Below are 81,241 nucleotides of genomic sequence, written 5' to 3'. Positions count from 1 at the left end.
CACCCGTCTGGACCCGATCAAAGCCAAAAACAACGCCATCAAAAAGCTCAACAACCTCGGCTTCAACGTCACCATAACCCCCGCTACCGCAGCCTGACAGCCATCACCTTCGTATTAGGAAGCGGGGGCCGCGGGAACGCCGAGCGGGGTGCCGTTGCCCCAGCCGGCGTCCACTGCTGCCTGTGCGAGCGCACGGGCCATCGCATCGCCGTCGGGAGCGGGAGCGCCGTTCATGGGCGCAGAGGTGACGTATGGCATTTCGAGCGTTTCGTCGCCCCGGACAGCCGTGAGGACAACGTTCGCGGAGGCGCCCCCGGCCTCGCCCCGGAAGTAGCCGGTCCACTGCAGGCAGGCGAAGTCACCGATTCCGGTGACGGGTGAGCAGCCGGGCGCCGACTTCGCTGTGGAGATGTCCTGCGATGAGGCGGGCGAGGTGAGTGCCACCGACAGGGCCGTGATGCCTCCGTCCATGGACTTGCTCGAATACGTGCAGAGGTAGGCCTTGCTTCCGGGTGGCCTGTCACTGCTGTTCTGGCCTGCAGGCATGATCCCGGGTACGACTTTCGCGGCAATTTCAGGAGTGATGAGGTCGCAGGCAGGGCTGGTCCCACCGGTGGAGGGGCGGGGTGCCGGCGCCGGAGTGTTTTGGTTCCCGGGCTGCGAACACCCGCCAAGCAAAGCGGACGCAGCAAGGAACATGACGGGTAGGGCCGCGGGGGTTCTCACGGGGTGAAGCCTGGAGGAGTTACCCCGGCCAGGAAGTCCTCGGCGAAGCGCTTCACGCCGTCCCACTCGGTGTAGACGTAGTCCCGGGACGTGTCCAGGTCCTGGGAGCCCCTGTCCTTGGCGATCTTCTTCATCATCTGGCGTTTCAGGAAGTTGTAGTGGGTGTACATCAGCGCACCGGAGAACATCGCTACATGGCGGGGGTGCCAGCCGGTCTCCTCCTCGAACTTTTCCACGTAGCCCTCCGCACTGGCTTCATCCCCTTGGGCGGCAAGGCTGACCGAGACCAGGGCGGACGGCAAACGATCAAGTTCGCTGCGGTTCTTGCGGACAAAGTCCGCAACATAACCCTCGTGCTTGCCAACATGCACCGACGCCGCCACGATGACGGCGTCCTGCCCGTCCGGAATGCTGTCCGGAGCATGCTTGAGGTCCGCGGTTTCAGCGTGGTGCCCGTGCGCCCGGATCACATCGGCGATGTACTCCGCTATGTGGGCCGTCTGCCCTTCAACGCTGCCGTAGGCAATGTATATGGAAGCCATGCTCCACTGTGCCTGCAGGGTGCGGTGGAGCAGTAGGGCACAACGTCCCCGGTGCGCGCATACTTAGGCCGGGGCCTTGGGAATAAGGATCCAGAGCACGATGTAGGCCAGTTCGCCGACCCCCACCAGGCCAAAAATGACGAAGCCCAACCGGACCAGGAATTTTGGAAGCCCAAAACGGGCTGCCAGGGCCGCGCACACCCCACCGATGATTTTGCCGCTGCGCGGCCTCACGAGTGCTGCTGACATTTCTTCCGCCTACCCTTCTGATGGCTGGTGCAGGGACGGCCGGGAAATCCGCTGATGGAATTCCCGGCCGTCCCTTTGAGGAGTCTATGCAGGCTGCGCGGAGTGGTCCAGACTCACGGGCTCCTGGAACCCGGTGGATTCCGACGCGCCCCTACAGGTGGACGTGCAGGCGGCGGGCCGCCTCCGAAATGGAGCCACTGAGGGACGGGTAGACGGTGAAGGTGCTGGCGACGTCGTCCACGTGCAGTTTTTGCTTCACCGCGATGGAGATGGGGAAGATCAGCTCCGAGGCGTTCGGTCCTACGACCACCCCGCCGATCACCGTGCCGGAGCCCTTGCGGGCAAAGATCTTCACGAAGCCGTCGCGGTGGTTCCGCATCTTGGCGCGGGCGTTGCTGCGCAGCGAGAGCTTGATGATGTCGCCCTGGTACTTGCCCGAGTCGATCTCAGCTTCCGAGACGCCCACGTTCGCGATTTCCGGGGACGTGAAGATGTTTGAGGCCACCTGGTGCAGCTTGAGCGGGGTGACGGTGTCACCCATGAAGTGCGCCACCGCGATGCGGCCCTGCATGGCCGCCACGGAGGCCAGCGGCAGCACGCCGGTGCAGTCACCGGCGGCATAGATGTTGGGGGCCGAGGTGCGGGACACGCCGTCCACCTTGATGTGGCCGCTTTCGCTGACCGCCACGCCGGCCTCTTCAAGGCCGATCCCTGCGGTGTTGGGGATGGAGCCCAGGCACAGCAGGCAGTGGCTGCCGGTGACCTTGGACCCGTCGCTGAGGGTGACCACCACGCCGTCGTCCGTCCGCTCCACGGTCTCGGCACGGGAGCGCGAGAGGACCCGGACGCCGCGGCGTTCGAAGACTTCCTCCAGTACTACTGCCGCGTCCACATCGGATCCGGGAAGCACCCTGTCACGGCTGGAAATAAGCGTGACCTTGGATCCCAGTCCGTTGTAAGCGGAGGCGAATTCGGCCCCGGTAACACCGGAACCCACCACAATCAGTTCCTCGGGCAGCTCATCGAGGTCATAGATCTGCGTCCAGTTGAGGATCCGTTCGCCGTCCGGCCGTGCCGTGGGAAGCTCGCGCGGATGGGCGCCCACGGCGAGCAGGATGGTGTCCGCCTCGACGGTCTCGGTGCCATCCGCGGTGAGGACTTCAATGGTCCGGTCATCCAGCAGCCGGCCGGACCCGGTGATGATCCGCACGCCCAGGTTCTCCAGGCCGTCATGGATGTCCTTGGACTGGCTGCGGGCCAGGTTCAGCAAACGGTCGTTGATGTGCTTGAGGTCGGCGCGCATCACGGGCACGAAGTCGCCGCCGTCGACGTCGAACTTCACTCCCAGCTCGCCCGCCTCCCCCACGCGGGTCATCAGGTCCGCGGTGGCGATCAGGGTCTTGGACGGAACGACGTCCGTCAGCACGGCCGATCCGCCCAGTCCTGCACGCTCGATGATGGTGACCTGCGCCCCCAGCGAGGCGGCCACCATGGCGGCTTCGTACCCGCCCGGACCACCTCCCAGGATTGCGATCCGGGGGGAACTGAAATCTGGATGCGTAGTCACAAACAATCATTCTCCTGCAACTCCCCCGCACGGCCAAAGAAAACGGTCTCTCAGGAAAACCGGCCCAGGGTGGGCGGCGCGACGGACGGCAGGATAGCTTGTACCAGTGAGTACAACTGACTTCCTGAACACCGATCCCTTTGCCGCCGCGCGTGCCGCTGCCGACTACATCGCCGAGGAAACGGGCGTGGACAGCCACGACGTCGCCCTGGTCCTCGGCTCCGGCTGGGGCGAGGCAGCCGACCTGATTGGCGAAACCACCGCCACCCTGTCCGCCGACGAGGTCCCCGGTTTCCACGCCCCGGCGGTGGAAGGACACGTGGGCACCATCCGCTCGGTCCTGACCTCGGGCGGCAAGCGGGCACTGGTGCTGGGTGCAAGGACGCACTATTACGAAGGCAAGGGCGTGCGCGCGGTGGTGCACGGCATCCGCACAGCGGCTGCCGCCGGCTGCAAGACCCTGGTGCTGACCAACGGCTGCGGCGGGCTGCAGGAAAACTGGACCCCGGGCACCCCGGTGCTGATCAGCGACCACATCAACCTCACCGCCGCCTCGCCGCTGGAGGGTGCCACGTTCGTGGACCTGACGGATCTCTACTCTGCCCGGATCCGTGGACTGGCCCGTGACGTCGACGCCACCCTGGAAGAAGGCGTCTACGCCCAGTTCCCCGGCCCCCACTACGAGACGCCCGCCGAGGTGCAGTACGCCAAGCGCATCGGCGCCGACCTCGTGGGCATGTCGACGGCGCTGGAGGCCATCGCGGGGCGGCACGCCGGCATGGAGGTGTTCGGCATTTCGCTGGTCACCAACCTTGCCGCCGGCATCAGCCCCCAGCCGTTGAGCCACCAGGAGGTCATCGAGTCCGGTCAGGCTGCCGGCCCGCGGATTTCGAAGCTGCTGGCAGAGATCATCGCCCGGCTCTGACCGGCGGCGCGGTCACCCGCGGCGCCCCTGCCACGGGCATTTCGTGGCCGGGGTTGGAAGAAGTGGCGGGCCAATAACGATAGCGTTAGGCCCATGACGTCCTCCGATGCCGAAATCCGCCTGCTCAATGATGCCCGCACGTGGGCTGCCCAAGACCCGGATCCGGTGACGTCGGCCTCCCTCCTCGAGCTCATCCGGCAGGTGGAGAACGGTGTCCCGGCAGCCCGCCAGGAACTCGAGGACAGCTTCCGCGGGACGCTGCAGTTCGGCACGGCGGGACTGCGGGCGGCCCTGGGTCCTGGTCCGAACCGGATGAACCGGGTGGTGGTGCGCCGGGCCGCCGCCGGCCTGGCGGACTTCCTGCTCTCGGCGGTCGGCGAGTCCTCCCCGGGAACCCGGCCGCGCGCCGTCGTCGGCTACGACGCCCGGCACAACTCGGACATCTTTGCCGAGGAAACCGCAGCGATTTTCACGGCAGCGGGGATCGAGACGTTCCTGATGCCTGCGGCGCTGCCCACTCCCCTGCTGGCCTTCGCCGTCAGGGCGCTGGAATGCGACGGCGGGGTCATGGTGACTGCCAGCCACAACCCGCCGCAGGACAACGGGTACAAGGTGTACCTGGGCCGCCATGCCGTGCCGGAGAACGGCAACGGTGCACAGATCGTCACCCCGTACGATGCCGCCATCGCCGCCCGGATCAACGCGGTGGGGCCACTGGATTCGATCACCCTTGCCCCTTCCGGCTGGACTGTCCTGGACGGAACCCTTGCAGCCGACTACGAACGCTCCACGGCCGCGCTGGCCATGCCCGGAGAGTTCCCGGCCCGCGACCTGGGCATCGTCCTGACTCCCCTGCACGGTGTGGGCGGCGGGACCGCGCTGGCGGTGTTGAACGCCGCAGGTTTCAAGGACATCACCTTGGTGGCGGAGCAGGCCGAGCCGGACCCGGATTTTCCCACCGTCAGCTTTCCCAACCCGGAAGAACCCGGCGCCCTGGACCTGGCGCTGGAGTCGGCTGAACGGCTGGGGGCAGACATTGTGATTGCCAACGATCCCGACGCCGACAGGGCGGCCGTTGCGGCGAAAGACCCTGATACCGGCGCTTGGCGGATGCTCCGCGGGGACGAGGTTGGCGCGCTCCTGGGAGCCCACGTGGCCGCCAGGATCGCCGCGGGCAGGGCAACGGACGACGGCGGCACGGAGGAAGGTGCCCAGGGAGTGTTCGCGAATTCGATCGTGTCCTCCCGGCTGCTGGCCCGCATCGCCACAGCGGCCGGTTATGCCCACCAGGAGACGCTGACCGGGTTCAAGTGGATTTCCCGGGTTCCCGGGCTTGTGTACGGCTACGAGGAAGCCTTGGGCTACTGTGTGGCGCCGGATCTGGTGCGGGACAAGGACGGGATCTCGGCTGCCCTGCTGATCGCGGAGCTCGCGGCGGCCGCCAAGGCTGACGGCAAGACCGTCTTCGACACCCTGGACGAGCTCTACCTGCAGCACGGCCTGCACGCCAGCGACCAGCTCAGCATCAGGGTTGCGGACCTGGGGCTCCTGGACGCGATGATGAACCGGCTCAGGGTCTCCCCGCCGGAAACGTTCGGATCATCCGCTGTTGAGGTGTACACGGACCTGGCCGAGGGCAGCGACGAGCTGCCGCCCACGGACGGGCTGTTGTACGTCACCAGGGACCTGACGCGCGTGATCATCCGTCCGAGCGGCACCGAGCCCAAGCTCAAGTGCTACCTCGAAGTAATCCAGCATGTGGGTTCCGCCGCGGAACTGCCGGCCGCCCGCCAGGCAGTACGGGCGGCGCTGGATGACGTGCTCCGCGACGTCAGTGAAGCGCTGGGGCTCTAGCCGCTACAGCTCAACCTCGACCATGCCGTCGCTGATGCGGGTGCGGAAGGTGGCGATGGCCAGGCCGGGCGTGCTGAAGCATTCACCGGTTTCGAGGTCGTAGACCTCTTTGTGCAGCGGCGAGGCGATGGTGGGGCGCTCCCCGCGTGAGCCCAGGATCCCGCGCGCCATGACGTGTGCTCCCGTGGCAGGGTCCTCGTGCGCAACCGCGAAAACCTCGGTGGCGCCCGTGCGGAAGAGGGCAATCTGGCGTCCCGCAACCAGGGCTGCCTCGCCCCAGGCAATCTCCAGGTCCTCCACCGGGCACACGCTGTGCCAGCCGCCCGTGATCCCGGATACCGCCTCGTCAAGGCCGGCTTCGAGTGCCCCAAGTTCCAGTGTTGCCGTCATGTCCGGCTCCTCTCCCTGTGCGGGTAATCCTTCTCAGTGGGCCGCCTTTGCAGCCGTGAACCACGCTAGGCTCCGGGTGTTTCAGAGGCGTGCAGTGAATGTGTCCGGCGCGTAAAAGACACCTCACACGGCCGGAAATGCGTTCGTGATGCAGAAGTTAAGTTGACGAAACAATTGGGAAACTGAAGCGAAACTGCGTCTCCCTAGTCTGGATGGACAGCTCGACAGAGAAGGCTGCAGTTCCACTGCGGCCCATGCGAAAGGCCATCAGTGACCGAACAGACTTCAAGCACAGAGACTCCGCGCCGCATCGTCGTCGCCGGCGGCGGCCCCGCGGCTCACCGTTTTGCGGACGCAATGCATGCCCGTGGCCTCGATGGCTGGCATGTCACGGTCCTCACTGAGGAAGCCCACCTGCCCTACGACCGTGTTGCCCTCTCCAAGGCCCTCACGGACAAGGACGTGGACCTTACGCTGGGAACCGCAGCCATGTGGGACCACCCATCCCTGGAGCTCAAGACCGGCGAGCGGGTCATCAGGATCAACGCCGGGGCCAAGACCGTGGAGACGGCTGCCGGCAACACCTTCGAATACGACGAGCTGGTGGTGGCCACCGGCTCGAACGCCGCACGCCTGCCCATCCCGGGCGCCGAACACACGCACGTCTACCGCACCCTCGAAGACGTATGGGCCATCAACGAGGCCATCGCCGGGCTGAAGGAGAAGCTGGGCCGCAAGGTCAACGCAGTCACTATCGGCGGCGGCCTCCTTGGCCTCGAATCCGCCGCCGGCACGGAGCAGCTGGGCGCCAACCCGATCGTCATTGACGGATCGCAGTGGCTGATGGCCACGCAGCTGGACGAAGGCGCCGGCCAGGCCATGGGACGGCTCATCAAGGCGAAGGGCTTCGAAGTCCACGGCGGCGTGTTCCCTTCAGAAGTCCTGTCCGACGACGACGGCCAGGTCACCGGCGTCCTCATGGCGGACGGCCGCATCATCGAAGCAGACATGGTCATTGTGGCCATCGGCGTCCGGCCCCGTGACGAACTCTTCCGCGCCGCCGAGGGCGAGGAACAGGTATTCAGCCTGGGTCCCCGCGGCGGCGTGGTCATCAACGACTACTGCGAAACCGAAGTGCCCGGCATCTGGGCCATCGGCGAGGTGGCCAACTTCGGCGGCATGTGCCTGGGCCTGGTTGCCCCCGCCAACACCATGGCGGAGATTGTGGCCGACCGGCTGCACGGCGGCGACGCAACGTTCCCCGGCTTCGACACCGCCACCAAGCTCAAGCTCTCCGGCGTTGACGTGGCCAGCTTCGGCGATGCGTTCGCCAAGACCGAACACGCCCTCGAAATCGTGTACGCCGACCCCGCCCGCGGCGTGTACCAGAAGATCGTCACTACAGACGATGCCAAGACCCTCCTGGGCGGTATCTTCGTGGGCGACGCCTCACCGTACATGAGCCTCCGCCCGCTCCTCGGCCGCGAGCTTCCCGCCGAACCCGGCGCGTTCCTCACCGCGGCAGGCGGCGGCGAAGCCCCCGAAACGGAACTTCCGGACGACGCCACCCTCTGCTCCTGCAATAACGTCACCGCCGGCAGCATCCGCGACGCTATCAACGGCTGCGGCGCCTGCGAGGGCAACGCCCCCGTCCAGGAACTGGGCGAGCTGAAGGGCTGCACCCGCGCCGGCACCCAGTGCGGTTCCTGCGTGCCGATGCTCAAGAAACTGCTGGAAACCGAACTCACCAAGTCCGGCGTCGAGGTCTCCAAGGCCCTCTGCGAGCACATCGAACTGTCCCGCCAGGAACTGTTCGACGCCATCCGCGTCCTGGAACTCACCTCCTTCGAAGAGATCATGGCCAAGTACGGCACCGGCGCAGGCTGCGACATCTGCAAGCCCACCATCGCCAACATCCTGGCCAGCCAGAACAGCGCCTACGTGCTGGACGCCGGCCGCGGCACCCTGCAGGACACCAATGACCGCGCCCTGGCCAACATGCAGAAGGACGGCACCTACTCGGTGGTCCCCCGCATCGCCGGCGGTGAGATCACCCCCAAGAAGCTGGGCGTGATCGCCGCCGTCGCCGAAAAGTACAACCTGTACACCAAGATCACCGGCGGCCAGCGGATCGACATGTTCGGTGCCCGCCTGGAGCAGCTGCCGGAAATCTGGAAGGAACTGGTGGACGCCGGTTTCGAATCCGGCCAGGCCTACGGCAAGAGCCTGCGTACGGTGAAGTCCTGCGTCGGTTCCACCTGGTGCCGCTTCGGCGTCCAGGACTCGGTGGCCATGGCCATCCAGCTGGAACTGCGCTACCGCGGCCTGCGGAGCCCGCACAAGCTCAAGATGGGCGTCTCCGGCTGCGCCCGCGAATGCGCCGAGGCCCGCGGCAAGGACGTGGGCGTCATTGCCACCGCGGACGGCTGGAACCTGTACGTCGGCGGCAACGGCGGCGCAACGCCCGCCCACGCGCAGCTGCTCGCCAAGGACCTCGACGACGAAACGCTGATCAAATACATCGACCGCTACTTCATGTACTACATCCGCACCGCCGACCGGCTGCAGCGCACCGCGCGGTGGCAGGAAGAGCTCGACGGCGGCATCAAGCACGTTGAGGACGTCGTGGTCAAGGACACCCTGGGCATCGCCGCTGACCTCGAGGCCGCCATGGCCAAGCACGTGGATACCTACATCGACGAATGGGCTGACACCCTGAAGGACCCCGAGCGGCTGCGCCGCTTCCGCTCCTTCGTCAATGCACCCGACCAGAAGGACGACTCCATCACCTTCGTCCCGGACGAGCGCGGCCAGATGCGCCCCGCCACCGCCGAGGAGAAGGCGGCAGCCGCCCAGCAGCCAGTCCTGATTGGCGCTTCCATCCCCCTGAGGTCCCGCGACGAGAACGAGGTATAGGCATGCAGCTCAGCATTGATCTCACCGGCCGTGAAGTACTGGTGACGGGCTCGGACCACGCTGCCCGCCAGGCGGTCCGCCGCTACGAAGCCGCCGGCGCCGTCGTCTACCGCCTCAGCACTCCGCAGGGCTCGGCGCACGACGGCCCGCTGCCCGAACGCCCCTTCCTGGTGGCGGCCGTGGAGGACGGACAGCCCGGCTGGGAATCCCTCCTTGGCCGCTGCCGCGACACGGGGATTCCGGTCGCTGTGGAGCCGGCTGCCGGCACCCCGGGCCACGTCACCCTGGTGGGCGGCGGCCCCGGCACCACCGAGCTCCTCACCGTCGCCGCCGTCAAGGCCCTCCGTGACGCCGACGTGGTGTTCTACGACCGGCTGGCCCCGTACCAGGAGCTCCCCTCCCTCACCTCGGCCGAACTGGTGGACGTGGGCAAGAAGCCCGGCCACCACAAGGTAAGCCAGGGCGACATTGAGAAGCTCATGGTGGAGAGCGCCCTGGCCGGCAACAATGTTGTCCGCCTCAAGGGCGGGGACCCGTATGTCTTCGGCCGTGGCGGAGAGGAAGTTGCCGCCTGCGTGGCCGCCGGCGTCAAGGTCCGCGTGATCTCCGGCGTCACCAGCGCCATTTCCGTCCCGGCTGCCGCGGGCATCCCCGTCACCCACCGCGAAGTCAGCCACATGTTCACCGTGGTGTCCGGCCACGCCCCGCTGACCGAGAAGGAGCACCAGCACCTTGCCGGCCTCGGCGGGACCATCGTGGTGCTGATGGGCATCGGAACGCTCCACCAGCTCGCTGCCGGACTCCGCCGGGCCGGGATGCGGGCTGACATGCCCATGGCCGTGGTGGAGCGCGGCTACCGCCCCGGCCAGCGCACCACCATCGCGGACCTGGGCACCATCGCCTCCGCCGCCGCCGGCTGCAGCAACCCCGCCGTGCTGGTCATCGGCGAGGTGGTTCGCGTGGCTGAAGCCAACCGCGGGCATGCCGAGGCCGCAGCCGACCTGGACAGGCTGGCGGCCTCGCTGCTGGGTTCGTGAAAGGATTGACCCCCATGACTGCACTTGCACCGGCCGAACCACCGCAGGTCAAACGAACGCCTGAAGAAGCACCCGACGCCGCAGAGGCTCCACTGGAGGGTTTCCGCATCGGTGTCACCTCGCACCGGCGGTCCCAGGACCTGATCGAGGCGCTGGAACGCCGCGGGGCGGAAGTGCTGCACGCCCCCGCCCTGAAAATCGCACCCGTGCAGGAGGACATGCGGCTCATCGAGGACACCCGTGCCATCATCGCGGCGCGGCCGGACCTCTGCATCGCCACCACCGCCTACGGGATGCGGCGCTGGTGCGAGGCCGCGGATTCCTTCGGTATTGGCGAGCAACTGCTCGAGACCCTGGGCGCCTGCCGGATGTTCGTCCGCGGACCCAAAGCCCGCGGTGCGGTGCGCGCCGCCGGCCTCGCCGACGTCGGAATAAGCAGCGACGAAACCACCGCAACGCTGGTGGACATGCTGCTGGCCGAGGGCGTGCGCGGGAAAACCGTTGCCGTGCAGCTGCACGGCTACACCGATGTGCGGCAGCTGGAACGCCTGCGCATGTCCGGCGCCACCGTCCTGACAGTCACGCCGTACCGCTGGGTGAAGCCCGACGGCGAGGACCGGCTCCCCCGGCTCATCGAGGCTGCCTGCAGCGGGAACCTGGACGTCCTCACCTTCACCAGCGCACCCGCGGTGGATGCCATGTGGAGCACCGCCCACGAAATGGGCGTCTACAAGCAGCTGATCGAGAGCCTGAAGACCAACGTCACCACGGCAGTGGTGGGTCCGGTCACGGCGCAGCCCCTGCTGGATGCCGGCGTGACACCGCTGATCCCGGAACGGTTCCGGATGGGTGCGCTGATCCGGCTGGTGTGCGAGCACCTCGCGCTCAACCACGTGCGCCGGCTGGATACCCGGTCCGGCAACATCGAGCTGCGCGGCCGCAGCCTGCGCATCAACGGGCAGCCGGTGGAGCTCGCCCCCGCACCGCTGCTGCTCCTGCGCGCCCTGCTCGGTGCCGGCGGCGCGGTCCTGTCCCGGGAATCGCTGTCCGACCTGCTGGAACTCCGCGGTTCCGTCCACGCCCTGGACATGACCGTCAGCCGTCTCCGCTCTTCGCTGCCTGACGGCCGCCTGGTGGAAACTGTGGTGAAGCGCGGCTACCGTATCCGCGTCTAGGAGTCCGGAACGGACAGCACCGACGGGCAGCAGCACAAGGCAATTGTGTCGGCCAGCTGGCGGATGAGAGGCAGGTCACGGGTTCTGTTACCGGCCGGTAAACACTGGCGAACACCGGGCCTTTAAACAGCAACTGCCGGGAAACACGCCGGAAAAGGCACGGGCCTACGCTGGGTTCCATCACGAAGTTCCGGCCGCTTCCGGCCGCCAGCGAAAGGGCCAGCACATGTCCGCTCCGGCACCCTCCACATCCACCTCCGCCGCCACCCGCATTGTCATCGCGGGGGCAGGTCCTGCTGCCCAGGCGCTTGTCAGCCAGCTGGACCGGGCCCGTTTCACCGGCACCATCACCGTGCTGAGCAACCGGGACGACACCCCGGAGGAACTGCTGGAGCTGGCGCTGCTGCCGCAGGTCTCGGTCCGGTTCGGCCAGCCGGCAAGCCACATCGACGCCGTCAACCGCACCGTGGCCACCGCGGACGGCATGGAATTCGCCTACGACCAGCTGGTCATCGCCACCGGATCGGCACCCGTGGCCAGCCCGGTGGAAGGAGCGGGCGCCTGCCTGAGCTACTCCACCATTGACGATGCCGCCCGCATCGGGGAGGCCGTCAGCGAGGTAGCCAGGGAGCTCGGCCGCCGCCCGCTGGGCATCCTGGTGGGCAACGGCACGGCGGCCGGCCAGGCTGAGGCCGTGCTCCGCGCCCAGGGCGTCCGCCCGGTCCGCACCACAGCCCGCCCGGCCGCCGTCGTTCCCGGCACGTCCGCGTCCGGCCTGGCTGCGTCCGCGGTGATCTTCGAGGACGGCAGCAGCATGAACGGTGACCTGGTGGTTCTGGCGGAGGAGCGGGTCTCACGGGACGGACTGGCCGCCAGCGCCGGCCTGCGGACCGCGCCCAGCGGAGGGATTGTCATCAGCCAGGACTTCCGGACGTCGGTTCCCGGCATCTGGGCCCTCGGTGACGCCGCAGCGTTCGACGGCGTCCGGCTGGGCCTGCTGGTTGCGGCGGCTTCCGCTGCGGGCGCCTGCGCCACCCAGCTGCTGACCGCGGCCTCGGCTGACTCGGGCGCCGTCCCGCTGCAGGCAGCGGCCTGACGGCACGAAGGGACGCCTCCCGCCCCCGGGGCAGGCGGCGATCCTTGCTGTGGCAAGATGGTTCCGAAACGAGTCATGGGCGTTACAACGCCCGGCCCACAGGCCCCTGGAGAGGACCATCATGAGCAACGAAGCCACCCCTTCCGTTCAGACCACAGCCACCGGCGCCGCAGGTTCCGGCAGAATAGCGTCCTACATCGACCACACGCTGCTGAAGCCTGAGGCTGGGGAAGCCGACGTCCTCAAGGTATGCGCGGAAGCGGCCGAATACGGTTTCAAGTCAGTCTGCGTCAACCCCATCTGGGTCAAGACCGTCAAGACCGCGCTCAGGGGCACCGGGGTCCTCACCTGCTCGGTGGTGGGGTTCCCGCTGGGTGCCACACCCACCGACGTCAAGACCTTCGAAGCCCGCGGCGCGGTGCTGGACGGGGCCGATGAAGTGGACATGGTCATCAACATCGCCGCTGCAAGGGCCGGGGACAAGGGCGCGCTCGTTGAGGACATCTCCTCCGTGGCCGAGGCAGTGCACGCCAGCGGCGCGATTCTGAAGGTCATTATCGAAACGGCGCTGCTCACCGACAGCCAGAAGGTCACGGCCTGCCAGGCGGCTGTGGAAGCCGGCGCGGACTTCGTGAAGACCTCCACCGGCTTCAACGGGGGCGGTGCAACAGCGGAGGACATCGTCCTGATGCGCGCAACGGTGGGACCCGGCCTGGGCGTCAAGGCCTCCGGCGGGGTACGCTCCCTTGCGGATGCGCAGGCTATGATTGCAGCTGGTGCAACACGTATTGGTGCCAGCTCCGGGATTGCCATTGTGAACGGTGAACAGGGTTCGTCGTCGTACTGAAGGCACCGGAAGCCGCCACAGATTGAGCCCCGCGGGGCCGAGGAGGAATTATGTCCAGCAAGATCACGGCGTCCAGCCAGGGCTCATCGTCCCACGAAGGGACCATCCAGACCCCGCAGAACGAGAACAAGCTCGGCACGAGCATCCTCCTCTTTGTCGCCATGATCGCGCTGTTCCTGGGAGCCGTGTACTCCCTCTCCTTCCTCACGCTGGATAACCCCTGGCCCATGGCAGTCTGCCTTGCGCTGTTTGCCCTGGCCTTCTGGATTCCGCAGAGCATCCTGGGACGCTCAGACTCCGCCGGCGAACACTAGGCACACGAAACCACAAAGAACCCTTGGACCGGACGGTCCAAGGGTTCTTTGTTGCTTAAGGTTCAGAACCAGATGCGCGCCCACGCCACCGCGGCGTCGGCCGCGCGGCCCCAGTGGGCGTGGGCCAGGGACCAAGCGGCCACGGACAGGCCCACCATGGCGTAGGCGCTCACAGGAATCAGGACAAGCCACTCGCGTTTTGACCCGGCCCGTCCCAGCAGCGGGAGGGACAGCGCCCCGTTGGGCCGCCACACCTGGCGCAGCAGCGGCACCCGGCGCAGGGGTTTGGGCGGCCTGACCACGAGCGGCCACAGCAAAGGAACACCGCCGGTGGTCACCAGGTCCCCCACGATATGGACCACAACGCCGGTCAGCATGGAGACCGGAAGCCAGGTCCACTGGTCCGGCGCGAACCAGGTGACCAGCCCCGCCATGGTCAGCGCGAAGATCCAGTTGCTGATGAACCCCGCCTTCGGGAACAGCTTCAAGGCCTTGGCCGCAATGTTGATCATGAACATGCACAGCAGCCCTGCGCCCACGGAAAGCAGGCCCCAGTCCGTCTGCAGCTGGACCTGCCCCGCCAGCGTGGCCAGCAGGACAAAGAAAGCCGCACCCAGGACGGAGTGCGTTCCCTGGCGGTGCCCGCCGCTGGCATTTTCAATCCCGACGGCAATCACGTTGGACAGCGGCGGCAGGGAATTCGCAACTGTGCTGTGCCGGTGATCCCAGTCGCACACCAGGGCTGTTCCCGCCGTCGCCATTCCACCGATCAGGATCCCGGTGGCGTCCAGCGGATACCAGCCCAGCGTGTACGGGCCCGTCGAGGCAATAGCCACCCACGCCGCGGCTCCCGACGCGGCGTGGTGTCCTCCCATCATGCGGCTATCCGCTGACTGCCGGAGCGGTGAGCGGCGCGTCGGAGAAGATGTTGCGGATGACTCCGTTGGCCCAGTCCAGGATCTCCGCATCCTGCAGGTCACGTCCGCCGATCCTTGCCGTCTTCGGCTTGGGGACCAGCACGGCATCAAGAGCAGGCTTGGACTGGGACCCCGGATACATCCGGTTCAGCCGCATGACCTTGGATTCCGGAAGGGTGGCCGGCGAGAATTTGATGAAGTTGCCCTGCAGGGCAACATCGGAGAGGCCGGCTTCACGGGCGCCCACGCGGAAGCGGGCCACGGACACAAGGTTCTGGGCCGGCAGCGGCGGCTCTCCGTACCGGTCCACCAGTTCTGCCAGGACCTCGTCGATGGCCTCGTTGGTGAGGGCAGCCGCGAGCTTGCGGTACGCCTCCAGGCGCAGCCGCTCCCCCGGCACGTAGTCGTGCGGAAGGTGGGCGTTCACCGGCAGTTCGATCTTCATCTCTGCTGCCTTTTCCTCGGCCTCGCCGCGGAAGTCCGCCACGGCCTCGCCCACCAGGCGGATGTACAGATCGAATCCGACGCCCTGGATGTGGCCGGACTGTTCACCACCGAGCAGGTTGCCGGCACCACGGATCTCCAGGTCCTTCATGGCCAGCTGCATGCCCGCGCCGAGCTCGTTGTGCGTGGCCACGGCCTTGAGCCGCTCCAGGGCCACCTCGCCCAGCGGCTTCTCCGACGGGTAGAGGAAGTAGGCGTAGGCGCGTTCCCGGCCGCGGCCCACGCGTCCGCGCAGCTGGTGCAGCTGGGACAGGCCGTATTTGTCCGCGCCGTCCACGATCAGGGTGTTGGCGTTGGAGATGTCCAGCCCGGTCTCGATGATGGTGGTGCACACCAGGACATCAAAGCGCTTCTCCCAGAAGTCCACGATGATCTGTTCCAGGCGGCTTTCGGACATCTTGCCGTGCGCCACCTCGACCCGGGCCTCGGGCACCAGCTCACGGATCTTTGCGGCCGTCCGTTCGATGGTGGACACCCGGTTGTGGACGAAGAACACCTGGCCTTCGCGCATCAGCTCGCGGCGGATGGCGGCGGAGGTCTGCTTGTCCGTGTACGGGCCCACGTACGTCAGGACCGGGTGCCGTTCCTCCGGCGGAGTGGCCAGGGTGGAGGTTTCGCGGATGCCGGTGAGGGACATCTCCAGCGTGCGCGGGATGGGGGTCGCGCTCATGGCGAGCACGTCCACGTTGGTGCGCATCTTCTTGAGCGCTTCCTTGTGCTCCACCCCGAAGCGCTGTTCCTCGTCCACGATCACCAGGCCAAGGTCCTTGAACTCGAAGTCCTTGGACAGGAGCCGGTGGGTGCCGATCACCACGTCCACGGTGCCGTTCTTGACGCCCTCCGCCGTCTCCTTGGCCTCCTTGGACGCCTGGAAACGGGACAGCGGCTTCACGCGCAGGGGGAAGCCGGAGAACCGTTCGGTAAACGTTTCGTAGTGCTGCTGGGCCAGCAGCGTGGTGGGCACCAGCACGGCCACCTGCTTGCCGTCCTGGACCGCCTTGAACGCGGCCCGCACGGCGATCTCCGTCTTGCCGTAGCCCACGTCACCGGAGACCAGCCGGTCCATGGGGATCTCGCGCTCCATGTCCGCCTTGACCTCGTTGATGGTGGTCAGCTGGTCCGGCGTCTCCACGTAGGGGAAGGCTTCCTCCAGTTCCCGCTGCCAGGGGGTGTCCGGGCCGAACGCGTGCCCGCGGGACGCCATCCGGGCAGAGTACAGCCGGATGAGCTCCCCGGCGATCTCCTTGACGGCCTTGCGCGCCTTGGACTTGGTGCTGGCCCAGTCCGCGCCGCCCATCTTGCTCAGGACAGGGGTATCGCCGCCCACGTAGCGGGTCACCTGGTCCAGCTGGTCCGTGGGAACGAACAGCCTGTCCCCCGGCGCGCCGCGCTTGGACGGGGCATACTCCAGCACCAGGTACTCCCGCACCCCGGCTGTATCTTTCGAGCCGCCGACGGTGATCTTGCGCTGGATCAGTTCCACGAACTTGCCGATGCCGTGCTGTTCGTGGACCACGTGATCGCCCGCCACGAGCTGCAGCGGGTCCACGGCGTTGCGGCGTTTGGAGGGCATGCGGCGCATGTCCTTGGTTGACCCGGCGGAGGTACGGCCCAGCAGGTCGGCTTCGGTGAGCAGGCCCAGTTTGAGCCCGTCCAGGACAAAACCGCGTCCGACGGCGGCAGTGGTCACCTCGATGATGCCCGCCTGGGGCTCGTGGTCCAGGCTGTCCACCCTGGCGCAGGGGATGTCGTTCTCGTGGAACAGCTCGGCCAGGCGCTGGGCAGGTCCGGGGCCTTCAGTGGCGACGACGATCCGCCACTGGTCCCGGACGTGGGAACCGATGAACTCCATCATCTCGGCCACATCGCCCTGGTAGCCCCGCGGTTCCCGGGCATGCAGGTTCAGGACGTCGATATCCGGGAGCAGTTCCTCGTCCTGCGCCAGCGACGTGATGGACCACCAGGAGACCCCGTGGTCCAGGGAGGAGCTGCGCGTTTCCGTGAGGGAGCGGAAGCTGGCGGAATGGAGCGCGGCGCTTGCCTGCGAGCTGAGGTCCAGCGGCGCCGTCCCGCCGTCCGAAGCCGTGGACCAGGCGGCCTCGAGGAACTCCTCATTGGTGGCGGCGAGGTCGTGGGCACGGGTGCGGACTTTCTCGGGTTCGATGACCACCGAGATCGAGCCTGCGGGCAGCTGTTCCACGAACGGGACCATGGCGTCCACCAGCACGGGAGCCAGGGATTCCATGCCCTCCACGGCGATTCCGCCGGCGATCTTCTCAAGCATGTCTGCCGCTGCCGGGAGCTGCGCCTTGAGGGTGGCTGCCCGGGACATCACGGACGGGGTGATGAGGATTTCGCGGCAGGGCGGGGCGTGCAGCTCGGTGGGGTGGTGCAGCCCGGGCGAGGACAGCGAGCGCTGGTCTGCCACGGCGAACCAGCGCATCTGGTCCACTTCGTCGCCAAAGAACTCCACACGGATGGGGTGGTCCTCAGTGGGCGGAAAGACGTCGATGATCCCACCGCGGACAGCAAACTCACCGCGGTGCGTCACCATGTCCACCCGGGCGTAGGCGGCGTCGGAGAGGCTCCGCACCACCTCGGTGAAGGGCCGTTCCTGGCCTACCTTCAAGGTGACCGGGACGAGCTCGCCAAGGCCCGCAACCACCGGCTGGACCACGGCGCGGACGGGAGCCACCACAATCCGGAGCGGGCCCGCCGTCGACGTTTCCGGGTGTGCCAGGCGGCGCAGCACGGAGAGCCGCCGGCCGACGGTGTCCGAACGGGGCGAGAGCCGCTCGTGGGGCAGGGTCTCCCAGCTGGGAAACTCGGCCACGCAGTCCGCCGGAAGGTAGGCCCGCAGCGCCGCCGTCAGGTCCTCGGCCTCCCGGCCCGTCGCGGTGACGGCCAGCACGACGCCGGACCCGCCGTCGTCGTTCCCTGCGGCGGCTATGCCGTCCGCCATTTCGGCCAGCAGCACCGCCCGCAGCCCGGCGGGTGCACTGATCTGGTAGTCCTGGCCACGGACCGCGAACCCGCGGGCAGCCTCGGCACGGACGCGCGCGAAGGTCTGGTCCGCGGCGAGTGCGCGGCGGAGTCCGTCCAGGGACGGACCGTGAGTGGACGGGCCGGGAAGGCTCATGGCAGAAGCTCCTGTGGTGTTGCGGGAAAGCAGGCAGCGCGAAAACCCGAAATTCGCTGCGAATCCCGGGTAAACCCAGCCTACCGCGCAGCTCCGACAATGCGCGCTGGCACAGGACCAGCGCGCTGGCGCGGGGCTAGGCTGGGCAGGGACGGACGAGTCCGGCAGCTGATGCCGGCGGCAGTCTACGAAAGCAGCCGTCCAGACCGCGGGCCGCTCCGAATGGCCTGTGGACGATAAGGAGCCACCATGACTGAAACCAGCAGCACCCCGCGTTCTTCCAGGACTGTCCTGGTCACCGGAGCCACCGGCTACATCGGGGGCCGGCTTGTGCCCAAGCTCCTTGAGGCCGGCCACACGGTCAAGGTCCTGGTGCGCTCGCCGGACAAGATTGCCGGAGTGCCGTGGCGGGACCAGGTGGAGGTGGTGGAAAGCAGCCTTGACGACGGCGGAGCGCTGCGGAAGGCGCTGGACGGCGTCGACGTCTTTTACTACCTGGTGCATTCCATGGCGGCCGGGTCAGGGTTTGAGGCCAAGGAGCAGGCCATGGCCCGGACGGCAGCGGAAGCCGCTGCGGCCGCGGGCGTTGGCAGGATTGTCTACCTCGGCGGGCTGCACCCCACGGGGGTCGAACTGTCCACCCACATGCGTTCCCGGGAAGCGGTGGGGAAAGTCTTCCTGGACAGTCCGGTGGACGCCATCGTGTTCCAGGCCGGCGTGGTGATCGGGTCAGGCTCGGCGTCCTTCGAAATGATCCGCCACCTTTCCGAGACGCTGCCGCTGATGCCGGCCCCCAGCTGGGTCCGCAACCGGATCGAAGCCATCGCGGTGCGGGATGTCCTGTACTACCTTGTCTCGGCGGCATCGCTCGAGGGGCCGATCAACCGCACGTTCGACATCGGCTGCCGGCAGGTCCTCACCTACGCCGGAATGATGAAGGAATACGCGGCCGAAGCCGGACTCCCCTACCGGGTGGTGCTGGCACTGCCCGTCCCGGCGCCCAAGCTCGCCGGCATGTGGGTTGCCCTGACCACCCCCATCCCGTTATCCATGGCTGTTCCCCTGGTCCAGTCCCTCCAGCATGATGCCGTGTCCGACGAGCACGACATCGACGAGTTCATCCCGCAGCCCGAGGGCGGGCTGACCAACTACCGCACCGCCGTCGCGCTGGCCCTTGGCAAGGAACGCGACGGCCAGGTCCAAACAACGTGGGCCAATGCGGGGGCGGCGGCCGATCCCCTGCCCAGCGACCCCGACTGGGCCGGACACAAGGTCTACATCGACGAGCGGACCTTCCACGGCGACGTGGACCCCGCGCACGTGTGGACAGTGATCGAGGGTATCGGCGGGCGGAACGGCTGGTACTCCCTCCCCCTGGCGTGGCAGGTCCGCGGCTGGCTGGACAAGCTGACCGGCGGCGCCGGGCTGCTTCGCGGACGCCGCCATCCCCATACCCTGGCCACCGGAGAGGTTGTTGACTGGTGGCGTGTGGAACGCATCGACCGAGGAAAGCTGCTGCGGCTGCGGGCGGAGATGCGGGCGCCGGGACGTGCCTGGCTGGAGCTCTCCGTGGAGCCCGACGGGACCGGAAGCCGCTACCGCCAGCGGGCCATCTTCTTCCCCAAGGGGCTTAGCGGGAGGCTGTACTGGCTGGCCGTGCTGCCCTTCCACAGCCTGATCTTTCCGGCCATGGCGCGGAACATCACCACCGCCGCCCAAAAGATCGCGGATGCGGAGCACGCAGAGCAAACCCCGTAGGATGTGTGGAGTTAAAACCGTTCCGCACGTCCCAGGAGGACACATGGCCCTGAGCGCAACCACCACCCTTCCGCACTCCGTCGACAACGTGGCAGCTGTCCTGGTGAACGAGGATTTCCAGCGCCACGTCAGCCAGCTCGTGGGCGGCTCGCTGGAGTCGTTCAACGTGGACGGGGACGTTGCCGGAGCCTTCAGCGCCACCTCCGTGCGGACCCTGCCCACCACACGCCTGCCCGAGATTGCCCGGAAGTTCGTGGGTGAGCACCTCAAGGTCACCCAGGTGGAGAACTGGGACGCCCCGGCTGCGGACGGCTCCCGCCAGAGCAACATCTCGCTGAAGATTGCCGGCGCACCCGTTGACGTCACCGCCGTGCAGCGGCTGGTGGCTGCCGACGGCGGCACCCGCGTTGAGCTTGAAGGGGCAGTAAAGTCCTCGGTGCCGTTCCTTGGCGGGAAGATCGCCGATGCCGCGGAGCCGATGGTGGCCAAGGCCCTGAACCTCCAGGCCAAGCAGGCGCAGGCCTGGCTGGAAAGCCACTAAGCCGTGGAACTGCCCGTTTTCGCCTCGCTGGTGCTGGTCGTTGCGGGAGTCTGGTCCCTGGTGGTCTGGCCGCAGTTCCTGCGCCGGGTCATGAAGGATCCGCGGGCCCGTGACTCCGCCGGGAAAGCCACCAGGTTCCTTACCGTCCATGTGGTGCTTGTCAGCATCTCCATGGTGTTGGGCGCCGCCACTGCCGCCATCGGCATCATGGCGATGGCCGGCTGACGGGCCTGCCCCAGGAACAGCAGTGTACTGATGAAGGCCCTCTTCCCGTCGGGAGGAGGGCCTTCTGTTGTTCCAGGGAACCCGGAGGAGCGCGCCGGGTCAGGCGGCCTGGTTGAGCGCGTCCTCCGCCGCAACCCAGGAAATCATGGCGCACTTGACCCGTGCCGCATAGCGGGCCACGCCTTCAAACGCCGCCGCATCCCCCAGCAGGTCAGGATCCGCGGAGACCTTCCCGCGTGAGCGCAGGACTTCCCGGAAGCTGTCGATCGCGTTGTGCAGCTCGGCCACTGTCATGCCCTCGGCCAGTTCACTGAGCACGGACGCGGACGCCATGGAGATGGAGCATCCCGCCCCGTCCCACGAAACCTGGGCCACTTTTCCGTCCTCGACGGCGACCCGCAGGGTAACTTCATCCCCGCACACGGGGTTGAGCTGGTGCGACTGGCCGGTGTGCGCGCCCTCGGGCGCCGCTGTCCCCGCAAGGCCGCTGCCGTGCCGGGCCTTGGAATGGTCCAGGATGATCTGCTGGTACAGCTGGTCAAGGCTCATGGTGTTACCTTCGGTCTTCCCTGCTAGGCGCGGAAATAGGCCCGCACGCCGGCGACGGCATCCAGGAACTGGTCGACGTCGTGCGTTGTGTTGTACAGGTAGGCGCTTGCCCTGGTGGTGGCGGTCAGCCCCAGCCTGCGGTGCAGCGGCTGGGCGCAGTGGTGGCCCACGCGCACGGCGATTCCCCTCGAGTCCAGGAACTGCCCCACGTCATGGGCATGGACACCCTCGACATCGAACGCGGCAAGCCCGATCCGTTCCTTGCCGGCGGACGGACCCAGGACGCGGATTCCCGGGATGGACTCCAGCCCGGAAACCATGCGCTGGCCGAGCCCGGTTTCCCACTGGTGGATCCGGTCCAGGCCCGTTTCGGTCAGGTAGTTCGCCGCTGCCGCGAGCGCCACGGCCTGGGAAATCCTCTGGGTACCGGCCTCGAAACGCTGCGGTGCAGGAAGGTATTCAGCGCGTTCCATGGTGACGGTGGTGATCATGGAGCCGCCGGTGAGGAAAGGCGGCAGGATGTCCAGCAGCTCCTGTTTCCCGTACAGCACCCCGATTCCCGTGGGGGCAAGCATCTTATGGCCGGAAAAGACGGCAAAGTCGACGTCGAGTCCCTTGACGTCCAGGGGCAGGTGCGGGGCTGACTGGCAGGCGTCCAGCACCACCAGCGCGCCGGCTTTCCGGGCCAGTCCCACAAGCTCTGCAACGGGGTTGATGGTCCCCAGGACGTTCGAGGCGTGGGTGAACGCCAGCACCCGGGTCCGGTTGCCGATGATGTCCCCGGCCAGGTCCATGCGGAGGGATCCGGCGTCGTCGATGGGGATGTAGCGAAGGGTGGCCCCGGTGCGGAACGCCAGCTCCTGCCAGGGGATCAGGTTGGCGTGGTGCTCCATTTCCGTCACCACAATTTCATCGCCCGGGTTCAGGGCAAGCTGTTTAAGGCCCGCGTCACCGCGGCCCTGGGCAGCCCACAGTCCTGCATTGGACAATGCATAGCTGATCAGGTTCAGGCCCTCGGTGGCGTTCGATGTCCAGATGGTCTCCGCGTAGTCAGCGCCGATGAAGTCGGCAATCGTCTGCCGGGCATCCTCGAACACCTCGGTGGCCTCCACGGCGAGATGGTGCGCGCCACGGTGTACCGCGGCATTGCGCTGCTCGTAGAATTCCTGCTCAGCTTCAATGACGCTTAGGGGGTTCTGGGAGGTGGCCCCGGAATCGAGATAGACCAGGGGCTGGCCATTGACCAGCTGGTTCAGGACCGGGAAGTCGTTGCGGATGCGGAGTACCTCGGCGTCATCCATGACCGGCAGGGCGCGCTCCAGCGTGGGCGGCGTTGATACTACGGCCAAGACGTACTCCTTGAGATGCCAACCAATGACACTCAATTGTCCCACAGCACGGCTGTGGCGGCCGCCCGGAAGGGGCAGCCGCCACGTCCGCTCCGGGCTTCAGCCCCGCGGATTGGAGGGCCGGCGACGGCTGGGGGGAGAGTCTCGGTCTCAGAAGACTCTGACGTCGCCGGCCCCGTCTGGCCCGGTCACCGTGACCGGAAGCTTGCGAGACCTTGAACTTCTCAGGCGGGGTTTTGCGGCCTGCGTACCGGCCGCTTCCTTCACCTCTTTAAGTAAAGCCTGCGGGGACCGGACGTACACGAGTAGGCAGTACTCGAATTCCGGGACCGGGTACTACCGGGACCCGGGGGTGGATACCCGGCAGGGCATGCGTCGAACCGCGACAGGGCGCCATGAGCAACCCCCAAAGGGCACAGGGACCCACGGCCGCGCCCACTAGAGCAGCCTGGAGGGGGTATTCTCTGTGCCGGCTACTTGGGAAGCGCCGAGTCCAGCTCGTCCCGGCTGCGCACGCCGAGTTTCACGTAGGTGCGGTACAGGTGGCCCTCCACAGTCCTGACGGAAACCATCAGGCGCTGGGCGATCTCGCGGTCCGTGAGGCCCTGCACGGCGAGCTCAACGATGTCCTGTTCACGCCGGGTGAGATGGACAGCGGGGGCCGCCGCAATGAACCGGCCCTCCCGGAACCGCTCGCCCAGTTCGTGGTCACACTTTTCACGCTGGGCCACTGCCTGCCTGGACCGCCGCCGCTCCCCAGCCTGCTCCAGCACCGTGCTGGAACGGGCATAGGCCTCACGGGCAAGGTTGACGAAGCCGGATTCCTCCAGCGTGGCGGCCGTTTCCATCAGGGCATCCCCGTCAGCGGCTTCCCAGTCAGTGGCCAGCTTCAGCAGTGCCGCAGCCCAGCGGCCCTCCACGGCGCGGGCCGCGTTTTGCACCATGGGGATCACCGAGGCGTCTCCCAGGTCCCAGCACAGCGACAGGAGCTCCAGCAAAGTGCCGGCCCTTGACGAGGCCTCCGTGGTGGTCACCAGGGTGTGCAGCGCGGCGAGGCCCTTGCCGTCGCGGGCCAGGTACTCTGACGCGGCGGCACCGTAGGCGTCTGCCAGGAACTCATGGGCGGGACCTCCTGCCACCGCATCCTTGCAGTCCTGTTCCAGCCGCTTTGCCTGGGCGGTGTCACCCAGCCGTGCGGCGACGTAGAAACCGAGGGCCGAACCGAATCGGAACAGCTGGAGTGGATCGCTCAGCCTGAGCGCTTCAACCGCGGGCAGCAGCAGCTGGTAGGCCCGTTCCATCCGGCCTTGCCGCAGCATGGAATAGCCGCGCAGCACCTGCAGGCTGCCGTTGAACGTCCCGGTCCCGGCAGCATGTCCTGAAGCGTAGCTCTCGAGTTCACGCTCCGCGGATTCCCACTCGCCCATGGCAAGGTAGTCGATGACCAGCCGCCCCAGGACGAACTCGGAATAGAAGAACAGGTCGCCTTCCAGCGTTGGCAGCTCGGACGCGGCAAGGAGCGCGGAGTCGAGACCTTCCGAGGCCCGACCCGCCGCGGCAAGGGCATGCGCCAGCAGCGCCTCGCCGATGGCCGTCAAAGGCTCGCCGGCGTTTCCCGGCGAGCTGCGGTTCCGGATGTCCACAACACGGCTGCACAGCGCCTGCACATTGACGTCCGCGCCGGACTGCAAAAGCTGCAACAGCTCCTCCTGCCCCGCCCGTGTTGCCTCCGGCAATTCCTGGTGGCGCTCCCGCACGTCCTCTGCCAGGTCAGCCAGGGGGCGGCCCGTTGCCTGGTGGGCGGACGTCCACAGCAGCAGGACCGACGTGCCGTGGGGGTCCCCGGCCAGCTGCAGCCAGCTGTCGTCAAGCAGCGCTGCAGCTTCTGCGTAGGCGCCCTCGTTGTACAGGGCGCGCGCCTGAACGGCGTGCGCAAGGTGGACCAGGCCAGGATCCTGCACCTTGGCAGCGATGGAGCGGGCGCTGTGATTCCGGAAGCGGGCCAATGCCTCACGCGCGGCATCCAGCATGTCGGCGTCGGATACCCGCAGGCCGCATTCAAGGGACCATTCCACAAACCGCAGCCGGCCTTCCCCGCGGAGGCTGGCGGGGTCCTGCTGCTCCCGGATTTTCTCCAGCAGCTGCAGGCTCCGGGACACGGAGATGGTGTTCCTGATGGCCTTTGCAAACAGCCCGTTCCAGATGGTGAGTTCAGAGGGGACACCGGAGTTTTCCACAACCATCTGCTGGTCCAGCAGGGAGCGGACAACTACCGCCCCGCAAATGTCCTCGATCACTTTCCGGCCCACAGGTCCGGCGAGCGCGATGAATTTCAGGGCTTCCTGTTCCTCCGCCCGCCGCCGGAGGTGATCCTTGGTGACCACGGCCGTGAGGCGGGCCCCGTCCGTTGGCAAGGAGCCCAGCAGGACCCAGATTCCGTTCCGTTTGGCCAGTATCCCGGACTCCGCGGCATCATGAAGCAGGGCATCCAGGACGCGCGGGTTCCCTCCCGAGGCGCTCCAGACGGCGTCCACGGTGGCGTCAGGGACGGTGCCGTCCAGGACGTGGGCAAGGACATCCTCGATCTGCTCCCGGTTCAGTGGCCGCAGGTCCACGCGTTCGGCCAGGCCGTCATACCAGAGCTGGTCCAGTGGCTGCGGCAGGCCTGGCCGCGGCCTTGCCGCCGCCACCACCGTTGCCCAGCCGGCTGAAATCAGCTCCGCCACCACCCCGGCGGAATCCTCGTCCAGGTAATGCGCATCATCAACGATGAGCAGGACGGGCGCCCCGTTGCCGGCCTTCACTTCCTCGAAATAGCTCCACATGGACCGCAGGACGGCGACAGGAGAGACCGAATCCTCGGCAGACAGGTCACCGGTATAGGGGGTCAGGACACCGAACGGGACCGCGGCGAGGGCGGAACTGCCATGCATCTGCAGCACGTTCATTTCCCCCGTAAGGCGCTCGGAAATGGCCTCGGTGAGGGACGACTTTCCAATGCCGGGGCCCGCCATGATAAAAACCGCCTGGCTGGTGCGGTTCCGGACAATGTTGCAGATCCGGTCCAGCGGCTCTTTCCGCCCTGTGAGGAAACGCTGCGCGGTGTTGGGCTTGTGCCCGTTAGACGAGTCCAGTCAGATCACCCCTGGAAGTTACGCCGAGTTTGGTGAAGACCTGGTAGAGGTGGCCTTCCACGGTACGGACTGAGACGCCCATCTCCAGGGCGATGTCACGGTTGGAGGCGCCGCGCCCTGCCAGCCGGGCGATCTGGCGTTCCCTGCTGGTCAGCAGCGGGCTTCCGCTGCTGGGCACGATGGGAAGGTTGGCCACGGTGGCGGCCAGGATATCGAGCCGGGCCTGGGCTGTCCGTGCCGTGAGCGAATCGCCGTCCTGGCGTGCGAAATCCACCGCAAGGGCCATGCAGCGTGCTTCCACGGCATCCAGCTCCAGGGTGGCGGCAAGCTCGCCGCCCGCGAGGAGGGTCTTGGCGTCCTTGGTCCTGGTCCCGACGGCGATCAGCCGTGAGATTTCTGCCAGCGGCCCCTGGCGGTGGCCCGCAATCTCCTCCAACAGGCGGAAGTCCGCGTCACTGCCGTTCACGGTGGCCGCGAGAAGGTTGATCCCCGCCAGCGTGAAGCGCCCTGCGTCCATGTCCCTGCGGGCAGACTGCTTGAGCCCGGCAACGGCGTCGGGATCGCCGAGCCAGCGGCCGGCCACGAGGGCGCAGAATTCCGCCATGCTCTCGGCAATGAAGCTGGACTTTCCGGACGTCCTCTGCAGCTTGCCCAGGTATTTGCGTGCCTGCGCAGCGTTGCCGGTCTGGGCATGGGCCAGCGCAATGGCTGCGTACGCGCAGCGCAGGGCCGCCTGGACGGGTTGGAGCTCCAACTGTGCTGCCGCGGAGATCAGGGGGTCCAGGGCAGCGGCGCCACGGCCCGAGTAGACATAGGCGATGCCGGCCGCCAGCTCCGTTGCGGCGCTCCGGAAGGGAAGGCTGTGCGGCTCGTCCGTGGCCTGTGGACCCAGGAGGTCGATGCACCGACGCCACTGCCCCGCGATCAGCAGCACCAGGTAGGCCTCCTTGGTGTACCGCTCGCGCAGGCCAACGATATGAGAGGCATCACTGATCTGGCCCCCCAGCTGCCGCATGACGCTGAGCGCATCCATTTCCCGCCCCGTCATGGCCAGCGCGGTCATCAGCAGGATGGCAGCATTCATGCGGTGCCCGGTATCCGGGTTCAGCGCCGGATCGGAAGCTTTTTCAAGGGCGGGGATGATGGCGGCGTAGTCGCCCACGAAGGCACCGTACTCGAACTCGGTCAGCTCCACCCGGTTCGCCGCCGCAGCAGCAGGCCCGGGCCACCCCGTGCGGTTCGGTGCCTGCTCGAGCCGCTGCCGGGCTTCCGCCAGCAGGTCCGGCACCCTGGCAGCTGCGTCCGGAAGCCACATCATCACGTGTGACTTGGCCGCTATGACGTGGGCGTACTCCTCGACATCGAGCCCGTCCAGCTCCGGCTGCGAGATGTCTTCAAGTGCGGCCATGGCCTGGACGGGCATGTCCAGCTGGAGGTAGGCGGCGGCTTTCTGGCGCTGGCCGGCCACCCATTCCCCATCGGTCCGGCGAAGCATCTCCGCGTAGGTCAGGGCGAACCGTGGATCAAACAGCTGGACCGCGGCGTCGGCAGCCGCGAGTGCCAGGGCGGGACTCAGGTCCGCCTCGCACTCGTGGGTCCAGGCGGCGAAAGCCATCAGTTCCTCAACCGTCATCCCGGCAGGATCGGGTTCCGTGCCGCCCAGGAGCACGCTCCGCAGCTCCCTGCGCCGGGCAATGCTCAACCAGGTGCGAACCACATCCCCAATGTACTTTTCGCGCAGCGACACCCAGCGGTGGTCCGAGGCGTCAATCTCCAGCAATCCGCCGTCTTCCATGTCCGCCACCACGTCGGCCCTGTAGATGGCGGTAAGCCTTGAGAGTTCAACCCGGCGCGCGCAGGACAGCATCTCGATGACTTCCCGCGTTTCGGGCGTCTCCCTGGACCAGCGGGACCGGACGATGTCGTCGAGGCTGGCCGCGCCATCGAGCACCACTTTGTCCCGCAGCGTCCAGACGGAGTCGGACAGGACGAGGTTCCCGGACAGTTGCTGTTCGGTGACGAGCGCCTTCAGCAGCAGCGGGTTGCCGCCCACCATGTGGTGGTAGGTGCTGACCAGGGAAGCCGAGACCCGGTGGCCCAGGAGGGACAACAGGACCTGGCGGGTCTGCAGCTCGTTGAGGTTGCTGAGCCGGACTTCGGCGAGGCGCCGGTCCGTCAACAGCCAGTGGAAATCCGCCGGCAGGTCGCTGATCTTGGGCGCCACGGCAATGATCTTCGCCGTGCCGGTCAGGAGTACGTTCAGCAGTACCCCCGCGCTCATCTCGTCAATGCTTCCGGAAGTGTCCAGGGTGATCACGCAGGGCCGGCCGGCCGCATCGCTGCGGATCAGGGAGGTGATGCCGCGGAGTATTGCCGTGGGAGAGCCCATGTAGGCCTGCGGCAGCCGGGCCAGGAGGAAGGAAAGGCAGCCGTAAGGCGTGGTGGAACCGGCCGGACCGCTGCGGAGCTGCAGTGACCACACGTCCGGGCCCAGGTCCATGACCGCCGCCCGCGCAAGCGAGGACTTCCCCACGCCGCGGCCACCGGTGATGACCACGCCGAGGGAATCGGCGCTGGTGAGGGCGGTGCGGACAGCTTCGAGGTTTGCGCCGCGGGCAGGGGCAGACCACAGCTGGCCCTCCCGCTTGCCGGAGGCATCCCTGGTCAGCCCAACGTCGTGAGGTGTTGACCCACGTCCCCAGCTGAGTGGCTCGATTGACATGAACTTTTCCCCTACATCCCCGCGATAGCGGGATGTAGCCCCATTGCTCCCCCGCATAGGAAGAAGACTACCCCGGGGCACAGACAACGAGACAGGGCAAAGGGCCTTTAAGTTTTCATGTTGCTAGCGTTCGGACTTTGCGGGGTGGAACTTCTGCTGCGCCGCGGTCAGGCCATCGCGCACGAGGATCTCCACTGCGTCCGCTGCTTCGTCCAGCAGGAAGGGGAGTTCCTTGAGCTCGGCAGTGCCGAAGTCGCGCAGGACATAGTCGGCCGTTTCCATGCGCCCGGGCGGCCGTCCCACGCCTACCCGGACGCGGAGGTAGTCCTTGGTGGCCAGGGCCTTGGAGATGTCCCGCAATCCGTTGTGGCCGCCCTCTCCCCCGCCGATCTTGAGCTTTACCGTATTGAACGGGATGTCGATTTCGTCATGGACTGCCACCACATGGTCAGGGGCGATGCCGTAGAAGTTCGCCAGCGCGGCGGCGGGGCCGCCGGAAACATTCATGTAGGTCATCGGTTTTGCCAGCACTACGCGGGGTCCGCCAATACCCAGGCGTCCTTCGAGCACCTGGGCTCGTGACTTGTGGCTATTGAAACCGGCACCCATCCGGGCCGCGAGTTCGTCGAGCACCATCTGGCCGACATTGTGCCTGTTGCCTTGGTACTGCGCTCCCGGGTTTCCGAGGCCAATGATGAGCCAGGTATCAGTCATGAATCAATCCTAGGGTGGGGGTTTGCCGCGTCCGGTGCCGGTGAAGGGCAGCGGACATGCGAGTGGCCGGACCCCCACAGGAGTCCGGCCACTGGCGGGGAATGCTGCTGATTACTCGGCTGCTGCTTCCTCGGAGGCTGCAGGAGCCTCTTCGGAGGCGGCTTCGGTGCCCTCGCCGGCTTCTTCCTCGGCGATCTCGACAGCTTCCGAGATGTTCACCACGAGTGCCTCGGCGTCGGTGAGCAGAACGGAGCCCTTCGGCAGCACCAGGTCGGAAGCGTGGATGTGCTCGCCGGCTGCGCGGCCTTCGATGCTGACCTCAACGGCCTCAGGCAGGTGGGTGGCCTCAGCTTCGAGGGACACGACGGTGAGCTCCAGGTTGTGCACGGTGCCGGGCGCGGTTTCACCGGAAACGTGGACGGGAACGTCAACCGTGACCTTTTCGCCCTGGCGGACGGTCAGGAGGTCGATGTGCTCGATGATCTGCTTGATGGGATCGCGCTGGACGTCCTTCACCAGGGCCAGGTGGCCTTCACCGTTGATGTCCAGGGACAGCAGGGCGTTGGCGGTGCGGACTGCCAGGGTGGTTACCTTTGCCGGCAGGGTGATGTGGATGGGCTCTGCGCCGTGGCCGTAGATGACGGCGGGGATCAGGTTGGCCATCCGGGCGCGGCGGGCGTAGCCCTTGCCGAATTCGGTGCGTACTTCTGCTGCGAGCTTCTGCTCAGACATGGAAATCTCCTTGAAAACTAAACGGTGTTCAGCAAGGGCGGAGGTCTGTCGCGACCTTCAACGCCAGGCGGCCGGAGCCATGCCCATCTTGAAGGGAGATTCAGACCCAGTCGATAACGGAGACCTGCACTCCGGTGACCGCGTAAACGGTGACCGGCGCTCTCCCTCGCCAAGGTATCGCTGACAAGCCTACCAGCGCCGGTCGCGTTTACGGAAAACGGGACCGGCGCTGGTGGGCGTGCCTTAGGCGTTGCCGTCGAAGAGGCTGGTGACCGAACCGTCGTCGAAAACTTCACGAACGGCGCGGGCGATCAAGGGCGCGATGGAGAGCACCGTCAGCTGTGGGAACCGCTGGGATCCGGTGAGCGGAAGGGTATTGGTGACCACTACCTCGCGGGCGCCGGACTCCGAGAGGCGCTTGGCGGCGGGATCGGAGAAGACCGCGTGGGTGGCCGCGATGATGACGTCCTTTGCCCCGGCGTTCTTCAGCACCTGGACGGCACCGGAAATGGTTCCGCCGGTGTCGATCATGTCGTCGATCAGGACGCAGGTACGGCCCTCGATCTGGCCCACCACCGTCTTGGAAACAGCCTGGTTGGGCACGGTGAGGTCACGCATCTTGTGTACGAACGCGAGCGGCGCGCCGCCCAGCCGCTCTGCCCACTGCTCCGCCACCCGGACGCGTCCGGTGTCCGGGGAGACGACGGTGACGTTCTCGGCGTCCACCCGGGTGCGGATGTAGTCGGCGAGGAGCGGGATAGCCATGAGGTGGTCCACCGGGCCGTCGAAGAAACCCTGGATCTGCGAGGTGTGCAGGTCCACGCTCATGATGCGGTCCGCGCCCGCAGTCTTGTACAGGTCCGCAACCAGCCGGGCCGAAATGGGTTCGCGGCCGCGTCCCTTCTTGTCCTGGCGGGCGTAGGGATAGAACGGCGAGACCACCGTGATGCGCTTGGCGGAGGCGCGCTTCAGCGAGTCGATCATGATCAGCTGTTCCATCAGCCAGTTGTTCAGGGGTGCCGGGTGGGCCTGGATGACAAAGGCATCGGTGCCGCGGACGCTCTCGCCGGCCCGGACGTAGATCTCGCCGTTGGCGAAGTCATACGCGTCCACCGGCAGCAGCTCGGTTCCCAGTTCCTTGGCGATTTCCCGGGCCAGCTCGGGGTGGGCCCGCCCGGTGGCGAGCACCAGCTTCTTTTCGCCGCGCGCCGTAATTTCGCTCATGGTTGGTTGCCCTCTTCTGTAGATGCCGGGGTACTTGAGGAATCTTTGGTGGCTGCCTGGGCCAGTTCAGCGGAGCGGGTTCCGGGGCGGTTCGCCGCCACCCACCCCTCGGTGTTGCGCTGCGCTGCGACGGTCAGCACGAGCGCTCCCGCGGGCACGTCCTTGCGGATCACCGCGCCGGCGCCGCTGTAGGCGCCGTCCCCCACGGTGACCGGGGCAACAAAGACTGTGTTGGAGCCCGTGCGGACGCCCGAGCCGATGATCGTGCGGTGCTTCTTCTCGCCGTCGTAATTTGCCGTGATGTTTCCGCAGCCGATGTTGGTGTCCTCGCCGATTTCGGCGTCACCGGCGTATCCGAGGTGCGACAGCTTGGAGCCGCGGCCGATAGTCACGTTCTTGGTTTCGTAGAAGGCGCCGATCTTGCCGGTCTCACCGAGCACCGTTCCGGGGCGAAGGTAGGTGAAGGGCCCGACGGCGGCCCGGGCGCCGATGACGGCCCCGGAGCCATGGGTGCGGGTCACCGTGGCGCCCTCGCCGATGGTGACGTCCGTCAGGGTGGTATCAGGTCCGACGACGGCGTCCCTCGCCACGGTGGTGGCACCGTGAAGCTGCGTATTGGGGAGGATGCGGACATCCTCGTCCAGCGTCACCGATGAGTCGATCCAGGTGGTGGCGGGATCCACGACCGTGACGCCGGCACGCATCCAGGCCTCGACGGTGCGGCGGTTCAGCTCGGCGCCAAGGGCAGAGAGCTGGACGCGGTCGTTGGCGCCTTCCACCTGCCAGCGGTCGGCAGTGACGACGGCGGCCACCCGGCCGCCCGACTCGCGGGCCAGGCTCAGGACGTCTGTCAGGTACTTCTCGCCCTGTGAATTATCCGTGGTCACGTGGGCCAGGGCGTCGCGGAGGACTGCTGCGTCGAAGGCGTAAATGCCGGAATTGACCTCGCGGATGAGCCGCTCCGCCTCTGAGGAGTCCTTGTGCTCACGGATGCCGGTGACCGTTCCATCCTCCCCGCGGAGGATCCTGCCATAGCCCGTGGCGTCGTCCAGGACGGCCGTCAGCACGGTCACGGCGTTGGCCTCGCGCTCGTGGGTGGCAACGAGTTCAGCAAGCAGCTCACCGGAGAGCAGCGGCACGTCGCCGTAGGTCACCACCACGGTGCCCGTCAGGTGCTGGTCAGCGTCGAGGGCCTGGAGGGCGACTTCCACGGCACGGCCGGTTCCCGGAATGTCGTCCTGGTCCACGATCACGGCAGCCGGATCAACATCCTCGAGGTGGCGGGCCACGAGGTCGCGTTCATGGCGGACCACGATGGCAAGCCGGCGGGGGTTGATGCTGCGGGCCGCCAGCAGTGCATGGCCCACCATGGACCTGCCGCCGATCTCATGCAGGATCTTGGGGGTACGCGACTTCATCCGGGTACCGGCGCCTGCCGCCAGGACGATTACTGCGGCCGGGCCGGTGTTCTCGGGGATCACGTACGGGCTCTCCTTGCTTGGGTTACGCTGGCGCTGACGGTGTCCGGCCGCAATGCGGGCGGCACCGAATGTCATCCTACTGAACGCTCCACGCGCAGCAGTTCCGCCCATAGGATTCGAACCTATACTCCACGGCTCCAAAGGCCGGGGTGCTGCCATTACACCAGAGCGGACCGTGCCGTGGCGCGCGGCCGGGCACAAGTAGTTATTTTGCCACGGGTTCGGGGCGCTGCGCGACACGGGGCGGTCCCGCCGGCCCGGCCCTCCGGTTTCGCGTCCCGCGGTCCGCCCGCCGTCGCGCTGCAGGCTTGCCCGTGACAGGTGGTGCATGATGGAAATGTGAGCAACAACCCTCCGCGGACACGCATGACCGGCCTGCAGCGGCGGAGCCAGCTGATCGACGTCGGACGCGGACTTTTCGCCGCCAGGGGCCTTGACGGGACCACCATCGAGGAAATCGCGGCGTGCGCCGGGGTGTCCAAGCCGGTGATCTATGAGCACTTCGGTTCCAAGGAAGGCCTGTACACCCAGGTGGTGGACCACGAGTTCCGGCTCCTCCTCGACGCCATTAATGCCGCGCTGACCGAAGAGGCAAAACCCAGGGTCCTGGTGGAACGGGCAGCCCTCACACTGCTGACCTACATCGAGGACCGCACGGAAGGGTTCAGGATCCTGATGCGGGACGCACCGCCGTCGCAGCCTGAGGGGGCCTTCTCCACGCTGCTCTCCCACGTCACCGCCCGCGTAGAGCACATCCTCTCCGACGAATTCTCGCGCCGCGGCCTCAGCGGCGAGGACGGCGCCATGTACGCCCAAATGCTTGTGGGAATGGTGGCCATGACCGGCCAATGGTGGCAGGACAGCCGCCAACCGGACAAGCACACCGTCGCCGCGCACCTGGTCAACCTCGCCTGGAACGGCCTGACCGGCCTCAAAAGGGACCCGGAACTCATGTCCGAGGGTTAGTTTCCTGTCACCTTCGCAAGCTCCCGTGGTTTGTTCGCGGCGCAGGAGACCTTCGCCGTCGCTTAGCGCGTAGGCCCCTTCCCAACGCTCGCAAGCTCGCGTCGGGGCCCTCGGGACGACGCTTACGACGCATAGGTGATGCACCGGTCGCTGAGCGACCTCATGGGCCCGATGGCCCGCGATGCGCTCCTACGCGAAGGCCCCCCACACCGCTAGTGCGGACGTTTCGTCCAGCGAAGGGTCCCCATTCGAGGGTGTGAGTTGCATCCGCGTTGCCTCCCGCCCCACCTGCCGAAGGTTCCGTTCGGGAGTCGCCCCGCACCCACCCCCCTCATCCACCTGCCGAAGGTTCCGCGCGGGTTGCTTACTGTTCCCGGCGGCCAGGTGACGTCCCTTTGCCGAAGGCGGTCCTTCGGAAAGGAGCGCATCGCGGCGCATCGGGATGGGAAGCTCGCTCAGCGAGCAAGCGGCCCCTTTGCGACGTGTCTAAGCGACGTCGAAGGGCCGCCTCCGGCACCCAAGCCGGGGCACCTTGCCGTCGCCCAGAACGGGGTTACTCGCCGAGGACTTCCAAAGCCTCAAGCCATTCGAGTTCGAGGGCTTCGCGTTCCCCTGCGAGGTCCTTGAGTTTCTTGTTCTGTTCGGCCAGGGCGTCGAAGTCCGACTGCTCGGTGCTCTTGACCATCTGGTCGTGGACTTTCTTTTCCTGCTGTTCGAGCTTGCCCAGCTGCCGCTCAATGCGGTTCTTCGCTTTGCGGGCGTCGCGCTTTTCGGCCTCGGAGGCGCCGGATGGGGCTGCGGCTGCCGGCGCGGAACCGGCGCTGGTGACGGGGTTGCCGCCGCCGGTCACAGTGGACCCTGCCAGGGCGGACTCACGCAGCTCGAGGTACTGGTCCACGCCGCCGGGCAGTCCGCGGAGCTTTCCGTCGCCGAGGAGCGCCATCTGGTGGTCGGTGACGCGCTCCAGGAGGTAGCGGTCGTGGCTGACCACTACCAGCGTTCCCGGCCAGCCGTCCAGCACGTCCTCGACGGCAGCGAGGGTGTCCGTGTCCAGGTCGTTGGTGGGTTCGTCCAGCATCAGGACGTTGGGCTCCCCCACCAGCAGCCGCAGGAGCTGCAGGCGGCGCCGCTCTCCGCCGGAGAGGTCCTTGACGGGGGTCCACTGCTTCTCATTGGTGAAGCCAAGCTGTTCCACCAGCTGGCCGGCGCTGAACTCCTTGCCGCCAACATTGAAGGAACGCTTTTCGCGCTCGATGACCTCGATGACGCGCAGGTCCGCGACGTCGTCGAGCTCCTTGACCTCCTGGCTGAGGACTGCGGTGACCACGGTCTTGCCCCGCTTGACCTTCCCGGCGTCGGGGGTGATCTCTCCGTTGAGGAGTTTCAGCAGGGTGGTTTTGCCGGCGCCGTTGACGCCCACCAGTCCCAGGCGTTCACCTGGAGCCAGCCGGAGGGTGATGTTGTCAAAGAGCTTCCGCCCGTCCTCGGCGCCCTGGAAGTCAAGGGAGACGTTCTCCAGGTCCAGCACGTCCTTGCCCTGGCGTGCGGTGGCCATCTTGCTGAGGGCCATCGAGTCGCGCGGGGCGGGCACGTCGGCGATGAGGGCGTTGGCGGCCTCGATGCGGAACTTCGGCTTTGCCGTCCGGGCAGGAGCACCGCGGCGGAGCCAGGCCAGCTCCTTCTTGACCAGCTGCTGCCGCTTGCCTTCCATGACCGATGCGGAACGGTCGCGCTCGGCGCGCGCGAGCACGTAGGCGGCGTAGCCGCCTTCGAAGGGGTCGACGATCCCGTCGTGGACTTCCCAGGTTTTGTTACAGACTTCATCGAGGAACCACCGGTCGTGGGTGACCACCAGGAATGCGCCCTGGTTGGCGCGCCACCGGGTCTTCAGGTGCCGGGACAGCCACGCCACACCCTCGACGTCGAGGTGGTTGGTGGGCTCATCGAGCATGATGACGTCGTGGTCCTCGATCAGGAGTTTGGCCAGGGCCACGCGCCGCTTCTGCCCGCCGGAGAGCGCGTGGACGTTTGCGTGCCAGTCGACGTCGGACACGAGCCCGCCCATGACTTCGCGGATCTGGGGATTGCGGGCCCATTCGTAGTCCGCCTGGTCCCCCACGATCGCGGCACCCACCGTCAGGTCGCCGTCGAGCACGTCGCTCTGGTCCAGGTAACCCACGTTGACGTCGCCCCGCTTGGTGACGCGGCCGGAATCCGGGGTGGCGCGCAGGGCCAGCAGGCGCATCAAGGTGGACTTGCCGTCACCGTTGCGGCCCACCATGCCGATCCTGTCACCCTCCTCGAGTCCCAGGGTGATGCCGTCCAGGACGGTGCGGGTTGCGTAGGAGACCGTCAGGTTCTCGCCGCCAAGAAGGTGTGCCACAAGGAACTGCTTTCTGCTGCTGAGGGAGGGACTGTAAGACTTAGAGGTGGGTGTCGGAGATGATGCGCGCGCCCGGCACCGGGCCGTGGACGGCGAGGGCTGTCAGTCCGTAATGCCGCAGGTCCGCGGCCAGGCCTTCCGCCGCCACTGAGTCATCGGCCAGGAGGGCCACGGTGGGCCCCGATCCCGAGACAATCCCCGCGATGGCTCCGTGCGATTCCCCGATACCCAGCGTATCGCGCAGGGCGGGCGCCAGTTCAATGGATGCCCGCTGGAGGTCGTTGACCAGGACCCGGCCCAGCGCTTCGGCGTCTCCGCCGCGAAGGGCTGTGAGGATCTTGGGATCAACCCCGGTGGGTTCTGCCGCCTGGATGCCGCCGGCTTCCCTTATGCGGTCCAGGGTCCTGTAAACCTCGGGAGTGGGAAGTCCGTAATCTGCCGTGACGAGGACCCAGTGGGTCTGCGCCTTCGCCAACGCCGGTGAGAGTTCGTCGCCCACCCCCAGCCCTACCGCCGTCCCGCCCAGGAGGGAAAACGGGACATCGGCGCCCAGTTCCGCGGCAAGGTGCGCGAGTTCTTCCCGCGATAGGCCGCTGTTCCACAGTGCGTCGCACGCCAGGAGGGTTGCCGCAGCATCAGCCGACCCGCCGCCCATGCCGCCGGCCACGGGGACCCGCTTGGTGATCTCCAGGTGGACCCCGGTAGGGCGTTCGGAAACGTCCGCCATGATGGCTGCGGCCTTGTAGGCAAGGTTGTTTCCGTCCAGGGGAATGTCGGCGGCATCAAGGTCAACGGTGCTGGCCCGGTTCAGGCTGACGGTGATCCCGGGCGCCTCGGTGCTGGTGGCCGCGACTTCCTCGTAGAGGGACACGGCGAGGTACACGCTTGCGACGGAGTGGTAGCCGTCGGGGCGGAGCGGTCCTACCTCGAGGGAAACGTTGACTTTGCCGGGGGCTTTGACGCGGACGGTCCTGGCGGCGAACCGGCCTGGCAGGGCGTTCATGCCAACGCCTGCTTGGCTTCTGCGATTCTGGCGAAGGCGTGGATGTCTATGACCTCACCCCTGGCAGTGGGGTCGACGCCGGCAGCAACCAGGCAGCGCTCCGCTTCCGGTGCGCCGCCCGCCCACCCGGCAAGGGCAGCCCTCAGGGTCTTGCGGCGCTGGGCGAAGGCGGCGTCCACCACGGCGAAGACCTGTTCACGGGTTGCGGTGGTGGCGGGAGGCTCGCGGCGGGTAAACGCCACCAGCCCGGAGTGGATCTTCGGCGCAGGCCAGAAGACGTTCATTCCAATGACGCCGGCTTTGCGCATCTGGCTGTACCAGGCGGCTTTGACGGACGGCACCCCGTAGGTTTTGGATCCGGGGCCTGCGGCGAGCCGGTCAGCCACCTCGTCCTGGACCATCACCAGCCCGTGCTGAAGGCTGGGGAAATGCTGCAGCAGGTGGAGCACCACCGGGACCGCGACGTTGTAGGGCAGGTTGGCCACCAGCGCGGTGGGCTGTACGGGGAGCTCCGTGACTTTCATGGCATCGGCGTGCACCAGGTGGAAGCGGGCTGCAGCGGACGGCCGCCACTGGTCGACCGTTGCCGGGAGCTTGGCGGCCAGCACGGGGTCGATTTCCACTGCCACCACGGATGCGGCGGCATCGAGCAGTCCCAAGGTCAGGGATCCCAGCCCCGGGCCCACTTCCAGCACCGTCTCGTCCGGTCCGATGTCCGCGGCGGCCACGATCCTGCGGATGGTGTTTCCGTCAATCACAAAGTTCTGGCCGAGGGTCTTGGTGGGGCGGATTCCGATTTCCTCCGCGAGCCGGCGTATGTCGGATGCACCAAAGAGCGGTGCGGGCGCGGGGATTGGTTCAGTCACCTAGGTATCCTATCCCGCGCCGTGCACACCGCCCCGCACGGAAGGAGCAGGGGAGAAACAGGAAGAAGCCGCGATGCAGAGGTGGAGAAAGCGGGCGGAACAGGGGCCAGGGAACCAGCCGCGGCGGACGGCCGGGCTCAAGGACCGGTTAAAAGGCTGCGGCCGGGCACGGAGGTCCGTGCCCGGCCGCAGCGCCCTGACGGGCACGCAATCGTGGAGGTCAGCTGGTGGCAGCCCAGCCGCAGCCCCATGGCTGAAGGCCGCGCTGCGCGTACACGCGGTTGGCAATGTCGATCTGCTGGGCCTTGGTGGCAAGGCTGGCGTTGGGAGCGTAGGCCCCGCCGCCGGCGCCGATCCAGGTCCGGATGTCGAACTGGAGGCCGCCGTAATAGCCGTTGCCGGAGTTGATGCTCCAGTTTCCGGTGGACTCGCACTGGGCGATCTTGTCCCACATGGCTTCATTCATCATGGCCGGAGCAGCGGCACCGGTGTTGGCGCCTGCAGCGGGAGCACTTGCTGCGGGGGCAGCCTGGGCAACGGGCTTCGGTTTGGTGCCAACGGTGACCTTCTCAGGCACGGGCTGGACAGCTACTGTTTCCGACACCAGGGTGCGCGAGGCTTCCCGGCCATCCACCAGCACGAGCTTGTAGGTCTTCTCGAGCTTTCCGGCGGCACCCTTCTGGGTAACTTCCTTCTCACCCTTGAGCAACTCGCCGCTTTCGCTCGTGACGGTCTCGAACGGTACGTCCTCGGTGGCGACGGCGGTCTGGCCGGTGTCAACGCGCGACACCTTGATCACCATGTTGTTGACCACATGGGCGTTGACCGGCTGCGAGGAGCGGTCGTTGGCACCCAGCACCAGGCCGGCGTCTTCAAGGACTTTGCCCACCGTGGCCGCCGTGGTGGTTGCGGTGTCCACCTTGCCGTCCGCAACAAGGCTGACGGTCTTGGGGGTGGAGATCGAGACGTAGGAACCGGCGACGGAAAGCTGGGCGTCCTTGGGGGCGGAAACCGACGAAGCGCTGGCGACGCCGAGTTCAGTCACCAGTCCGGCGACGTCCTGGGCGGTGGTATTGACCGTCTTCTCGGAACCGTCGAGGCTGACCTTGACTTCCTTCGCCTTGTTGACGTTGATCACGGTGCCGTTCTGGACCGAGGCATCAACCGACGGCGACACGCGGTCGGCAGGGTTCAGCTCCAGGTTGGCGCTCTTGACCACCTGCCCCACGGTTCCGCCGAACGTCTGCACGGACGAGACCTTGCCGTCGACGTTGAGCGTGATGGTTTTGTTATTGCCCACGAAGGCTACGAGGCCCACCACGAGCGCGCAGAGCACCAGAAGCTGGGCACCAACCTTGACGAAGCTGAACTTGCCGTCCGATGTGAAGAACTTGCTCACGTTTGCCCGTAACTTTAGGTCCTTCCGGGCACGGGGAAATCGCGCAATAAAAGGCCCGGCACCGCCTGAAGATGGCAGTCCGGGCACCGTTGCGCCGCCACACTCCGCACAACCGGCACGCGGGACAAAGCCCGGCAATCCTGCTGCGGAAAGAAGTGAAATTACCCGTTGGCCTTCCCCGACCCCGGCTAATAAATGTCCACTGTAACCGTAGCGTTATAAAGCCGCCAAGAATTATGCATACCGGGTATTCATAATGTAACGCCGGGAAATCGGTCCCTCAGTCCCAGCTTCCGTATGCCCGCACGGTATTGTCGGCGATTCCGGCGCACAGCCCGGCCAGGTCAGTTCCTGTCAATTCGGCCATGGCCCGGACCGTGTAAGGGACCATGTAGCTGGCATTTGGCCGGCCCCGGTGCGGGTGCGGGGTAAGGAACGGCGCATCGGTTTCCACCAGGACCAGGTTGGGATCCGCAACAGCGAGCGCAGCACGCAGGTTGGCGGCGTTGCGGAAGGTCAGGGTTCCGGCAAAGGACATCCACCAGCCCTCCTGGTTGCAGGTTCTTGCCAGATCCTCATCGCCGGAGAAACAGTGGAAGACCACGCGTGCAGGGGCGCCTTCTTCCCGGAGCACCTGGACGACGTCGTCGTGCGCGTCCCGGTCGTGGATCTGGAGCGTCAGGTCGAGGCGTTTGGCGATGTCGATATGGCGGCGGAAGGAGTGCCGCTGGTGCGCCAGGCCTTCTCCTTCGGTGCGGTAGTAGTCCAGGCCGGTCTCGCCGATGGCCCGGATCCGCGGGTGGGCGGCCAGCTGTTCAATTTCCGCCAGCGCCTCTTCCAACTGGCCGCGGGCGGCGTAGCGGGGAGCGTCGTTGGGGTGCAACGCCACCGCCCCCAACAGCCGGCGGTCCAGGTCAACCGCCTGGACGGTGAACCGTGATGACTCAAGGTCGCAGCCCACCTGCACCGCACCTTGGACGCCCACGGCGGCAGCGGCATCAAGCGCCGCCGATATCCCAACGGGAGCCTTGCCATCCGGGAAGTCCAGGTGTGTGTGGTTATCCATCACAGGTACGGGCAGGGGCTCGGGAGCGGGCGGGAAGGCCTTTGGCCGGGAACTGCGCGGCTCCTGGGCGTCATCGGTGCCAGGGTCCTGATAAGCGGCAGGAGGAAGCGAGGTGCACATCCATCCAGCCTAGCCGCGGACCCTTCCCCATTTTTGTCGGAACTCTCTGTCAGCTGCGGCAGTTGTGTTAGTAGTCTGGTAGGAACACATGCGAACGCCCACCGACGGGCGACGGCAGGCTTGTTGTCCCGTCCAGGTAGAACCCCGGGCTGAAAGGTTGCCGATGGAATCCCACCGACGCACTGCCAACGATGTGAGCGCTGCGAACCGCACCCTGGCGGGGCTCGCTGATCCCGTCAGCCACCTGAACGGGCACCGCCCGGCCGCCATGGACGCGGAAGGTTTCCACGCGGCAACGCAGCGCATCCTCTCGTCTGTCAATACCGTCATCGATGGGAAATCCGACGCCGCCAGGCTGGCACTGACCGTCCTGCTGGCCCAGGGGCATCTGCTCCTCGAAGATGTGCCCGGAGTGGGGAAAACACTCCTCGCGAAGACCCTGGCCCGCACCATCGACTGCACCGTCAACCGGATCCAGTTCACCCCCGACCTGCTGCCGTCGGATGTGACGGGTGTGTCCATCTACAACCAGTCCTCCCGCCTGTTCGAGTTCCGGCCGGGGGCGGTCTTTGCCAACATTGTCATTGGCGACGAAATCAACAGGGCCTCCGCCAAGACACAGTCAGCGCTGCTCGAATGCATGGAAGAGCACCAGGTCACGGTTGACGGCACCTCGTACCGGCTCGACGAGCCGTTCATGGTGGTGGCCACCCAGAACCCCATCGAAATGGAAGGGACCTATCCGTTGCCGGAGGCGCAACGGGACCGGTTCATGGCCCGGATCTCCATGGGGTACCCGGACAAGGACGCCGAGATTGAGATGCTCGAAACGCATCAGGCCACCTCGCCCTTGACCAGGGTCTCCGCGGTGGTCACCTCGGCGGAGGTGGCCGCCATGATCACCACGGTGCAGCAGGTTTACGTGTCCAAGGCCGTCAAGGAATACACCGTGTCGCTGGGCAGGGCCACCAGGGAGAGTCCGCTGCTCCGGCTCGGCGCCAGCCCACGCTCCCTGCTGCAGCTGCTCCGGGCGGCGAAAGCCACGGCCGCCCTGGACGCCCGGGACTTCGTCCTGCCGGACGACGTCGTCCACGTCGCCGAAGCCGTCCTGGCACACCGCATCATCCTGGACCGCAAGGCTGCCGGGTCCGGGGAAACCCCGCACAGCGTACTGAGGGGCATCCTGTCCCGCCTGCCGGTCACTTCGGAGGGCGCCGGAACCGGCACAAGGAATGCGGCACCTGCCGGCAGGACAGCGGCCCCGGTCACCGGGCTAAGCAGGAACCAGTAGGGGAAACCCATGGCGCTGTCGGACAGGGTGCCGCGGCACCTCTTCACCCAACGCGGTTGGGGAATGATCGCCGCCGGCGGGGTTGCAGTGGGCGCCGCCTACGTCATGGGCCGCAGGGACCTGCTGACGCTGGCAGTACTGCTGATTGTCCTCCCCCTGGTTTCCCTTGCCGGGATCCGGCTGGTCAAGCCCCGGTTCCGGGTGTACCGCGAGTTCACTCCGTCGCCCGTGGAAACGTCGGCGCCCACAACCGTGCGGCTCGCAGTGGCACGGACGGGCAGCGGAAGCGGAAGCGCCACCATGGAGGAGCGGCTGCCCGGCCGTTTCGGCGAGTCGCCGGCTTTCCGGTTCCCCTCCCGTTCAGCCACCGGGGGCACCAGCCGGTATGAATACCACCTCCGTTCGGCCCAGCGCGGCCAGTTCCTCATCGGCCCGGTGACCGCCGAATTCACGGATCCGTTTGGCCTGTCGCTGCACAGGCAGGCAATAGACGACGGCGACATCCTCACCGTGACGCCCGCCGCCGTCGTCCTTCCCCTCACCGGACTGGCCGGCGCGCGCGGCAATGACGGCGTGACCGCCACCAGGATCCGAGCCAACCCCAGCGACGACGACGTGATGACCCGCGAGTACCGCCACGGCGACCCGATGCGGCGGGTGCACTGGGCTGCCACCGCACGCCACGGCGACCTCATGGTGCGCCAGGAGGAATCCGTCACCACACCGGAGGCCACGGTCATCATGGACCACCGGTACGGTGCGTTTAATGGAGGTTCCGGAGGGCCGGTGGGGCAGGCAGGCCCGGACGGGCACCCCCTGGCCACCAGCGGAACCTTCGAATGGTCGGTCGTTGCAGTCATGTCCATCAGCGCACACCTGGCGGAACGGAACTATGCGCTGCGCCTGCTCGACACCGGCGGCGGACCCGCCTTCCTGCGTTCGCCGTCGGCCCCCGAGCCTGAGGTGGAGGAGTACAGCGGCGCAGCCGGGCTCCAGTCCATCGCCGAAAGCCTGGCAGCCATCCAGCTGACCGGGTCCCACCACCCCCACCGTGACAATGCCCTCCAGCACTGGGCGGGCCGGGTCGGTGCAGCCGGCGAGCGCGCTGCCCTCGACGCGGGACCTGAGGCCTTCGATGACCTGCTCATGGACAAACTTTCCGCACACCGCATGAGGGGTCCGGTGATCGCAGTCCTTGGAACACTCTCGCGGATGGAGGCCCTCGCCCTTGCCCCTGCCGCGGGCTACGCCACGAATGCCTTCGCCGTCATCGTGACGGAAAAGCCCGGCGAGTCAGCGGAGGTCCTGGAAGTGCTGCGGCAGGGAGGGTGGCGGGCGGTGGCCGTTGCGCCTGCCGTGTCCGTGGCATCGGCCTGGAGCCAGTTCGACCAGGACGTGGCAGTGCCCGCACCCTCGGCCGAGGTCCGCCGCGGAACCGGAGCCGCGCGGTGACCGCGGCCCCAACGCGCAGTCCGGGAGCCAGCAGGCAGTCCGGAAGCAGGCCGGAGCAGGCCGCCGCACGGCACCGGGTGGGCGCCTACCCCTGGGCCATGGCCGGCGCCATCGCTGTTGCCGTCTCCGGTGCCGCGCTTTCGCTCAACGGCGTGCTCCGCGGCTGGGGCTGGTACTGGCCCGTCCTGACCACCGTCGTGGTGGTCAGCCTCACGCTGGCTGCCCTGCGGTCCGTACGCGCCCAGCCCCTCCTGGTGACGGCCGGTGGATTCATCTCCCTGGGCGCCATCCTGACACTGACGTTCTTCCGCAGCTCCAGCCTGGCCGGGTTCATCCCTACCGCCGGAACCCTCGTGGAGCTGGACCGCCTCATCCGGAGGGCCAGCGAAACCGTCCTTTCAGAGACGGCTCCCGTGGCGCCGAATGTGGGCATCGTCATGGTCATTTGCGCTGTGCTGGGCCTGGCGGTGATCCTGGTGGACGCCCTCGCGGTGCCGCTCGGCATTCCCGCTGCGTCCGGGGTGGGGCTGCTGGCCATCCTGGTGGTGCCGGCAATGATCAAGCCGCAAAGCGTGGGTTTCTGGGGCTTCGCCTTCACGGTGGCGGGATACCTGGCGGTCCTCGCCTGCAGCCAGTATTTCGCCCCCAGTGCCCGGTTCCAGAGTGATTCCGCCCGCAGCCCGGGCCAGGTGAAGCGTGCCGTGCTCACGGGATCTGTTGCCCTGGCCGCCACACTGGTGGTGCCCATGGCCATTCCCGGCTTTGACCAGGGAACGTTTCCGCAAGGTTCCCGGCTCAACCCGTGGGGCACCTCCACCGGCCTTAACCCCATGATCACGCTGGGCAACAGCCTGCGGACACCTGACGGCAGCGGCCGGATCACCTACGCCACGAACGCCTCCACCCCGCTGTACCTGCGCTCCGTCACCGTTGACCATTTCGATGGCGACTCCTGGGGGCCGGACGACCGTGACGCCTCCCGGCTGCCCCTGGGCGGGCGCATCGATCCCGGCTACACAGTCCTGGCGGACGAGCAGCAGCGGCTGGTCACGGCCATCGACGCCGGCAGCTTCACCAGCCCCTATCTCCCTGCCCCGTATGCCCCGGAATCGGTCCGGGGACTCAGCGGGCGGTGGACTTGGGACCCGGCCACCCTCAGCATCAAAGGTTCGGACACCACCACGTCCCGGCGGCAGGAGTACCTGGTCACGTCCACCGCCCCCCGGCTGACGGCAGGGCTCCTGGCACAGTCCTCGGCCGCCGTCCAGGGCATCCCGGAGGATTTCACCAGGATTCCCGGCAACGTTCCGGACATTGTCCGCAGCACCGCCGATACCGTGGCGGGGACAGGCACCCCGTACGCGAAGGCCATGGCCATCCAGAAATACCTCCGTTCGGCAGAGTTCACCTATTCCCTGCAGTCTCCGGTGCAGGGCGGCTATGACGGCAACGGGCTGTCGGTCCTGGCCGACTTCCTTGAGCAAAAGAGCGGATACTGCATCCACTACGCGTCCGCGATGGCTGTGATGGCGAGGCTTGAGGGTATCCCCAGCCGCATCGCGGTGGGCTACGCACCGGGCAGGCTTACCGGCGCCACGGTTTCGGTGGCAGGCCAGGGAGCACTGCCGGAGTATGAGGTGGATGCGCGCGATGCCCACGCCTGGCCGGAGCTCTACTTCCAGGGCCTGGGCTGGGTGCCTTTCGAACCCACCCCGTCCCGCGGCGTGGTTCCCGACTACGCCACGGAATCCTCCACCGCTGCCGCCCCTGACGCGCTTGACAACAATGATGACCTGCTTCCCGATGCCACCCCCGCACCCACGCCCGCGCCGAGCGCCACTGCGCTGCCCGCACCCGGCGGCGGCGGAAGTGCCGATCCGGGCGTCCAGCTCCTGCCGTGGCTCCTGGTCGCATGCAGCGTCCTGGGGCTGGCACTCCTGATGGCCGCGCCCCGGCTCATCAGGGCAGGCATGAGGGCCAGGCGGCTGAGGCCCCAGGACCCCGCTAACGCGGTGCCCCTGGGCTGGCGTGAACTGCTGGACCTCGGCACCGACTTTGGCCTTCCCCCCGGATCCAGCGAAACGCCCCGCGCGTATTCAGCGCGGCTGCGCGGCGCGCTGCTGGGGGATCCCGATGGCCTGGACCGGGCGGCGCACCAGGCCGTCGCCGCACTCACGGCAGGCTTCGAACGCCACAGCTATGGCCGCCCGTCCGGCGCTGACCCGGAGGCAGCGGCCGACGGCGGACAGCCCGGTCCGGCCCGCGGAACCGGCGGCGCCGTGGCTGCGCAGATTGCGGCCGTGGAATCGTCCCTGCAGGCCAATGCTGGCTTGCCCAGGCGGCTTCAGGCGGCGTGGATCCCACCGTCCGTGATGGGACGGCTGGGCCGGCTGCTTGCCGCACCTTTCCTGGCCACAGGGCACTTCCTGCGCAGGACGGCAAAAGCCGCCGCACGCTCCCGTCCTGGTCATTCCAGGCAGGGAGCGGGCGACGGCGTTCGGCGGCACAGCGGCGGCTGACCGGCCGCTTTGCCTGATCCGGGCGTTATCCGGCGTAGGGGTCTGCGATGCCGATGTACTGGGTGTAGAGGTATTCCTCGATGCCTTCGAGGCCGCCCTCGCGTCCCAGGCCGGACTGCTTGACGCCGCCGAAGGGTGCCGCGGCATTGGAGATGACGCCTGCGTTCAGGCCGAGCATGCCGGTTTCGAGGCGTTCGCCCATCCGGATGCCCCGGTTCAGGTCCTTGGTGAAGACGTAGGCCACCAGTCCGTATTCGGTGTTGTTGGCCAGGCGCACCGCGTCATCCTCTGAGCTGAAGGTGATGATAGGCGCGACCGGTCCGAAGATTTCCTCGGACAGGATGCGGGTGCCTTCGGTGACGCCGGAGAGGATGGTGGGCTGGTAGAAGTAGCCCGGGCCTTCCACCGGCCCGCCGCCCAGGACGGCTGTGGCGCCGGAGGCCACGGCGTCGGAGACGAGTTCGTGGACCTTGTCCCGGCTCTTCGCGTCGATCAGCGGGCCCACCTTGGACTCCGGCTCGGTGCCGCGGGCGGTGGTCATGTCCTTCATCTTTGCGGCGAACTTCTCCGCGAACTCGGCCGCGACGGATTCGTGCACGATGAACCGGTTCGCTGCCGTGCAGGCCTCGCCCATGTTGCGGAGCTTGGCGAGCATGGCACCGGCGACGGCGGCATCGATGTCGGCGTCCTCGAAGACCAGGAACGGTGCGTTGCCGCCCAGTTCCATGGAGGTGCGCAGGACGGTTTCGGAGGCGTCGGAGAGCAGGCGGCGGCCCACCTCGGTGGACCCGGTGAAGGAGAGCTTCCGGAGCCGGGAATCCTTGATCAGCGGGCCGGTGGTGGCACCAGCGGTAGAGGTGGGGATGACGTTCAGGACACCGGCGGGCAGGCCGGCCTCCATCATGACGGCGGCGAACAGCTGGGAGGTCAGCGGGGTGAGGTTCGCGGACTTCAGGACCATGGTGCAGCCTGCGGCGACGGCCGGGGCGATCTTGCGGGTTGCCATGGCCAGCGGGAAGTTCCACGGCGTGATCAGCAGGCAGGGGCCCACCGGCTTCTTGGTCACCAGCAGGCGGGACTTGCCGTCCGGGGACACCGAGTAGCGGCCGAACGCACGCACTGCTTCCTCGGAGAACCAGCGCAGGAACTCGGCACCGTACGTGACCTCACCGCGGGCTTCGGCCAGCGGCTTGCCCATTTCCATGGTCATCAGCAGCGCGAAGTCCTCGGCGCGTTCGGTGACGAGCTCGAACGCGCGGCGGAGGATCTCGCCCCGTTCGCGCGGGGGCACCTTAGCCCAGGAATCCTGGGCCGCGGCGGCAGCGTCCAGGGCGGCCTTGCCATCCTCGGCACCGGCGTCGGCAAGGCTCAAGAGCACCTTCCCGGTGGCGGGATCCTCGACGTCGAACGTCTTCCCGGAGATGGCGTCCCGCCATTCACCGTTGATGAGCAGGCCAGTGGGGACAGAGGCCAGAAGGGCGCTTTCGCGGTCTGCGGAAACGGCCGGCTGTGCAGTGACAGTCACGATGACTCCCTCGTCAGTAGGGTTGGTGCAGCCCTTGGCGGCGGCCGGAGTGACCGGGCCCATACAGGCTGAATTACTGCCAGACTACTGCGGCGGCTTCCGGCTGGTCTACGCCGTTGCGCACTGCCGCATCATGGCGCTGCTGTGCAGCTGCACAGCGGAACAGGCATCGTTTGCGGGGACGGTCAGCGGGCCGCCAGCACAGCGGAGTACAGTTCCCGTTTGCTCACCCGGACGTCCTCGGCCACCGCTGCCACCGCTTCCTTGAGCCGGATGCCCTGGGCCACGAGTTCGTTCACGGCGGCCACATGGTCCTCCGGCGTCCCGGGCGCCTTTTCCGGCGCCCCGCCCAGGACAACGGCGATCTCGCCCCTGATCTCCGTGCTTTCCGCCCACACCAACAGTTCACTGAGCGTGCCGCGGATGACCTCTTCGTATGTTTTGGTCAGTTCACGGCAGACGGCGACGGGACGGTCCGGTCCGAACCGTTCGCGCAGCGCCCGGAGCATCACCTCCAGCCGGTGCGGTGCCTCGAAGAACACCATGGTCCTGCGCTCCCCCGCAAGCTCGGCCAGGCGCGACGCCCGCTCACCGGCCTTCCGCGGAAGGAACCCTTCAAAGCAGAAGCGGTCCGTGGGCAGGCCGGACAACGCCAGGGCGGTGAGTACCGCTGACGGCCCCGGGACGGCCGTCACTGTGAGGCCGGCCGCGACCGCCCCTTCAACCAGGCGGAAGCCCGGGTCCGAAACCGAGGGCATCCCGGCGTCGGTAACCATGACCAGGGTGCTTCCTGCCTGCACCTGTGCCAGCAGCTCGGCCGTCTTGGTGGCCTCGTTGTGCTCGTGGTAGCTGATGACCCGCCCGGCCACGGTGACGCCCAGGCTCTGAACCAGCCGGTGGAGGCGGCGGGTGTCCTCGGCTGCCACGATGTCCGCGGTTCCCAGCAGTTCCACCAGCCGCGCGGAAGCGTCACCGGTGTTCCCGATCGGGGTGGCGGCGAGCACGATGCGCCCCGCAGGTGCCGGGCCGGAATCAGGAAGGGTGCTGGGGTTAGGGTCCACGCCATCAGCCTACTGCTGCCGGGGACCGCCGGCCGCAAACGGTAGCATGGGCTGGTGACGCAGACCTCGACGCGGCCGGGCGGGACCGGACAGGCCGCCCCCGCGGCCTCCGGTGATGAAACCGGGAGGACAGCAGGCGGTTCGGGCAGTTCCCCCCGCCGGCCCTGGGTCAGCCGCCCCGCCGACGCCTTCACGGTCGAATCGCTGCTGGCACGGCTCCTCGGCAGCGCCCGCGGATGGCGCGACTACCCGCCGTCGCTGAGGCTGTGGTTCCTGCTGGTCCCCGTCCTGACCGCCCTTGCCGGCGGGATCCTCAGGTTCGTCCGGCTTGAGGCCCCGCCCAAGCTGGTCTTCGACGAAACGTACTACGTCAAAGACGCATACTCCTACCTGGTCAGCGGCTACGAGCGCGGCTGGCCGGACAAAGCCAATGACGCGTTCAACGCCGGAAACCCTGGTGTGCTGCTGGACTCCCCCGAGTACGTGGTCCATCCGCCCGTGGGCAAGTGGATGATCGCCGCCGGCATGGGGATCTTCGGCCCGGACAACCCTTTTGGCTGGCGCTTCGCAGCAGCCCTGACCGGCACACTGTCCATCCTGCTCCTGTCCCTGATTGCCCTGAAGCTCTTCCGGTCGCTTCCCCTGGCGGGGGCTGCCGGGCTCCTCCTTGCGGTGGACGGCCACCACCTGGTGATGTCCCGGACGTCGCTGCTGGATATTTTCCTGATGTTCTGGGTCCTGGCCGCCTTCGGGGCCCTGCTGCTGGACCGGGACAGCGGCCGGCGCCGGCTGGCGCTCCGGCTGGCGCGCGCCGCCGCAGACAACGGAGGGCGTCCGACGACGGGACAGCTGCTGTCCGGTCCGTGGCTGGGGATCCGCTGGTGGCGCGTGGCGGCGGGGATCTGCCTGGGGCTCGCCGTCGGGACCAAATGGTCTGGCCTGTTCTTCCTTGCCGGGTTCGGACTCCTCACGGTCCTGTGGGACCTCAACGCCCGGCGGGTTGCCGGTATGCGGGGCTGGATCAGCGGCGGCATCATCAAGGACGGGATTCCGGCGTTCATCAGCATGGTGCCGGTAGCCGGGCTGGTGTACGCGGCATCGTGGACCGGCTGGTTCCGCTCCGAGAATGCTTACTTCCGCCGGTGGGCGCAAAGCAACGCCTCCCCCGGATGGGACTGGCTGCCGGACGCCGTCCGCTCGCTGGCGCACTACCACCGGGAGGCCTACACCTTCCACCAGGGCCTTGGATCGGACCACCCGTACGAGGCAAGCGCATGGAGCTGGCTGGTACTTGGCAGGCCGACGTCGTTCTTTTACGAGACACCGCCGCAGGGCAGTCCCGGCTGCGCGGTGGAAAAATGCACCTCGGCCATCCTGTCCGTGGGAAATCCGCTGATCTGGTGGGGCGCCGTTATTTCCCTGGTGGTCCTGCTGTTCTGGTGGGCCGGGCGGCGGGACTGGCGTGCCGGCGCCATACTGGCCGGTGTGGGCGCAGGCTACCTGCCGTGGTTCCTGTACCCCGAACGGACCATGTTCTACTTCTACGCGGTGTCCTTCGAGCCGTTCCTCATTCTGGCACTCGTGTACTGCCTGGGCCTCGTCCTGGGCAGGGCCTCCGACCCGCCCTGGCGCCGCCGGTCAGGGCTGTACCTGGTGGCACTGTTCATCGCTGCGGCAATCCTGCTGTCGGCATTCTTCTATCCTGTCTGGGCCGCGGAAACCATTCCCTACGACGCCTGGAAAGTCCGGATGTGGATGCCGTCCTGGATCTAGGGCAGGATGGCATCAGACCCCCAACTGAGCCGCTGCCGCGGCGTGGCAGCGGAACGGAGACCTGCTGTGAGAGAAGCAAGCACCGAACTGCTGGTTGAGCTTGACGCCGCCAGCAACGTGACCGACCTGCTCCTGGAGCAGCATGCCGCCAACCCTGCCCATGCCCTGTACCGGCGAAAGGGCCCGAACGGCTGGGTGGATGTCACGGCCGCGAAGTTCCTGCAGGACGTCAGCGCCCTGGCCAAGGGCCTGATTGCCGGCGGCATCGAGCCCGGCGACAAGGTGGCGGTCATGTCACCCACCTCCTACGAGTGGACCCTGGTCGATTTCGCCATCTGGTTCGCCGGCGCGGTGACGGTCCCCATCTACGAAACTTCCTCCGCCCGCCAGGTGGAGTGGATCATCCAGGACGCGGGGGTGCGCCGCGTCTTTGCCGGGGACCGCAGCCTTGTGGCCCTGGTCACCGATGTCCTGGCCGGCTCCGACGTCCTTCGGGACCGGCTCGTCAACGTGGTGAGGATGGATTACGACGGCGATGCGCCGGACCTTGCCAGCCTCGCCGCTGCCGGCTCCGGGGTCACGGACGCGGAGCTTGAACGACACCGCAGCCTGGCCGGGCTGGACGATGTCGCCTCCCTCGTATACACCTCAGGCACCACAGGCAATCCCAAGGGCTGCGAGATTACCCACGGGAACTTCGCCCTGGTGGCAAAGAACATCGTGGCGTTCCTTCCGGAGCTGCTGCTGCAGGACCAGGCACGCACCCTGATGTTCCTTCCGCTGGCACACGTCCTGGCCCGCGCCGTGCAGGTGGTCTGCCTCACCGCCGGGGCCACCCTGGGACACACACCGGGGGCGGCGCAGCTCCTGGAGGACCTGGGCTCGTTCCGCCCCACGTTCCTGCTGGTGGTGCCGCGGATCTTCGAGAAAGTCCGGGCTACCGCTGCCCACAAGGCAGCGCTGGCGGGCAAGGCCCGGCTGTTCAAGGCTGCATCAGAGACCGCCATGGAGTACTCGCGGGAAGAAGACCTGCGCAATCGTGGCCAGGGCGACGGGCCCGGGCTGCTCTGCCGTGTACGGCACGCACTCTTCGACCGGCTGCTGTATCCCCGGCTTCGGCAGGCCCTGGGCGGGCAGGTGGGGTACACCGTATCCGGTGCCAGTCCCCTGTCCCTCGATGACGCCCACTTTTTCCGCGGCGCCGGGATCCCCGTGCTGGAGGGCTACGGACTGACCGAAACCACGGCACCGTGCACGGCCAACACACCGGCCAGGACGCGCGTGGGCTCAGTGGGCATCCCGGTCCCGGGCACCACCATCCGGGTGGCGGGAGATGGCGAGATCCTGGTCAAGGGGATTGGCGTCTTCAAGGGGTACCACAACAACCGGGCCGCGAACGCTGAGGCCTTCGTTGACGGGTTTTTCCGGACCGGTGACCTCGGGGAACTCGATGCGCAGGGGTTCCTCACCGTCACCGGCCGCAAGAAGGACCTGCTGGTCACCGCAGGCGGCAAGAACGTGGCGCCGGGCCCGCTCGAGGAGACGATCCGTGCCCACCAGCTGGTAGGCCATGCCGTTGTGGTGGGCGACGGCAAACCCTTTGTCTCGGCCCTGGTGACGCTGGACCCGGAGGGCGTGGACAACTGGCGGTCCGAACGCGGCCTGCCCGCCCTTGCAGCGGGTGACGCGGTCAGCGATCCGGAAATCCTTGCGGCAGTCCAGGAGGCGGTGGACCACGCCAACCTGCTCGTGTCCAAGGCAGAGTCCATCCGCAGCTTCACGCTCCTTGACGTCCAGTTCACCGTGGAGTCAGGACACCTGACGCCGTCCCTCAAACTGAAGCGGGCCGCCGTCGTGCGCGACTACGCCGGTGAGATCGCCAAACTCTACGCCTAGGGCGCAGTCCCCCCCGGCCGCGCCCGCAACGCTGCGGGGCCTACTCCTCAACCGCCGCCGGTGCTGCCGCGTCCTTGGCCAGGCCACGCCGCCGGCGGGTGGGCCAGGTGAGGACCAGGGTCACGAGTGAAACCAGCAGCACCAGGCCTGCTATGACCATGCCGGCATCAATCCAGAACTGGCCGGGGAACAACCGGATCAGGGTGTCGTCCAGGCTGAACGTCCAGGACCCGTCGGCGAAGAAGATGCGGTGGAACTCGGTAAAGAACTGCTGCCAGCCCAGCACTGCCAGGGTGCCCAGGCCCAGGATGATGACCAGGGTGACGATGGAGCCGGCGAACAGGCCCCTCCGGACTCCACCCGTGCTTCGCTTGCGGAGGTAAAGGATGGCCACAATGCTGAACAGGACCAGCAGGACGCCGGCACCGAACGTGGACAGGATCACCAGTTTGACGTCCGCCATGTGGCTCACCTCGCCGTCCTTGAACAGCTTGTCGCCACTGCGGTGCACCAGGTCCCCGAGGTAGCGCGGGCCGGACCAGTTGCTCAGGTAGTCCACGGCGTAGGAGCCGTAGGTCATCCGGTCGTCCGTGCTGAACCCGTACCCGTCGCCGGGGAACCCGGGCCGGTTGTACTCCACCCACAGGAACAGCGGGCTGGTCACCGCCCGGACAGCCAGGATGAGCAGGACCAGCGGGAAGAAGACGGCGAGCAGCACCTGCATCACCCGGGGCGCCACAGGCTTGGCGTTGGCGGCACTCTCCCGCTGGGCATTGCGGCGTTCCACCTCTTCCTCCGGCGGGCGGACCTGCAGCGCGGAGGTAGGGAGCGGTTCCTTGAAAACCGGGGAACTGTCCTCCCCGGGCGCCTCAGCGGCGGCTTCGGCGGCTTTCCGGTCCGCCCTGCTCTCCGGCTGGATGGGCCCGTTCACGGTGGAGCCGCCGCCGGCGGTGGATGATGCAGCGGCCGGGCTGTCAGCAGGCGAAGGGGCAGCGGGTGACGCGGAAGACCCCGCTGCTGGACCGGAGCCCTTCCCGGCGGGGTTCAGCCAGGAAAACGCGGGCTCGTCGGAGTCCCCGGACGTGTCCAGGTGGGGTTCCGGCTGCGGCTCGGCGCTCTTGGCGCGGGCCGGTGTTTCGTCTTTCACAGCAGCGTCACTTCCGTCGAAATTCCGCGCCGGGCCGGGCTCAGCTGGCGCGCTTATCTGGTGTCGAGCCTACCGTCCGGGCATTGGGCTGGACGAGGAACCACCCCGGCGGAATTACAACGATTCAGGCAGCGATTTCCGTGTAGCCCGCGTCTTCGCGCCGCAGGTCCCCGCGTTCTCCCGCAAGATAGGCGGGCCTGCCCCACCTCAGCACATAGAACCAGTACGCGGCCAGGACAGCGGCTCCGATCCCGATCTTGGCCCACACCGGCAGCGGGCTGGGGGTGACGAAGCCTTCAACCAGACCGGAGGCAAACAGCACGAGGACCAGGCCCAGGGCCACGGTGATCAGGGACCTGCCTTCCTCGGCAACAGCCCGTCCCCTGGTCCGCGGGCCCGGTGACACCATGGCCCAAAAGATCCGAAGGCCGGCCGCGCAGGCGATGAACACGGCGGTGAGTTCCATCAGTCCGTGCGGCAGGATGTAGCTGAAGAAGACGTCGCTCTTGCCGGCGGCGGCGAAAATTCCGGCCGCAACGCCAACCCCCTGGGCGTTGCTGAACAGGATCATCGGCACCCAGAAACCCGTAATCCCCATCCCTACGGCCTGCGCGCTGATCCAGGCGTTGTTGGTCCAGACAGCACCGGCAAACGAGGCGGCCGGGTTTTCCGAGTAGTAGTTGATGAAGTCTTCCTCGACGTATTGCCTGGCCGCCGCCTCGGTGGCCACTGCCCGCAGCGCCTCAGGCGACGTGCCGATCCACAGCGCGTACGCCGCGCCAATAAGGATAAAGGCCGCACCACAGGCAAGCGTGAGCCAGGTCAACCGGTACAGCGCGGCCGGAAGGGCCACCACAAAAAAGCGCGCCAGGTCCGCCGGCACGTTGGACCTGGCCCCCGTAAAGCGCGTCCGCGCCTGGGCCAGCGTGGCGGACAGCGAGGCGGACAATCCGCTCTCGGGCGCGACTGACCTGATCAGGGAAAGGTGGGCGGACGTGGACTGGTACAGCGCCAGCAGCTCATCGGCCTCACGCCCGTTGAGCCTGCCCTTGGAGGCAAGCTCATGCAGCCGTGCCCACTTGTCCGCGTTGGTTGCGGAAAAGGCGTCCATATCCACGCGACCAGCCTAGCGCCACCACACTAGACTTTGAGCGACCGCACCGGGAGGGCGGCGGAACGGGGAAGTACAGTGAGTTCGATTATCACCGGCGAGGCCGTAGTCCTGGAGCTGAGGCCGGCGTCCTTTGCCGCCCGTGCGCTCGGGCTGCTCGTGGATGCAGCCCTCAACATCGTCCTGCTCGTGGCGTTCCTGATCGGGCTTGCCGCAGCCGGCGAGGACCTCGACGAGGCTGCCGCACGTGCCCTGACCCTGGCCAGCGTCGTCTTTTGCCTGGTCATCATTCCGGTGGCCGTTGAAACGCTGAGCCGCGGCCGCTCCCTGGGGAAACTGGCCACCGGCCTCCGGGTGGTCCGGGATGACGGTGGTGCCATCCGCTTCCGGCACGCCGTCATCCGCGGGCTGACCGGGTTCCTGGAGATCTACCTGACGTTCGGCGGTGTGGCGCTGACGGTTGCGCTTTTCAATGACAGGTCGCGGCGGCTGGGTGACCTGCTGGCCGGAACCTATGCCGTCCGCACCCGCGTGCCGGTGGAGCAGCCGGTTCCGGTGTTTGTGCCGCCTCGCCTCCGGGCGTGGGCAGCGGCCGCCGACATCGGCAGGATTCCCGATGCGACGGTGCGCAGGGCCTCCCAGTTCATCCGGCAGGCCGGGAGGATGGCGCCCCTGTCCCGGGCCGGAATGGCCGCCTCCATCGCCACCGAACTGTCCGCCCATGTGGCCCCGCCCCCGCCTCCGGGGACCAGCCCCGACGACTACCTTGCCGCCGTCGTTGCTGAACGCCGGAGCAGGGAGCTGGCCCGGCTGACACAGGCACGCCGGCGCAACACGGAAATCGGAGAGCGGCTGCAGCGGCTCCCCTTCGGCAGCTGACGCTAGTTGTCGTACTCGCTCCACGGGATGTTCCAGTCGCCAAACCCGTCATCGTGGGCGGCGTAGTCCCCCTCGGTGTTTACGATCTGGACCACGTCGCCGGTGCCCATGTTGTCGAAGACCCAGGCGGCGCCATCGGGGGCGAACCCAATGCAGCCATGCGAGACGTTCGCGTTGCCGATGAACGGATAGGCAGACTCCAGGGCCTGGTGGATATAGGCGCCGCTGAGGGTGAGGCGGATGGTGTACTCCACGTCCACGTCCCCGTAGTAGGCAGGATCGTCGGGCTTGAGCCCAATGCTCGAGGCCCGGAAGTGGTCGTAGCGCTTCTTCTCCATCAGCACCCCGTAACCGCGCGCTGACGGGAAGCGCTTGTCCCCCATGCTGACGGGCAGGGTCTTGACCACCTGGTCATTGACGCTCAGCGTGAACGTGTGGGCGGCGGAGTCGGCCACCGCCACCTTCTTGTCGCCGATGGAGATGTTCACCTTCTTGTTGAAGTTGGCGATCTGCCCGTTGCCGAGGTCCACGCCGAAAAGTTTCATGTCCATGGCAATAGTGGAGTTGGCGGCCCAGAAGTTCTCCGGGCGGTACCGGACCATGGTGTCGCTGTGCCAGTGGAAGGCACCTGCCTGGCCGGCACTGCTGGTAATGCTGATGGCTTTCTCCACGGCCTCACGGTTAACCACGGGCTCGCTGAAGATGACCTGCAGCGGCTGGCCGACCCCCACTTTCATGCCGTCCAGGGGATAAATGGCGGCGTCCGCCTCATGGGAACTGGAGACTGTGCTGAAGGCCTGGGTGGTGCTGGTCTCCCGACCCGCGCCGTCCTTGACCACGTACGTGTAGCTGTAGTCGGTGTTGAATTTCAGGGGCCCTGCGGCCGTCCAGCCGGTACCGGCAGGGTCGATGCTCCCCTCGACCGCTTCACCTGTGGTGCTGGTCAGGGTGACGCGTTCGATGGTTCCGTTAGTGACCTTGAGGGAAACCGGGGCTGCGGGATTGACCTGCTTTGCGCCGTTGGCGGGTGCGGCCTCGGACGTGACCGGGGCAACGACGGGCATCGCGGTTCCCGGGGACGTCCTCACGGAGGAGCTGGACTCGGACTCGATAGCCCCGCGGGCGATATCCGGCGCGACAGCGGCGAAGACGCCGCCGACGGCAGCGAGGAGGCAGACGGCTGCCACCACAAGAATCTTTTTCATTCGACCGGGACGGCGGGACGGGACTTCGGGCTCCATGTTTTGATCCTAGGCGCAGAAAGTAACGGCCCGGGCGCACTGGGCACCCGGGCACTTTACTTCTTAGTAACGATAGTGCTCGGGCTTGTAGGGGCCTGCGACGTCGAGATCCAGGTAGGCGGCCTGCTCCTTCGACAGCTCGGTCAGTTCCACGCCGAGGGCGTCAAGGTGCAGCCGGGCAACCTTCTCGTCAAGGATCTTCGGCAGCACGTAGACCTGGTTCCCGTACTCCCGCTCCCCTTCCGGCTGGCTGCTCTTGGTGAAGAGCTCAATCTGCGCGATCGTCTGGTTGGCGAAAGAGTTGCTCATCACGAACGACGGGTGGCCGGTGGCGTTGCCGAGGTTCAGCAGGCGCCCCTCGGAGAGGACGATGATGGACCGTTCCCGGTCCGTTCCCTCGTCAAGTACCCATTCGTGCACCTGCGGCTTGATTTCCACCTTCCGGATGCCCGGGATACGTGCCAGCCCCGCCATGTCGATCTCGTTGTCGAAGTGGCCGATGTTGCCCACGATGGCCTTGTCCCGCATCCCGGCCATGTGCTCGGCCAGGATAACGTCCTTGTTGCCGGTGGTGGTGATGAAGATGTGGCCCTCGCTGAGGACGGATTCGAGCTTTGCGACCTGGTACCCGTCCATGGCTGCCTGGAGTGCGCAAATGGGATCGATTTCGGTGACGATGACGCGGGAGCCCTGGCCGCGGAAAGCCTCCGCCGCGCCCTTGCCGACGTCGCCGTACCCGCAGACGACGGCGATCTTGCCGCCCATCAGGACGTCGGTGGCGCGGTTGATGCCATCCGGCAGGGAGTGCCGGATGCCGTACTTGTTGTCGAACTTGCTCTTGGTGACGGAGTCGTTGACATTGATGGCCGGGAACAGCAGCTTGCCCTGCTCCGCGAGCTGGTAGAGGCGGTGCACGCCGGTGGTGGTTTCCTCCGTGACGCCCAGCAGGCGGGAGCCGATCCGGGTCCACTTCTGCGGGTCCGCCTGCAGGGAGGCGCGCAGCACCTCGAGGAAGACGCGGCCTTCCTCGGACTCGTCATCGGCGGCTGCCGGGACGGCTCCAAGGGCCTCGAATTCGGCTCCCTTGTGGACCAGCATGGTGGCGTCGCCGCCGTCGTCGAGGATCATGTTCGGGCCGAGGTCCGGGTTGCTGTCCGCGCCGGGCCAGGTAAGGATCTGCTCGGCGGTCCACCAGTACTCCTCCAGCGTCTCGCCCTTCCAGGCGAACACGGGCACACCCTGGGGGTCCTCGACGGTTCCGTTTCCGACCACCACGGCCGCGGCGGCCTCGTCCTGGGTGGAGAAGATGTTGCAGGAGGCCCAGCGGACCTCGGCGCCGAGAGCCGTGAGCGTCTCGATCAGCACGGCGGTCTGCACGGTCATGTGCAGGGATCCGGCGATCCGGGCGCCCTTGAGCGGCTGGGTGGGGCCGAATTCGGCGCGGAGCGACATCAGGCCCGGCATCTCATGCTCGGCAAGGCGGATCTGGTGCCGACCGGCTTCCGCCAGGGTGATATCGGCAACCTTGTAATCAAACGTCATGGGTAATCCTTCGTCCTGTCCGGAGTGCGGTTGGTTCCGGTGTTGCTGTGTAAGGTTCGACGGCGGCCGTGGTGCCTGCGTTCCGGCCCGGTCGCTGCTACGTGGCCTGGCCCGTTCCGGGCGCTGAATCGTGCTGGTCCGATCCTGCCGCGGTGGCCGCGGCCAGCAGCTCGGGTGGCAGGAGGAGCGGAATGCCGTCCTCGATGGCGTAGCGGGGCTTCACTCCGGAGTCCCCGGCGACGGCCGCCACCAGTTCCTCGCCTTCCTGCACCAGGGCCGACCCCGTCACGGGACAGCGGAGGACGGACAGCAGGTCAGGACTGATATGTGGCATTCTTGGTGCTCCCTGGCGGGCGCGCTCGCGCCGGTAGCGGACTGGTGTGCAGCTACCAGCCTACCGCCAGAGGATGTCAGGAGGGTTCACGCAGGACGCGCAGGTGTCCCCTGCGGGTGCCTTCTGCGCCGGCCGGTGCTTCCAGCGCGGAATGGGGCGCGCGCTGTGCCGGCGGCTGCTGTCCCTGGGCCGGCAGTGCCGCGGCATCCCGCACCGCGTTGGCAAGGGCCAGGAGGTCGTCGGGGCCCGGCTGCTGTGGCGTTGACGGCATGGCAAGCCGGAGGACTTCCCAGCCACGCGGAACGGTCAGCGAGTCAGCGTGCTGCTCGCACAGGTCGTAGCAATGCGGCTCCGCAAAGGTGGCCAGGGGGCCAAGAACAGCGGTGGAGTCGGCGTAGACGTACGTCAGCGTAGCCACCGCTGACTGGCGGCAGGCAGATCTTGAACACTGACGGATAGCTCCCACGACATCACAGACTACTCGCTGTCCGTGCCAAATCCGTGCATTGCCCGCCCGACCCGACGCGTCCCTGCCGCCCGGAGAATGTATCGCATAAATGTTTCCCCGGGTTTAGAGTCAATGTATGCAGTCATCGAACCAGAAATCAGGTTTCACGGTCCGGTTGGCTGGTCCGGATGCCCCCGGGAATCCGGGCACCGGCTCCTCCGGCAAAAGCTTCATGATGCGCCGCCGGAACCGTCACGGACGCGGGCTCCGCGGCGAGGTGATGCTCCCCACACACCCCGGGTACCGGACACGCTCGGACCGGTTTGATGACATGGTGCTTGATTCCGCGCAGCGGCTGCATGACATCTGGGGCAAGACGCTCGACGGCGTGCGGTTCGGCGTCGACGAGATCCCGCCCGACCTCGAAAAGCTGGCCGCCAACTCCGCGTCGGCGCCCATGGGCTCCTACACACCCGCCGCGGACGGCGAAGGACCCATGATCACGGTGTACCGTCGCGTGGTGGAACAGGGCTGCCCGGGCCCCGAAGAGCTGCAGGACCTGGTCCATGACGTTGTGGTGGAGCACACGGCAGAGATGCTGGGAGTGGCGCCGGAAACCCTGGACCCGGTCTACCGCCGCCGGTACTGATCCGGGTTGCGGCGGCCGGCAGTTGCGTGAGCGCCTGGAGGGCAGCTAGTAACTGAGGGTGACGGGCACTGTTTCCTGCCCGGCCGCCGCCGCCAGAAACGCGAGTGTGGAGATGTCGTTCCTTCCGTCCTGCTGGACCAGCACGGAGCCATAGGCGGCGTCCCCTGACGCTGACACCACGTATCCCACGACGTCGGCGTCTCCCTCCTTTTCCGGTACTGCGATGGAGGACGTCGTTCCGCCGGCAATATCGGCGGTGGCCGGAGCCCTGACTTTTCCGTCGGACGTAATGGCGGAGTACGTGATGGTCGCCCTGGCGTCCAGGGCACCGAACACCAGGCTGCGGATCCCGCCCCGCGGAACGGGAACGACGTGCTGGCTGCCAAGCCGCACTCCGGCCGACGCCCAGGCAACATCCAGGGCCTGGTCTTCCTGGAGCCCGCGGGTCACCCGCGCCGCGGCGACAAACGAAACGTCCGAGGATGCAGCCACCGTGTACTGCCCCGCCGGGACACCTGCGAGGGAGACCTCGGTGACGGCGCCTGCCTTTGCGGTGATAACCCCGCCCGAGGGCAGGGCCTCCTGTCCGCCACGCCCGTACAGGCGGACTTCCACCACGGCATCCGAGGGTCCCGGGACTGTCAGCTGGAGCGCCGGTCCTGCATCCTCGTAGCCTGGCTTTCCGGTCAACTGGGCCAGCCCTGCAGGGTCCTGGATATCCACGCCTGTCATGACCTGGCGCACGGCCGGCGCCGCTCCCGGGGCAATGAAGTCAACTCCCCCTGGCGTGAGGCCCCGCAGGACACTCTGCTGGATGACGGCGGCCACGGGGCCGCCCGCACTCCGGACACGGACACTCAGCTGCGCCTCCCCCGGGGCCAGGCCGGCAAGGACCAGGGCCCGCGAGCTGCCAGGCGCAACCAGCAGGCCCCTGCTGCCGGGTGCCTGGATCTGGCCCTTTGCGCCGAAAAGCTCCAGGCTCACCGTGGCGGGCGTGGTGGAGGCGTTGGTCAGCACCAGCACTGATGCCCGGCCCACGGTAGTGCTTGCCCCCGCAATCCACTGGTCATTCGACGGCTGGTGGCAGTTGGAGGCCGCAGCACCCTGGAGGTCGCCATCGGTGGCCGTGAACTTCACCGCCGCAGCAGCTGAGGCTTTTTGGTTCTCCAAGGCGTCGGCGCTCAGCACGCTTACCTGGTCCACGGGATGGGCCGCCACCACGCCTGCCAGAAGTTCCTGGGGCGCTCCGGCGGATGCGCCCTCGCCTGGCCCTTCTGAGATGTCCACGGCGGTTTTCCCGTCCAGCTGGGACAGGCGGCTGGCCGGCAGGATCCCTGCCGCACCGAGCACCGCGCCCGTCACTGCGCTGGCAGCGGTGGCTGACACCGGACTGAACTGGGGGTCGGTGCCTGCTTCTGTCCCCTCCAGCAGCCGGGCCGGTCCCGGACAGACGCCCACACTCGCCCCGGCGGGGACGGCTGCCGCCGCGGCGGCTACCGCGCGGCTCGATTCCGGCGGCGGCAGCAGTGATCCACCTGCCACGACCGCCCCAGCCCCGGCGAGGATCATTGCCGCGGACGCCATCCCCACGAACGCCGTTTTGCGCCCCCGCGCTACAGGCCGCTGCCCGGTGACCGCCAGGGTTTCCGGGCCTGCTGTGCTTGCGTCCTCCAGCGGTTTGCCGGCGGCGGTGGAGGACCGGGCCTCCGTAACTGCCGGCGGCGTCGTGTGCTCATGCATTCTGGTGTTCCTTACGCAGGGAGCCCTCGTCCCGGGAGATACCGGTCCGTGGCCTCCTGGCCGGCATTGGTATGGCGAGCAGGACCGTCAGGCCGATCACCGTAATCTGTGCAATGGCCGTCCACGGGGCCCAGGGGTTGTCGTAGCGGATGGTGAGCTGACCACCTGTTGCGGGAAGCGTGAAGGCCTGCGACCAGCCGGACGCCGTCGCAGTCAGTTTGCGTCCGTCAAGCCAGGCGGTCCAGCCGGCGTCCGCCCGTTCGGCTAGCACCACGAGGCGACCTTCAGGACCGGCCGAAACAGGGGCGTCCACGTCGCTGTACCCGGAGGGAACCAGCCCGATGGCAGCACCGCTGCCATCGACAATGCGTACCCGGTGTGCAATGTCTGCGGCCTGCAGGGCCGGCTGGTTCAGGGGGGTGATCCGCCAGAGCCACCCCACATCGGTTTGTCCCACGGCCACAAGGCCAGGTACCGCGTCCATCCGGCTGGCCGTCAGCTGGGCAGCTGTGTCAGCGGAGCGGAGGACAACAAACCCGACGCCCAGCTGTTCGAGGTCGTTCCGGGGGTCGACGCCCTGGCCGGCGACGACCGTTGCCACGACGCGACGCACGGCCGCGGTGACATCGTCGTCGTCGCGAATGGCCTCGGCACCCGGGCCTCCGATGATGTTCCGAGCGGCGGCAATCGTGGAGAGGCTGTCCAGGGTGGTTCCGGCGCCGCGCATCAGTGAGGCGTCGAACGTCCCGTTGTCCCGCGTACTGATCAGCAGGGTGCGAGTTTGCTCCGGCCCTGTTCCGCGGTCAATGGCCGTGGCAGGCAGGGTGCGCGGGTTGGCGGGTTCCACCAGACGGGGGGTTCCGAGCTGGCCTGCGGCGTCGGGCGTTTGCCTGCCTGCGGCATCGGCGCCCGGAGAGGCGGTCCCCGTGGGGACGGCGGCGGCCGTGGCGGGGCGCAGCAGGTTCTGGGCTGACCATGCAGCCATTCCGGCCAGGGGTCCCGCAAGCAGGATGACCATGCCGACGGCGGTGGCGGACCGGAGGGCTGCCCGGCGCTTGGCGCTGCCGCTGGCCGCTCCCCTGTGCGCCATGGACAGGAGATGCTCCGCTCCCAGGATGCCTGCCGCCAGGAGGGCGAAGGCCGCAGCGGACACGGCCGGGCCGGTGAACGGGGTAACGAGGTTCTCGGCGTTGATGCCGGTGGCCACGTGGCTAGCCAGCCAGCCGCCGGCAAGGGCAAGGATGCCGGCCAGCCAAAAACCCCTCGCCATGGCGGCGCGGTGCCCGGGTACCACCAGTCCGGCGACGGCAAGCGCCAGCACCGGGGCTGCGACCAGGAGTGCCAGCACCAGGGCCCACGGTACAGCGCCACCGGCAAACGACGGAAGCCCCGTGAGGCCGCCCTGCGGGTCAAAACGCAGCGGCTGGCCCAGGAGCTGCTGCCACAGCGGCGCTGCGTCGAAGGCAAGCGGGACGCCGGGGTCTGCCAGTAAGGCCCGGGGCCGGTCAAGGACGGAGAGTCCGAAAGGAATGAACAGGGCCGCGGCGGGCAGCAGGGCCCACCAGGCCGTCCGGCCGCGGCGTCCGGGCAGGAAGCCACAGAGCACGACCACCACGGTGGCCGGAACCAACAGTGACGGTGCCGACGCCACAACAACTGCCAGCGCAAGGCCGGCTGCCGCGGCGGCGGTCCAGGATGGCGTGCCGTTGATACCGGGCCTGACGGGGGGCCTCTCGCCAGGACGGGCCTCGGAAGCGGAAGGCAGCGTGAAGCGGCCGTGGCCCACTGCGGAGCCGGTGGCACGGAGCAGCGCCAGGACCACCAGCGGAAGCATGATGTGGGCAATCAGCGCTCCGGCCCTGCCCTGGTTGAGCGCGACCTGGAGTGCGGGTGCGGCAGCCCACAGGAGGGCGGCCGCCAGCCGGAGCCGGCGGCGGACAGTCAGCCCGCCGGCGGCGAACCATGCCGTGAGCCCGGAAAGCGGAGTGGCGAGCAGGAGCAGCCAGGCCATGGCCGGGTTGGCGTCGCCTCCGCCCAGGACCCCGAGGATCCACAGGACATAGCCGAAGGGGTCTCCCCTGCCGGGCAGCCCTGCCCCCAGGGTGATCCACCAGCTGGAAGCGTGGTGCCAGATGTCGGCGAGGTTGGCAGCGACGGGGATGAGCGCACCGCCGGATACGGCGTCGGCCCGGAAGAGCCCGGTCAAGGCCAGAAGCGAGGCAACGGACGCAACGATGACCGCAGCCAGGGCGCCGTTGCCCACCCATCCGCGCCTTGTCGTGGCCAAGGCCGCGAAGTCGTCAGAGGCATCCCCGGTGGGCTGGTGCGCCAACGGATCCTGTTCAAGCTCGTCCGAGGGGGAAGTGTCCGAGCCGAGCGCCTCCATCAGGGACCGCCGGTGGCTCCAGACCTCGCGCCTGGGGGTTTGGAGCTTGCGGATCACGGACCGGCGGATGCGGCGGGTACGGCGGGCGCTGCTGCGCGCCCTCGCCACTGCGCGGGGCCGTCCGAGGGCCGCGCAGGTGGCAACCACCTGTGACAGGCCATGCGCAGGGTCCTTGACCAGAATGCTCAGCACGAGTCTGAAAAGGCTGCCCAGGAGCGCCCCGGCCCCGTGGACCGGCACCATCCAAGGTGGCGAATGCTTCAGGCGCAGGTGGACCTGGGCCTTCCGGGCCGCCGCCGCGTTGCCCAGTGCGTGTGGCCGGTGCGCAACGTGGAACATGCGGGCCGCGGGCACCACGACAACGCGGTGCCCGGCCAGCCGGTTGCGCCAGCAGAAGTCGACGTCGTCGCCGCTGCCGGGCAGGGCAGGATCGAAACCGCCCAATTGCTCCCAGATGTCACGGCGGACAAGCATGCCGGCGGAGTTGACGGCGAAGGTGTCACTGCGGCCGTCGTACTGCCCCTGGTCGAGTTCGTCGGCATCGATCAGGGTGAGCCGTTCGGCCCACCGGCTGGTGGACAGGCCGACATCGATGAGCTTGCGTTCCTCGTGCCAGTCCAATTGTTTGCACCCTGCGACCGTGACCGAGGGCGCCCGCTCAACAGCGCTGAGCAGTTCGGCGAGTGCCTGCGGTGCGGGTGCAGCATCATCATGGAGCAGCCAGATCCAGTCCGCCCTGTCCGGGGCTCCGCTTCCCCGCCATGGGGCCAGTTCGGCCAGGCCGGCGGAAACCGCCGCACCCATGCCGCCCTTGGCGCGCTGCTGGCTGATGACGTTGGCTTCGCCCAGGGCCCGCTGCAGGAGGACTTTGGAGTCGTCCCGTGATCCGGCGTCAACGCCGATTGCGTAGTCCGCGGGCCGGGTCTGGCCCGCCAGGGCTGCAAGTGTCCTGGGCAGATAGGCACTGCCGTTGTGGGCGACCACAACGGCAGTGACATGAACATCCTGGTGAATTAGATTGCTCGCTTCCTAAGCCGCCGGCGTTCACGCTCGGAAAGGCCTCCCCAGATGCCGAACCGTTCGTCGTTTGCCAGCGCGTATTCGAGGCACTGCGAGCGCACGTTGCAGGCCCCGCAGACCTTTTTCGCATCCCGCGTGGAGCCGCCCTTTTCAGGGAAGAATGCTTCGGGGTCCGTCTGGGCGCACAAGGCATCAGTTTGCCAGCCCAGTTCGCCTTCGTCATCGAAGTCCTGCTGGAAGGGAAGCCCAATCCACACCGGCTGGCTTGCGCCACCGGCCGCCAGTTCCATGGGCGGGTCGAGGTCGTCCTCCGCCTCCGGGCCACCGTCAAGCAGCGCTTCGTGGGCAGCGAGGAATGCAGTGGCCTGGTCCTCCAGGATGCCGCCCGCGTTCCTGTTGTACCGGTCGGCAGCATCAGGATCGGCGGGGTCCACGTACCAATCGCTCGGCACCCCCCGGGCACGGTACTTTGCCGTTGCCTGACCGGCTACGACGGCATCTTCCTGGATACGCTCTGCTTGCCCCATCGGCGACCCTCCTGATTTGCAGCTACTGCCTGGATACGCGGCACTCGGTTGTGTGCCGGCATTTACGCAGTTGCCTTTAGTTATCTAATTACACGTGTGTAACTAGGACGAGTCAAGCCGCCGCCGGATAATAATCACTCCGGATGGCGAACGCGGCGTACGCCACGCCCGGGAATTTATTATGCGGACACGGCGCGGCCCGCAGCGAACTCCGAAGCCCGCCGGGCAACGGCCCAAATCGCCATCAACGGCGCGGAAAATACCTGCAACGACGCGAAATGGCAAGCAGGCTGAGTATCAGCTGTGATAAATATCACTCGGCGTTGCGCGGGCAGGCTCCACCGGCCGGGCCGGGCCGACGTCGACCGTGACTGGCCCCGCCGCCGGTGGCAGGATGGTGCCATGGGCAACCCGCTATCTGAACTCATGTCAACGCTCCGATCGGGCAATTCAACGGCTCCCCGTCTCACGTGGTACGGCCCTGGCGATGAGCGGGTGGAGCTCTCCGGCAGGGTGCTGGACAACTGGGTTGCCAAGACGAGCAACCTGCTCCAGGACGAATTGGACGCCATGCCCGGCATGCGGCTGCGCATGGACCTGCCCGCGCACTGGAAGTCCATGGTCTGGGCACTGGCCGCCTGGCAGGTGGGCCTGCAAACCGTCCTTGACGGGGGTGCTGCGGACTACCTTGCCACCGCGGATCCGGAGGCAGTGGAAGGGAAATACGACGCCGTCATCGCCGTGGCCTTGCCCGCGCTGGCCATGCGGTGGCCGGGTGCGCTTGCCGCCGGCTACCTGGACTACGCTGCCGAGGTCCGCTCCCATGGAGACGTCTTCATGCCGCACGCCGAGCCTGATCCTTCAGGGTGCGCCGTCGTGGCGGGCGATGGCCGGGCGCACTCGCACCAGGACCTGCTCAGCAGTTTCGCCGCCCGCCACGACGACGGCGTACGCCTTCATATTCCAGCCGGGAACGGACTGGAAGGCGCGCTGTCCAATGCCTTGGGCGCCTGGCAGCACGGTGGATCGGTGGTCATGACGCATCCGGAGGTGGCGCTGACCGGGAAGCTCCTCACGGCGGAGCGCATTCACGGCAGCTAGGGAAGCGGGAGCCTTCCAGCCTGGCCCCCGCCCCCGGGCCGTCCAGTGCTATGGCTTGGCGCGGCCGTCCGTCGAAGGCTCGCGCTCCGCTTCGTGCTCCACGCCGGAACCCTGCCCCTTGTGGTGGTGGTGGCGCTCGATAAGCTCGTGGTCGTGGGAGAACTCCGGTTCCTGGTCCAGTTCCTGGTTGAACACCAGGAACCGGTAGGCAAAGAAGCGGACCACGGTAGCCACCAGAATGCCCGCCACGCCGGCCAGGAACAACATGTTCTTGTCCGTGATGCCCAGCCCGTATTTTGCGAGGGCGGTGAAGCCCGTGGAGATGCCGATGCCTATCCCGTTGATCAGGACGAACATCAGGAATTCGCGCAGAACGTTGGCCTGCCGGCGGTGCCGGAAGGTCCAGAGACGGTTGGCGATCCAGGAGAAGACCGTGGCTATGGAGGCGCCAACGAACCGCGCCTTGGCCTCGCTGTCGGTCATCGGGCCGTGCATCAGGTAGTACGTGAGACCGTTGTCGATCACGAAGGCCACACCGCCCACGGCTCCGAACTTGGCCACTTCGCGCCAAAACAGCGAGGCGAGCCCCCGGATACGGTCTGCAAGTGTGGTGAACATGGCCCTCCATGGCTGTGTGAACTGTGGGCCATTGGGCCGTAGGCCATTTTAGCCCCCAAACCTGTGAGGCAGCCTTCCCGACCGGCGGAGAGGGGTGGCCCGGCACCCGAAATACTCCCGGCCCGCCGGACCGGAACGCGGGATACCGGACGGTCTTCGGTAGGCTGGCCCATGTGACTTTTCCAGTAATAGGCGTAGTTGGCGGCGGCCAGCTTGCCCGAATGATGGCCCCTGCCGCAACTGCCCTCGGCTTCGAACTCCGTGTCCTCGCCGAAGGGGACGACGTCTCGGCCGTCTCGGCAGTGTCCTCCTCGCCGGTGGGCGACTACAAGGACCTGCAGACGCTGTTGGACTTTGCCCAAGGCCTGGACGTAATGACCTTTGACCACGAACACGTCCCAACAGACCACCTGCGCGCGCTGCAGGACGCCGGCGTCAACGTCCAGCCCGGGCCTGACGCACTCGTGAACGCGCAGGACAAACTGGTCATGCGTGCCGCGATCGACCGGTTGGAGCTTCCCAACCCGGCTTGGGCCTCCGTGCCGGACGTGGCGGCCCTGGTCAGTTTCGGCGAGGAAACAGGCTGGCCCGTTGTGCTGAAGATGCCGCGCGGCGGGTACGACGGCAAGGGTGTCAGGATCGTCGCCTCCGCAGAAGAAGCTGCCGGGACATCCGAATGGTTTGACGCCATGAGCCCCCTCCTCGCCGAGGCCAAAGTGGAATTCACCCGGGAGCTTTCAGCACTCGTTGCACGGACACCCGACGGCGAAGCCCGCGCCTGGCCGGTGGTCCACACCATCCAGGTGGATGGTGTGTGTGATGAAGTTATAGCCCCCGCCCTGGACATCCCGGTGGAGGTCGCTGCTGCCGCAGAGGACGCCGCCCTGCGCATTGCCGCCGAACTTGGCGTCACGGGAGTGCTGGCCGTTGAGCTCTTTGAGACCCCCGGCGTCGGTGCCGGCTTCCTGATCAACGAACTCGCCATGCGCCCCCACAACACAGGGCACTGGACGCAGGACGGATCGGTGACAAGCCAGTTCGAGCAGCACCTGCGGGCGGTTCTGAACCTTCCCCTGGGCGCCACCGATGTCCTCGGCCCCGTGGTGGTGATGAAGAACTTCCTGGGCGGCGACAACCAGGACCTGTTCTCCGCCTTCCCGATGGCGCTTGCCAGCGAACCTGCCGCAAAGGTGCACTGCTACGGCAAGTCCGTCCGGCCGGGCCGCAAGATCGGCCATGTGAACCTGGTGGGTTCATCCACTGCAGACGTTGATTCCGTCCGCCGACGTGCCACGATGGTTGCCAGCATCATCCGCGACGGCCGGGCCCCGGCAGAAGAACTGCCAAGCACTTTCGAGGAGAAGTCATGAGCGCCCCAACCACCCCCGCCACAGCTTCGGAGGCCGCCCCGCTGGTGGGCCTGGTCATGGGATCCGACTCTGACTGGCCCGTTATGGAAGCTGCGGCTGACGCGCTGGCGGAGTTCGGCATCCCCTTCGAGGCCGACGTCGTGTCAGCCCACCGGATGCCCACCGAAATGATCCGCTACGGGCAGACGGCCCACGAGCGCGGTCTGCGGGTCATCATCGCCGGGGCCGGCGGCGCAGCCCACCTGCCGGGCATGCTGGCCAGCGTCACCCCGCTCCCGGTCATCGGCGTTCCCGTCCCCCTCAAAACCCTGGACGGAATGGATTCCCTGTTGTCAATCGTCCAGATGCCCGCCGGTGTTCCGGTAGCCACCGTGTCCATCGCAGGAGCCCGCAACGCCGGGCTCCTGGCCGTGCGGATGCTCGCTGCGGGCACGGACGAGCTCGCAGCTTCGCTTCGCGCGGACCTCCTTGATTTCGCAGCAGACCTCAACGCGGTTGCCGCCCGCAAGGGTGCCAGCCTGCGGCAGAAAGTCAGCGAGGTCTTTGCGGACGGCAACGGCGCCCTGCGGAGCGGCCGCTAGGCGGCGCGTATGTCCAGCAGCAAACTGCGGCAGGCCGCCCCAGGCTCCTCCATGACCGACCCGGTGCGCTACCCAGCCAGCGCATCCTCTCAGGTGCGCACGAAACGGGCCTTTGTCCTCATCCTGTTGACCCTCCTGGTTCCGGGCAGCGCCCAGGTAGTGGCGGGCAGCCGCAAACTCGGCCGCGCCGCGCTGCGCGTAACTCTCGGCGTCTGGGCTGCCCTGGCCGCCGCCGTGCTCCTGCTGCTCTTCAACCGGACCCTGCTGATCAACATCATCACCCATCCCGTCACTTCCCTGGTGATCGTCATCCTGCTGGCAGCCCTGGCCGCTGCCTGGGCACTGTTCTTCCTCAACACCCTCCGGCTCATCCGCCCCACACTGCTGGCACCCCGGGCTCGGCCCGCAGTGGGGATAGCACTGGTGCTGGCCATGGTCCTGGGCAGCGGGTCCCTTGGCTATGCTGCCTACCTGCTCAATGTGGGGCGTAATGCGATCGGGAGCATCTTCTCCTCCGGCCCTACGATCGATCCCGTTGAAGGCCGCTACAACTTCCTGATGATGGGCGGGGACGCCGGCGAGGACCGCACCGGGAGGCGCCCGGACAGCCTTTCCGTCCTCAGCGTGGACGCCAAGTCGGGGCAGACTGCCATCATCTCCGTGCCCCGGAACCTGCAGAACGCCCAGTTCAGCGAGGACTCCCCCATGCGGGCCATCTACCCGGACGGCTACGACTGCGGGGACGAGTGCCTGATCAATGCCATCAACACCGAGGTGACGAACGAGTACGCCGACCTGTACCCCGGCGTGGCCGACCCCGGCGCGCAGGCCACCCTGGAAGCCGTATCCGGGACGCTTGGGCTCACGGTGCAGGCCTACGTCCTGGTTGACATGGACGGTTTCTCCAGGCTCATCGACGCGATGGGCGGCATCAGGATCAAAGCCGGCGGATGGGTTCCCATGAGCGGTTACTTTGACGACTTCACACAGACCCACGGCATGCCGCTGGGCTGGATCCCGGCCGGCGAACAAACCCTCGACGGCAACCAGGCACTCTGGTACGGACGGTCGCGGGAGTATGTGGACGACTACTCGCGCATCCAGCGCCAGCAGTGCGTGCAGCAGGCCATGCTCAAGCAGCTGGACCCTGCCACGCTGCTGGCAAAATTCGAGGACATCGCCGACGCGGGAACCAAGGTGGTGGACTCCAACATCTCCTCCTCGCAGCTGGGCAGCTTCGTGGACCTTGCCATGAAGGCCAAGGGCCAGGACATCAAACGGCTGACCATCGGCCCGCCCGACTTCGACGCCTCGTTCTCCACGGTTCCTGACTTCGATCAGATCCACGACCGCGTGGACCAGCTGCTGGCTTCCGCGTCTTCGGCCCAGGCGGCTGGCTTGCAGGACGACGCCATGGTGGAAGCGGGCGCCGCACCGGGGCACGTCCAGGCCGCGGCCGCTCGAACCGCTGGCAGTTTCCCCCTCGCCGGTGCCGTCCGGGCGCAGCAGTCACCCGCGCCGTCGGACTTCACTCCGGTGACCACCACGCCCGACGGCGAGCTGATCACGGAAGAGATGCTGACCCAGCTCAAGCTCGAGGGCAACGAACAGGCCATCGCCGAGCTCGTGGCAACCAATGGCCAGTGCGCGCCGCTGTAGCCGCACACTTCATCCAGCAGACCTAGGGAAACGGAACCGGTTTTGTACGAGATTGAGAACGTCCTGCGCGACTATGCCTGGGGTTCGACGACGGCCATCGCGGCCCTCCTGGGCCGGCCCGAGTCGGGCCGGCCGGAAGCCGAACTGTGGATCGGCGCGCACCCCGATTCACCGTCCACCGCCCGCGTCCCCGGGGACGGGCCGGCGGGGACCGCGCTGGATGCCCTCATCTCCAGCGATCCCGACCATTACCTCGGCGCGGACTCCGTGGCCCGTTTTGGCCCCCGGCTGCCCTTCCTGGCCAAGATCCTCGCCGCAGCCCAGCCCCTGTCCCTGCAGGTCCACCCCAGCCTGGAGCAGGCGCGCGCCGGATTTGCCCGCGAGAACGCGGAAGGGGTGCCTGCGGGCGCCCCCAACCGCAATTACCGGGACGACAACCACAAACCCGAGATGATCCTCGCCCTGACCCCGTTTGAGGCGCTGTGCGGGTTTCGCCCGGTGGCGGAAACGCGGGAGATCCTGGCGCACGTCGCGGCAGCCTGTGGCTCCAGCGAAGCCGGCGTCCCCGCCCTTGTCGAAGAGCTGCAGGAGGACCTCGCCGCAAGCGATGAGGGACAGGCCCTCCGGAACGCCTTCGAGCGCCTGATCACCGGAGGCCGGTCCGTGGCCGAGGATACGGCGCTGGTGGTGGCTGCACTCCTGTCCGAAGCCGCCCTGGCCCCGCATGAGGCCGAGCTGAAAACCGTGATCAGCCTCAACGAGAAGTATCCCGGGGATCCGGGTGTGCTGATTTCCCTGCTGTTGAACCGTGTCTCGCTGGCGCCGGGCGAAGCGGTGTATCTTCCGGCCGGAAATGTCCATGCGTACCTGCACGGCCTGGGCGTGGAAGTCATGGCTTCCTCGGACAACGTCCTGCGCGGCGGCCTGACCCCGAAGTTCGTGGATGTGCCCGAGCTCCTCCGCACCGTTGATTTCCAGCCTGTTGCGGTGCCCATGCTGGCCGCTGAGCGGACGGCCCTGGACCAGGAAGTGTTCCGCCCGCCGTTCGAGGAGTTCCAGCTCCAGCGCATAGAGCTCGCGCCGGGCGCGGCCCCGGTCCCGCTGGCGCAGTCCGGGGCGGCCGTGGTCATCGTGGTGGCAGGAGATATCTACCTGGACTCGCCCAAGGGCGACCTGCAGCTGTCGAGGGGCGGCAGCGCCTTCCTGGCTGACGCCGAGGCTCCGGTCAACGTCCACCCCGTGGCCGGCAGCACGGAGCAGGCGCTTGCCTTTGCCGTGACCACCGGCCTCTAGCAGTCGGCGGCGCTTCAGGCGGCAACGGCAAAGGGCGACGGCGGCACCCGGGCGGGGTGCCGCCGTCGCCCTTTTGCTGAGCGCAGCTGGTGGGTGACGCTAGTTGCCGGGGCGCAGCCGTTGGAGCAGGGGGCGTACACGCCCGGCAGCGGCCTTCAGGACGCGCCGTCCCGTCTGCAGTCCCCGGCGCGCCAGGGGCATGGCCTGGGCGTAGGCGGGGTACAGCGGCGAAAGCGGCTTCTCCCAGGTTCCCATGAGCATGTTTTCGTGCTTGGCGAACTGCTTCTTGAAGTCGGAGATGCCGTCGTTGAGGAGTCCGTTGAAGTCGTACCGGCGGCAGCCGTCCTCCCGCATAGCCTGCAGGGCCGCCCACTTCACGCCGTAGTTGACGCGCTGTTTCTGGCCTTCCGCGGACACGCCGCCGTAGAGCTCAAAGGCAGTGGAGCCGCTCCTGGCGAGCCAGACGAACGCCAGCAGCTGCTCGCCGTCGAACGCCCCGATGATGGGTGAGCCATCTCCCATGTTCCGGAAAATGTCCCGGTAGTACTGGTCCTCGTGGATCCCGAACCCGGCGCGTTCAGCGGTCTCGTGGTAGATCGAGAGCACCTGCTCAAGCTCGGCGTCGTTCTTCACCTTGAGGAACTCCACGTCGCTGCGCATTGCCTTGCGGATGTTCGCCCGCGTGGACTTGGACATGTCCGCCATGAGCTCGTCGTCCGACCTGGTGAGGTCGAGGATGAGCGTGCGCGGAATCAGCACCGTGTTGGCGGACGGACGGAAGCCTGCGGCGGCCACGGCACCTGCAAACACCGAGTCCTGGTCCCAGTCGGGTTCGATGCTCAGGGCGACTCCACGGTGCCGGACTGAAGCATGCTCGGCGAGCCGGTTCAGGACTGCCTGCGCCTTCTCCGGGGCGCACATGGGGCCCCGCGGAATGTAGACCAGGGCCCGGAAGGGAAGCGGAAGGCGGCGGACCAGCAGCTGGGCGCAGCCGATGGTGGTGCCGGCCTCGTTGATGAGCACGCGGTCGACGGTCCAGCCGTGCATGGCCTTGGTTTCGCCCCAGCCCCACAACTGTTGCGGATGTCCCTGGAACCGGTCAACGTGGTCGTCCCAGAGGGCGCGGTCAGTACAGGGCACAACAGCAGGAATCATGGCTTCAACCCTATACCAAGGGCTTAAAAGGCCAGGCCCCCGGGAAGTGCCTTGCGCACTTCCCGGGGGCCTGGCGTTCAAGCGCGCCGGCGTCAGCTCTTGCGGGCGTAGCCCTCCCACTTGTCGGCGCGGTGCTCGCCGTCAACGAAGCGGATGGTGCCGGACTTGGAACGCATGACGATGGACTGGGTGAGGACCTTGTCCTTGGAGTAGCGGACGCCCTTCAGGAGGTCGCCGTCGGTGATGCCCGTGGCGGCGAAGTAGCAGTTGTCGCTGGAGACGAGGTCGTTGGTGGAGAGGACCCGCTCCAGGTCGTGGCCGGCGTCGATGGCCTTCTGCTTCTCTTCGTCGCTGGTGGGCCAGAGGCGGCCCTGGATGACACCGCCCAGGGACTTGATGGCACAGGCCGCAACGATGCCTTCGGGCGTGCCGCCGATGCCCATCAGCGCGTCAACGCCCGTGCCGGTGCGCGCTGCGGCGATGGCACCGGCGACGTCGCCGTCCATGATGAACTTGGTGCGCGCACCGGCTTCGCGGATTTCCTCCACCAGCGGCTTGTGGCGGTCGCGGTCAAGGATCATGACGTTGAGCTGGTTGACCTTGACGCCCTTCGCCTTGGCGATGAGGTGCAGGTTCTGCTTGACCGGCAGGCGGAGGTCCACCATGTCCGCGGCTTCGGGACCGGTAACCAGCTTCTCCATGTAGAACACGGCGGAAGGATCGAACATGGAGCCGCGCTCGGCCACGGCGAGGACGGCCAGGGCGTTGTTGATGCCCAGGGCAGTCAGGCGGGTTCCGTCGATGGGGTCGACGGCGACGTCGCACTCGGGGCCGGTGCCGTCACCGACGCGTTCTCCGTTGAAGAGCATCGGGGCCTCGTCCTTCTCGCCCTCACCGATGACCACAACGCCGTTGAAGTGGACGGTCTGGAGGAAGGAGCGCATGGCGTCGACTGCTGCGCCGTCGGCCTTGTTCTTGTCGCCGAAGCCCACCCAGTGGCCGCCGGCGATGGCTGCGGCTTCGGTCACGCGGACAAGCTCGAGGGCAAGGTTGCGGTCCGGCTCGTCAATGCCTACGGCAAGCGACGGGGAGATCGTGGAGTACTTCTGGGTCATGGACGCTGGTGACACGTGAACCTCTTCTTCGAGTGGCGATCATAAAACCCGCCCCGCCGGTGCAGCAGCGCGGTGATTCCTCTGCTACCGATCATAGTCGCGAGCCGCTCAACGGGGTGGCGGATGACGCGCCCGCGCAATGTACCGGCGACGGCGGCCAGGGGCCTGGAGCGCCCAAATGGAAGTTGGCTGCCGGCATGGGCGACTATAGAGGGGTGAATGACATGCAGGAAAAGACCAGTCCCAGCCCAGAGCCGGCCGGATCCGAGGGCAACGGCGGGTCCGGCGCTGCGGCAGGGAATGGGCCGGTAAAGCCTGTCATTCCGGCTGCTGCCGCCAAGCGTGCCAACGCCTCGGTCATCGGAATGATCATCGCCCTGGTGGTGAGCATTGCCGCGTTCCTGCCCATCATCCTCATGAATCCACTGCCCAGGAGCGATGGCTACCGGCCGAACATCGACGTGGCAGCCGTCTCGCGGAATGCCACGGATGTGGCAGGATTCACACCCGTCGCGCCCGACACCGGCGACAGCTTCCGCCCCAACTACGCCCGGTGGGAAGCCGGCACCGGCAACGGCGTCCCCACCTGGGAAGTGGGATACCTGACGCCCAAGGAGTCCTTCATCGGGCTGGTCCAGACCAGGAACGCGAACCCCACCTGGCTGCTGCAGCAGACGCGCAACGCACCCGTCACCGGCTCCCGGAACGCCGGCGGGCAGGAATGGGAACTTCGGGACACCGGCAAGGGTGAGAAATCCCTGGTGCTGGACTACCGCGGGACTACCGTTGTTCTGTCCGGGGAGGCCCAGCTGGACGAATTCGCCGCCCTCGCGGACGCCGTCGTCAAATCCCTGGAAAGCAACCCGGCTGTCACAGTTTCACCCTCCCCCGCCGCAGCGCCGTAAGGTAGGCGCGTGACTACCTACCTGACTCCCGCACTCGCCTGGCGCCGGCTGCGCGAAGGCAATGAACGTTTTGTCAACGGTGAGACCTCCCACCCCAACCAGGATGCGTCCCGCCGCTCCTCGCTGGTGGAGAACCAGCACCCGTTCGCCGTGATCTTCGGCTGCTCCGATTCCCGGCTCGCCGCTGAAATCATTTTCGACGTCGGCCTGGGCGATGTCTTCGTCGTCAGGACCGCAGGCCAGGTGATCGACGACGCCGTCCTGGGGTCCCTCGAATACAGCATCGGCGTGCTGGGGGTGCCGCTGATCGTGATCCTCGGGCACGACAGCTGCGGTGCCGTGAGCGCCACGAAGTCGGCCGTGGAGACCGGCCAGATGCCGGCAGGCTTCATCCGGGACCTCGTGGAACGGATCACGCCGTCCGTCCTGACGTCGCTGCGCAACGAGCAGACCGACGTCAACGACATGGTGGTGGAGCACGTCAAGCAGACCTCGGAACGGCTCGTGGACAGCTCCCGTGTGATTTCCGACGCAATCGGGTCAGGCAAGGCTGCCGTGATCGGCCTTTCGTACAGCCTGGCTGAGGGCCGTGCGAACCTTGTTTCCGGAATCGGCGAGCTCTAAGGGGCCTTCCGGAACGGCTTCGGCGGCGGCGTGTAGCAAGCAGTTCACGGTTTTCGGTGCGGCGCCCGGGCGTCCTAAGCTAGCCCCATGACTTCCACTGAAGAGTTCCGCATTGAACATGACACGATGGGCGAAGTCCGCGTCCCCGTGAACGCACTGTACCGCGCGCAGACGCAGCGGGCAGTGGAGAACTTCCCGATTTCCGGCAAGACCCTGGAGCCTGCGCACATTGAGGCGCTGGCCCGGGTCAAGAAGGCTGCCGCCCAGGCCAACGCTGAACTGGGTGTGCTCGACGGCGAGCTGGCCACAGCTATTGCAGAGGCCGCGGACCAGGTGGCAACGGGCAAGTACGACGGCGACTTCCCCATCGACGTCTTCCAGACCGGCTCCGGCACGTCCTCCAACATGAACACCAACGAGGTGATCGCCGAGCTGGCCACCCGCGCCCTCAAGGCGGCCGGCAGCGACAAGGTTGTCCACCCGAACGACCACGTCAACGCCTCGCAGTCCTCCAACGACGTTTTCCCCACGTCCGTGCACGTTGCTGCGACCTCCGCCCTGATCAACGACCTGATCCCCGCACTCGGCTACCTGGCCGAATCGCTGGAGCGCAAGGCCGTTGAATTCAAGGACGTGGTCAAGTCCGGCCGCACCCACCTGATGGATGCCACGCCGGTCACCCTTGGCCAGGAGTTCGGCGGCTACGCAGCCCAGGTCCGCTACGGCATCGAGCGCATCAACGCGTCCCTCCCCCGCGTGGCCGAGGTTCCGCTGGGCGGCACGGCGGTGGGCACCGGCATCAACACCCCCGCCGGGTTCCCCGAGCGCGTCATCGAACTGCTGGCCACGGACACGGGCCTGCCGCTGACCGAGGCACGCGACCACTTCGAGGCGCAGGCCAACCGCGACGGCCTCATCGAAGCGTCCAGCCAGCTGCGCAACATCGCGATCTCCTTCATGAAGATCAACAACGACCTCCGCTGGATGGGCTCGGGCCCCAACACGGGCCTCGGCGAGATCGCCATCCCGGACCTGCAGCCCGGCTCGTCCATCATGCCCGGCAAGGTCAACCCGGTCATCTGCGAAGCCTCCATCATGGTGGCAGCCCAGGTCATCGGCAACGACACCGCCATCGCCTGGTCCGGCACGAACGGTGCGTTCGAGCTGAACGTGGGCATCCCGGTCATGGCGTCCAACCTGCTGGAATCCATCCGCCTGCTCGCCAACACCAGCCGGGTCATGGCAGACAAGATGATCGACGGCATCACCGCGAACGTGGAGCGTGCCCGCTTCCTGGCCGAGGCATCCCCGTCCATCGTGACCCCGCTGAACAAGTACATCGGCTACGAGAACGCGGCCAAGATCGCCAAAACGGCTGTGGCGGAGGGCCTGACCGTCCGCCAGGCCACCGAGAAGCTGGGCTTCGTCGGCGACGGCGAGGGCCAGGTTTCGGAAGCGGACCTGGACAAGGCCCTGGATGTCACCACCATGACGGCTCCGGCCCACAAGGCCTAAGCCTTTCCACCGCCGGCCCGCCGGCAAAAGGCCCCAGCTAAAGCACGACGTCGGCCGCCCACCTTCCCAGCGAAGGCGGGCGGCCGACGTCGTGCTGTGGAGTTTAGCTTCCCCACCAAGGAAGACGCGGTCCTTGGCCACATCGACGATGACATTCCCGCAGACGTCCTGGAGGAATTCATCGCGGGCGGGCACGCATCGCCCGCCGGGGAAATCTCCCCCACGCTGTTCCAGGACCTCGTCCGGCTTTCCCTGAAACTGTCCGAGCACATGGCCGCCTCGGAGGAGGAAACCCGCCAGCTCATCGGCGTCGTCAGGAAGGAGCCGCAGCTGATCCTCCGGATCATCGGAGTAGCCGAGCAGCGGGAAGCCCAGTTCGCCCGGGATGTCGCCCTGGCTTCACCCCTGGGCTGGGCATGTTCTCCGCGCTAGCGTTCGTGCCCACCTTCCTGCAAACGTCCTCAGGCTCCTCCGCGGCTGAGTCCGGCCTTCTGATGCTGCCCATGATGGCCGGCCTGATGGGCACATCCATCTGGGTCATTTGCGTCCAGCTGTTCGTCTTCGGCGCCAGCCTGGGCCTGATATGCAGGCCTGATCCCCAGCGCACCTGACCGCCGTCGTCCTGCCGGCCATAACGCAGCAGGGCTGCCAGGCACCTGGGCAGGGGCGCCGCAATCCTGGGGGTTGGGGCGCCCCTGTTGTGCTTCCTCACGATAAGGCGGCGATGGTTCGGTCATGGCTCGAAGTGCGCGGCCTCGGCCGGCGCAAGGGCACGGTGGATGCTCGTGAGGTGTCCGGCCATGAGTTCGGGCAGTTCGTCGATTCCAAACCAGCCGACGGCCACTGACTCGTCATCGTTCACCCGGGCAGTCCCGGAGACGTAGCGGCAGAGGAACACAACGTCCAGGAACTCGCACACATCGCCGTTGGGATAAGTAAAGGGACCCACGGCGCCCACAGACACCACGCGCTCCGGTTCGGCCACCACCGCCGTTTCCTCAAAGATTTCCCGCACCAGCCCGCGGGCAGGCTGTTCACCCGGCTCGAGCATGCCGCTCACCAGGGCCCACTGCCTGTTATCCGCCCGTTGGGCCAGCAGCACGCGGCCCGCGGCGTCCACCACCACGCCCCGCACCCCCGGGACCCACAGGGGATCATTGCCGATTTTCTTGCGAAGCTTCAGGACATAGTCAGGCGCAGGCATTGAGCCAGCCTATCGAACTGTTTCTCCGCGTCGGCTGCCTGGACTCCCTCATCCTGGCTGCTGAAGGTCAGGCCGGAAGCAGCATCGCCGCTGCGGCTCCGGCGAGCATGAACGGACCGAAGGGGATGGACGATTTAAGGGTTCCCCTGCGGGCCGCCAGGAGTGCGACGGACCAGAGGCCACCCAGGAGGAAGGCCAGGAACGTGCCCGCAAACAGATGACCCCACCCGAGGTAGCCGAGGTACATCCCCAGGACCCCGCCGAGTTTAACGTCCCCGAAGCCCATACCCGGCGGGTACACCAGCCGGAGGATGAAGTAGAAGAGCCACAGGATGGCCGCCCCGGCCACCACCCGGAGCACCGGCTGGAACCCAAGGCCTGCGACAGGACCAGCAGAACCCTGGCCGGAGCCCGCCCCGGCGAAGGCTGCCGCCGCCAGGAGCAGGACGCCGGCCACGGCATAGGACGGAAAAACGATCCTGTTCGGCAGCAGATGGTGCCGAACGTCGATCACCGTGAGCCGGACGGCCATCACCGCGAAATAGCCGCACGCGGCAAGCACCAGCCAGAAGGCCGGCGGAGTGTGCTGCCATAGTTCGCCCAGTCGATGGATCACCCTCGGATGCTACTGGATTTCCACCCGCCAACGCGCAGCCCGCGCGTAAACTGTGGATATGGCGACGTGGGACTTCCGGCACCGGCCGGATCCGGACAGTGGAGCTGCCCCCGCGGACCTAGCAGCCATGTTCCGCAACCTGTGCCGGTCCTCTCCCTGGAAATGGCAGTCGCTGCGCTTCGAATACTGGAATGAACCCTTCGCGGAAGCTCCCAGCCCTGCGGCTCCCCTGGTCCGCGCCTGGCTGCGGCGCCCCGGAGCCCTGCGCCTGGAAAGCCCGGAGGGACTGGTCCTCCACAGCACCACGGGGATCAACGATTCCCGGGACGGGCTCTACATCAGCTCCACCCGGAAATCCTGGCTCCTGCCGCCCCACCTGGTGACGCCCGTTTATGACGACCTCGGCCTGGTGCGGCGGCGCCCGGAGGCGGCCTACGGGGAGCCCGGCTTCGGCAACGGACGCTTCTCTGCGGCGCTGGATCCGGTGGAGCTTGCCGGCAACGCCCCCGTGCCCCTCGAGTTTCCCGGGAGCAACCCGGTGGAGGTCCAGGATGTCCGCCGAGTTGAGCATGAAGGCCGGCCGGCGCTCGAGGCAGTGGTGGCCCCGACCGCCGCCTACCATCCGGCGGACCCCGCCGCTCCCCTGTGCATGCCGGGCCGCTCCAGGATCAGGGTGGACCTGGGCACCGGCGTCTGTGTGTCCAGCCGCTCACTGGAGCCTGAAACAGACCAGTACGGCCACTGGCTGCGGATTATTGCCGTGGACGAATACATGCTGGACGACCTTTTCCTGGCCGAGTCCATGAACCTCACCGACGTCCGCCGCCACATCAGCTGGGACGTTCCCGCCTGACCGTGACAGGCCGAACCGGCGCCCATCGGCTAGGCTTCGCGGATGACTTCACTGAACGCTGTGTGGCCGCTCTTCGGTCTCACGCTGGCCACGCCCCGGCTGGAGCTGCGCCCCATCCAGGACCATGAGATTCCGGCGGCGGTTGCAGCAGCGCGCACGGGTATCCACGAGCCGGGCAGGAATCCGTTCAGCACTCCATGGACTGAACTTCCGGCCGAAGACCTTGGACCGAACATGGCCCGCTGGTACTGGCGCTGCCGCGCCGAGTGCACGCCGGAATCCTGGACGCTTCTCCTGGGCATTTGGCATAACAGTGAGTTCATCGGCTGCCAGGACGTCGGAGCCAAGGACTTCGCCACCCTCAAAACGGTCGGTACGGGGTCCTGGCTCAAGCAGTCCGCGCAGGGCCGCGGCCTTGGCAAGGAGATGCGCGCCGCCGTCGCGCTTTACGCGTTCGACTGGCTGCGCGCAGAAGTCGCCGAGTCCGAAGCCGCGGACTGGAACGCGGCTTCCCTGGGCGTCTCCCGCTCCCTCGGCTACGAGCTGAACGGAACCACCCGAAAGGCCTGGGGCACCAAGGTGGAAACGGTCCAGCACGTCCGCCTCACGCCGGACGCCTTCAAACGCCCCGATTGGACCCTCAAGGTAGGGGGCCACGAGGCTGCAGCGAACTTCCTGAACATCAGCTAGTGCCGGGACTTGGTGCCCGGGTGCGCCTTCCGGCAGCGTGCGTCAAAGGCGACGGAGGAGCCAGCACGCACAGAAAGGGGCACCCGGACACCCCCGCCTAGCCTTCGAGGAGTTCGGTCACCAGCGCTGCGATCGGAGACCTTTCGGAGCGGGTGAGGGTGATGTGGCCGAAGAGCGGGTGTCCTTTCAGGGTTTCGACGACGGCGGCGATCCCGTCGTGGCGGCCGACGCGCAGGTTGTCACGCTGGGCGACGTCATGGGTGAGGACGATCTTTGAGTTTTGTCCGATCCTGCTCATCACGGTCAGCAGGACGTTTTTTTCGAGCGACTGGGCCTCGTCAACGATCACGAAGGCATCATGGAGGGATCGTCCGCGAATGTGGGTGAGGGGCATGACCTCGAGCATGCCGCGGTCCATCACCTCCTCCACCACTTCCTGGCTGACCAGGGCACCGAGCGTGTCGAAGACCGCCTGCGCCCAGGGATTCATTTTCTCGGACTCGGAGCCGGGCAGGTAGCCGAGTTCCTGGCCGCCCACGGCGTAGAGGGGCCGGAACACGATGACCTTGCGGTGCTCGCGCCGTTCCAGGACGGCTTCCAGGCCGGCGCACAGTGCCAGGGCCGACTTGCCGGTGCCGGCCCGGCCTCCGATGGACACGATGCCGACGGCGGGATCCATCAGCATGTCGATGGCCAGCCGCTGCTCGGCGGAGCGCCCATGCAGGCCGAACACGTCGCGGTCGCCTTTGACCAGGCGGACCTGCTTGTCCGGGCCCACCCGGCCCAGGGCGGACCCACGATTGGACAGCAGGACCAGGCCGGTGTTGACCGGCATCTCCGCTGCCGCCGGGATAAACACCGGCTCGTGGCCGTAGAGTGTTGAGATCTCCTGCTCGTTGGCTTCGACTTCGGCCACACCGGTCCAGCCGGAGTCCTTCACCAGTTCGTTGCGGTATTCGTCGGCGGTGAGC

General features: G+C 67.2%; 67 protein-coding genes, 1 tRNA gene and 2 pseudogenes (1 of these 70 running past the window's edge). 31 read left to right on the top strand and 39 right to left on the bottom strand.

The window, feature by feature from the left end; all coding sequences use genetic code 11:
* The 5 genes and pseudogenes from NFU08_RS21005 to NFU08_RS09450 form a co-directional block, all read right to left on the bottom strand.
* Positions 1–81: pseudogene (locus NFU08_RS21005) on the bottom strand (hypothetical protein); the annotation flags it as partial.
* Between the two features lie 33 nt (positions 82–114).
* Positions 115–546, bottom strand: a complete 432-nt coding sequence (locus NFU08_RS09465; protein ID WP_174175649.1) for a hypothetical protein — start codon at positions 544–546, stop codon at positions 115–117.
* Between the two features lie 176 nt (positions 547–722).
* Positions 723–1,268, bottom strand: a complete 546-nt coding sequence (locus NFU08_RS09460) for a flavodoxin domain-containing protein (RefSeq protein WP_251422516.1) — start codon at positions 1,266–1,268, stop codon at positions 723–725.
* 63 nt (positions 1,269–1,331) lie between these two features.
* Positions 1,332–1,517 carry a PspC domain-containing protein gene (locus NFU08_RS09455; RefSeq protein WP_174175645.1) on the bottom strand — a complete coding sequence of 62 codons (186 nt, stop codon included), beginning with the start codon at positions 1,515–1,517 and terminating at the stop codon, positions 1,332–1,334.
* Between the two features lie 151 nt (positions 1,518–1,668).
* Entirely contained in the window at positions 1,669–3,084 is a 1,416-nt protein-coding gene (locus tag NFU08_RS09450) for an NAD(P)H-quinone dehydrogenase (protein WP_174175643.1), read from the bottom strand.
* Between the two features lie 106 nt (positions 3,085–3,190).
* Between NFU08_RS09450 and NFU08_RS09445 the strand changes: the two genes are divergently transcribed.
* Both NFU08_RS09445 and NFU08_RS09440 read left to right on the top strand, forming a co-directional pair.
* Positions 3,191–4,009: a purine-nucleoside phosphorylase gene (locus NFU08_RS09445; protein WP_174175641.1), complete on the top strand. Its 819-nt coding sequence runs from the start codon at positions 3,191–3,193 to the stop codon at positions 4,007–4,009.
* 93 nt (positions 4,010–4,102) lie between these two features.
* On the top strand, positions 4,103–5,863 hold the full coding sequence (locus tag NFU08_RS09440; protein ID WP_251422512.1) for a phospho-sugar mutase: 1,761 nt from the start codon (positions 4,103–4,105) through the stop codon (positions 5,861–5,863).
* A gap of 3 nt (positions 5,864–5,866) precedes the next feature.
* Here NFU08_RS09440 and nirD read toward each other — a convergent pair whose 3' ends face one another.
* Positions 5,867–6,253, bottom strand: coding sequence for a nitrite reductase small subunit NirD (nirD, locus tag NFU08_RS09435; protein ID WP_251422509.1), 387 nt, complete (start codon positions 6,251–6,253; stop codon positions 5,867–5,869).
* Positions 6,254–6,523: 270 nt separating this feature from the next.
* Between nirD and nirB the strand changes: the two genes are divergently transcribed.
* The 6 genes from nirB (at position 6,524) to NFU08_RS09405 (ending at position 13,638) form a co-directional block, all read left to right on the top strand.
* Positions 6,524–9,169, top strand: coding sequence for a nitrite reductase large subunit NirB (gene nirB, locus NFU08_RS09430; protein ID WP_251422506.1), 2,646 nt, complete (start codon positions 6,524–6,526; stop codon positions 9,167–9,169).
* Between the two features lie 2 nt (positions 9,170–9,171).
* The gene (gene cobA / locus NFU08_RS09425; protein WP_251422503.1) at positions 9,172–10,206 is read left to right on the top strand and encodes a uroporphyrinogen-III C-methyltransferase; all 1,035 of its coding nucleotides are present in this window, start codon (positions 9,172–9,174) and stop codon (positions 10,204–10,206) included.
* A gap of 14 nt (positions 10,207–10,220) precedes the next feature.
* Positions 10,221–11,381, top strand: a complete 1,161-nt coding sequence (locus NFU08_RS09420) for a uroporphyrinogen-III synthase (RefSeq protein WP_174175631.1) — start codon at positions 10,221–10,223, stop codon at positions 11,379–11,381.
* Between the two features lie 226 nt (positions 11,382–11,607).
* Positions 11,608–12,477, top strand: coding sequence for an FAD-dependent oxidoreductase (locus NFU08_RS09415; protein ID WP_251422499.1), 870 nt, complete (start codon positions 11,608–11,610; stop codon positions 12,475–12,477).
* Positions 12,478–12,598: 121 nt separating this feature from the next.
* Entirely contained in the window at positions 12,599–13,324 is a 726-nt protein-coding gene (gene deoC, locus NFU08_RS09410) for a deoxyribose-phosphate aldolase (protein WP_251422496.1), read from the top strand.
* A gap of 50 nt (positions 13,325–13,374) precedes the next feature.
* Positions 13,375–13,638 (top strand): hypothetical protein, encoded by a 264-nt coding sequence (locus tag NFU08_RS09405; RefSeq protein WP_174175624.1) that lies wholly within the window; start codon positions 13,375–13,377, stop codon positions 13,636–13,638.
* Positions 13,639–13,700: 62 nt separating this feature from the next.
* Here NFU08_RS09405 and NFU08_RS09400 read toward each other — a convergent pair whose 3' ends face one another.
* Positions 13,701–14,516, bottom strand: coding sequence for a metal-dependent hydrolase (locus NFU08_RS09400; protein WP_251422493.1), 816 nt, complete (start codon positions 14,514–14,516; stop codon positions 13,701–13,703).
* Positions 14,517–14,520: 4 nt separating this feature from the next.
* Positions 14,521–18,198 (bottom strand): transcription-repair coupling factor, encoded by a 3,678-nt coding sequence (gene mfd, locus NFU08_RS09395; protein ID WP_174175620.1) that lies wholly within the window; start codon positions 18,196–18,198, stop codon positions 14,521–14,523.
* A 249-nt stretch (positions 18,199–18,447) separates the two neighbouring features.
* Between mfd and NFU08_RS09390 the strand changes: the two genes are divergently transcribed.
* Genes NFU08_RS09390 through NFU08_RS09380 form a run of 3 tightly spaced genes read left to right on the top strand, consistent with a single transcriptional unit; the run spans position 18,448 to position 20,722 of the window.
* Complete coding sequence (locus NFU08_RS09390) at positions 18,448–19,956, top strand: SDR family oxidoreductase (protein WP_251422490.1); 1,509 nt, start codon at positions 18,448–18,450, stop codon at positions 19,954–19,956.
* Positions 19,957–19,999: 43 nt separating this feature from the next.
* Positions 20,000–20,497 carry a DUF2505 domain-containing protein gene (locus tag NFU08_RS09385; RefSeq protein WP_251422487.1) on the top strand — a complete coding sequence of 166 codons (498 nt, stop codon included), beginning with the start codon at positions 20,000–20,002 and terminating at the stop codon, positions 20,495–20,497.
* 3 nt (positions 20,498–20,500) lie between these two features.
* On the top strand, positions 20,501–20,722 hold the full coding sequence (locus tag NFU08_RS09380; RefSeq protein ID WP_174175614.1) for an SCO4848 family membrane protein: 222 nt from the start codon (positions 20,501–20,503) through the stop codon (positions 20,720–20,722).
* 99 nt (positions 20,723–20,821) lie between these two features.
* On the opposite strand, the gene sufU is transcribed toward NFU08_RS09380, so the two are convergent.
* The 9 genes from sufU to NFU08_RS09335 form a co-directional block, all read right to left on the bottom strand.
* A complete protein-coding gene (gene sufU / locus NFU08_RS09375; protein ID WP_174175612.1) occupies positions 20,822–21,271 on the bottom strand; it encodes a Fe-S cluster assembly sulfur transfer protein SufU in 450 nt (149 codons plus the stop codon).
* A 23-nt stretch (positions 21,272–21,294) separates the two neighbouring features.
* A complete protein-coding gene (locus NFU08_RS09370) occupies positions 21,295–22,620 on the bottom strand; it encodes a SufS family cysteine desulfurase (RefSeq protein WP_251422484.1) in 1,326 nt (441 codons plus the stop codon).
* Positions 22,621–23,093: 473 nt separating this feature from the next.
* Positions 23,094–25,634: a LuxR family transcriptional regulator gene (locus NFU08_RS09365; protein WP_251422481.1), complete on the bottom strand. Its 2,541-nt coding sequence runs from the start codon at positions 25,632–25,634 to the stop codon at positions 23,094–23,096.
* Between the two features lie 106 nt (positions 25,635–25,740).
* Positions 25,741–28,476 (bottom strand): LuxR family transcriptional regulator, encoded by a 2,736-nt coding sequence (locus NFU08_RS09360; RefSeq protein WP_251422478.1) that lies wholly within the window; start codon positions 28,474–28,476, stop codon positions 25,741–25,743.
* A gap of 123 nt (positions 28,477–28,599) precedes the next feature.
* Positions 28,600–29,190: an aminoacyl-tRNA hydrolase gene (gene pth, locus NFU08_RS09355; RefSeq protein ID WP_251422475.1), complete on the bottom strand. Its 591-nt coding sequence runs from the start codon at positions 29,188–29,190 to the stop codon at positions 28,600–28,602.
* 111 nt (positions 29,191–29,301) lie between these two features.
* A complete protein-coding gene (locus NFU08_RS09350) occupies positions 29,302–29,922 on the bottom strand; it encodes a 50S ribosomal protein L25/general stress protein Ctc (protein WP_251422472.1) in 621 nt (206 codons plus the stop codon).
* Between the two features lie 243 nt (positions 29,923–30,165).
* Positions 30,166–31,146 carry a ribose-phosphate diphosphokinase gene (locus NFU08_RS09345; RefSeq protein ID WP_104185336.1) on the bottom strand — a complete coding sequence of 327 codons (981 nt, stop codon included), beginning with the start codon at positions 31,144–31,146 and terminating at the stop codon, positions 30,166–30,168.
* Positions 31,143–32,627 (bottom strand): bifunctional UDP-N-acetylglucosamine diphosphorylase/glucosamine-1-phosphate N-acetyltransferase GlmU, encoded by a 1,485-nt coding sequence (gene glmU / locus NFU08_RS09340; RefSeq protein ID WP_251422469.1) that lies wholly within the window; start codon positions 32,625–32,627, stop codon positions 31,143–31,145. Before glmU ends, NFU08_RS09345 begins: the two co-directional genes overlap by 4 nt.
* 101 nt (positions 32,628–32,728) lie before the next feature.
* Positions 32,729–32,800: transfer RNA gene (locus NFU08_RS09335), tRNA-Gln, on the bottom strand.
* A 166-nt stretch (positions 32,801–32,966) separates the two neighbouring features.
* Between NFU08_RS09335 and NFU08_RS09330 the strand changes: the two genes are divergently transcribed.
* Positions 32,967–33,593: a TetR/AcrR family transcriptional regulator gene (locus tag NFU08_RS09330; protein WP_251422466.1), complete on the top strand. Its 627-nt coding sequence runs from the start codon at positions 32,967–32,969 to the stop codon at positions 33,591–33,593.
* A gap of 553 nt (positions 33,594–34,146) precedes the next feature.
* Here NFU08_RS09330 and NFU08_RS09325 read toward each other — a convergent pair.
* The 5 genes from NFU08_RS09325 to NFU08_RS09305 form a co-directional block, all read right to left on the bottom strand.
* Positions 34,147–35,976 (bottom strand): ABC-F family ATP-binding cassette domain-containing protein, encoded by a 1,830-nt coding sequence (locus NFU08_RS09325; protein WP_174175596.1) that lies wholly within the window; start codon positions 35,974–35,976, stop codon positions 34,147–34,149.
* 40 nt (positions 35,977–36,016) lie between these two features.
* The gene (locus tag NFU08_RS09320) at positions 36,017–36,979 is read right to left on the bottom strand and encodes a 4-(cytidine 5'-diphospho)-2-C-methyl-D-erythritol kinase (protein ID WP_251422463.1); all 963 of its coding nucleotides are present in this window, start codon (positions 36,977–36,979) and stop codon (positions 36,017–36,019) included.
* The gene (gene rsmA, locus NFU08_RS09315) at positions 36,976–37,845 is read right to left on the bottom strand and encodes a 16S rRNA (adenine(1518)-N(6)/adenine(1519)-N(6))-dimethyltransferase RsmA (RefSeq protein ID WP_174175592.1); all 870 of its coding nucleotides are present in this window, start codon (positions 37,843–37,845) and stop codon (positions 36,976–36,978) included. The genes NFU08_RS09320 and rsmA overlap by 4 nt, the downstream gene beginning before the upstream one ends.
* A 220-nt stretch (positions 37,846–38,065) precedes the next feature.
* Positions 38,066–39,244 (bottom strand): resuscitation-promoting factor, encoded by a 1,179-nt coding sequence (locus NFU08_RS09310; RefSeq protein ID WP_174175590.1) that lies wholly within the window; start codon positions 39,242–39,244, stop codon positions 38,066–38,068.
* 280 nt (positions 39,245–39,524) lie between these two features.
* Positions 39,525–40,430, bottom strand: a complete 906-nt coding sequence (locus NFU08_RS09305; RefSeq protein WP_174175588.1) for a TatD family hydrolase — start codon at positions 40,428–40,430, stop codon at positions 39,525–39,527.
* 163 nt (positions 40,431–40,593) lie between these two features.
* Between NFU08_RS09305 and NFU08_RS09300 the strand changes: the two genes are divergently transcribed.
* Genes NFU08_RS09300 through NFU08_RS09290 form a run of 3 tightly spaced genes read left to right on the top strand, consistent with a single transcriptional unit; the run spans position 40,594 to position 45,692 of the window.
* Positions 40,594–41,721 (top strand): MoxR family ATPase, encoded by a 1,128-nt coding sequence (locus NFU08_RS09300; RefSeq protein WP_174175586.1) that lies wholly within the window; start codon positions 40,594–40,596, stop codon positions 41,719–41,721.
* Between the two features lie 9 nt (positions 41,722–41,730).
* A complete protein-coding gene (locus tag NFU08_RS09295; protein ID WP_251422460.1) occupies positions 41,731–43,173 on the top strand; it encodes a DUF58 domain-containing protein in 1,443 nt (480 codons plus the stop codon).
* The gene (locus NFU08_RS09290) at positions 43,170–45,692 is read left to right on the top strand and encodes a transglutaminaseTgpA domain-containing protein (protein ID WP_251422457.1); all 2,523 of its coding nucleotides are present in this window, start codon (positions 43,170–43,172) and stop codon (positions 45,690–45,692) included. The genes NFU08_RS09295 and NFU08_RS09290 overlap by 4 nt, the downstream gene beginning before the upstream one ends.
* A gap of 25 nt (positions 45,693–45,717) precedes the next feature.
* On the opposite strand, the gene NFU08_RS09285 is transcribed toward NFU08_RS09290, so the two are convergent.
* Both NFU08_RS09285 and rsmI read right to left on the bottom strand, forming a co-directional pair.
* Positions 45,718–47,217, bottom strand: coding sequence for an NAD-dependent succinate-semialdehyde dehydrogenase (locus NFU08_RS09285; RefSeq protein WP_174175580.1), 1,500 nt, complete (start codon positions 47,215–47,217; stop codon positions 45,718–45,720).
* Positions 47,218–47,402: 185 nt separating this feature from the next.
* Positions 47,403–48,278 (bottom strand): 16S rRNA (cytidine(1402)-2'-O)-methyltransferase, encoded by an 876-nt coding sequence (rsmI, locus tag NFU08_RS09280; protein ID WP_174175578.1) that lies wholly within the window; start codon positions 48,276–48,278, stop codon positions 47,403–47,405.
* Positions 48,279–48,332: 54 nt separating this feature from the next.
* On the opposite strand from rsmI, the gene NFU08_RS09275 reads away from it, so the two are divergent.
* Positions 48,333–50,051, top strand: a complete 1,719-nt coding sequence (locus tag NFU08_RS09275) for a dolichyl-phosphate-mannose--protein mannosyltransferase (RefSeq protein WP_251422454.1) — start codon at positions 48,333–48,335, stop codon at positions 50,049–50,051.
* A 66-nt stretch (positions 50,052–50,117) separates the two neighbouring features.
* Positions 50,118–51,947: a long-chain fatty acid--CoA ligase gene (locus NFU08_RS09270; protein WP_251422451.1), complete on the top strand. Its 1,830-nt coding sequence runs from the start codon at positions 50,118–50,120 to the stop codon at positions 51,945–51,947.
* A 40-nt stretch (positions 51,948–51,987) separates the two neighbouring features.
* On the opposite strand, the gene NFU08_RS09265 is transcribed toward NFU08_RS09270, so the two are convergent.
* Positions 51,988–53,094: a TIGR01906 family membrane protein gene (locus NFU08_RS09265; protein WP_251422448.1), complete on the bottom strand. Its 1,107-nt coding sequence runs from the start codon at positions 53,092–53,094 to the stop codon at positions 51,988–51,990.
* Between the two features lie 124 nt (positions 53,095–53,218).
* Complete coding sequence (locus NFU08_RS09260) at positions 53,219–54,211, bottom strand: stage II sporulation protein M (protein WP_251422445.1); 993 nt, start codon at positions 54,209–54,211, stop codon at positions 53,219–53,221.
* Between the two features lie 72 nt (positions 54,212–54,283).
* On the opposite strand from NFU08_RS09260, the gene NFU08_RS09255 reads away from it, so the two are divergent.
* Positions 54,284–55,084 carry an RDD family protein gene (locus tag NFU08_RS09255; RefSeq protein ID WP_251422442.1) on the top strand — a complete coding sequence of 267 codons (801 nt, stop codon included), beginning with the start codon at positions 54,284–54,286 and terminating at the stop codon, positions 55,082–55,084.
* Between the two features lie 2 nt (positions 55,085–55,086).
* Here NFU08_RS09255 and NFU08_RS09250 read toward each other — a convergent pair whose 3' ends face one another.
* From NFU08_RS09250 to NFU08_RS09235, 4 genes are all read right to left on the bottom strand, one after another.
* Positions 55,087–56,325 carry an Ig-like domain-containing protein gene (locus NFU08_RS09250; RefSeq protein ID WP_174175570.1) on the bottom strand — a complete coding sequence of 413 codons (1,239 nt, stop codon included), beginning with the start codon at positions 56,323–56,325 and terminating at the stop codon, positions 55,087–55,089.
* 63 nt (positions 56,326–56,388) lie between these two features.
* Positions 56,389–57,867 (bottom strand): adenosylhomocysteinase, encoded by a 1,479-nt coding sequence (gene ahcY / locus NFU08_RS09245; RefSeq protein WP_174175568.1) that lies wholly within the window; start codon positions 57,865–57,867, stop codon positions 56,389–56,391.
* A gap of 97 nt (positions 57,868–57,964) precedes the next feature.
* Positions 57,965–58,201 (bottom strand): hypothetical protein, encoded by a 237-nt coding sequence (locus tag NFU08_RS09240; RefSeq protein ID WP_174175566.1) that lies wholly within the window; start codon positions 58,199–58,201, stop codon positions 57,965–57,967.
* Positions 58,202–58,277: 76 nt separating this feature from the next.
* The gene (locus NFU08_RS09235) at positions 58,278–58,667 is read right to left on the bottom strand and encodes a DUF3499 domain-containing protein (protein WP_174175564.1); all 390 of its coding nucleotides are present in this window, start codon (positions 58,665–58,667) and stop codon (positions 58,278–58,280) included.
* 118 nt (positions 58,668–58,785) lie between these two features.
* Here NFU08_RS09235 and NFU08_RS09230 point away from each other — a divergent pair, with 118 nt between their 5' ends.
* The gene (locus NFU08_RS09230) at positions 58,786–59,298 is read left to right on the top strand and encodes a metallopeptidase family protein (protein ID WP_174175561.1); all 513 of its coding nucleotides are present in this window, start codon (positions 58,786–58,788) and stop codon (positions 59,296–59,298) included.
* Positions 59,299–59,343: 45 nt separating this feature from the next.
* Here NFU08_RS09230 and NFU08_RS09225 read toward each other — a convergent pair whose 3' ends face one another.
* Genes NFU08_RS09225 through NFU08_RS09215 form a run of 3 tightly spaced genes read right to left on the bottom strand, consistent with a single transcriptional unit; the run spans position 59,344 to position 64,971 of the window.
* Positions 59,344–61,038 carry a DUF5719 family protein gene (locus NFU08_RS09225; protein ID WP_251422439.1) on the bottom strand — a complete coding sequence of 565 codons (1,695 nt, stop codon included), beginning with the start codon at positions 61,036–61,038 and terminating at the stop codon, positions 59,344–59,346.
* The gene (locus tag NFU08_RS09220; protein WP_251422436.1) at positions 61,031–64,408 is read right to left on the bottom strand and encodes a glycosyltransferase family 2 protein; all 3,378 of its coding nucleotides are present in this window, start codon (positions 64,406–64,408) and stop codon (positions 61,031–61,033) included. The genes NFU08_RS09225 and NFU08_RS09220 overlap by 8 nt, the downstream gene beginning before the upstream one ends.
* 29 nt (positions 64,409–64,437) lie before the next feature.
* Entirely contained in the window at positions 64,438–64,971 is a 534-nt protein-coding gene (locus NFU08_RS09215) for a WhiB family transcriptional regulator (RefSeq protein WP_251422433.1), read from the bottom strand.
* 402 nt (positions 64,972–65,373) lie between these two features.
* On the opposite strand from NFU08_RS09215, the gene NFU08_RS09210 reads away from it, so the two are divergent.
* Positions 65,374–66,072, top strand: coding sequence for a TIGR03089 family protein (locus tag NFU08_RS09210; protein WP_251422430.1), 699 nt, complete (start codon positions 65,374–65,376; stop codon positions 66,070–66,072).
* Positions 66,073–66,120: 48 nt separating this feature from the next.
* Here the strand turns inward: NFU08_RS09210 and NFU08_RS09205 are convergent, their stop codons facing one another.
* Complete coding sequence (locus NFU08_RS09205) at positions 66,121–66,690, bottom strand: GtrA family protein (protein WP_251422427.1); 570 nt, start codon at positions 66,688–66,690, stop codon at positions 66,121–66,123.
* A gap of 173 nt (positions 66,691–66,863) precedes the next feature.
* Between NFU08_RS09205 and NFU08_RS09200 the strand changes: the two genes are divergently transcribed.
* From NFU08_RS09200 to manA, 4 genes are read left to right on the top strand one after another with little or no spacing between them, the layout of a single operon-like run.
* On the top strand, positions 66,864–68,060 hold the full coding sequence (locus tag NFU08_RS09200; protein WP_285835582.1) for a 5-(carboxyamino)imidazole ribonucleotide synthase: 1,197 nt from the start codon (positions 66,864–66,866) through the stop codon (positions 68,058–68,060).
* Positions 68,057–68,641 (top strand): 5-(carboxyamino)imidazole ribonucleotide mutase, encoded by a 585-nt coding sequence (purE, locus tag NFU08_RS09195; protein WP_174175550.1) that lies wholly within the window; start codon positions 68,057–68,059, stop codon positions 68,639–68,641. Before NFU08_RS09200 ends, purE begins: the two co-directional genes overlap by 4 nt.
* Positions 68,642–68,650: 9 nt before the next feature.
* Positions 68,651–70,300, top strand: a complete 1,650-nt coding sequence (locus NFU08_RS09190; protein ID WP_251422424.1) for an LCP family protein — start codon at positions 68,651–68,653, stop codon at positions 70,298–70,300.
* A 42-nt stretch (positions 70,301–70,342) separates the two neighbouring features.
* Positions 70,343–71,593, top strand: coding sequence for a mannose-6-phosphate isomerase, class I (gene manA / locus NFU08_RS09185; protein WP_174175546.1), 1,251 nt, complete (start codon positions 70,343–70,345; stop codon positions 71,591–71,593).
* A gap of 99 nt (positions 71,594–71,692) precedes the next feature.
* Here manA and NFU08_RS09180 read toward each other — a convergent pair whose 3' ends face one another.
* Complete coding sequence (locus NFU08_RS09180; RefSeq protein ID WP_251422421.1) at positions 71,693–72,748, bottom strand: peptidoglycan bridge formation glycyltransferase FemA/FemB family protein; 1,056 nt, start codon at positions 72,746–72,748, stop codon at positions 71,693–71,695.
* A 92-nt stretch (positions 72,749–72,840) separates the two neighbouring features.
* On the bottom strand, positions 72,841–73,863 hold the full coding sequence (gene glpX, locus NFU08_RS09175; RefSeq protein WP_174175542.1) for a class II fructose-bisphosphatase: 1,023 nt from the start codon (positions 73,861–73,863) through the stop codon (positions 72,841–72,843).
* A 224-nt stretch (positions 73,864–74,087) separates the two neighbouring features.
* Between glpX and NFU08_RS09170 the strand changes: the two genes are divergently transcribed.
* The 5 genes and pseudogenes from NFU08_RS09170 to NFU08_RS09150 form a co-directional block, all read left to right on the top strand.
* Positions 74,088–74,768, top strand: coding sequence for a DUF4245 domain-containing protein (locus NFU08_RS09170; RefSeq protein WP_251422536.1), 681 nt, complete (start codon positions 74,088–74,090; stop codon positions 74,766–74,768).
* A 9-nt stretch (positions 74,769–74,777) separates the two neighbouring features.
* Positions 74,778–75,392, top strand: a complete 615-nt coding sequence (locus NFU08_RS09165; protein ID WP_104185370.1) for a carbonic anhydrase — start codon at positions 74,778–74,780, stop codon at positions 75,390–75,392.
* A gap of 87 nt (positions 75,393–75,479) precedes the next feature.
* Entirely contained in the window at positions 75,480–76,907 is a 1,428-nt protein-coding gene (locus tag NFU08_RS09160; protein ID WP_251422419.1) for a class II fumarate hydratase, read from the top strand.
* Between the two features lie 96 nt (positions 76,908–77,003).
* The gene (locus tag NFU08_RS09155) at positions 77,004–77,339 is read left to right on the top strand and encodes a hypothetical protein (RefSeq protein WP_309296836.1); all 336 of its coding nucleotides are present in this window, start codon (positions 77,004–77,006) and stop codon (positions 77,337–77,339) included.
* A pseudogene (locus tag NFU08_RS09150) lies at positions 77,303–77,491 on the top strand (MFS transporter); the annotation flags it as partial. The gene NFU08_RS09155 and the pseudogene NFU08_RS09150, both read left to right, overlap by 37 nt.
* A 149-nt stretch (positions 77,492–77,640) precedes the next feature.
* On the opposite strand, the gene NFU08_RS09145 reads toward NFU08_RS09150, so the two are convergent.
* The gene (locus NFU08_RS09145) at positions 77,641–78,111 is read right to left on the bottom strand and encodes an NUDIX domain-containing protein (protein ID WP_251422415.1); all 471 of its coding nucleotides are present in this window, start codon (positions 78,109–78,111) and stop codon (positions 77,641–77,643) included.
* Between the two features lie 67 nt (positions 78,112–78,178).
* Complete coding sequence (locus tag NFU08_RS09140; RefSeq protein ID WP_251422412.1) at positions 78,179–78,727, bottom strand: A24 family peptidase; 549 nt, start codon at positions 78,725–78,727, stop codon at positions 78,179–78,181.
* Between the two features lie 58 nt (positions 78,728–78,785).
* Between NFU08_RS09140 and NFU08_RS09135 the strand changes: the two genes are divergently transcribed.
* Both NFU08_RS09135 and NFU08_RS09130 read left to right on the top strand, forming a co-directional pair.
* Positions 78,786–79,580 carry a hypothetical protein gene (locus NFU08_RS09135; RefSeq protein ID WP_251422409.1) on the top strand — a complete coding sequence of 265 codons (795 nt, stop codon included), beginning with the start codon at positions 78,786–78,788 and terminating at the stop codon, positions 79,578–79,580.
* A gap of 42 nt (positions 79,581–79,622) precedes the next feature.
* The gene (locus tag NFU08_RS09130) at positions 79,623–80,270 is read left to right on the top strand and encodes a GNAT family N-acetyltransferase (protein ID WP_251422406.1); all 648 of its coding nucleotides are present in this window, start codon (positions 79,623–79,625) and stop codon (positions 80,268–80,270) included.
* A gap of 97 nt (positions 80,271–80,367) precedes the next feature.
* Here NFU08_RS09130 and NFU08_RS09125 read toward each other — a convergent pair whose 3' ends face one another.
* Positions 80,368–81,241: the 3' portion of a PhoH family protein gene (locus NFU08_RS09125; RefSeq protein WP_174175528.1), read on the bottom strand. It continues 545 nt past the right edge of the window; the window shows 874 of its 1,419 coding nt (coding positions 546–1,419); its start codon lies off the right edge, out of view; its stop codon occupies positions 80,368–80,370.

Origin of the sequence: Pseudarthrobacter sp. NCCP-2145 (assembly GCF_023708005.1) — a bacterium.
Lineage (GTDB): Bacteria > Actinomycetota > Actinomycetes > Actinomycetales > Micrococcaceae > Arthrobacter > Arthrobacter oxydans.
The sequence above is the reverse complement of the archived record's forward strand: the minus strand, read 5'-3'. Positions and strand labels throughout refer to the sequence as shown.

What these genes read in the sequence shown, in the direction of transcription:
- NFU08_RS09465 (WP_174175649.1), bottom strand. Translation starts at nt 546, where the DNA reads ATGCCTGCAGGCCAGAACAGCAGTGACAGGCCACCCGGAAGCAAGGCC.
- NFU08_RS09460 (WP_251422516.1), bottom strand. Translation starts at nt 1,268, where the DNA reads ATGGCTTCCATATACATTGCCTACGGCAGCGTTGAAGGGCAGACGGCC.
- NFU08_RS09455 (WP_174175645.1), bottom strand. Translation starts at nt 1,517, where the DNA reads ATGTCAGCAGCACTCGTGAGGCCGCGCAGCGGCAAAATCATCGGTGGG.
- NFU08_RS09440 (WP_251422512.1), top strand. Translation starts at nt 4,103, where the DNA reads ATGACGTCCTCCGATGCCGAAATCCGCCTGCTCAATGATGCCCGCACG.
- nirD (WP_251422509.1), bottom strand. Translation starts at nt 6,253, where the DNA reads ATGACGGCAACACTGGAACTTGGGGCACTCGAAGCCGGCCTTGACGAG.
- cobA (WP_251422503.1), top strand. Translation starts at nt 9,172, where the DNA reads ATGCAGCTCAGCATTGATCTCACCGGCCGTGAAGTACTGGTGACGGGC.
- NFU08_RS09420 (WP_174175631.1), top strand. Translation starts at nt 10,221, where the DNA reads ATGACTGCACTTGCACCGGCCGAACCACCGCAGGTCAAACGAACGCCT.
- NFU08_RS09415 (WP_251422499.1), top strand. Translation starts at nt 11,608, where the DNA reads ATGTCCGCTCCGGCACCCTCCACATCCACCTCCGCCGCCACCCGCATT.
- deoC (WP_251422496.1), top strand. Translation starts at nt 12,599, where the DNA reads ATGAGCAACGAAGCCACCCCTTCCGTTCAGACCACAGCCACCGGCGCC.
- NFU08_RS09405 (WP_174175624.1), top strand. Translation starts at nt 13,375, where the DNA reads ATGTCCAGCAAGATCACGGCGTCCAGCCAGGGCTCATCGTCCCACGAA.
- NFU08_RS09400 (WP_251422493.1), bottom strand. Translation starts at nt 14,516, where the DNA reads ATGATGGGAGGACACCACGCCGCGTCGGGAGCCGCGGCGTGGGTGGCT.
- mfd (WP_174175620.1), bottom strand. Translation starts at nt 18,198, where the DNA reads ATGAGCCTTCCCGGCCCGTCCACTCACGGTCCGTCCCTGGACGGACTC.
- NFU08_RS09390 (WP_251422490.1), top strand. Translation starts at nt 18,448, where the DNA reads ATGACTGAAACCAGCAGCACCCCGCGTTCTTCCAGGACTGTCCTGGTC.
- NFU08_RS09385 (WP_251422487.1), top strand. Translation starts at nt 20,000, where the DNA reads ATGGCCCTGAGCGCAACCACCACCCTTCCGCACTCCGTCGACAACGTG.
- sufU (WP_174175612.1), bottom strand. Translation starts at nt 21,271, where the DNA reads ATGAGCCTTGACCAGCTGTACCAGCAGATCATCCTGGACCATTCCAAG.
- NFU08_RS09365 (WP_251422481.1), bottom strand. Translation starts at nt 25,634, where the DNA reads ATGGCGGGCCCCGGCATTGGAAAGTCGTCCCTCACCGAGGCCATTTCC.
- NFU08_RS09360 (WP_251422478.1), bottom strand. Translation starts at nt 28,476, where the DNA reads ATGTCAATCGAGCCACTCAGCTGGGGACGTGGGTCAACACCTCACGAC.
- pth (WP_251422475.1), bottom strand. Translation starts at nt 29,190, where the DNA reads ATGACTGATACCTGGCTCATCATTGGCCTCGGAAACCCGGGAGCGCAG.
- NFU08_RS09350 (WP_251422472.1), bottom strand. Translation starts at nt 29,922, where the DNA reads ATGTCTGAGCAGAAGCTCGCAGCAGAAGTACGCACCGAATTCGGCAAG.
- NFU08_RS09345 (WP_104185336.1), bottom strand. Translation starts at nt 31,146, where the DNA reads ATGAGCGAAATTACGGCGCGCGGCGAAAAGAAGCTGGTGCTCGCCACC.
- NFU08_RS09320 (WP_251422463.1), bottom strand. Translation starts at nt 36,979, where the DNA reads ATGAACGCCCTGCCAGGCCGGTTCGCCGCCAGGACCGTCCGCGTCAAA.
- NFU08_RS09305 (WP_174175588.1), bottom strand. Translation starts at nt 40,430, where the DNA reads ATGTGCACCTCGCTTCCTCCTGCCGCTTATCAGGACCCTGGCACCGAT.
- NFU08_RS09300 (WP_174175586.1), top strand. Translation starts at nt 40,594, where the DNA reads ATGGAATCCCACCGACGCACTGCCAACGATGTGAGCGCTGCGAACCGC.
- NFU08_RS09295 (WP_251422460.1), top strand. Translation starts at nt 41,731, where the DNA reads ATGGCGCTGTCGGACAGGGTGCCGCGGCACCTCTTCACCCAACGCGGT.
- NFU08_RS09250 (WP_174175570.1), bottom strand. Translation starts at nt 56,325, where the DNA reads ATGGAGCCCGAAGTCCCGTCCCGCCGTCCCGGTCGAATGAAAAAGATT.
- ahcY (WP_174175568.1), bottom strand. Translation starts at nt 57,867, where the DNA reads ATGACGTTTGATTACAAGGTTGCCGATATCACCCTGGCGGAAGCCGGT.
- NFU08_RS09240 (WP_174175566.1), bottom strand. Translation starts at nt 58,201, where the DNA reads ATGCCACATATCAGTCCTGACCTGCTGTCCGTCCTCCGCTGTCCCGTG.
- NFU08_RS09230 (WP_174175561.1), top strand. Translation starts at nt 58,786, where the DNA reads ATGCAGTCATCGAACCAGAAATCAGGTTTCACGGTCCGGTTGGCTGGT.
- NFU08_RS09225 (WP_251422439.1), bottom strand. Translation starts at nt 61,038, where the DNA reads ATGCATGAGCACACGACGCCGCCGGCAGTTACGGAGGCCCGGTCCTCC.
- NFU08_RS09215 (WP_251422433.1), bottom strand. Translation starts at nt 64,971, where the DNA reads ATGGGGCAAGCAGAGCGTATCCAGGAAGATGCCGTCGTAGCCGGTCAG.
- NFU08_RS09210 (WP_251422430.1), top strand. Translation starts at nt 65,374, where the DNA reads ATGGGCAACCCGCTATCTGAACTCATGTCAACGCTCCGATCGGGCAAT.
- NFU08_RS09205 (WP_251422427.1), bottom strand. Translation starts at nt 66,690, where the DNA reads ATGTTCACCACACTTGCAGACCGTATCCGGGGGCTCGCCTCGCTGTTT.
- purE (WP_174175550.1), top strand. Translation starts at nt 68,057, where the DNA reads ATGAGCGCCCCAACCACCCCCGCCACAGCTTCGGAGGCCGCCCCGCTG.
- NFU08_RS09190 (WP_251422424.1), top strand. Translation starts at nt 68,651, where the DNA reads ATGTCCAGCAGCAAACTGCGGCAGGCCGCCCCAGGCTCCTCCATGACC.
- NFU08_RS09180 (WP_251422421.1), bottom strand. Translation starts at nt 72,748, where the DNA reads ATGATTCCTGCTGTTGTGCCCTGTACTGACCGCGCCCTCTGGGACGAC.
- glpX (WP_174175542.1), bottom strand. Translation starts at nt 73,863, where the DNA reads ATGACCCAGAAGTACTCCACGATCTCCCCGTCGCTTGCCGTAGGCATT.
- NFU08_RS09170 (WP_251422536.1), top strand. Translation starts at nt 74,088, where the DNA reads ATGCAGGAAAAGACCAGTCCCAGCCCAGAGCCGGCCGGATCCGAGGGC.
- NFU08_RS09160 (WP_251422419.1), top strand. Translation starts at nt 75,480, where the DNA reads ATGACTTCCACTGAAGAGTTCCGCATTGAACATGACACGATGGGCGAA.
- NFU08_RS09145 (WP_251422415.1), bottom strand. Translation starts at nt 78,111, where the DNA reads ATGCCTGCGCCTGACTATGTCCTGAAGCTTCGCAAGAAAATCGGCAAT.
- NFU08_RS09135 (WP_251422409.1), top strand. Translation starts at nt 78,786, where the DNA reads ATGGCGACGTGGGACTTCCGGCACCGGCCGGATCCGGACAGTGGAGCT.
- NFU08_RS09130 (WP_251422406.1), top strand. Translation starts at nt 79,623, where the DNA reads ATGACTTCACTGAACGCTGTGTGGCCGCTCTTCGGTCTCACGCTGGCC.